The sequence below is a fragment of the Flavihumibacter profundi genome, assembly GCF_020076305.1.
In the GTDB taxonomy this organism is placed as follows: Bacteria; Bacteroidota; Bacteroidia; order Chitinophagales; family Chitinophagaceae; genus Flavihumibacter; species Flavihumibacter profundi.
The window spans coordinates 287,293-402,635 of record NZ_JAIQXE010000001.1; the positions used below are offsets into that span (position 1 = coordinate 287,293).

The window sequence follows — 115,343 nt, forward strand, 5'->3', positions numbered from 1 at the left end:
CTGGTTTTTCCTTCTGCTGAGGGTAATGGACAATTTGCAATGGGACTTAGCACAAGGGGATATCGTATCCAGCAGCAATGGACGCAGCATTTACTGGCTGATTTATATGTTATTGACCTGGCAACCGGACTGCGGAAATTGGTGGCAAAGCGGGTCTTCAGTAATTCGGCAAGTATTTCACCTGCCGGGAAATATATCATTTGGTATGACCCTGGTAAAAAGCAATGGATAGCATATTCAACCGGGCTTAACAAGACCCTGATACTTTCAAAGGGTATTCCATATCCATTATTTGATGAAGAAGACGACCATCCCGATGATCCGCCGCCATATGGAATAATGGGCTGGATGGAACAGGACGAATTTGTTTATTTGTACGACCGGTATGATATATGGAAGGCAGATCCGGGAGGTATGCTTCCGCCCCTGAATATAACAATGGGCAAAGGCCGTAAAAACAAGGTAATAATCAGGTATAGTAAAACAGTTCCTGATGAAAAATTCCTCACAAAAAAACAGTCCCTGCTGTTCCACCTTTTTGATGAAAAAACCAAAGGTGAGGGCTGGCAGCTTTATACAATTGGCGGGACTTTTTCATTTGGGAATAATGGCCATGTACCAGTTTATGCTGCCCGGTTTTCGGACCCGGTAAAAGCAAGGGATAATGAAGTTTTGATATTCAGGCAACAAACACCGGAAGCACAGAATTTGTACCTCAGCAGGTGCGATGAAATAAGTGATTCTTCAAAATCTATACCGCTGAGCCAGTTAAACAAACAGCAATCTGGCTATAACTGGTTTTCGGTTGAGCTTCACCGCTGGAAAATGCTTGATGGGAAGATGAGTGAGGGCTTGTTATATAAACCCGAAAACTTTGATCCCTTGAAAAAGTATCCGGTTATCTTCTATTTCTATGAACGGAACTCGGAAAACAGGTATAACTATATAGAACCTATGCCAGTCAGGGCATCCATTAATATTGCCTATTACACAAGCAATGGATACCTGGTATTTGACCCGGATATTTACTATAAAACCGGCCAGCCGGGCGAAGATGCTTACAATAGTGTAGTTTCCGCTGCGCGTTATTTATCGCGGTTTGCCTGGGTAGACACTGCACGGATGGGATTACAAGGACATAGCTGGGGAGGCTACCAGGTGGCTTACCTGGTTACCCGTACAAATATGTTTGCAGCTGCCGAGGCGGGCGCCCCGGTTAGTAACATGACGAGTGCATATGGTGGCATCAGGTGGGGAACAGGCATCAGCCGCCAGTTTCAATATGAAAAAACACAGAGTAGGCTGGGGGCAACATTATGGGAGAAGCCTGAACGCTACCTTAAAAATTCACCATTATTCAGGGCCAATAAAATCCAAACACCTTTATTACTGTTGCACAATGATAAAGATGATGCAGTGCCCTGGTACCAGGGAATTGAGTTGTTTTCTGCATTACGCCGTCTGGGAAAAGAGGTATGGCTCGTAAGTTATAATGATGAATTGCATGGCATCATTGAGCGAAGGAACCGCAAAGACTGGACAATCAGGATGGCACAATTTTTTAACCACTACCTGAAAGAAGCGCCGGCACCAAAATGGATGACAGAAGGTGTGCCTGCAACCCGCAAAGGCATAGAATGGGGCCTTGGTTATTAAGAAATATACCTAACCAGGCAGCGTTTAGCGATCGGTAACAAAGTTTCCTCAACCGGAAAGGAAAGAGGTGTTTCAATTGTATACACTGCAGGATTGGGCAGGTCTTTCTTTTCCTTAATGAGTGAAAATTTCATATTCTCATAGGTGTTTGCGATGCTGCGCTGCCATTCTGTAACAAATGTGGTTTTTATAGCACGGTACTGCTCATCATGTTTTTCGAATATGCTTAGCCTGTAGTGATAAACCAGGGTTGATCTTGAAGTTCCCTGACCTAGGAAGAAATAACCTTCCTTATTGTCCAGCGGTACTAACCCGACCGGTTCAATCTGTATTTTCTGTTCTACGAATTCATAAATTTCGGAGCCATTCCTGATTGTTCCTTTCATTTCCCCGGCTGCATATTGGATAATGGTTTCCAGCTCTTCCATCAGTTCATCATCCTCAATCATTTGTTCATAAAGGAGCTGCAGGTTTTCGAGCTGAATACCTGTTAATCGCTTCGGGAATTGTTCTTGAAGGAATTTTTTATTCTCCCTGAATTTTACAATGTTATGGTAATGGAAGATAATGTCTGCAAGCTGCGGGTACAATTTGTTCTCACCGAAGTTTTTGTTTACTTCCTGAAGGTAGGCGAGAAGTGTATACTTCTTTAACTCAAAGTCGATAAAGCCTTCGGCGAACCAGGTTTGAGATAAAGTCTTCATGGCGATAGAATTTTTGTATAATTTACTGAAATTGCCTTTAAATACCGTGTATGTATAACCGGATTGTTTTTTTTATACTTTTCTTATGTTTAACGGGTTGCAGCAATAAATATTATATTGTAAGGCATGCAGAAAAGGTCCAGGTAACACCTGGCATGATGATGAGTACGGTCAATAATGACCTGCCGCTGACCGATGCAGGTAAGGAAAGGGCAATAGCACTGCAAAAGCGCCTGGAAAAGGAAAAGATCCGGCAGGTATTTTCTACACATACCCTGCGCACCGAAAGCACAGCGGCTCCAACCGCCAGGTATTTTAGCTGCCCGGTGCAGGTTTATACCAAAGCAGATAGTGCATTTATTCAGCTGCTAAAAAGACTTAAGGGAAATACGCTCATTGTTGGGCATAGCAATACAGTGGATGACCTTGTGAACGGCCTTACTGGCATACGGCATTTATCAGATTTGCCCGATAGTGCCTACGATAATTTGTTCATCGTTAGGAAAAAAGGGAAAAAACTGACCTTTTCCCAGGAAAAATATGGCCGGCCAGGTTCAAATTAATAGATAAGGATTTAGAATTCCCTTTGCGGATCAAAATGTTCCAGTTCCCTGGCAACAGCTGTCAGGAAGGTAGCACCTAAGCTACCGTCGATGATCCGGTGATCATAACTCATGCTCAGGTACATCATATGCCGTATCGCAATAGAATCACCTTGTGCAGTCTCAATTACAACAGGTCTTTTTTTGATTGCGCCAACAGCAAGGATAGCTACCTGCGGCTGGTTAATAATAGGAGTACCCATGAGGCTACCAAATGTACCCACATTAGTTAGTGTAAAGGTTCCGCCCTGGGTGTCTTCTGGTTTAAGTTTGCCATTACGGGCATTGTCTGCCATAGCATTTACCTGCTTGGCCAGGCCTACCAGGTTTAACTGATCAGCATTTTTTATAACAGGTACAATAAGGTTGCCCGAAGGAAGGGCAGTAGCCATACCAATATTGATATCCTTTTTGATAATTATTTTGTCAATATCCAGGCTACTGTTGATGAGCGGATATTTTTTGATGCACCTTACGATCGCTTCAACAAACAAGGGCGTAAATGTGATCTTGGTGCCTTCCTGCTTAAGGAATTGCTGCTTCATTTTTTCACGCCATAAAACGAGGTTGGTTACATCAGCTTCAGTAAAACTGGTCACGTGCGGACTTGTCTGCTTGCTCTTAACCATATGGTCAGCTATGAGCCTGCGTAAACGGTCCATTTCAATTATTTCCACATTTTCCCCGTATTTGGAAACCGGTTTTACAGCTGGTGGAATTTCAGCAGGCTGAACTGGTGCTGCGATATTTTCTGTTTGGGGTTCAACTGGAATTTGGTATGCCTGGGGCTGAACCGGTTGTTGGACTGGCTGCTGCGCCGGATGCTGAATGGGTTGCTGAACCGGCCTGGCTAAAGGTAAATTACCAGCTCTTTTATCCTCTACGAACTGGAGGATATCTTTTTTTGTAACCCTGCCTTCAATGCCCGTTCCCTGAATAGATTCAAGTTCACTAATTGTTACACCCTCATTTGCCGCAATATTCAGTACAAGCGGGGAATAAAAACGGTTACCATTTCCGGCTACCAGGTTTGACGTTATGCCACCGTTATCCCCCGGATAACCAAGGTCAGTGGCTTCTTGAAAATATTGTGGAGCCGCGGCAAATGCAGGTTCCTGCGTAGCTGGCCTGGGGTGGATATTTTCTTCCGTCATGCTCGTCCTGATGCGGGCAATAACAGCACCTACAGGCACAACATCATTCACTTTATACAGGATTTCTTCTATTATACCCCCTGCTGTGCTGGGAACTTCGGTATCTACTTTGTCAGTGGCAATTTCCAAAACAGTTTCATCCTGCTGAACGGTATCCCCTGGATTTTTCAGCCACTTCAGAATAGTGGCTTCCATGATACTTTCTCCCATTTTCGGCATAACAAGGTCAACAACTGCCATAATATAAAGGTGATTTGTGGCCAAAGGTAAAGTATTCGATCCTTCCGAATATGAGTGTTAGCTTTTTGTGGATTGTGTTTGGTCAAGTATAAATTTCCTGCATAAGTTCATGGCGTTCAATGCAGTAAGATCGATGTTCCTACGCCGGTCAAACCGGAATTTAAACTTTTGGGTAATGATTTCGTCCTGGTTACCAACAGCCACCCAAACTGTGCCAACCGGCTTTTCAGGCGTACCGCCATCGGGACCCATAATTCCTGAAGTGGCCAGGGCAAAATCTGTTTTGAGAGCTGCCAATGCGCCTTTTACCATCTGGATAACAGTATCTTCACTTACTGCGCCAGCTGTTTCCAGCGTTTCTTCTGCTACCTGAAGGATATCATGCTTCACTTCATTGGCATAACTGATTACCCCGCCTTTAAAATACCTGCTGGATCCCGGCATGGCTGTAAAGAGTTGGGCAATATAGCCCCCTGTGCAACTTTCTGCAGTACCTATAGTTTTTTGTTGCTCCAGTAAAAGGTTCGCGACAACGGCTTCAAGGGGCTCATCTTTATTGGTAACAATAACATCAGTTAAAAGGGATTGTAATTTCAGGAATTGCCAGTCAATTTCCTTTGCCCCACCTTTAGCTTCCAGGTCAATTGTACTCAGCCGAAGGCGAACCATTCCATAACTGGGCAGGTATGCCAGTTTGATTGATTTTGGAAGGGCATTTTCGTATTCAGCGATCCTTTCCGCCAGGAAGGATTCACCTATCCCGGCAGTAAGTAATGTGCGGTGATATATCTGTGGCAGTTCGAATTTTTTTTGCAGGGCTGGTATCACTTCATCCAGCATCAGTCCCTTCATTTCAAAAGGCACACCGGGTAAGGATACAACGATAGTGTTGTCTTTTTCAAACCACATACCAGGCGCAGTTCCATTTGCATTGTGCAATACTGTGCAGACATCCGGAACCATTGCCTGGTTTGCATTACGCTCGATCATGGGGCGACCGTATACTTTTTCAAAAAGGTAATGCACATGTTGCAGTACCTGTTCGTTCTGCACCATTTTCCCGCCAAAATAATCACAGAGTAAAGGCTTTGTAATATCGTCGGCCGTGGGTCCGAGTCCTCCGGTTATTAAAACAATATTAGCGGCTGGAATTTCCTGGTCCAGCGCTTTCCAGATTGCTTCCCATTCATCACCTACTGCAATCCGCCTGTTAACTGTAATACCTATGCGATTTAATTGCTGGGCCATCCAGGCACTGTTGGTATCAATCACTTGTCCAATTAGTAATTCATCGCCAATAGTTATAATGCTCGCTGAAAATTTTTGCATTCCGGCCTATTTAAAAGTTCTTTAATATACGGTTACCTGGCAAACGGTGTAAAAACTATTTAGCAGGCACTTCAGTAAAATAGGGCCTGAGTTTTTCAAATAAAGCTTCAGGCATGGTTGATTTTTCCTTCGAGCCGGATTTAATAAAATACAAAACAACCCTGCCAATGGTCAGTAATTTATCCTGTTCATTGTAAACTTCATGGTGAAATTCAATCCGGTGGTCGGCAGGCAACTCTTTCAGGACAGTACGGATAGTAAGTAAATCATCATAATGGGCAGGCCTGAGGAATTTTGTATGCAGTTCAACCAGGGGCATGATTATGCCCATAGCTTCCATGTCTTTATAGGTGAACCCCAGGTGCCGGATACTCTCTGCACGGGCAACTTCAAAGTATTGTGCATAGTTACCATGATAAACGACATTCATCTGGTCTGTTTCTGCATAGCGTACCCTGACTGTTGTTTCTGATGTATACATAATTGATATTTACTTTCCCATCATATGATCAACACTAGCCCTTCCTGGCCCGCACAAAAGAATAGCAATGATCCCCGTCAGGAATAGTGCTGCATTTTGGCCCTTGTCAATATTGTGGTTGTGGATGAGAAAAAATGCAATTCCAAGCGATATTACCACAGGAATGGCAGCTAACCGGGTAAATAGTCCAAGTACCAGCAACAAGGCGCAGAATACTTCCGCAAATATGACTAAAACAAGTGACCATTTGGCCCCAATATGAATGGGGTCGCCAAAAGTATACTGTAACCTGGAAAATTTAACCATTTTATCAAATCCATAGTTTACCAGCAGTAAACCACCGAAACAGATTCTGGTCAAAAGCATCATTGAATCAAAAGCCCATTCAGGATAGGTGGTCGATAATAATTTCTTCATGCTTGCAATTTTGCCAAAATTAATGGTTGGATGCAAAGAATTGTTAATCATTTCAATTATCCACAGTTGTTTGGAACGTTATTTGGTAGCACAGAAAATAATTAAAATCTTTACTTTGCTGCAATTTGGCCTTTGAAAATAAAAACAATACAATTGAGAAGAATCGTCATTGCGATTATCTGTTGTTCTGCAACGCAATGGGTGAGTGCCCAGCAGACCGGTATTTTCACTGATCCCGAGGTGGGTTTCAAACAAGCGAAAGACTATTTTCAACGGGAGCAATACAGTCTTGCCTATCCGCTGTTCAAGGAACTCAGCCTGCAACTGCGGGAACCTGACAGAAGTGGCCAGTCCCTTAATTACCAGGACGTGCTTTATTATACACTGGTTTGCGCTTTGCGGCAGAATGAAAAGGGAGCAGTGGACCAGGCTATTGAATATGTTGACCTTAATGATAATGAAAGCCGGGTGGAGCTAATGAGTTATCACCTTGGGGAATACTATTTCAGGCAGAAAAAATATTACCAGGCCTCTACCTATTATGAAAAAACGTCGGTTGCGCACCTGAATAATGCTGAAGTTGCTTCGCTGAAATTCCACCAGGGATACTGTTATTTTAACCTTCAGCGTTTTGATGTAGCAAAACCTTTGCTGGATGCGGTAAGGCAGGTCAAAGACAATCCAGATTATGCCGCCGCTAATTATTATTACGGATTTATTTGCTTTCGCGACAAACAATACCGTGAAGCATTAGCTGCTTTTAAAATTGTAGAAAACGATCCGGAATTCCAGCAGGTCGTCCCCTATTATATTGCCACCATTTATTACCTCACTGGTGATAAGACGAAGGCCCTTAGTTACGCCCAGGAAAAACTTCAAAAAGGAAACGGGTATTATGACCTTGAATTGAAGCGTTTGGTCGGGCATGGACTCTATGAAACCAGGGATTATAAAAAAGCCCTGCCATACCTGGAAGCATATGCAGCCAAAACCAGTCCGCTTTCACGGAACGATTTGTATGAATTGTCCTACAGCTATTATACGATGGGCAATTATCCGAAGGCTATTGCCGGGTTTAAGCAATTGGGCGGAAGTGAAGATTCACTGGCACAGAATTCTATGTATCTTTTAGCCGATGCTTACCTGAAAACAAAAGACAAAGCCAACGCACGCAACGCTTTCCTGTTTTGTGCGCGCAACAGCAGTAACCCAACACAACAAGAGATATCTTCTTTTAATTACGGTAAGTTATCTTACGAATTGGGTTTTCCAGATATTGCATTAACTGAATTAAAGCAGTTCCTTACCCGCTATCCAAATTCCCAGTATAATATAGAGGCAAGGGAAATACTGGTAGGGGTTATGACACGCACTAGTAATTATAAAGATGCACTTGCATTGCTGGATGGCATTAAAAATCCATCGGAGCAGGTGAAACAATTTTATCCCGGAATATTATACGGCAGGGCTACTGAACTGGTTAATGATGGAATGTTGCCCGCTGCAGATCAATTGCTAGACCGTGCCATACAGTCGCCATATAACCAGTCTGTTCTCCCGCTTGTGAATTTCTGGAAAGGGGAAATCGCATTTAGGAACGATAAAACAGATGAGGCCATTAAATATTATAGTGATTACCTTGCTGCTCCGGTAACCAACAGCGAAGTAAATCCACAGAATGCCCGTTATAATCTGGGTTATTCTTATTTACAGAAAGAATCATATAAACAGGCCCTGGTAAATTTCGACCAGGCCTACAAAGCACCCGCCAAAAAATCTTCGCCGGTTGAGCAGGATGCATTTATTCGCTCAGCAGATTGTAATTACATGTTACGTGATTATAAAAAAGCATCAGCCATGTACGACCAGGTTATTCAGTTCGGTTGGGCTTCTGCTGATTATGCAAGTTTCCAGAAAGCAATGATTGCCGGCATAGGAAACAGCAATGACAAGATCCGCCAAATGCAGCAAATGCAGCGTAATTACCCCGTTTCTTCACTGGTACCTGATGCCAACATGGAAATTGCCAATACCTATATGGGGGATGAAAAATTCAAGGAAGCTATTCCGTTCCTAAATGCGGTTATTAAAGATGCGAGGAGTGAAGCGTTGAAGCCAAAGGCCTACCTGAAGTCTGGTATTGCTAATTATAACCTTGACAATAATGCAGAGGCACTTAACCAATACAATGCCTTATTACAGCAGTATCCCAATTCACCCGAAGCCGATGAAGCCCTGGATAATGCGAAAGCGATATATGTGGAAGAAGGACGTTCAGGTGAATACGTTGGCTTCGCAAAAAAAATGGGCAGGGATATTTCTACGTCCCAGCAAGATTCACTGGCTTATGCTGAAGCTGAAGTGCAGTTAAGCAATGGTAATTTTACCAATGCGCTGCAAAGGTTTGATGCTTACCTTGTCAAATACCCGGAAGGGCGGTACGTAATTGAGGCCAATTATTACCAGGCTGAAATCCATGCAAGCAGGAAAGAATGGGTAAAAGCCGCTGCTGGTTATGAATCTGTAGCTGCGAGGGTTCCTAACCGTTTTGGTGAAAAGTCATTATTGCAGGCTGCCAGGTTGAATTTCTTTGAATTAAAACAATATGAAAAAGCTGCAGGATATTATACTTCCCTTAAAGAATTCGCAAGTTCACAGGAAAATAAACTGGAAGCGATGCGCGGCTTATTAAGGAGCCAGTACCAATTGGAAAAATGGAATGAGGCGCAGGATAATGCAAAGGAGCTTTTGCAATATAAAGGCGCCAGTGCAGATGATAAACTTCTGGCGAATATGGTATTGGCTAAGGCAGCGGAAGCTGAAGGACAATTTGACCTGGCAATTGGTTACTATAAAAATGCAGCCAGCGGCACAAAAGGGGAATTAAGTGCGGCATCCCGTTATGGAATAGCATCCTGCCAGTTTAAGCAGTCCAAATGGAAAGATGCGGAAAAAAGCGCTTTTGAAGTGATCCATAAGAATGGCTCCTATGAATTATGGGTTACCCGTTCCTACTTATTGCTAGGTGATATTTATATGCAGCAACAGGATTTTTTTAATGCTAAAGCCACCTTTCAGAGCGTTGTGGAAAATGCTTCAATTCCTGAATTGAAAGAAGAAGCACAAAGGAAGCTCAACAAGGCCACTGAAGCTGAACGCAAACAAACCAATGCACCTGCTGCGAAAAATTGATCAATTTAGAAAAAGCATCCATGAAAATCTTTCGAAATATAGCTTACGCCGCTTTTTTTATGGCATTTGCACTGGGTACCCAAACAGCCATGGGGCAGGACACTAGCAGGAAGAAAACAATTGATATCACTTCAACCTTTAAGCCAGTTTTAAGGGAAGCAGTAAAGCTGAATTTTTCTGCAGCACTGCCAACCTTTGATACTATCCGGCCGGTTTTGGCATATTCCATTCCACAACAGCAGGTCAACCTGCCTTTTCAGCCAGGCAGTTTGCGCCCGGTTGCCCTGCAATCTGATTCTTTGCTGCCCTGGAATAACAGCCATTACCTGAAAGTTGGTATTGGAAATATCCATATTCCCTATATACAGGGGGCTTTAAGTGGTGGTAATGGCACCACCAGTTTTTTGAATGCTTATGGCGAATTTTATGCAGCAAAAGGTAAATTGCCCTACCAGAAAAACAACCTGGCTGATATACAGCTAAGGGGCACTTTTAAATTAGGGCCCGATCATGAATTATCGGGAAAGGTAGGATTCAAAGGAGAGGACTATTTCCTGTATGGCTATAAGCCGGATACCCTGGACTTTTCCAAAGATCAGCTTAAACAAAGGTTTGAGACAGTTGATGGTTTTTTTAGTTTCCGCAATACTAATCCGTCAGAATACGGGTTTAGTTATACACCCAACCTGAAAATATCTACATTCAGTGGAAAGAATGACGACAGGAATGCCAGGGAAGAAAATTTTGTTTTCAACCTGCCAATGCAGAAAACATTTGGAAAAATGTTTGGGTTTAACCTGGGGTTTACTGCTGACGTTACACGCTTCAATCCTTATGATAAGGCTACAGTAAAGAATACACTCTTATTATTAACCCCATCCCTTTTACTGAAAACTCCCAACGCTTTTATTCAGACAGGTATTATTCCTTCATGGGATAATAAGGAATTTAAGATGTTGCCAAATATTTTGGCCGAAATGACCACTAATGACCAGCGGTTTACCCTTCAGGCCGGCTGGATCGGATATTACGATAAAGCCAGTTACCAGCGCTTCGCCGGTATCAACCCCTGGTTAGCTGAGCCTTCCCAACTGCTTAACCAGAGAAACAGGGAAGTTTATGTTGGCTTCAAAGGATCACTTGCCAATCATTTCACCTATAGTGCGAAGGCCGCATATTTTAAGCAGCACAATGCAAACCTCTTTGTTAATGATACAATAGATGGCAAGACCTTTGAAACAGTATATTCCCCAAACCTTGAAATATTGCAGTTGCATGGCGAACTGGGCTATATGCTAGGGGAGGAATTAAGTTTCAAGGGCGGTATTACCTATAATAATTTCACCAAAATAGATGGCCAGACCAGGGCCTGGGGTTTATTGCCTTTTGAGCTAAATGGTTCCCTGCGCTGGAAAATCCTCAAGGACCTCTCTTTTACTGCGGATCTCTATGTCTGGGATGGTGCGGCCTACAGAACAAAGGCAGGCGAGGCACGCAAAGGAGATGGTGCTTTCGACCTGAATGCCGGGCTTCAATTCAAAGTCACCAAATCACTGGATCTTTGGTTTCAGATGAATAATATATTTAATAGCAAGTACGAGCGCTGGAACCAGTACCAGGTTTATGGTATAAATGTACTTGGCGGGGTCGTCTTCAGATTCAACCAGAAATAGTTCCACGAATAGTTTAGAGTGTTACATTTGCGAACTACCTGAACACGACATGGACATCCTGAATAATTACCTATACCAGCACAAAAGTATCAGCATTCCCGGGCTGGGTACTTTGCATATGGACCGGGTACCGGCCCGCACCGACTTTGTTAACCGGCAGATACTTGCGCCATCTTACACCTTCCGCTTTGACCAGTATTTTGATGCACCCGATAAGGAATTTTTTGGATTCCTTGCAAGCCATAAACAGGTTCCTGATTATGAGGCGATGAAATGGTATAATGAGTTTTCTTATGATTTGCGCACAAAAATCAGGAACCATGAGGAGGCTGCCTGGGAAGGCTTAGGCAGTTTCGTGGCCGATGAAAACGGCGGGATTTTTTTTAAGGCAGATCCATCCCTTGAATTGCGGATGAAACCGGTTGTTGCAGAAAGAATTATCAGGAATAACATAGAGCACCAAATCCTGGTTGGTGATGTTGAACGCACTTCAACTGAAATGCCGGAATTACTTACAGAGACTTTTGTGGAAAAGGAATCCTGGTGGACCTATGCCATAATTATTGCGGCTGTAGCGCTAAGTATATGTTGCTACCAGTTATTCACAAATGGCATGCGTTTTTCTTCATTGGTAAACCAGCATACTGTTCCTTCACGGAATATGCCATCTACCAGCCGATAATTTTACAATTGCCCATGCCAGTTATACATTACCAGCATTGCCCTGTTTGCCTTGGAAAATCTGTATTCCCGGTTCTCGAAGCTGTCGACTACACAGTTTCCAATGAAAAATTTTCTATTTGGGAATGCCAGGGCTGCCACCTGCGTTTTACACAGGATGTTCCCGATGCAGCTTCAATCGGACCCTATTACCAATCGGAAAAATATATTTCGCATACAGATACCCGAAAGGGTATGATTAACAACCTTTATCACCTGGTCAGGCAATTTACCCTTAAGCAGAAAAGGAAATTACTGGTTGTATCCACCGGTAAACAAAATGGCACTGTCCTGGATATAGGGGCGGGGACGGGTGCATTCCTGGCAGAAATGAAGAATTCAGGCTGGTCGGTTAGAGGCCTTGAGCCAGATCCTGGGGCCAGGAAGGTTGCACATGACCGTTACCAGCTTTTGTTTGAAGATCCCTCCCGGCTTTTTGATCTGGCCGAAGGAAGCTTTGATGTTATTACTATGTGGCATGTTCTGGAACACGTTCATCAGTTGCATGAATATATCGCACATATAAAAAAAATACTGGCGCCGGGTGGATTACTGGTCCTTGCCCTTCCTAATTACACATCAGCTGATGCTGTTTATTACGGTGCAAGCTGGGCGGCTTATGATGTTCCCAGGCACCTGTATCATTTTTCCCCGGAATCAGTGAGAAAACTGTTGGGGGCGCATGGTCTTTCCATAAAGTCAATGAAACCAATGTGGTTTGATCCGTTTTATATCAGTATGCTGAGTGAAGGGTATAAAAATGGCCGGCCGAATCACCTGGGTGCCATTTTACGGGGTCTGCAATCCAATATAAAAGCACGTTCAACTGCTGAAAGCGCTAGTTCTATAATTTATATAGCAGGGGCCTGATTTTATTGCAGGGTGATCTCATACAAGCTTGGCCAAAGCTTGCCGGTTATATATAATTTACCGTTCTGGCCGTCAAATGCAATTCCATTCAATACAGCATCCCCGCTCGTGTATTTTTCCTTGTTAGTATTTTCATTACTGTATTTTTCAAGGATGCCCGTCATGTCAGCCCTTCCTACTACCTGGCCATTAGATGGATCGATCTTTAAGATATAATAGGTCTGGTATTTATTAGCATAGATGTACCCTTTATAGTATTCAAGCTCATTCAGGTTATTTACCGGGCCGTTATTATCGGTTACCCCCACAACCTTCAGTGTAGAAAAGTTGGTCGGGTTTAAAAAATAGAGGTTACTGCTACCATCAGACATAATGAGGTTGGTACTATCGTTTGTAATACCCCAGCCTTCAGTTTTTATTGGGAATTCCTGCAGTTTCTTCATAGTCGAAGCGTCATACACAAATCCCTTTTTGCTTGTCCAGGTGAGCTGGTACAGCTTATTGTTCAAAATGGTGATACCTTCCCCGAAATAGGAAGCATCAAGGGGGATTTTCTGGCTTACTTTGCCGGTTTTGAGGTCAACCTTTCCAACCCATGATTTATAGGGGTTATATGCCGGGCTGCCCCCGGTAGCTTCAAGCACCTGACCATTGAAAACAATCAGCCCCTGGGTATAAGACAGGGTATCATGCGGATAAACATTCAGCACATTGTACCTTAACGTAGCTGGAGGGGCTATCGCTGGAGCGGTGCTAATTTCATTTTCCTGGGTATTGGTCTGGGGGGCATTGTTACAGGATGCAAGAAAACACAGCGTCAAAGCGGCAAAAATGCCAGTGTAAAAACGATTCATAGAAAATAATTGGACCAAATGTACAATAGGAAGAGCTAGTCTTTTGGTTGAATTCCTAAAAAAAATGTTACAACACTTTGAAATCTAAGGGAAAAGGTGTTTTTTTACAGTACTTACCAGTTGAAAGCCAATCACGTTCCCATATCCTTCCTTTTATTGGTGCATTCTCATGATAAGTATCCTTCAAACCTTACCGTCAAACTCCTTTTGCAATATCCTCTGCTTAAACGGTAAATCTAACCAATGAATCGCTGTTGATCCATTCTATGAATGGCCGTCACAACCAGATTTTCATGAGACGGATCATTTCAGTACTCTATTTGTTAACTATACAGGTTTTGCTGCATGCACAAAATGAATGCAGGCAAACTGATTATATACTACAATCAAAGCTTGTTTCCCCACCTTATAATACAGTAACCGCTGCTGCAAATACATTAAATATTGTAGCCAGGGATATTGTAATACCTGTAGTGGTTCATATTATTTCGAATGGTTCTACCGATTTTGTTACCAACGAACAGGTATATGCACAAATTGATGCACTTAACCGCGATTATAATGCTGCTAATGGAGACAGGTTGAAGACACCCTCTTATTTTTTAGGAAGGGTAGCCAATTGTGGGATCAGGTTCGAGTTGGCAAAGGTTGATCCGGGGGGTAATCTGTCAACAGGTATTGTTCGCAGGAAAACCGCTGTTCAGGCCTTTGCTCTTGATGATAAAGTAAAATTTAATGACAGGGGAGGTGATGATGCCTGGCCCCGCGACCATTACCTGAATATTTGGGTTTGTCCCCTTATATCGGCCATTTCCGGATATGCCAGCGTACCTGGTGCAAGGGAAGAACTAGATGGGGTTGTTATTAACGAGTCGGTGTTTGGCATAACTAACAGAAATGGAATCAATTCCCTTGGTAGGGTTGCAGTTCATGAAATTGGGCATTGGCTGGGATTAAAGCATATCTGGGGTGACGGCTATTGTGGTGATGACGGCATAGATGATACACCGCAGCAAAAAAGTTACCATAAAGGCTGCCCATCCGGTTTAGTAACCAGCTGTGGTAGTGATCCTGGCGGTGATATGTACATGAATTACATGGACCTGACCGATGATGCCTGCAGGTATATGTTCACAGAAGGGCAGAAGAAAAAAATGCTGGGCTTATTTGAGCCCGGACAAGCAAGATTTCCATTGTTATCATCCGGGGCATTATCTGCACCAGGGAATCCGATTGATGCATTGTGGGGCAACAAAGATTTAAAGCAAGGTTCCGTTGCAAATATTGGATTGTCACCTGTGCCTGCAACAACTTCATTAAGAGTTGAGCTTTTGGAAACCGGCACAGTACCAGGAAGTCGTTTGCTGGTTTACAATATTGTTGGCCAGCCCTTGCTTTCTGTTCCGGTTACCGGTAAAGTTGTACAGATAGATATATCCACCCTCAAAAGTGGCCAATACCTGCTTAAGGTTGAAAACTCTGGTGTCCCGGCTTCGAAATTTATAAAGCTGTAAAGAACTGCCCGATTTATTCTGTTTCTTAATTGTTTATTGAAATAGGGTCAATAAAAAAGGGCTCCATTCTGGTGGAACCCTTTTAAGAAAATTTAATATGCAATTAAATGTGGATAGCCTCGCCATAAGCCACTTCAATGGCATCTTTAATGCTTTCACTGATAGTCGGGTGGGGGTGGATGCTGTTCAGCACTTCATGGTAAGTGGTTTCCAGTTTCCTTGCAACAACAGTTTCAGCTATCAGTTCAGTAACATTATAGCCGATCATATGTGTGCCCAGCCATTCACCATATTTCGCATCGAAAATTACTTTTATAAAACCTTCCGTTGCCCCGGCAGCAGTTGCTTTCCCGGATGCACTCAGCGGAAATTTGCCCACTTTAATTTCGTAACCGGCATCCTTAGCTGCTTTTTCTGTATATCCAACTGATGCGATTTCCGGTACACAATATGTACAGCCTGGCACATTGCCATAATCAAGAGACTCTGGCTGGTGGTGGTATTTCTTTTCAGCGTACCCGATATTTTCAACACAAATAATGCCTTCTTTCGAAGCTACGTGTGCCAGAGCTTGTCCGGGCGCGCAATCACCAATGGCATATATACCAGGAACACTGGTCTGGTAGTATTTGTCTACAACGATTCTTCCTTTATCAGTTTTGATGCCGTTTTCTTCCAGGCCAATGCCCTCAATATTCGCAGCAACACCAACAGCGCTGAGTACGATATCAGCTTCAAGCATTACTTCACCGGTAGCTGTCTTTACTCTTGCTTTTACCCCTGGTCCGCTGGTGTCAACAGATTCAACAGAAGCATTTGTCATAATATCAATGCCTTTCTTCTTATATTGTTTTTCCAGTTCTTTTGAGATGTCTTCATCTTCAACAGGAACGATGCGGGGAAGGAATTCAACAACCGTTACTTTTGTCCCGATGCTGTTATAAAAATATGCAAATTCAACACCTATTGCACCACTTCCCACAACAATCATGCTTTTGGGCTGTTGCGGTAAAGCCATTGCTTCGCGGTAGCCAATTACTTTTTTCCCGTCCTGCTTAAGATTGGGTAACTCACGGCTACGGCCACCTGTTGCAATGATGGTATGCTTAGCTTCAACAAGTTCTTTACTTCCATCTGCTTTTGTAACTTCCACTTGCCCTTTTCCTTTTACTTTCCCAAAACCAACAATTACATCGATCTTGTTCTTTCTTAGAAGGAATTGAACGCCTTTGCTCATTTTATCTGCTACAGCGCGGCTTCTTTTAATAACAGCCTCAAAATTATGGGTGCCGGTTGCTTCAATACCATAGTCTTTGGAATGGTTGATATATTCCATGACCTGTGCACTTTTCAACAAGGCTTTCGTAGGGATACAACCCCAGTTCAGACAAACTCCACCAAGGCTTTCTTTTTCAATAACCGCTGTTTTAAATCCCAGTTGTGATGCACGGATTGCAGCTACATAACCACCGGGACCACTGCCGATTACAAGAACATCGTATGCCATAAAATTTATTTTTTAGATGTTGGTTGACTAATTAGTATGAACTAGCGAAACTAGTTTAGATGGTTTAAATGACCAAACGGTTACCTGTTCGCATCATTCATCCTGATCTTCCTGCCTTTGTACGTTTTTCCGTCAATAGACTTGATCATTTTGGCTGCCGCACTTTTTTCCACTTCAATCCAGGTATTCATTTCTTTCATGTCAATACGACCCAGCACCTCCTTTTTAAGGTCACTCATATCAAGGATGTATTGGAGGAAACTGGCTTTATAAAAACCATCTTTGGTACCAAGGTTTACAAATAATTTGGTCTGGTTACCACTGCTGCCTGAACTAACTGCGAATTCACGACTGCGGCTTTCACGCGGGCGGGCCTGGTCGCGGCCAAAGGATTCGCGCGGCCCGGCAATGCGGCTGCGGCGTTCTTCCCTGATATTCAGGTCTTCTGCGTTTTCATAATATTTCAGGAACCGGTCGAATTCCGTTGCTGCTACGCGCTTAAGGATTTCCTCTTTGCTTACATCAGCAAATTTTTCCATCAGCATGGGAACATAGGTTTCATAGTCGCCATGACTTATATCAGTTTGCAGCAGTTTATCCATAAAATAGAAAAATTGCTTGCGGCAAACATCCTTGCCTGTAGGAATCTCGAGTTTATTGAATGGTGACTGAACAATTTTCTCAATCTGCCTGAGGCGGAATACTTCACGGCTATGGATAATAGACATACAGATACCAGTCTTTCCCGCACGGCCGGTACGGCCGCTTCTGTGTGTGTACACTTCAATATCATCAGGCAATTCATAGTTAATGACATGGGTAATGCCCACCACATCAATTCCCCTTGCCGCCACATCTGTGGCAATTAATAATTGCAGGCTCTTCTCGCGGAACTGCCCCATCACCTTGTCGCGCTGGGCCTGTGTAAGGTCGCCGTGCAGGGCATCAATATCATAGCCTTCACGGGTTAACCTTTCTGCAATTTCCTGGGCATCCATTTTGGTTCTGGTGAAAATGATACCATAGATACCCGGATTGAAATCAATTAGCCTTTTGAGTGCTTCATACCGGTGCTGTGCACTGGTTACAAAATACTGGTGATCAATATTTTTGTTGGCGGTGTTCACTTTCCCAACCTGCAGTTCAATAGGTTCCTTCATGTAGCGTTTGCTTACCTTACGGATTTCCGGTGGCATGGTAGCGCTGAACAGCCAGGTGCTTTCGCGCTTAGGGGTGTTTTTCAGGATAAATTCAATATCATCCTGGAAGCCCATATTCAGCATTTCATCAGCTTCATCAAGAACCACGTATTTGATTTGCTCAAGGTTTATGGCCTTTCTTTCTATAAGGTCGATCAACCGGCCGGGTGTTGCGGTAACAATCTGGACCCCTCTTTTAATGTCGCGGATCTGGGCGCCTATGGAAGTGCCTCCATAAACAGCCACAACATTAAGCCCGGACATGAATTTTTTAAACAAATCCATCTCATTCACGATCTGCATGCAGAGTTCGCGGGTTGGGCATACAATCAGGGCCTGTGGAAATTTATCCGAAGATTTAACCAATTGTAATAAAGGAAGGCCAAAGGCGGCTGTTTTACCGGTACCGGTCTGTGCCAGTCCGATCAGGTCAGTTGTTCCGCTCAAAAGAACCGGAATAGCCTTTTCCTGGATGGTAGTAGGATTAACAAAGCCTAGTGCTGTCGTCGCTTTAACCAATCGCTCGTCAAGTCCTAACTCATCGAATGTAATCATATGTCAAAATTTGCGCAAAGGTAAGATAATAAACGCACTACATTTGCAGGCTATGAAACTTGATATTCTTGCAATAGGGATTCACCCCGATGATGTCGAGCTTGGTTGCTCAGGTACAATCATTAATGAAGTGAAAAATGGTAAAAAGGTCGGTATCCTTGACCTTAGCCAGGGAGAGCTGGGCACCCGTGGTACCATTATCACCCGGTATGCTGAAGCTGCAAGGGCCGCGGAAATCATGGGCGTTTCGGTCAGGGAAAACCTGAAAATGCGGGATGGTTTTTTCCGTAACGATGAAGTGCACCAGTTACAACTGATAGGCGCCATTCGCAAATACCAGCCTGAGATTGTACTGGCTAATGCTCTTGAAGATCGCCACCCCGACCATGGCCGGGCGGGAAAACTTATCACAGATGCCTGTTTCCTGGCAGGTTTGGTGAAAATAGAAACCCTGGATGAAAATGGTGATCCCCAGCAACGCTGGAGACCTAAGTGCATATTGCACTATATCCAGGACCGTTTGCAGGAACCCGATATAATCATAGATATTTCCGACGTTTTCGAACAAAGGATGCTGGCTATTGAGGCCTATACAACGCAGTTTTACAATCCGGATATGGAAACTGAAGGCCCCCAAACCTATATTTCCACCCCCGATTTCAGGGAAAGCCTTGTTGCAAGGGCCCGGATGATGGGCAAAAGGATCGGGGTACGCTATGGGGAAGGATTCACCACCCAAAAGTCCCTGGGCATTAAAACCCTGGATGCCATCATCCAGAACGAAACCTGATTCTTCACCTGCCGGGTAAATTTCACCGGCCACCAGTCAAGTATCCTTTTATTTATAAATTATTGAATATCAATTATTTATTTTACCGTCTGGGTATTACCCGCCGGGTACTACCCGGCGGGTGTAGCACAATTATCTCATAAATTCTATAAAACTGGGGTTTCTGGGAATATTTGCACGTAATTTTGCGTTTTCTATTTTGAACCCATTAGATATTATGGTAACACCTAAGTTTACAAATTCTGCCCAATCCTTTCACACAGAGCTGAAAAGGCGTATCAACGGTTATTTCGAAGAAAAAGGCGCATCCACAACCGGCAATTCCAATTTATTTACAAAAGCAATCCTCCTGATGGCTGGTTTTGTTTTTGTATATGTGCATCTGGTGTTTTTCACTCCCGTCGTTTGGCTGGCAGTACTGGAATGTGTTTTGCTTGGCGGTATCGTTGCTGCTATCGGTTTTAATGTTATGCACGACGGTGCCCACGGTAGTTTTAGTAAGTACAAGCTGGTGAACCAGCTTGCCGCCTTCTCATTGAATATTCTTGGGGGTAATAATTTCATGTGGAACGTTAAGCACAACGTTATCCACCATGCATATACGAACGTGGATGGCATTGATGATGATATTGATATCCAGCCCTGGATGCGCATGAGCCTTACACAGAAAAAATATAAACTGCATAAATACCAGCACCTCTATTTCTGGTTACTGTATTCTTTGTTATACATCCTTTGGATTTTTGTACTCGATTACAACAAATATTTCAGTTCCAAAATAGGTAGCATGCCATTGAAAAAAATGAGCATTTCTGATCATTTGGTTTTCTGGGGCTTTAAATTGCTTCATCTCTTTTTGTTTGTTGGATTGCCTATTTATATGCTGGGATTCCAAACCTGGTTGGTAGGGTTCCTGATTTATACCTGCCTTGCCGGATTTGTAATCAGCATGGTTTTCCAACTTGCCCACACTGTTGAACACACTGCATTTCCTGTGCCCGATAAAGAAACAGGAAGGCTTGAAGATGAGTGGGCTGTTCACCAATTGAAAACAACGGCCAACTTTGCTACACATAATAAGGTTGTAAGCTGGTTGGTAGGCGGACTGAATTTCCAGATCGAGCACCATCTTTTCCCAAAAATTTCGCACGTCCATTATCCTGCCATCAGCAAAATAATCAGGGATGCCTGCCGTGAATATGGTATTCCATATATTGAATACCGCAGGACCCGTCTGGCGGTTGTTTCACACGTGAATTTCCTGAAGCAAATGGGACGCGCCTGATAGTGCCTTACTTATCTTACATTTGGCGCTCAAATTGAGCGAAAATGCCGACTGTTAAAGTAGGATTGGTACAAATGAGTTGTACCGAAAATAAGGAAGAAAATATCTCTAAAGCTATTGCAAGGGTTCGTATTGCTGCTGCACAAGGCGCCCAAATCGTTTGCCTGCAGGAGCTCTTTACCTCGCTATATTTCTGCGACGTTGAAGATTATGATAATTTCAAATTGGCAGAACCCATCCCCGGGCCTTCCACTGAAGCCTTAAGCCAGGTAGCCATGGAAACCGGGGTTGTGATCATTGCCTCCTTATTTGAAAAACGCGCACAGGGTATATACCACAATACAACCGCAGTAATTGACGCAGATGGCAGCTACCTCGGCAAGTACCGCAAAATGCATATACCCGATGACCCGGCTTATTATGAGAAATTCTATTTCACTCCGGGTGACCTTGGTTATAAAGTCTTCAAAACGAAATTTGCAACCTTTGGTGTCCTGATCTGCTGGGACCAGTGGTATCCCGAAGCCGCAAGGATCACCGCCCTTATGGGTGCGGAAATTTTATTCTACCCAACTGCCATCGGATGGGCAACTGCACAGGACGAAGCCACAAATACCGAACAATACAATGCCTGGCAAACTATTCAACGTTCACATGCTGTTGCAAATGGCGTTCATGTGGTGAGTGTAAACCGCGTTGGACTTGAGCAGGATGGCGCCATGAAATTCTGGGGTGGGTCATTTGTTTCAAACCCATTCGGCAGTATACTTTACCAGGCATCTCATGATGCAGAGGAAGTGAAAGTGATGGATATTGACTTGTCAAAAACAGATAGCTATCGCACGCACTGGCCTTTCCTGCGTGACAGAAGAATTGATTCCTACCAGCCAATTACCAAAAGATTTATTGATGAAGACTGATCAGATTGACCATATAGACCGGCTTACTCCGGGTGAGGCCGGTTATTATTTCCCGGCGGAATTTGCTCCTCATGATGCTACCTGGTTAAGCTGGCCGCACAAAGAAGCATCCTGGCCTGGGAAAATCCAAGCCATTTATCCTTTCTATGCTGAGTTTATTAAAGTGTTGGCAGATAGTGAGCGGGTATGCATTAATGTTATAGATGAAACAATGAAGGCCTTTGCCCTGAAACACCTTCAGAAGGCAGGTGTCAACCTTCAAATGGTTGAATTCTATTTTCATCCAACAAATGACGCATGGTGCCGCGACCACGGGCCTGCTTTTCTAATTAATCCCGGAGCCAAACAAAAAAAGGTAATAGTTGACTGGAACTACAATGCATGGGGAGGGAAATATCCGCCATTTGAGTTGGATGATATAATACCAACAAGAATCGCTCAGCACTATAATATCCCGGTATATTATCCCGGAATAATTATGGAAGGCGGGTCGGTGGAATTTAATGGTAAGGGCACTGTAATAACATCTAAAGCCTGCCTGCTTAATCAGAACCGGAATCCGCACCTCAACCAGGAACAAATTGAAAAATACCTCATGGATTATTATGGTGTTCGACAGGTGTTATGGGTAGATGAAGGCATTGTTGGTGATGATACCGACGGCCATATTGATGATACTGTTCGCTTTGTTAATGAAGACACCGTGATTACGGTTGTAGAAGAAGATACAGCCGATGAAAATTACGGATTGCTTCAGCATAACCTTCAGCAATTACGCGCCATGCGATTACCTAATGATAAGCCCCTGAATATAATTGAATTGCCCATGCCAGAACTTGTAGAATATGATGGACAGAGGCTTCCGGCTTCCTATGCTAATTTTTATATTGCCAATAAATCGGTCATAGTACCCACTTTCCGCGGAGCCAATGATGAACGTGCGCTTCAGATCATACAGGCATGTTTTCCTGGTCGTAAGGTTATTGGTATTGATTCTACTGAAATCATCTGGGGCCTGGGAAGTTTTCATTGCCTTAGCCAGCAGGAGCCATCTGTTTAATTTTTCCTTGCTTCTAAAATAATAAATAGTTCGCTTGTTTTCCTGGCATCAATGGAGTTGTAACAAGGCTCCATTTTTTTTATGTTGAAATAGGGCCTGAACAGTTTTTCATATTCATCCAAATGTCCGCCAAATGGAGGACCGCCTTCAAAATTGCGATTAAATAATACACCGGCAAGTTTGCCTTTTGGCTTAAGAAGTTCGTACATTTTCTGCGCATAGGCATTCCGGAGTTTTGGATCCAGTGCGCAAAAAAAAGTCTGTTCCAGCGCCAGCTCATATTTACCAGTCAGTGTAAAGAAATCACCGGTAACAATGGTGAGGGTTCTGTTTACGAACGGGTGTAGTTTTTTTTCAAGTGCGGCGGTCGCAGCCGGTGCTATGTCGATTATGGTAATCTTCTGAAACCCTTGTTGCAGCAGGTATTCAACTTCATAGCCATTTCCGCAACCAGGTACCAGGATGGAAAGGTTTTTATCGGAGACCTGGTCGATATATGCCTTAAGGGGAGTTGAGGGGTAGCCGATATCCCAGCCGGTTTGATGCTGCCGGTAACGGTTATTCCAATAATTTTCATCTAGCTGGTTAGTCATGATTTCAATTCTTGCCAAAAGTAAAGTTCAATTATTCCAGCCATACTAACCACCTTCCAGCCAGGAAGTCAGGGCTAAAACTAAGTTCATTCTGCAACAGTTGTAAATCATACCAAATTCTTTGTATATTTCTGCTAACAAGTGTTAGTAATTTGGTGATTTCGGTTACTTTTGCCCCACTTTAACAGCAGGATTATGCAATTCGATTGGACTGAAGAACAAAAAATGATTCAAATGGCTGCCAGGGATTTCGCAAGGACCCAATGCCTTCCAGGCGTCATAGAGCGTGATGAAAAGCAGCAATTTCCCAGGGAGCAGGTCATGCAACTTGCCGAACTTGGATTTATGGGAATGATGGTAGACCCAAAATATGGTGGGGCAGGTATGGATACAGTTAGTTATGTCCTGGCGATGGAAGAGATCAGTAAAATAGATGCCAGTGTAAGCGTTTGTATGAGTGTAAATAATAGCCTGGTTTGTTGGGGGTTGGAAGCTTATGGTAACGAAGACCAGAAAATAAAATACCTGACACCACTGGCACAGGGAAAAAAAGATGGTGAATTGTACATTGGTGCTTTCCTGCTTAGCGAGCCGGAAGCTGGCAGTGACGCTACATCACAGCATACAACTGCAGAAGACAAGGGTGAGTATTACCTGCTGAATGGTATTAAGAACTGGATCACCAACGGGTCTTCGGCATCTGTTTACCTTGTGATTGCACAAACTGATGCAAACCAGGGATCACATGGTATTAATGCATTTATTGTTGAGAAAAACTGGCCCGGCATTACAGTTGGCGCCAAGGAAAATAAAATGGGGATCCGTGGAAGCGACACACACAGTATATCCTTTACTGATGTAAAAGTGCCTAAGGAAAACCGGATCGGTGCTGATGGATTCGGGTTTAAGTTCGCTATGAAAACACTTGCGGGAGGCCGCATAGGTATTGCAGCACAGGCCCTTGGTATCGCAAGCGGCGCATATGAACTGGCCCTTAATTATTCCAAACAACGCAAGGCTTTTGGCAGGGAAATCATGCATCACCAGGCTATACAGTTCAAATTGGCGGATATGGCCACAAAAATTGAGGCAGCCCGCTTACTGTGCCTGAAGGCTGCATGGGAGAAAGATAGCGGTCTTGATTATACCATAAGTGGTTCTATGGCCAAGGTTTTTGCTTCTGAAGCAGCAATGTGGATTACGACAGAGGCCGTGCAGGTGCATGGCGGATATGGATTTGTAAAGGAGTATCATGTTGAGCGGCTCATGCGCGATGCAAAGATTACCCAGATTTATGAGGGTACCTCTGAAGTGCAACGCATAGTTATAAGCCGGTCTATATTAAAATAGTTTTTTGTTTCGTTTGCTTGCTATCGCCTCCCGCCCCGGGGGGCGTTTTTTTGCCCGTATTAATTCTTGCATGTAGATTGCAGTATGGCAATCAACCTATCAGCATACCAGGCCCTGAAAACCACATGCACGGCTTCCGCAGCAAAGCTTGTGGCTGTAAGCAAAACCAAACCCGTTGAAGATATCCTTGCTTTATATTCATTGGGGCAGCGTGATTTTGGTGAGAATTATGTACAGGAGCTGGTTGACAAACAGGCAGGCTTACCCGAAGATATACGCTGGCATTTTATTGGCCACCTCCAATCTAATAAAGTTAAATTTATTGCGCCTTTTGTACACCTTATTCATGGAGTTGACAGCTTTAAGTTATTGCGGGAAATCAACAAACAGGGCGCTAAAGCCGACCGTGTAATTGCCTGCCTGCTGCAGGTGCATATCGCAAGGGAAGAAACCAAGTTCGGTTTTGATGAAGCTGAACTGGCCGACTGCCTGTCTATAGTACAAAAAGAGCCTGACCAGTTTACATATGTTAAGGTTGCAGGCCTTATGGGTATGGCCTCTTTCAGTGATGATTCCGGCCTGGTCCGGCAGGAATTCCGTCAATTGAAGCAATTGTTCGATAAATCGGGATTTCACCGGGAAATACATACTTTATCAATGGGCATGAGCGGAGATTATCCTATTGCCCTGGAAGAAGGCAGTAACCTTATTCGAATTGGTAGCCTGCTTTTCGGAGCCAGGTCCTGAAAAAAGGGAGAATAAGGTGTGGGGCGAAAGTTTTTGAAAAGGGTGTAAATTCGCCCACTCAAAGGAGCAATTTGTATGCACGAACTAAAGAAGGAAGAAGAAAAGAACCTGAATTTTATTGAAGAGATTATTGAAGCTGACCTGGCAGCAGGTAAATACCAGCAGATTATTACCCGTTTTCCGCCGGAACCTAATGGATACCTGCATATAGGGCATGCTTCCAGTATTTGCCTGAATTTCGGACTTACAAAAAAATACCCAGGATATACCAACCTGCGGTTTGATGATACTAACCCGGTTACAGAAGAAACTGAATTTGTTGACAGCATTAAGGAAGATATCAAATGGCTTGGCTTCAACTGGAAGAATGAATTGTATGCTTCTGATTATTTCGGGAAATTATATGAGTTCGCCATTACCCTTATTAAAAAAGAATTGGCTTATGTTGATGATTCCAGTTCCGAAGCTATTGCAGCGCTAAAAGGGACACCAACTGAACCTGGAACCAATAGTCCTTTCCGCAACCGCAGTGTGAACGAAAACCTCGATCTGTTTGCAAGGATGAAACAGGGTGAGTTTCCCGATGGCAGCCGCACCTTACGGGCAAAAATCGATATGGCGCATCCCAATATGATTATGCGTGATCCTATATTGTACCGTATTAAACATGCGCACCACCACCGAACAGGTAATGCCTGGTGCATTTACCCGATGTACGATTTCGCACATGGACAAAGTGATTCTATTGAAGAGGTCACGCATTCATTGTGTACGATGGAGTTTATACCTCACCGTGAGTTATACGACTGGATAATCGAAAAACTGGAAATTTATCCATCCCGGCAATATGAGTTTGCACGCCGCAACCTGAACTATACGGTGACTAGTAAACGTAAATTGCTGCAATTGGTCAATGATAATCATGTAACAGGATGGGATGATCCGCGGATGCCTACTATTAGCGGTTTGCGTCGCAGGGGATATACTCCTGAAAGCATCCGTGATTTCTGTGATCGTATTGGCATAGCCAAACGTGAGAACATGATTGATGTGTCCTTGCTGGAATTCTGTATCCGCGAACACCTGAATAATATTGCACACCGCCGTATGGTGGTTTTTGATCCCCTGAAAATTGTGATCACGAATTACCCTGAAGGGCAGGTGGAAATGTTGACTAGTGAAGACAATCCGGAAGCTGAAACTGTCACTTACCGGGAATTGCCTTTCAGTCGCGAGATATTTATTGAAGCGGACGATTTTATGGAAGTTGCACCAAAGAAATATTTCAGGCTGGCACCTGGGCAAATGGTTCGGTTGAAAAGCGCATACATCATAAAATGTGATGAAGTGATTAAGGATGCGGCTGGTAAAATTGCTGCCCTCCATTGCAGTTATATTCCTGAAAGTCGCAGTGGTTCAGATACCTCAGGCATTAATGTGAAAGGAACATTGCATTGGGTTAGCGTTGCACATGCAGTAAGTGCTGAACTCCGTTTATATGACCGTCTTTTTAAAGTGGAAGATCCATCCAGTGAAGAAGGCGATTTTAAAGATTATATTAATCCAGATTCCCTGCAGGTAATTGGACGTGTTTACGCAGAACCGTCCCTCCTGCAATCCGGCTTTAATGACCGTTACCAATTCCTGCGCAAAGGATATTTCTGCCTTGATAGGGATAGCACTGCGAATCAGCTCGTCTTTAACAGGACAGTAACCCTGAAAGATACCTGGGCGAAAGAACAGAAAAAGGGCTAGTATTTTATTAGCCTGCTGGCAGGTTACTGTTATTTATTGTACTACCGGGAACTGGCTTATGCGTAAAGTTGTTCAGCCATATGGAATTAATGTGATTTCTACTTCCGGCTGATTTTTCAGGTATTCGATATGGCTGTATGTCAATGAACCTGTTTACCAAACATCTCCATTACCACCCGGCCATCCCCTTTTTCATGGATTGTATAATTTCCAGAATCCATTCTTTTTCTTTGATGGCAGCAATAGGAAGTACGTGATATGACTTATGTTTAAGGGGTAAACAATTTGTCCGATAAGTGTGATCAGGGGAAAATCTCACCTTTTATTAAATGTCAGGTTAATTTTAACGATACATTTTTTATTATGAACAAATTATTTTTTCTGTTTATTGGTTGCATGTTAATTCGTTACCAGGCAACTGCACAATCAGAACTTACGGGACTGGGGTTTACCGGTGATTCACTTTCTATTACGCAAATTTTAGCCGGAGGTCATACTGAAACCCTGCCAGCGGCCTTGCCGCTTGTAAGTTTCGTTGCTAACAGCAGGCAATATGTGGCCGGCGGAAATAACTCCAACAGTGGTATCCTGGTTCAATGGATGAAATTAGACCGGCAGGCACAAGGATTAAAAGGGGTCATACTGTTTAGGAATATTACTTCAGATACGGTTAAACTGGAAAATATTGTACCCTTCGGAATTTCAACAGACCATGTGTATATCACCGGAAAAGGGGATCATGAACTGAGCCGCACCCATCTCTTCCTCCCGGGAAAACAGCCGGTTAATGTTATTGTACCTGATAATGCCTGGGATATGGGCTATTGTTCCTTCTCATTTGCTAAGGATATGAATTTAGTGAGCCTGGTTCGTCGCAACCGCGCAAGTATTGAGAAAGGTAGCCGCACAAGATTCGAGACAATTCTGTATCCTGGCGGATCTGTGAAATATGATTTTTATGCAGAAACGGCAACTGGTAACTGGCAGGATGCACTGACCCACATTTTCCAGGGCAGGATGCTATATGATGTGACCAATTTTGACAATTCATTATTTGAACGAAAAGACCTTCAATGGATCCGTCATTCTTATGTGATGCATCTTATGATGACATGGGATAAGTTTTTTTATGATACAAAAACCGGTAAATTCAACCTGCTTGATTTTGTTGAACGCGGTAAGAAATTATATGGTGGGGATGATATTATAAGTATCTGGCCAACCTGGCCAACACTCGGTCTTGACCAGCGCAACCAGTTTGACCTGTTCCGGGACCTGCCCGGTGGTACCAGGCAAATTCATCATCTCTCTGACGAGTTACATCACAGAAAGGTAAAATTATTTGTGTGCTATAATCCCTGGGATGAAAGTACCAGGAATGAAAACCACTTTAGCGGCATCTCAGACCTGATTGCAGAAACGGCGGCTGATGGGGTAGTGTTGGATACCAAAGGGGAGTCCAGTAAAGAATTGCAGCATGCTGCCGATAAAGTACGAAATGGGGTGATTATGTACAGCGAAGGGATGGCGGTGCCAAAAGATATGTCAGGGATTCCTTCGGGTCGGGTTCATAATGCATTGTATTACCCGCCAATGCTTAATCTCAATAAACTCATCAAACCGGAATTTGCTATTTATCGTGTTGCTGAATTGTATAAAGAACGCATCCAGCGCGAATTTGCCACTTCTTTCTTCAATGGATATGGCACAGAACTAAATATCATGGCCCCAGGCCAGCCAGATTGGGTAGAAGAACAATATGCATTCCTGGGAAAGACAACAAGGATACTGCGTGAGAATACTTATAATTTCACCGGCAAGGACTGGATACCACTTATTTCAACCACCGCGGAAAATATTTGGGTGAATAAATGGCCTTTAAAAGATAAAACGATCTATACCATTTACAGCGTTAATCCTGAAGGATATAATGGTTACCTTTTTGAGGTGGAGCCTGCAAGCAATTATCATTTTGTTGATATTTGGCACCATCGCCTGCTTACCCCCAAAAAAGAGAGTGACAAATGGCTGATTGAGGCAACAACCAATCCATTTAATAAAGTTTTCCTGGGTACAAATAATGAAGGTGAAGTTGACTGTATTGCCAAATTACCTGAATTGATAAAGGCAGGCAGGAACGGAGACCTGCTAACTGTTAATACAGAGCGTCAGGGTGATGAGGTCCGCATCTGGCCTGGTGTTCCTGCATATTCAAAAAAACCTCTTTTATTGAAACCAGGTAAAAATGAGGTAATGCTAAATGAGCATTTCGGCCGTTTTGAAGGTGATTTCATTATTCAGTTACTGAATGATGGTATCCTGCTTGATGAAACTGTTTTATCTGTAAAACCCGGTGAGGCACGCAGGACATCCCTGGTCAAAAAAACGCCAACGGCGCTGAATCCACCTTCGGGAATGGTTAAAATCCCGGCTGGAAATTTCACTTTCAAAGCAACCCATGGCGATGAATTCATTCCTTATCCGCAACAGGATATCGATAGTAGTTTTAATATGCCCGGTTTCTATATGGACCAATACCCTGTGACCAATTCCATGTATAAGAAATTCCTCGATGCAACCGGGTATAAACCATCAGATACTGCGAACTATTTAAAACACTGGAAGAAAAACAGGATTAAATCGGGAGAGGAAAATTTCCCGGTTGTATACATTAGTTATGAGGATGCAAAGGCTTATGCCAAATGGGCCGGGAAGCGCCTGCCAACTGAAATTGAATGGCAATATGCCGCCCAGACTCCCGGAGCTAACGAATGGCCATGGAAACAGGAATTACCTGTGAAGCGGAAGATTGAATATGTTACCAATACTTTATCAACTTCTGCACTGGAAGGGATTGACTCATCCCTTTGCAACCTGGGAGATGGCAAATTGTATCCCGTTGGTAAGTATAAAAAAGGGGTGAATCCCTATGGATTATACGATCTTACCGGGTGCGTATGGCAACTGACGAATGATGAATATATGAGCGGAAGTTTTCGGTATATAATCATGAAAGGTGGAAGTTATTTTAAGCCATCCAGCAGTTGGTGGTATGTACAGGGCGGACCGCGTGAACTGCATTACCGGCAACATTTATTGCGTATGTCGCAGGGATTTGAACGGAATGCCACAGTAGGTTTCCGTTGTGTTAAGGATGCGCAATAATCAGGATTAATTTCTGCTTTTTTTAAATTGCCCATTCATTGCATTTATCCATTTCACCACGAGGTCTACACCTTCGTGGTGAATCAATGTACGGGCCAGTTCAGGCATTGCCGTACCTGGTTCAACACTGTTCATTCGATAGGCAAGGATAGAGGCTTTTGCATTCCCCGGAACAATATCGAAATTCATTCCGCCTGCGCCGCCCCCTGCTGACACAGGTGATTTCATGATGCCCAGGAAATTAGGGTCGTGTTGTTCATATTCGAGGAATAAGCCGGTATTATAGGCATCCCCGCCTTTTGTATGGCAGTGCGCGCAATTCACATCTAGATAGGCTCTGGCCCGTTGGTCGAGTGAATAATGTACACTGTCGCGGAAATCGGGCATGCGGGTTACTTTGTCTAAAGCTGGTAATCCGATCAATTGTCCTGCTGCCGCCCATGTGGCCAATTGGTTAATGTTTTCACCCGCCCTCGTGAAATTCAGGTTCCTCGCTTTCGGGCCAATAGGCGTTAACTTACTGTTGTTAACATGGCAGGATTTGCAATCGTTGGTATTTGGCACCTGGTAATTCGTGGCAACCAATTGCCCCTTTGTATCCAGTAATTCAATCGGGATTTTTTTACCGATAATAAATCTTTCGGCATCTGTTTGCTCCTGGTTCCACAAATAGGCCATTACTTTCCAGGTCTTGTCGCCAGGATCCTTCACCAGCAACCTGGTTTCAAGCATCACTTTTTCCTTATTCTTATTCAGGTAAGCAAAGTTTTTTATGATGATTGTGGAATCAGGAAAATCCAGTAAACCATCAGATATGAATTTCATGCTTTGTCCCTTTGGCAAATATATAAACCGGTCCTTCACAGAATAATCAGAGAAAAGGGGAGTGGCCAGTTCGTAGTTGATAAGCCCGGCTGCAGGTTTTAATTCTTTTATCCGGCCTGTAAAAAAACCGTAGTCTGATAGTTTTTCTTTGAACTGGAACTCTTTGCTAACGCTTGTTTCGGGCTGCTTAACGCCATTTTTACAACTTTGCAACTGCATAACAGCAATTGCGCAGGAAACGGTTAACCCAATTACACAAATGATACTCTTTCTCATGGTTAATTAAACACTTACTTGCAGGTAAACGGTTTGATATCAGTATTCGGATGCCAGTTTTTCGACTTGATATTAATAATGTCGGCGTTTACAAAAATATTGGCGCCATCCTGCCTGATGCATATAGAATCCGGATTAGCGACTGTCCCCTTATTAATGATATTGGTAGTAACGCCATCATACAAAATGAAAGGGATACGCTGGTTTTTGCGGGATGGGTCCTGCTGGGCTAATTTTTGTTCTACCCCCACCAGCATTTGTCCCATGTGGTGCGTATATGCTTCCTGTGGAAATGCATTACCCATCTCCATGATATTGTCATGTATGCTGATATTACGGGAAATAGGGAAATAAGCCGGGTTGATCTTTTCCATTGCCTTGTCATCTACGGTTAGTCCGGATGCGATGGAGATTGCCGATGAATTATTATTAATGATCCTGTTTTTATATAACTCAACATTGGATGTTGCCAGGATAATGATTCCGCTTCCCGGTGCAGCATTTCCTACACCCCAGGCTGTTCCAAAACTACCTGCTTTGGCGAAATTCTTATTGTTATTATCATGCAGGTAATTGTTATAAGCTTTGGTATTTCCGCCTCTTTGAGATAATCCGGGTAAATCAAATACCAGGAAACCTGCAGTGTTACCATAAAACTCATTATCATACACCTGTGCGTCACTGGTGTTTTCAATTTCACATCCGGCAACATTTTTTGAGGCTTTGCTATTGCGTACAATTGCCCCCTGGGTCTGACCAACATAAATGCCTGCATCAGATGCACCTTCTGCATAAGAATGGTCAATCAGGACATTTTTACATAACACCGGGTAAATCGCATAACCTCCACTGGTAGAATCTGCTACATGCCAGATAGCATGCACGCTATCAATGACTACATCAGTGCATTTGTTCAGTTTTATCAGGTCACCCTTAGAATCCTGTAAACGGATTCCGCTAATGCTAAACCCAATTACATCGGTTATCCGCATCCCTTCACCACCCTGGGTTTGTGAAGAAAAATCAAATATAGTCTTATCAGGTCCGGCACCTTTCAATACTATATTTTTTCCCTGGTTTATACTTAACCGGTTAAAGTTGTACCTGCCTTCCTTAAACTGGATCTTTGTGCTGTCTTTAATCGACAGGAAGGCCTCCATAATTTTATCTTCTTCACCCGGACCGAAACTGAGGGTTGTTTTGAACTCACTGGTTTTTTCTTCCGGGTTACTTTTACAGGCTGTAAAAATAATTGCAACACAAGTAAGTAAAAGAATGGAATTGATGATGCGATTCTTTATCATGGTGAAAATGATTTTTAATTTATTAAAATACATTATAGGCATAGGTTACAAAGTACATTCCGCCGATTGCCGGATTACCAAACCCGTTCCGGTAATATTTATTGGTAAGGTTGGTGGCCCCCAGTTTTATAAATGATCTTGCTTCAATAAGCTTGTAACTGACCATTGCATCAAATACTGCGGATGCGGGAACTGTGCCACTGCCAAATCCGACCTGGTAAAAGAATGCAGGTTTGTAGCGAAAAGTTGTCCCGAAAGAAAACCGCTGTTTTGGCCCGAAGCCGGTATTGCCAAACTCAATATTGAATTTATAATTCGGTGTATTGAAATTGTTTACCTGGCTGCTATCCCTGTTCTTAAAGTAATCGGAAGTGAAATTTCCCTTGATCAGGAAATTTGAGCTAAGGTCTGCACCTATGCCTATTGCATAGCCATAGGTATTTACAGTATAGGAGTTGTTGTAGGAAATATTATAAATCGCATACTTATTGGGATCATTGAAGGCATTTACATCCGTAGTCCCCGGAGTATTCGCAACGTTCGTATAGCCTATGAAGTTTTTCCAGGTGGAATAATACCCTAGGACATCCACCAATATTTTTTTGGCGATTAGTGAAGAATAACCCAATTCAAAGGCATTCACTGATTGAGGTTTAATATCCTGTAAGTTAATTTTTTCCAGTTTATTAATATCGCCTGAATTCTGGTAATCCTGTACGCTGGTATAAGTATAGGCGGGATATTGGTCGAAATGATAAACATCGTTCAGCAGGTAGGAAGAACCACCCGATGAATAATATTGTGGGGAAGTGCCCTGAAGCGTGCTTTGCAGGGTTTGGATATTATTCGGGAAACTATAGGCATTCTGGTAGGAGAGCCTGATGAAATTATTTTTGTCTGCCTCAACTACTGCCGATAACCTTGAAGTAAGCTGTGGTTTTTCAAATAAGCTGTTCTTATCCCAGCGTAATGATGCGCCCAGGGTTAAGCGGTTGTTCAGCAGTTTCTTGGATAATTGTGCATAGGCACTGTATTCCTTAACCGAGATTGGTCCATCTGCATCCGGAAACAAAGTGCCCTTTGAGTTAAGGGAGTAAACCCGGTAATTCATTCCTGCAATCAGGTCAACAAATTTTATAATCGATGAAAAATTGTACTGACCTTCAAAATTGTACAGTTTACTGCGATCAAGAAATTGGGTGCCACCCATATTTGATGGGTATTGTGAAATGCTATCCCTCATTTTATACAGTTGGGCAGAGCCTGGCGCTGGTCTTCCCTGGTCTGCAAACTGGCGCGCTCCAAAGCTGGCATCTGTATAGCTGGAGCCTGTTGCCAGCCCATAAAGCAATGCCCCTGTATATTGGGGATACCAGCCATCACCGGTATTGGCATCGTAACTGGGCTTCCAGGCTTCATTGATCAGTTGGGCTGTATAACCTGCCACTACCGTCTTGCCTGAATTCTCCTGTGTTGTATAGCCCCTGAGGAACCAATGGTCTGATTTCAGTTCCAGCCGGTACTGGCCTAATTGGAAATCCTTTAACTGGTATCGGGTATCATTGCTGTATACCGCATTACCTGTTCCGAAAGTTCCTGATCCAATGGCTTCCAGCCTGGAATTGATTTTATACCGGATTTCAGCATTTCCCTTAAATAATCTGGCATCACTGTCGAGGTAATTGTATTCCGTATAACCGGTGCGGGCTACGGGATTTGCCTGTGCCAGCAATGGTTCAATAATAGGCGCTAAAGACGGATTTGCCTGTAATGCCCCCATTAAAAACGGGTTAATATCGACAGATGTCGCTCCCCCATAGAGGTTCACACCATTGTAATTTGGATCAGTATAACTGTTTCCTGGTCCGCGGGTATTGGTGGTATCAGTTGCAATCCAGTCTTTCGCCTGCGTATACTGAAAATTGACTTTAAAGGCGAGGTGGTCGTTTACTTTTTTACCCCAGCGAACCGCCCAGTCATATACCGGGGATGGGCCAAGCGGATCATTGCTAACCCCTTTTTTGATATGTGATACTCCCTGGGTAATCTGGAAACTCAGTCCCTGGTATTTAAATGGGTCTTTACCGGTAGAAATCAATGTCCCGTTTAATCCGCGGGAACCATATAAAGCTGATGATGCACCCGATAACAACTCAACATTATCCACATCCAATTGAGACAAACCAATTACGGATCCCAATGAGAAATTGAGTCCGGGAGCCTGGTTGTCCATCCCATCCACAATCTGGGTGAAGTTACTATTACCGCTGGTATTGAAACCGCGGGTGGTAATAGTGGTAAAAACAAAGCTTGAAGTGGTTACATCAACACCTTTCAGGCCCTGGATCATATCAAAGTAGTTGGGCTGGGGTGAGTTGATGATATCCTTGGACCCTATGCGTTCAATGGTAACCGGAGATTCCAGTTTTTTCTGGGTAAACCTGCTGGCGGAAACAACCACCTCCTGTCCAAGGGTGGAAACAGGTTCCAGTTCAATAGCCATAACCTGGTTGGCAGTGGATACAAGTATTTCCTTTTTGGCATATCCAATTGTACTTACAGAAATGGTAAGCGGGAATGATTTGCTGGTGGTAATGCGGAAATTTCCCTTATCATTTGTATAGCCGCCATCCTGTGTTCCATTCACAGTTACTGAAACTGCAGGGATGCCTTCCTTCGTTTGTTTGTTTTTTACAGTGCCTGTCAGCACCTGCTGTGCTTCCAATACCGAAAAAGCAGTCAGCATAAGCAAAGCAATACTTGCTATACATTTTTTCATATGATACAAATAATTAATTTTAACTAATCAGCAATCCTTATTGTTTCGGTAATTTTATCAGCCTCAATAATAATTTAAGCAACTATTAAAAGCTGCGCCCGGTCATGTTTTGGGGTGAAATACTGCTATTAGGGGTGAATTCAGCTGGTTAAAGGAACCATATTGCTAAAGGAAGGGAGGTAGGAAGCCGATACCGGAATAACCTGGTTTTCCAGTCCATCAATGCAGATATGGTAACCCTTGGAGTTTTTCTTAAAAAGGATTACTTTAGCATAGTTAACGATATATGACCTATGGGTCCTTGCAAAACCATAACTGGCTATTTGCGGTTCAATTTTTTTGATGGAGCTACGGATTAATTCTTTTTTCAGGTCATTTCCCGTTGTATAAAATACCTGCACATAATTGTCCTCAGATTTTATCATCAACAGGTTGCCGGGGTCGATCGTCATTACTGGTTTATTCTGCTCGTCGTTCAGGACAACCAGCCCCGACTTTTTCTGATCAATTTTGATAGCATTTTCCAATTTTTCCAGTTCCAGGCTTTTTTCCCTTGTATAAAACCATAGTAAAGCGATAGCATAGGGTGGTATAATAATTAAAAATGAATACCTGAGCGTATCCAGGTATTCGCCAATGGAAAAAGTCAGGTAACTATGCAGGGATACATTGCTTAAAGTAACAATAGCTGCCACCAACAGGACCTCACCCAGGAACCATAAAAAATATTGCGCATTAATCAGGTTCTGGTCTTTAGAAATCCTGGCCAGGATAAACCTCGATACCAGCAAGGCAACCATTCCGCTAACTGAAAAAATGAGTAATACAAAAGCAGGACCGAAGAATTCACCTTCATACCAGCTACTCATATTATGTGGTGAGAATATAAACAGGAACAAAAAGCAATACAGCCCGCAAAACAGGATCAGTGGAACCCTGTTTTTTTCAGCATACAGCAAACTGAAGGAATCTTTAAGTTGCAGCGGATGAAATGGCAATGCAATAGGTTTAAAATTTACCAACCCAACTAAGATAAAAAAAATCAGGACCCCTTTTTTACTGCTGAGGTTGTTTTTGTTTTTTGATTCAGCATTCCATAATCAAATACCAGGTTGCAAAATGCCTTAACCCCAACATCCAGCTGGCTGTCGTCAATATAAAAATCCGGCGTGTGATGTCCACCAGCTTTTTCCGGATCGCCTCCCAGTGGCATACCGCCAAGGTTAAAGAAAAGTGCCGGCGCTTTTGTTCCGAAGAATGAAAAGTCTTCAGCGCCGGTTGTCCAGTTTTGCGTAGCTGTCTTGTTTTTCCCGGCTGCTTTTTCAAGTGAAGGAACCATCATGGCGGTTAAGGTCGAATCATTGAAAGTAACTAAGGTTTTTGTATCAATGCTCACTTCAGCGGATGCACCGGAAGCCTCTGCAATTTTTTGCGCTGTCCTCCTGATCCGCTCATGCACATCCTGCTGCATCTTGCTGTCAAGCGTACGGATAGTTCCTTCCAGGATAGCTTCTTCCGGAATGATATTATTTCTTACACCGCTATGGAATTTGCCTACAGTGATTACGACAGGCGCTTTAACGATATTTTCCTGCCGGCTGACAATGGTTTGCAGGCCATTAATGATTTCTGTTCCAATCACTATAGGGTCGATGCTTCCCCAGGGAGCCGAACCATGTGCCTGCTTGCCTTTGATTTTAATGGTGAACCAATCGGAGGAAGCCATAAATGGACCGGCTTTGTACCTGATTTGGCCAATTTCCAATATAGATGAAATATGCAAACCAAAGATCGCGTCTACTTTTGGATTATCCATCACACCTTCTTTCACCATAAGTGGTGCGCCGCCTTCTTCTGTTCCGGGTGCGCCTTCTTCAGCAGGTTGGAAAATGAATTTCACAGTACCCCGGATGTCTTTTTTCATTGCAGCTAATACCTCAGCTGTACCCATTAATATGGCAATATGGCTGTCATGGCCACAGGCGTGCATTACCGGTACAGTTTGCCCAAGATATTCTGCCTTAACTATGGATTTGAATGGAAGGTTACCCCTTTCTTCTACCGGCAGAGCATCCATGTCGGCCCGCAAAGCCACTACAGGTCCGGGTTTGCCACCTTTTAAAATGCCTACTACACCTGTCAGCGCAACTTTTTCCTGTACTTCAATGCCCAGAGATTTCAGGTGAGCAGATATATACTCCATTGTCCTGTACTCCCGGTTACTTAGTTCAGGATGCTCGTGGATATAACGGCGCCATTCGATTACTTTAGGAAGGATGGCTTTAGCCCTTGCTTCAATATCGGCTGTTATTGGTGTTTGTGCCGGTAACATGGAGGGAATGGCAAGTGCAACGATAAACAGGAGAGATAGACTAAGTTTCATTTTGGGAAGGTTATCCCGGTAAATTATTAAAATTCCCAGAGATGCCGGAAATATAATGCCTGCTTACTTGTGTTCTCCGAAAACACTCCTTAGTTCATCAGCAATTTCACCCAGGGTACATCTTTTTTCAACAGCATCTATGACAGCAGGCATAATATTTTCCCCGCTGGCCGCTTTGTCGTTTAAATCCTGTAACACCTGGTCTACCATCGCGGGATTGCGATCGTTTTTGAAGGCGTCGAGCTTCAGGATCTGTACCTGGCGGATGGAATCATCTACCCTGAATACGGGAATAGTACCGCTTTCTGAGGTTTTGAAAGAGTTCACGCCAACAATAATTTTCTCATTACGTTCAATTTGCCGCTGGTATTCAAATGCGCTCCTGGCAATTTCATCCTGGATGAAACCCTGTTCAATTGCACTGACGCTGCCGCCCATGGCATCTATTTTCCCTATCAGTTTCCAGGCATGTTCTTCCAGTTCTGTGGTTAAGGCTTCTATGAAAAATGAGCCTGCAAGGGGGTCAATGGTATCTGCAACGCCACTTTCAAAAGCTATTATCTGCTGGGTGCGCAGGGCAGTCCTGGCAGCCTCCTCAGTAGGAAGGCTAAGGGCTTCGTCAAACCCATTGGTATGAAGTGATTGTGTGCCCCCTAAAACCGCTGCAAGGGATTGCAGCGTAACCCTGCTGATATTATTCAGGGGCTGTTGTGCAGTTAAGGTGCTCCCCCCCGTTTGCGTATGGAACCTTAACATCATGGCCCGCGGGTCTGTAGCTCCCATCGATTTCATCACAGATGCCCACATACGCCTCGCTGCCCTGAATTTGGCTACTTCTTCAAAAAGGTTGTTATGTGCATTAAAAAAGAAGGAAAGCCGCTTCCCCAGTACATTTATATCGAGGCCTCGCTCAAGGGCAGCCTGCACATATGCTTTGCCGTTACTTAATGTAAATGCCACTTCCTGCACCGCGGTTGAACCGGCCTCTCGGATATGGTAACCCGAAATGGAAATGGTATTCCATTTCGGTACTTCTGCACTGCACCATTCAAACACATCCGTAATAATGCGCATTGATGGTTTTGGCGGGTAAATATAAGTGCCCCTTGCCGCATATTCCTTTAAAATATCATTCTGGATTGTGCCGGATATTTTTTTCAGGTCAGCTCCCTTTTGCTTTGCCATTACAACGTACTGGGCCAGCAGGATAAATGCGGTAGAATTGATGGTCATCGATGTGCTGACTTCTTCTGGATTAATGCCTGCAAAAAGTGCCTGCATATCCTCTATACTGTCAATGGCCACGCCAACTTTACCTACTTCCCCTTCGGCAAGCGGATGGTCGCTGTCGTAACCAATCTGGGTGGGGAGGTCAAATGCCACGCTTAGTCCCATTACACCTTGTGAAAGCAGGTAATGGTAGCGTTTATTGCTTTCTTCTGCCGTACTAAAACCGGCATATTGCCTCATTGTCCAGGTTTTCCCCCTGTACATATCGGGCTGGACGCCGCGGGTAAAGGGATATTCTCCTGGCTCCTGGTGGTCAAGGCTACCCGGCGGAAGATCTTCTGCGTGATAGATCTTCCTGATTTCAATACCACTGTCCGTGGTAATTTTTTTTTCCGGCATAGCTTGTTTTTTTCAAATTACTTCCAAACGCTAAGACATCAGTTTCCGGGCTTCATAGCTCAATGCTTCCTGGACCAGGGTATGCATGGAGCCCTGGGGCTGGCTCATGATGAATTCGATAATTTTTTTATTGAATTCCACACCACTTGTTTCCGGTGGAAGGATAGATGCCAGCTGGTTGATAATATGAATATTCTGTTCTTTCAGGTTACGGATGGCATCCCAGGCTTCTGTGCTTACATAGATCTGCTGAGACAGGTTATAATCAAATTCATGCCTGATAGCCTGTGTCAGCAATTGCTGCATACTTCTTTTGTCCAGTCCCGGTTCATTATTGCGGCTTATTACATTGGGTAAGGCAATCCGCTCGGCAAGTATGACAAGGCGTTCATAAGCCTGTAATTTTAATTGTTTGTCATTTACACCATCGGATGCGGGTACTACTGGTTTTATAGCTGGCTGTTCTTTTTTATCTTTCTGGTAATAGTAGAAATAGGCTCCGGCGATTATTACCAGAAGACCCAGGGCAATAAGTATCATCGTGTTTGTTTCCATGCAATGGCTATTAAGCAGCAAATTTAACGGCTTGAGCGTCTTAACAAATTTTTTTTACAGGTTTACTGCTGCAGGCAGGCAAGGGTATTGACCTTAACGAACCCTTTTACCGGATAAATGTTATTTTTGCTAAAATTAGTGATCATGGATACATTGATTCAGGCACCTGTTACACTTACTGCCGGAGCGGTTGCAGAAATAAACCGGTTGATGAATGAACCTGGCTTCGACACCAATAAGCAACTAAGGGTTGGTGTAAAGGGAGGCGGTTGTTCCGGACTAAGTTATATTCTTGGTTTTGATGATGTAGCTGAAGCGGATGAACATTTTGAAATTGAAGGCATACCCTGCATCATGAATAAATCCCATGGCATATACCTGATGGGAATGGAAATTGACTGGCAGGATGGACTTAATTCAAGGGGTTTCACCTTTACCAATCCTAATGCCAGTAAAACCTGTGGCTGCGGAACATCATTTTCGGTTTAGGTAATTTGCGCAATAAGTTAAAAGCCGCAATGGAATTTCCATTGCGGCTTTTAACTTATTAGGTCTTTGTGTGAGCATTATCCTTTCGCAATTGCCGGCTTGGCTGTTGCTTTATCTTCAATATCAATAGCAACGTTCGAATCTCCCAAAGGTTTGTCCTTGGCAAAATCCACCAGGATTGGTGCCGCAACAAAAATGGAAGAATAGGTTCCGGTAACAACACCAATCAACATCGCAAACGCAAATCCCTTGGTTACTTCACCACCCACAAGGAAGAGGATAAGCAGGGTCAGGAATACAGTTAGCGAAGTCATGATGGTACGACTCAGGGTATCGTTGATTGATTTATTGATAATCGCGGATTTGCTGGCGTTTTTCATCGAATGGCTGTTTTCGCGAACACGGTCAAATACGATCACAGTATCATTCATCGAGAAACCGATTACCGTCAGGATGGCCGCAATAAAGTGCTGGTCAATTTCCAATGGGAATGGAACGATATTCTTAAAGAAGGAGAATACAATCAAAGTAACGAGTACATCATGCAAAAGGGAAACAATGGTACCTACCGAATACCGCCAGTCACGGAACCGGATAAAGATATACGTAGCAATTGCCAGGAGCGACCAGAATGTTGCCCATTTGGCACCGTTCCTAAGGTCATCAGAAATCGTCGGGTCAACTTTTTTACTGCCCCCAAAGAATTTTTTATCAAATTCCTGGACCGTTGTTCCTGCAGGCAGGAATGGCTGTAAACCTTCGATAAGTTTAGTCTTTACCAATGCATCCACTTCCTGTCCTGGTTTTTCAATCAGGTAATCTGTAGTAATATCTACCTGGTTATTTCCACCATATGTTTTTACGATCGGCAATTTACCAAAGGACTTATTTAAGGCATCCGCAATCTCCTCGGTTTTAACCGAATGTTCGAATTTTACTATGTAACTACGTCCACCTTTAAATTCGACACCCCTGTTAAAACCATTAAACAAGGCAGCGATACCTAAAATCGCCACTACAACAGAAATGCCATAAGCATACTTCCTGTAGCCAATGAAATTGTAAGCAGCATGTTTGAATACCCTGCGGCTGATAGGTGTGAAATAATTGAAGTGACGGTTTTTGTTGGTCCAGAAATCGGTGATCAACCTGCTTACCAGGATACCACAGAACAAGCTCAGTAAAATACCGAGGATTTGTGTAGTGGCAAATCCAAGTACAGGTCCTAATCCGAAGTAAAACAAAATAATTGCAGTCAGTAAGGTAGTGATGTGGCCATCCAGAACCGGTGCAAGTGATTTCCGGTATCCGTCATGGATGGATTGATGATAGGTTTTACCTCGGCTCAATTCATCCTTTATCCTTTCGAAAATAATTACGTTGGTATCCACAGCCATACCAATGGTCAATACCAAACCCGCAATACCTGGTGCAGTTAAAGTAGCATTCAATGCACTTAATACCCCAATTGTAAACAACAGGTTTAAGATCAGTGCAATATTGGCCACCCATCCTGCCGTGTTGAAATACACCAGCATCAGCGTAAAAATTACCACGAAGGCAATGCCAAAAGCAAGCATACCACCATTAACTGCGGCCTGTCCCAAGGTAGGTCCAACTATTTGTTCCTGTACAATTTTGGCAGGTGCATCGAGTTTTCCGCTTTTAAGGATATTCGACAAATCCTGTCCTTCCTGTACAGAGAATGAACCGGCAATCTGTGAGTTACCACCAGTAATGGCTTCATTCACATTCGGCGCAGAGTAAACAATATCATCCAGGACGATGGCAATGGCGCGGCCTACGTTATCTCCCGTCATTTTTGCCCAGATTTTTTCACCCTGTTTGTTCATGGTCATATTTACTGTAACCTGGTTGGTCACGGCATTGAAATCCTGGTATGCATCTGTGATGCTTTCACCTTCCAGTTTGGCTTTGTCAGAACCGGGAACTGTTTTTATTCCATAAATGGGCACGAAGTCAAGGATTTTTCCTTCCTTGTCTTTTTCAGGCATACCATACAGGAATTTTACGTCACCGGGCATATTTCCGGCAACTGCCGGGTTATTCAGGTAGCTGGAAACCAGGGATGTGTCTTTGGTAGCAACATAACCCAGGTTTGGCGCATATTCCGGACGGCCATCTTTATTGGCGTCCTGTGGCGGAATAAATTGTATAACACTTAATAGGGGATGATCGGTTTTAGCAGTTGCAGCGGTTTGGGCAACCGATTTGCTGGTATCGCCTTTTAAAACATCAGCCAATGACTTATTGGTAGTGTCTTTGCCTGTTGCAGCTTTTTTGGCACTGGTATCGGTTGTAATACCGGATTCAGCTTTAAGTACAACAGCAAGGGCTTTATCAGCAGCTTCCAGGCTCTTATCGAGCTCACCTACATTATACACTTCAAAAAACTGCAGGTTGGCAGTAGACTGAAGGTATTTGCGCACCCTTTCAGGTTCGCTGGCACCAGCCAGTTCAACAGTTATGATACCTTTGTTTTCATCGAGGCTTATATTGGGCTGTGACACACCAAATTTATCAATACGCTTTGTGAGCACATTGTAAGTCTGTTTCATTGCAGCATTGGCCTGTTCGTGGATATAGCTGACTACAGCTTCGTCACTTGCATCAATCTTCAGTTTATTCCTTGTGCTGTTGGCAAACAAAGGCGCCATCTTAGTGCCTGCATTGACATCTTTAAATGACTGTGCAAATAAAGTAATAAAATCAGCGTCAGAATTCACTTTCCTTTTGGTTGCTTCCTCAATTGCTTTCTTAATGGCCGGGTCATTCGGATTATTACTTAATCCCTTGATCAGGCCATCCAGCGCAACATCCATGGTTACGTTGATACCGCCCTGCAGGTCGAGTCCCAACAACAACTCACGTTCTTTAGCTTTCTGGTAGGATTGCCCCCACCAGGTAATCTTTTCATCGCGGGTGCTATCCTGCAATCTCCTTATACGACTCTTCTTGATTTCGTTTAAGGTATCCTGGTAGGATATCTGTAAATCTTTGTTACCGGCGTACTTTTGTTCAGGGGTAGGGAAGGTCTTCACATACCGCATTGCCTTTTCTTCAATGGCTTTTTCGTGTTTGTTCACGAACCATGTGAAGGAAAGCTGGTACAAGGAAATCATAATTAGGATAGCAGCAAAAATGCTTACCAGACTTCTCATCGCAATACTAGTTTCGTTTTTTGTTATTTTTTAAAGAGTGGCAAATATAGGATTTCGGTTGAAATATTGGCAGGATGCGTGTTTTATGTGTTGGTATACGATAAATAAATATGTGTTTCCGCCTGCCAGGTTGGCTTCTCCGCCGCACTGGCCAAAAAATTACTAACATTGGGAGCTGAAAAAAAGCAAGTATGTTGAAAATTGCCGCCGCTTGTTGCCTGGTTGCCTTATTTTTTTGCTGCCGGCCTGGTCGGCAAATGGGTGCCACACCAGGTGCCCGGACTGACCTATTTATGGAAGACCTGCTGGCAGGCCAGCCTGATTTTTTCAGGGAAATTTTAGCTCACAGGCAGGAGTTGAACATCCAGGTTATTTATACCCAGATTGACAGGAAAGCCCATAATAAGCCTGTTTTTACGCCCCATTATTTCAATGTTGACGCCCGGCGTTATTTCTATCCCGCTTCTATGGTAAAGATGCCCATAGCTTTACTAAGCCTGGAAAAATTGCATGCGCTAAACCTGGCCGGGGTGGATAAAAACAGCCCAATGATTACCGGTGCTGCATTCAGCGGACAAACCATGGTGCTTAATGACCCTACAGCTGTTGATGGTGTTCCTTCAGTGGCACAGTATATTAAAAAGATTTTCCTCGTCAGCGATAACGATGCTTATAACCGCCTGTATGAATTCCTGGGGCAGGAAGAGATCAATAAAAAATTGGCCGAGAAAGGCTATTTGGGTACCAATATATATCACCGGCTTTCCCTGCCACTGACAATGGAAGAAAACAGGCATACTAATCCGGTCCGGTTAACAGACAGTACGGCAAAAACAATGTACGAGCAGCCAGAGGTGGTCAGTAAACAGCATTTTGTAAAACGGGCAGATTCTGTGGGGAAGGCCTATTTACAGGACGGTAGGCTGGTAAACCGCCCCCTGGATTTTTCAAATAAAAACCGTTTTAGCCTGGAAGACATGACTAAAGCACTCAGGGCAATCCTTTTTCCGCAATCATTGCAGGCATCGGAAAGGTTTAACATCAGCGATGAAGACTACCGCTTTGTAAGGAAATACATGTCGGAATTCCCTGGTGAAAGCATTTCACCGGAATATTCCCGGCCTGAATATTGGGATACTTATTGTAAGTTCCTGTACTATGGCAGCGACCCAAAGGCAGAAATGAATCCGGCAGGTCTCAGGGTTTTTAATAAAGTAGGGGATGCCTATGGTTTCCTTACAGATGTAGCCTATTTTGCTGATTTTGATAATGGTATAGAATTTATGCTGAGTGCTACGATTTATTGCAATAGTGACGGTGTTTTAAACGATGATAAATATGATTATGATACTGTAGGTTACCCTTTTATGAAACAATTAGGGCAGCTGGTTTATTCTTATGAGAAAAACCGAAAAAGAAAGTTTAAGCCGGATTTATCGGAGTTTCGGATGGATTATGATAAAAGATAAGTGTACATGAAAAGAAATTTAGTTCTGGCAATTTTATGCCTGACCCAGTTCTCCTGCCTCAAGCAAAAGGATGAAACCGGTAACGGGCCGAAAGCGCATATTTCCATCATTAATGCAGCATTGGATAGTGATCCGGTTACACTTTTGCTGGATGGAACAAAGGTGAATGAGACTCCTGTTCCTTTTGGGGAAGCCAGTGGAAATGCGGATGATGCCTACCTTGCCACAAAACCAGGTATCCTGAATACTTTCTGGCAGGTTGGGGAAACGCCTCCGAATAATGAAAAGTTCCTGCAATGGGCGCCTGGTACTTATTATACCATGATCCAGTATGATACTGCAGTAAATAATGTGGCACCGGTTATGTTGTTAACCGATAATCTTGCTGTAACTGACACAGTGGCCAGGACGAGGTTCATCAATTGTGTTGCGGGTAATGAACCGCTAAGCCTTTGGCTGATTGGCATAAAGGATACTGCTAAAGTTGCCACAAAAACAAAAGCACTGGGCAATGGCGGGTTTGCCCCGGCTGGTTTCGATGCCAGGGTTAGGCCGGGGGACTGGCGGATGGAACTGATTGATACATCCGGAAATGTACTGTATCATGAAGACATTACTCTTGCCGGTAGTAGTTTTTACTCTTTTGTAAGTTTTGGGGAAATTTCCGGCACAGGATCTAAGGCCCCGGTGGCCAGGAAGCTGGTAAATTTGAAATAGTTGTGAAATTTGGGACGGTTCGCAAAGTGCATTTCGTTAATTTTACCGATAGTCTAGCAACCGATTTTTGAACCTACAATTTATTAAACGAAATGTCTTTATCATCGCGACTTCAACGTTTCAGCGAACCGGAAACGCTCCGGATGGCCAAAATGGGCCGTGAACTGCGTGCAAAAGGAAATGATGTCATCGACCTGAGTTTGGGTGAGCCCGATTTTGATACGCCCCAGCATATTAAAGAAGCTGCAAAAAAAGCAGTAGATGAAAACTGGAGCCATTACCCGCCGGTAGCAGGATATCCCGAACTGCGTGAAGCAGTATGCACCAAATTGAAAAGGGATAATAATCTCGATTATAAACCGGAAAATATTTTGGTATCAACCGGTGCCAAGCAAAGCATCGCCAATCTTATAATGGCCCTTGTTGACACTGGTGATGAAGTGGTGATCCCGACACCTTACTGGGTTTCATATTCAGAGATAGTAAAAATGTCTGAAGGGGTTCCTGTAATGATCCGCACAACAGCAGCTTCCGGTTACAAAGTAACAGCAGCTGAAGTGGAAGCAGCCATTACACCGAAAACCAAGCTCTTGATGTTTTCATCGCCGTGTAACCCTACCGGTGCAGTATATTCTAAGGCCGAACTGGAAAGCCTGGCTGGTGTTTTCCGTAAACACCCGCATGTGTATATCATGAGTGATGAAATCTATGAATACATTAACTATGTTGGCAAGCATGAAAGTATTGCCCAGTTTGACGATATCAAAGACAGGGTAATTATTATCAATGGATTAAGTAAGGGTTTCGCAATGACTGGATATCGCCTTGGCTATATTGCCGGTGCACCTGAAATTGTGAAAGCCTGCGAGAAGATCCAGGGCCAGATTACGAGCGGCGCAAATGCTGTTACCCAGCGTGCTGCAATCGTAGCATTAACCACCGACCTGGCTCCAAGTCATGCAATGGTTAAGGAGTTTGAGCAGCGCAAGAAAGTGATCATGCAATTGCTGTCTGAAATACCCGGGGTTAGCTGTAATGAGCCTGATGGCGCCTTTTATGTTTTTCCTGATGTTTCTTCTTATTTTGGAAAATCTGATGGTACAACTACGGTTAATAATTCGGATGAACTTTGTTTCTACATCCTCGAGAAAGCCCACGTAACTACTGTTACCGGTAAGGCTTTCGGGGAAGATAAATGTATTCGTATTGCCTATACCAATAGCCTGCCTAAAATTAAGGAAGGCATGGAAAGGATCAAGAATGCGTTGGCGAAACTGAAGTGATTTTTGGTGAATAGATTAAAAGCTACCGGAAAACCCGGTAGCTTTTTTTAATGTATTCAATTTCAATACATGGCTATACCCCCCAAACAACTTCATCTCCTGGAATAGTTCGATGTTATTAAACCCGCATTTTCATTGTTTGAGCAAGTGATGATATTTCCAAAGGCTGATTGCCGCTGTTTGTTTCCAGGAAACAATTACTGGTTATGCGGTCAAAGCACTTAGATGACTATGAGATGGTATGGAGATAATGCTGAGAAGAACGGCAAATAAACGGCAAGTAAACGGCAAATAAACGGCAAATAATTTGGAGGGACCTCCTTATTAAATACCTCTCCGTAAAGCAGGAGGATTTTCCTTGTGCTAGCGAAAAAGCAATTGCATATACGGCCAGAGGGGCGCCGGGGTAATAATACACAACCTTTTCCTGAATCTTGAGGCAATTAATAATGGGCTCATATTTACCGAATAATGGGCTCACTTTGCTAAATAATGGACTCATACTTTCAATAATGGGCTCAAAAAGTCTGTATTGGCTCTGCCACAAAGACCGCTTAATAGAATCTGATTGCTTATTTCATACCCGCCCTTTGCAACAACTCTTCATGTACCTTCAGTACCTGTGGCACCACCAGCCGCTGATCGTCATTCATTATAATATAGTCACACAATCGCATTTTAATGGTTTCGCTGAGCTGGTTATCTATGCGTTTGATAACTTCTTCGCGACTAACGCCATCGCGTTGCATAACCCTGTGGATGCGGATATGCTGTGGCGCTGAAACCCCAATAACCAGGTCGAGCTGTGCCTGTGATCCTGATTCGAAAATCAATGCTGCTTCCTTAAGGGCATATGGACTGCTTTGATGCTGCATCCATTGCTCCGCATCCCTTATGGTTACCGGGTGAACCAGCTGGTTCAGTATATCAAGTTGTTGCTTGTCTTTGAAAACAACCTGGGCCAGGTATGCGCGGTTAAGTTTTCCATCAAGGTAGGCGCCATCACCGAATTGTGCTTTAATGGCCTCAACCAGTTCGGGGTCATTTTCCATCAGCCTTTTTGCTGCAGTATCAGCATTATAAACAGGAATGCCAAGGCTGTTAAAAACCCTGGCAACAATTGATTTCCCGCTACCGATTCCACCGGTAATGCCTACACGTAGCATTTATTTTTTGTCTGAAACAGCACCAGCTGCTTTATTGATATTCTGTGTCCACTCGAGGGAAATAGCAGACCGTTCAATTTTAATGTAAGAGCCGGGACTGGTTTCCAGCATAATGGTACCATCTTCATTTACTTTGTTAACTACACCATGGATACCGGCGATAGTAACAATTTTATCACCTTTCTGCATGTTCTCCTGGAATTGTTTAGCAGCCTTTGCTTTTTTAGCTTGCGGGCGGATCATGAACAACCAGAAAACGAGGATCATTCCACCAAGTAAAACCAATTGAAATGTTGCGGCTGACCCGCCTGCTGCCTGTAAGAAAAATAGATTGTGCATTGTTTGTTATTTGAAAAATTGAGATGAATTATTTCTTGAGTACTTCTACCTTGAATTTCAAGGTATGGTCCATTCCGCCTGTAGTATTGGCTTTTACATAAATGGATTTATTATTGGTACCAACCCGGCCATTGCTGTTGAATGATCCTTTGATCAGACCTTCTTTACCAGGAAGGATTGGCTCCTTGGGCGACTCAGCTACCGTGCAGCCACAGGCAGGTTGAACGGAATAAATAATAAGGGGTTTGTCGCCTGAATTCTTAAAATGGAATATTACTTCCACTTGCTGACCTTCAGTTACAGTACCCAGGTCCTTATCTCCATCCAGCCAGGAAATAGCTGTGAAATTAGCACTATCAACTTTTTCTGCATAAGGGTTTTGCTGTGGCGTAAATGCCTGGGCACCTTTTGATTTATCGGCATTCTGGCAGGCTGCAAAAGACAGCGCCAGGAATCCAATGATTAAGCTTGTTCTCATGGATTTATTTTTTAAAACTCACTTTGTGCAATTTATCTTCTTTAAGTAAATCTTTATGGATATTGTCAAGGATACCATTTACAAATTGTCCGCTTTGGCTGGTACTGTATTCTTTGGCGAGGTCAATATATTCATTTATGGTAACCTTCGGCGGGATAGTTTCAAAATACAGAAATTCGCAAACACCCATTTCCATCAGGATCATGTCCAGGGTGGCAATCCGGTCCGGGTCCCAGTTTTTCAGCTTGGGTTTGATCATGTCCATCGTAATGGTTTTCTTATCAAGAACAGTTTGCAGAAGTTCCTTGGCGAACTCCCATTTCTCTGTACTGAGAATTTGCTGAAAATTATAACTGCCGGGCTTATTCAGGTAATTCTGCACCAGCAGGTTGATCATATCGCAATCATCATCCCAGTTATTGAAATGTTCTTCAACATGGCTGGTAAATGCTTCGTTGGTAATTAACAGGTTACTATATATATAATCTATGATTCCTTTTTCTGATTTTGGTTCGCGGCTTTGCAGTGAGATATAATTAATATATTCTTCTGATTCAGTAAGTTCCTGGTAAATTTTGCGCACCAGCTCCTTGTCAGTAAACCGGTCAACCTTGTCTTCATCAACAGCTTTTTTAAAGGAGGCATCTTCCAGGATTTTCCACAACAGGTTATTTCCTGCGATTTTAGTATTCACGTCAAGGTCCTGGGCACTGGGAAGGTGTTTAGAGGCACGGTTGCGGGAGTCCGTTTCAGCAAAACGGGCTACTTCTGTAAGGAAATGGATCACATATACTAAAAGTTGTCTGGTAAGGTCAAATTGTTTCTGGAGAAGTTTCACTGGTTCTCCGGGTTTTGTAGCCTGGTCCATAGCGTCCAGCGCATACAGGGTCTGCATCACTTTAACCCGGATATTTCTTCTACTGATCATACCTGCAAGAACTTTGTTGAGCCGGCAAAGCTAAAGGTTTTCCCTGCAGTGACCAAAAGGTAGAGGCTCCAAAAAGTTCACCCGCCGGGTAATACCCGGCGGGTGAACGTACAAAATGACGGTAAGTTGTCTTTGGGTTGCTGTAAAATTGGCACAAGCCTTACGCAAGGTGGTAGTAATATTACCTGGAACCTGTATTAACAGGCTGCAAACTGCAAAAATGGCTTTAATATGACAGTTTGATTGAATTGGCATGTTATTCGTTTAGCTTTGCTCGCCTTTGGAGCCAACAGCTCTAAATTTTACTCACTTAATTAAAAACCAATTAATATGGCTAAGAAGTTAAACATTACTCCTTTGCACGACAGGGTGGTTGTAAAACCAGCCCCTGCTGAAGAGAAGACTGCAGGCGGGATCATTATCCCCGATACTGCTAAAGAAAAGCCCCAGCGCGGAACAGTAGTTGCTGCCGGACACGGTAAAAAAGACGAACCGCTTGTTGTAAAAGTAGGCGACACAGTTTTGTACGGTAAATATGCCGGTACTGAACTCCAGTTGGAAGGTGCTGATTACCTGATCATGCGGGAAAGTGATATCCTTGCGATTGTTTAAATTATTTCCTCACTTGTCTAATTAGTTATTCTTTAAAAGTATTTTATATGGCAAAACAGATTTTCTTCGACATCGAAGCAAGAAACAGGATGAAGAAGGGTGTTGACACACTGGCCAATGCCGTGAAAGTAACCCTTGGACCAAAAGGCCGTAACGTGGTTATCGAAAAGAAATTCGGTGCACCACAGGTTACAAAAGATGGTGTTACAGTTGCGAAAGAAATTGAATTGGAAGACCCTATTGAAAATATGGGTGCCCAGATGGTTAAAGAAGTTGCCAGCAAAACTGCTGATGTAGCCGGTGACGGTACTACTACTGCAACTGTCCTTGCCCAGGCTATCATTACTGAAGGCCTGAAAAACGTGGCTGCAGGTGCTAATCCGATGGACCTGAAACGCGGTATTGACAAGGCTGTTGAAAAAGTTATCGAAGCACTGAGGGCGCAAAGCCAGACTGTCGGAAACGATACCAAAAAAATTGAAGCAGTTGCTACCATTTCTGCCAATAACGATGCTGCAATCGGAAAACTGATTGCTGAAGCGATGGCAAAAGTTGGTAAAGATGGTGTGATCACTGTAGAAGAAGCAAAAGGTACTGATACTACTGTTGAAGTGGTAGAAGGTATGCAGTTTGACCGTGGTTATATCTCTCCATATTTCGTTACCAACAGCGAAAAAATGGAAGCAGAATTGCAGAACCCGTATATCCTGATCTACGATAAGAAGATCAGTGCTATGAAAGATATCCTCCATATCCTGGAGAAAGTTGCACAAGGTGGTCGTCCATTAGTGATCATCAGTGAAGACCTCGAAGGTGAAGCACTGGCTACACTGGTAGTAAACAAACTCCGCGGAACGCTGAAAGTGGCTGCTGTTAAAGCTCCTGGCTTCGGCGACCGTCGTAAGGAAATGCTGCAGGATATCGCCATCCTCACAAAAGGTGTTGTGATCAGCGAAGAGCAGGGCTTCAAACTGGAAAATGCTGACCTGACCTACCTCGGACAAGCAACTTCTATTACCATCGATAAAGACAATACTGTTGTAGTTGGTGGAAAAGGTGCAAAAGCAGATATCACTGCACGCATCAACCAGATCAAAGCACAGATCGAGTCCACAACCTCCGATTACGATCGTGAGAAGTTGCAGGAGCGCCTGGCTAAACTGAGTGGTGGTGTTGCCGTACTGAATATCGGTGCAGCTACAGAAGTAGAAATGAAAGAGAAGAAAGACCGTGTTGATGATGCTTTACATGCTACACGTGCAGCTGTTGAAGAAGGTATCGTTCCTGGTGGTGGTACTGCGTTCATCCGCGCTATTTCTGCCCTTGATGGTTTCCGCAGCAGCAATGAAGATGAGAAACTGGGTGCGCAAATCGTGCGTCGTGCACTGGAAGCACCACTCCGTATCATCGTTGAAAACGCTGGTCTGGAAGGAAGCGTAATTATCAATAAAATCCGTGAAGGAAAAGGCGATTTCGGTTTCAATGCCCGCACTGAGACTTACGAAAACCTGTTCAAAACTGGTGTTATTGATCCAACTAAGGTTGGCCGTGTTGCACTTGAACATGCTGCCTCTATTGCAGGAATGTTGCTGACCACAGAATGTGTGGTTGCCGACAAACCAGCTAAAGAAGCTGCTCCTGCCATGCCTCATGGTGGCGGAATGGGTGACATGGGTTATTAATATTCCAGTCAACTTAATACAGGAACCCTGTTGCATTTGCAGCAGGGTTTTTTTGTTATTGCTGCCACCTGAAATTTGGTTTAAAAGCAAAAAAACAGTGAAACAAAACAGGGTTTAAATAAAAAACTATATCCCTGTTTTTGGGGATTTTTGGGCTTTTTTCAATGTGTAAACTTCGTATTCAGCCGTAAAATTGACCCAACGTCGAAAGATTTCAATAGGGGTTTTGCTTTCTCAGGAATTTATATACTTTTGTTATACCTCTTAGGGGTTGTATCCCCAGCTTACCTTTCCATTATCCCATTTAGAATTTCCGCAGCTTATTTTTTTTGAACCACAAAAGAATGGGATCGATGAATGCACACTCTACGTACCGGAGATTTAATTTCTGTATTATTACCTGCTGTCTAACAATTGGTTTTTCCTTATTTCAAACTATTGGAAATGCGCAATATGTTACCCTGACATATTTTCCTAAACAAAATCAGCTATATCCCCGTGACTTGGCTACCAACCAGGGTTCGGTAAGGTTTAAAGGTACATTTACCGGAGTAACAAGCCCCAATTTGTGGGTTCAGGTAGACTTTAATAATGATGGCGATTACCTCGATTCTGGGGAAAATACTACTATACCATTATCGGGCCCTACATTTGATTATACCTATTCGATTAAGGCGGGGCTTTTTGATTATTTATTTATTCTGCGGGATGGCTATAATTTTTTAAATGATAATTTCGGAAACCTTGCTGGTGCAGATAATGTCGTTGCCGGTGATGCGTACTTTATCACTGGCCAATCAAATGCAGAGGCTAAGCCAGTAATAGCAGCTGATCAAAACCTGGCCAATTTTGATGCTGGGTCAGCTATAAATTTTGTTAGGGTATATGGTGGAGGCATAGGAACACCTGTCTGGGGGCTAGGGGATGGAAATAAAGCATATAACGCAGATTGGGCTACCGGACAATTTGGGATGAGGATCGGTTCCAGGATTGTGGCTGAGCAAGGTATCCCGGTTTGTATTATGAACGGGGCAGAACTCGGGCACCAGATCGCTTATTTTCAAAAAGATTATCCTGTCGATCCAAACCCAACGGTGGTGGATCCAAATACTGGCTTGACCGTTCCCAATCCCAATTATCTAACGAATAACTATGGCCGGGAATTAACCAGGTTAACCAATGCAGGATTGCAAAATGCCATCAGGGCGGTAATATGGTTCCAGGGTGAATCCAATACTTTCACTTATGGTACCGAAAACAAAAAGTTAAGTACCGCAGAGTATATCACTGAATTTAATAAGTTATATAATTCATGGGATGCCGACCTTGGCCTGGCGGATCGTTTTTATATGATTCAGATAAAACCCGGCTGTGACGGGATTGCTGATTCTGCCTCAGATATCCAGGAAGCCGAACGGCTGTTGGATGATGCAAATCCCCGCATGGATATTATTTCCACCGGTAATATCCAACAGTATGACAAATGTCATTATAGGTATAATACAGGAACTGGTACTACAGGTATAGGGGGCTATCGGGAAATCGGAAACAGGGTAATTACTTTAATTTACCGGGATTTTTACAACCCGACAAATGCAATTCCTGGCCCAAATTCTTTATCCCCTGCCCCCTTAAGTGCAGAGTTCACCAAAACTTTGGGTTGGCCTTCAACAATAGCTACTGAAATAACGATGTATTTTAAGCGGCCGGATGATGACCTTGCTGTTATTAATACTACGGGGGGGGATATCAAGAGTTTAATCAGGCTTAAAGGTGGAACATACACCATTAATTCAGCAAAAATCGTAAACCTGGCTATTCCACCTGCAAAAAACTATGCTCTGCGAATTAATTTTTCTCAGGATGGCTCACAACCTAATCCAACAGGGCTTGGGTTTGTTAGCCCGGAAGATGGTTCAGTGGCTAATCTACCCGCTATTGTAAATAATAATGTAAGTAATCCCGGCAATGGTATCGGTCTTATCAATTTCAACAATTTACCAATAGCCATCGGCATACTGCCTGCAGATCCATTAAACCTGCGCATATCAGCCAACCAGGGCGCCAATACCTTACGCTGGGAAGTTGACGACAATCCGAAGTTTGAGCGGTTTATAGTTGAGCGCGGCGAATCCGCTAACGAATTTTCCCCGATTTCTCAGGTTCAGGACAATCGTAATGCTGGTACCGGTAATTACCAGTATATCGACAGTAAGCCCAATACAAGCAGAAATTATTATCGAATCAAAGCGGTTCAGCGCGATGGGAAATCAGTTTACAGCCAGGTTGTTGCAGTGAATAACCGCACATCAACCGTTGATGGAATCAGCGTCTATCCAAACCCGGTTACTGACAGGGCCAATGTGAGCCTTACCGTAAAAAATCCTGGTATGGCAACTATCCAGATTTTTGATGGGGCCGGTAAAATGATTTCAACCCGTAAAATCAGCCTGCTAAAGGGCAATAATATGTTTTCAGCCGGCGAAATCCTTGACCATAGTGCTGGTATTTATACCATCCGGGTCGTAACAGATAATGAAGTATTTAATGCCCGGGTAATACGTGTAAAATAATGATGAACCATAAATGCAAATGGCCCGCTATTACAGCGGGCCATTTTTCTTTTTGTCGTCTTCAAGGGTTATAATTTCTGGAACTTCCTGATCATTGCTGGTTGGTTCTCGAATTGTACGCTTAATACATAAGAGCCGGCAGTTAAGTTACCCAGGTTATAGGTCTTTATTAAAGTAGCGCTGCTATTTTGGACCTGGTCAGTAAATACAGCTACACCTGTCATTGAATAAATCCTAACCACCGCTTTCCCTTGTGTTGCATTATCTATGCGAATGGTCATATCCGATTGCACCGGATTGGGATATATTTTCATGGCTGATGCATCGACAATTCCATTTACATTCCTTACGGTGACTTTTACTTCCTTAGTAGCTAAGGCGCCTTTATCATCCTTAATGGTCAGTTGGAATACATAGATACCCTGCTTCAGGTTGGATACTGTTGTTTTCGCACTGTTTGGCGTTTTGATTAATGGTTGTGTAGATCCATTGATCATTTTCCACTGGTAAAGGGTAATCGTTCCATCGTTATCATAAGAACCTGAACCATCAAGTGATACTGAATCTACTGGTTGCGTAATATCCAGGTCATTATTGGTAACTGCAACGGGGGCCTGGTTGGCTGCTGCTGCTTTCACTGTTACCTGTATGGTATCAGCATCTTTCAAGCCATCGTTATCGGTTACCTCCAGTCTGAATGAATAAACACCCTCAACCAATCCGCTAACAGCGGTTTTTGCCTGTGATGCAGTTGCAATGGCGGGAGTTCCCGGACCAGCAATTTTTGTCCACTGGAAAGCACTGATGATTCCGTTCGGGTCAGAAGAAGTGCTACCATCGAGGTTTACTGAATTTACTGGTAGTACAATAGACTGATCTCCTCCAGCACGGGCAACCGGTGTAGTTGTCCCTAATGCGGCACTCACTTCCAGCGTTAAGTCAGCAGTACCTTTTAGTCCGTCGTTATCAGTTACTTCCAATTGGAAAACATAGGTGCCTGGTGCCAGTTTAGAAGCCTGAGCTGTTGCCTTGTTACCATTAGTAATTGAAGCTTGGGTCGGGCCACTGACTTGCGTCCAGTTGTAAGCTGTAATTGTGCCATCAGGATCAGTGGAAGCGTCACCACTAAGGCTGATACTGGTTCCCACAAGAGTTTGCTTACCATTGGTTTTTGCGACAGGTGCTTTTTTCGTTGAAACAGCAGTAGCAGCATTAACTGTAACTGTAACTGTTGCTGAAGCAGTAGCACCTTTATCATCTGTTGCCGTTAAACGGAAAGTATAAGTACCGGCAACGAGTTTGGTAATGGTGATAGCTGGTGTGATCGTGCTTGATAAAGTTGGTACACTTGGTCCTGCTGATAAAGTCCATTTATAGGCACTGATCGTACCATCGGCATCAGTAGCAGAACCATTCAGGTTCACGGAATTGGTAGGTAATGTTATTGTCTGGTTGGTTCCTGCATTTACAACAGGTGCTTTGTTGGCAACAGTTGCATTGCCCACTGTTACAGATACTGTAGCAGATCCGGTTGCACCTTTATTATCAGTTACAGTCAATTTAAAGGAATAGGTTCCTGCAACAAGGTTGGAAACAGTAATTGCAGCAGCTACCGTACTGGAAAAAGTTGCCGTATTAGGACCTGATACCTGAGACCATTTATAGGCGCTGATAGTACCATCTGCGTCGGTTCCCGTTCCGCTCAGGCCTGTAGAATTAGTAGGTAAGGTAATTGATTTGTTTGCGCCCGCGTTCGCTACCGGCGCTATGTTGGCGGTTGTTGCCGTATTTACTGTTACTGAAACATTTGCAGAAGCAGTAGCGCCTTTATTATCCGTGACAGTCAATTTAAAATTGTAGGTTCCTGCTACCAATGCAGAGACTGTAATTGCAGCCGTTGTGGTACTGGAAAATGTTGCAGTACCTGGCCCTGAAACCTGAGTCCATTTATAGGCGCTGATCGTTCCGTCAGCGTCTGTTCCGGAACCACTCAGACTAGTTGAGTTTGTAGGTAATGTTATGGTTTTCGCTGTTCCCGCATTGGCAACCGGCGCAACATTCGCTATGGCAGTACTGCTACCGACAGATACAGTTATATCATTAATACCTGTTGCCCCCTGGTTATCTGTTACGGTTAATCGAAAAACATAAGTGCCTTGTACCAGGCTGGAAGCAGCTGTGCTTGCTGCATTTGCATTGGCAAAAACTGCAGTACCCGGTCCGGATACCTGAGACCATTTATATGATGTTATTGAACCATCGGCATCAGAGGAATTTCCCCCGTTTAATGTAACTGAATTTGTAGGGAGGGTAATAAACTGATCAGCACCTGCATTTGCAACAGGGGCCTGGTTTGCAGTTGGGGGCGTTGAACCTGATGGGGTTACATCCATGTTTGCATATGTGGCCGAAGAATTACCGTAAAAAACAGAATCTATATAAAAAACACGGGTAGTTGAAGTAGATGCCGGATTCCAGCCTTGTGACCATGGGTATTTATAAACCCCAATCTTTGGATAGGCATAAATAGCGGTTGAATTTACGTAATTGGTAACACCAGTATAAGAATAAACCAATACGTCATTGCGCCAAACTTTTATTGATCCGCTTGCATCTTGTTTATCATCAAAGTAAATAATCCAGTCTTCCCACTGATCATACATTACCGGACCGACAGTCGTAAATGTTGGATTCCCACCATTGGATGAGTTTCTTTGTGATACACGCCAGTTGCCGTTTACAACCTGTAAGGAGAGGGGCGGGGATCCGATGTTAGAATGTAATTGAAATCTTATTTCTTCTGCAGGATCATTTGAGTTCGAAGACGCAGGGGAGTACATGGAAAAAGCATACCACTTTATATCACCGTTTTGCCCTGACTTGGTACCACTATAATTATAATATTTTTCGCTGCGATGTGAACCGCTGCCGTCTGTTGGTACGCCGTCAGATTTATTAAGTTCAACCCTTAAGGACTGATTCCCGAACCGTTTGATTGAGGAGTTATTGGTCATTGAATAAGAACAACAGGATGCTTCACCCTGGAATGAACTGCCTTTTGGATTTGCATCATTCATCGAAAATACTTTCCAGGATTGAGCGCTACCTAAAAAGGGTGCTAATAGCATTAATGCAGCTACAAATGTTTTCATGGTGCTTGGATTAAAATGTTCAACGCCTTACGTCAAAAAATAAACTACTTGACTGTTTGCCGGACAGTTATAAATTACCTGGCAGTTAATTGAATATTATCAGGTTATGAAATTTTTGCTGTATAAGATATTTCGTTACAGCAATAGGTGACGACTGGATGTTTTTTTCCGGGGCGGTATGAAACAAACTGTTTGTTTACAACAAAAACTGGCTTGCCAGAAGGCTCTGTTGTCGCAGAAAAGACATTTGTGAGGAGCCTGGTTCCTACTGTTTGTTTGATCCAGGTTTGTGTTGGTGGAGTTGGGATTGTTTGCATTCTAACCAGCTTAACTGCTGTAGCAGGGTCATGGTTATGCGCAACTTTTCCCTTGAAGGGTACAGGTTTGTTCATACAACATTGGATTTAAATTCGTTTTTTTTATGATCAAGTTCCATGCCAAAACATAAAACGAGGTTTCAAAGTAATTCACAGGTTGTTCAATAGAAGTAAGAACGAATAAATAATTTTAATCGGTATGAAAAAATCATATTTAGTTACATGTAGTGTTTTTACATAATAATTATGCTAGACATTCGTTCTCTTGCTGATTAATTATCGTAAAATTTCAATTAATCAATTTGGTAGTTCTACTAAGATTATATTAGCCGGGAATTTCCTACTTTATAATTTGATATTTATATTTGTTAGGATAGGCTGGGCTGTTATTAGTCTGCCAATTTAACCATTAAACATTGATAATCAGGTGCTTATGAAAATTTGGCTATATAGCCAACATTCATTATGTTATTTTTGCACATCTAATGTGGTGATAACAGGCACTTGCACGTCAACAACGACTATTTATGAATAAAAAAATCACTGGTTTTTTATTCGGTTTGTTTGCCTGTATATTGCTTGTATCCTGTGCAAGCCAGGAAAAGGCCCGATATTTTGAAGGCGTTCCGCCTACAGAATACAGAAACCTGGCATTGAATTATGAGCCGGTTATCCGGAAAGGGGACATTCTTAGTATTGCTGTAAGCAGTGCTAACCCCGAAGCAAGTGCTATCTATAATTCCCCCATAACCAGTATACCCAGTACAGATATAGTAGCTACAATTAACCAGGTTACAGGTTATCTTGTAAACCAGGAAGGCAAAATTACCTTTCCGGTATTGGGAGAAATACAGGCTTCAGGATTAACAAAAAAACAATTGGCTGATTCAATTGTGTCGATGATCTTAAATAAAAAATTACTTGTAGATCCAATTGTAATCGCCCGTATCATGAATTACAGGGTTACAGTATTAGGAGAAGTTGCTAAGCCGGGTGTAATAAGTGTTCCAAACGAAAAGATTTCTATCCTCGAAGCATTTGGATTTGCAGGCGATCTTACTCTATTCGCAAAACGGGATAACATCATGGTGATCAGGGAAGAAGAGGGAAAGAAAGTAATTAGGAGAATAAACCTGAATAATGATGAGATATTCAGGTCACCTTATTACTATCTTAAATCAAACGATGTCGTTTACGTGGAATCAAACAGGGCTAAGGTAAAGAGCACCAGTAGAGGCGATATCCTAATTCCTGTAATTATGGCCACTCTGACTTTCCTTACCATAGTGATAGATAGAACTGTGCATTAATTTTCCGAATCCCAAAATGTTTTCAAATGATCAATGATCGAAAGAAAAATACCCCTCATCGAAAAAATGATGAGTTCATAAAACCATTCATACAGAAGTATCTTCCTTACTGGCCGCTTTTACTATTGTTGGGTATTGTTTGCCTTTCCCTGGCTTATGTTTATGCTCAATGGGCTGAGAAAAGCTATGAAGTTAAGGCCCGTATCCTGATCAACGATCAGCAAAAAGGGATTGATGAATCAAAAATGCTTGAATCGCTTGATGTTTTCAAGGGGTCGACCATTGTTGAAAATGAAATTGAAATATTGCAATCCAGGACGCTAATCAGGAAGGTTGTAAAAAATCTATACCTGTATGCACCCATTTTTCAGACTATTAATTCGAGAAAGGTTTCTGCCTTTAGGACAGCTCCATTTCGTATCCAGGTTTCAACACCTGAAAATATTAAGGAAGCGCAGAATATAACAGCTGTATATGAGGATAATTCAAGAACTGTTACCATAAAGAATAAGAATTATCCATTGAACCAGGTTGTAAAAACACCATGGGGTGAAATGAGTTTTTTAAGCAATCCTGATTTTGAAGCGGGAAAGGGTAGTAATGTTTACTCTTTTTCATTAATTGATATCCGTAAAGTGGAGGAAGGATTATCAAAAAGCCTTAAGGTTAGTCCGGTCAACAGGCTTACCTCAGTAGTTGATATTACTCTTAATGATAGTGATCCAGGCAGGGGTAAGGAAATTGTCAATGAACTCATCAGGCTATATATACTTGCAGAAGTTGAACAAAAGAACGTGTTGGCACGGAATGTTGTTGCATCAGTTGAAAACCGATTGCAATATGTTTCGGGACAACTGGATTCTGTTGAGAATGCCATCGAAAGATACCGTTCCTCTGAAGGCATAACTGATATCAGCATACAGGGTAAACTTTACCTTGAAAATGTAGGCCAATACGATCGGCAGATCCAGGATGTAAATATTAAACTGGCTGTTTTGGATGAGGTGGAGAAATTTGTCAATTCAAAGCAGGCTGCCAGCGGGGTTATTCCTTCCGTAATGGGAGTAGATGACCCGGGACTCAGTCAATTGTTGGAAAAGTTAAGTGAAGCCCAGTTCCAATATGCCAAACTGAAAAAAACCACTGGTGAAAACAGTCCAATACTGAGCTCCCTTTCTGAACAGATAGCTGCTTTAAAGCCTTCCATATCAGAAATGATCAATAACCAGCGGACCTCTTTGTCAATTAGTAAGGCAAGGCTGGAGAATACAGGGAGCAGGTATACTTCTATGCTTAGTACAATTCCCCATAAGGAAAAGCAATTGCTTGAAATAGGCCGCCAGCAATCTATCAAAAACCAGATTTATTCCTACTTGCTGGAAAGAAGGGAGGAGGCAGCTTTATCATTAGCAGCAACCAAGCCAGATTCCAGGGTAATTGACCTGGCAGAAGCTTCCGTGAAGCCGGTTACTCCTAAAAAATTGTTCATTTATATTGGCAGCCTTATGGTTGCTGGATTACTTGGATTGATGTTTGTGGAAGTGAAGGAAGGCATGGGTAAGCATGTGAAATTCAGGAAGGAAATAGAGGATGCAATTGATTTGGAGATTATTGGTGAAATATTCCAGGATCGCAAAGCTACCCCGGTCGTATTTAATAGTAAATCAAAAAGCAAAGTTGCAGAACAGATCCGATCCATAAGGAACCAGCTTTTTTACACCGGTACATCAGAACGTAGTAAAATTCTGTTTATCAGTTCATTTGTTAAGAAAGACGGGAAAGCTTTTCTTGCTTTGAACCTTGCGTCAAGTATGGCTATCGCCGGAAAAAAGACATTGCTGGTTGACCTGGATGCAAGTCAATTGAATATTACCCGGCATTTCTCATTGGAAGATAAACCTGGTTTTTCTGATTATATTAATAAGGTAAAACCGGCGGCTGATGCTATATATAATTCCAGTGAACAGGAAAATTTGTATGTTATGCCCGCAGGAACCACAACTGGTAATATTGAAGCATGGCCAGATGAGCAATACCTTGAAAGCCTGTTTACGTACCTGAGAAATACTTACGATTGTATAATTTTTTGTGCAGGCCCTCTGGGGCAAAATGCCAATGCCAGAAGGGTAGCAAATTATTGTGATAAAAGTATCCTGGTAATAAGGCACAATGTTACACCGAAGTCTGCCTTGCTTGCTTTTGCAAAAAGGCCGTCTGATAGTGGCTTAACGTCACCGGTAATAGTTTTCAATGGTATAAGGGCAAGGGGATTTGCAGGAAGAGGGTATGGAGACGGATTGGGATATGGCTACGATCTTAAGTATTAAAACTGGAGCCGAAACCCAGATTATATAGAATGGAAATTAATAATCGCTGCATTAAAATATGTGCTTAGTACCTGAATTGTGACTGAGGGAGGCGTAGCCGTTTGAGTTTTAACTGAAACTATAGCAAAATGAAACAGTTGACCGGTGTTCTTCGGAACTATTTTTTAAAAGGAAGCGAAAGATCCCTGGTTGTAAAAAGAAATGTGATTATCTCATTTCTTATTAAAGGGATCAGTGTGGTTGTTGGGTTTGTAATTGTTCCGGTTACCATCGGGTATATTAATAAAACCCAATATGGCATGTGGCTTACGCTGAGTTCTATTATTGGCTGGTTTAGCTTTTTTGATATCGGACTGGGAAACGGACTTAGAAATAAACTGGCTACAGCTATTGCACTTAACGATCTCTCTAATGCTAAACGTTATGTTAGTACAACCTATATTCTTGTTGGTGCAATTGCTTTGTTAGCAGCCCTGATTTTCTACTTCGTAAACCCATTTATAAGCTGGAACCATGTACTGAATGCAAATGAGCCCGGATTGGATCTGGGACGCATCGTGTTATGGTTGTTTTTCCTTTTTTGCTTCCAGTTTGTTTTTCAACTGATTAATGTAGTACTTACTGCACACCAGGAATCTGCGAATGTTTCGGTTATATTATTAATCGGTCAACTTGCTTCAGCAATTGGGATTTTCCTCCTTTCTAAATTTACTGTAGGTTCACTTTTTTACCTTGTGCTGGTCCTTACCGGGCTACCTCCACTTGTTCAAATGATTGCAAGCATCTACCTCTATTCGGGAAAGTTAAAATTGATTGCGCCTTCATTTAAGGACCTTGACCTTTCCAATGCAAAGGAATTATTGGGACTTGGTGGTTATTTTTTTGTTATCCAGCTTGGTGTGATTGTCCTTTATCAGACCAGTAATATTATTATCACACAATTAATGGGCCCTGAAGAGGTTACAACGTTTAATATTGCTTACAAGTTATTTTCAGTTGTAACAATACTACTGACTATTGCTATTACACCATTCTGGAGCGCATTTACCGATGCTTACGCAAAGAATGATTTTGAGTGGATTCAGAACATCCTGAAGAAAATAAGATTATTCTGGGTGATCGTGGCCATAGGGGCAACATTCCTTTTATTTATCTCTCCCATATTTTACAAATTATGGATAGGTGATAGCGTGCATATTACTTTCTCACTTTCATTTGTAGTATTCCTGAATGTGCTTGGGAATGCCTGGGTGGCTACCCATTGCTATTTCCTGAATGGTGTTGGTAAAATAAGGCTGCAGTTGGTGATGTATATATTTTGCATTCTTGTGAATATTCCGCTTTCTATAATGCTGGGAAGGGTTTGGGGTATCCAGGGTGTAGTAGTCAGCAGTATTATTATTCATATTATAATGGGCTTTGTTTTCTACATTCAGACGGAAAAAATCATTGCTAAAAATGCTCTTGGCATATGGAACAAGTAATGATTAATCAGGATTCCATATCATTTGGCGATATGTCACGTTTAGAAAGGATCTACCAGGTTATTTTCATGATCTGGCTTATTGGGATTTCTGGTTCTCCTCTTTTCATTGCTAATGCTTATGGGCTGGTTATCGGTCTAACTATTTATGCCATACTCGGAATTGCATTTGTTAAAATAAATCTTTTTCACTTCGCAAAATCTTTACTTGTATTCGCTGCTATACTTTTAATTCAGTATTTATATTTCGGGTCGTATTATGCCGGTACCCAAATTTTTGTATTCCTCAATATTTTTCAGGCAATGATGGCAGTAGCTATCATGTCTACCGGTTTCTTTCATGTGTATCATATGGTTTTAAAGGTTATTGCTATTATTAGCCTTGTGTTATTTATCCCGATTTTAATCAACCCTTCCATGTTAGATATCATTCTGAGCTATTCTCCGGTAAAATTCACCCTGGTCAACAGGGTTTATGAATTTGACCAGGTCGCTCAGAATATAGTTGTTATGAACTTCAATTCAACTTTTGAAGGATTGCGCCGCAATAGCGGACCTTTCTGGGAACCTACTGTTTATGGCGCATTTTTACTACTTGGATTAATTCATAGTTCTTTTGAATCTGGGTCTGTATTTACCAAAAGGGGTTTAATTTATATTGCAACTATTATTACAACATTTTCAACGACCACTTACCTGGCAACTTCCCTGTTTGTTTTTTGTTTTTACATTATATTATACAAGGATCCGCTTTTACGGCTTATCTCTCTTATTACATTTATGGTGATATTTATGGTCGGGTATTCCCAAATTGATTTCCTTGGTGACAAAATTGAGAATGAAGTAAAGAATATACAATCTGATGCCATTTACCTGTCTGGAAATACCCGTCTTTCAAGCGCTTATTTGGATATTACCGAACTCCCCATTGAACCTTTTTACATCTTCTTTGGAAGAGGCGCACATTCTCAAACACGAGTAGAAACCTGGGACAAAACTGTGTTCCGGATAAATGGTATAACCGACCAGTTGTCCAGGTGGGGTATACCCTGTTTTATTTTTTTCTTTTTTGGCATTAAAAGATCATTTGGAAGGATGGCCAGGTATTATAGCATTAGCCCGGTTATGTCCTGGGTCGCTTTTGCAAGCCTTATAATAATGTCATTTAGTGAGTTGTTTTTTAATTTAGCTTTTTTTACTTGTTTTTTCTTTTTCCAGGAGGCATACAAGTATCACGATGAAGCGTTAAGTGATATCCAGGCTGATGTTGGCATTGCCTGAACTAAATTAACATTAGGTTAAATGAAAAAGAAAAACATATTTTATGTAGGATACAGCGGGTTCCCGATAGGGCTGGCCCAGGTCGAAAGGCAAAAGCAGATTGCCAGGGGACTTATCCATGCCGGATGCCCGGTAACTGTAATTTGCCGGAAGGGAATACATACTCCCGATAATGGACTGGCTGCCAAAGGCGAATTTGAGAATATTCCTTATATCTATACTTCCGGTTCTTCTTACAGGCCTAATTCCTTCTTTCAAAGAAATTGGGAGAAGCTGGTTGGATTAATCAGGGAAGCCAGTTTTATCATCGGAAAAAGAAGAAACAGCCAGGTTGATGCCCTATTGGTAACCACCTTAAAATTTTCAGATGTTATCTGGTACTGGATCATTGGTGGTTTAACCCGCCTTCCGGTTATTATTGATACTGTTGAGTTTAACTCTTCCATGGATATCAGGAAGGGTATTGTGAAAAAAATAGATGAGGGGTTGTATGATAAATATTCTCCCCTTCTGGCGGACAGAGTGATTGTTATCAGTGATTTCCTGCTTCAAATGGTCCGGGGTAGGTACCCAAACAAACCCCTGCTAAAAATTCCGGCAATTGTTGATTTTACTAAATTCACCGGACCCCTGAAGGGAAGTGATCCTTACTTCCTTTATTGTGCCAGTGCAAACTACCTGGAAATTATTGCATTCGTGATCAAATCCTATGAAGTTTCAAATGTGGCTGGCGCAAAATTATTCCTGGTATGTAACGGATCTGAACCACAGATGAATAAATTAAGGGAATTGATCCGCAATTCTAAGAGTTCAGCCAATATCGTACTGTTTTCGGCATTACCTTATCAGGATCTGGTGGACCTTTACCGGAATAGCTTCGCTTTGCTGATTCCCTTGCGGAATACCCAACAGGATGTTGCAAGGTTTCCTCATAAGCTTGGTGAATACTGTGCGGCTTCAAGAGCTATCATAACTACAAATTTCGGTGAAGTAAAGGCATATTTCAAGGATGGAAAGAACGCTTACATCGCCAATGAATACGACGTTCCTTCATTTGCGGCAAAAATGAGTGAAGCATTTGAAAATAGGCAATTGACTGAAGAAGTTAGCAAACAGGCATTCATTACTGGTAAGGAGAGCTTTGATAATGTTGTACTCGGAAAGAAAATAGCAGATTTTATTTTCCCGGAATGTGTAAACTAAAAATTGGCGTGAGGGGTGAATTACACAATATAAAATGAAAAAAATAAATGATGATACCGGCTTGTGGATCGGCCCTTCCTGGAATAGTAAAGGAGGTGTGGCTAGTGTAATTGAAACTTATCACAAAATGGGATTTTTTGAAAGTTGCAATGTTTATTTTCTGGCAACTATGGAAAATGGAAGCAGCTGGCTGAAATTAAAGCTGTTCCTCAGTTCCTTTTTATTTTTCCTTTTGAACCTGAAATCCTGGCGCTTCCTGCATGTACACATGAGTTCAAATGCCAGTTTCTGGAGAAAATCAATATATATACTGGTTGCCAGTATGTTTCGGATTCCGGTAATCATTCATTTACACAGTTCTTCATTTCCTGATTTTTATTTTGGATCAGGTATATTTTCGAAGGGGTTTATACGTTATGTATTCGGAAAGGCCAGGAAAATACTCGTATTATCCAGGCCCATGATGGAATTGGTTTCACATTTCCAGTTGGAAGACAGGGCTGAGATATTTCCCAATCCTGTCATAATGATACCTATGTCCACCCAGGAAAGGGAAGCCGATACCGTCCTTTTTATAGGGAGAATTATCGTTGATAAAGGAATAGTGGAATTGATCAGGGCAATCTCTGAAGTTAAAAAAGTTGTGCCGGGTGTGAAGGTATTAGTGGCTGGAACCGGGCAGGAAGAACTTATGAGAACTGAGATTCGCAAGCTTGATTTGGACATGAATTTTATATTCCTTGGATGGATAAGTGGCGACAAAAAAAACAAGTTGCTGCAGGAAGCGACCATTATGGTTTCTCCATCCTATAATGAAGGTCAGTCCATTTCAATCCTGGAGAGTATGATGGCTGGTTTGCCCGTCATCTGCACTTCAGTTGGCGGGAATGAATACCTGTTGGGACAACCAAAGACCGGGCTTACAGTTCCGGCAAAGGATGTGAATTCACTTGCTGCGGCAATTATCTCGCTGCTTCAGGATAAAGAGTTGCGCGACCGATTAGCGTTACTCGCAAGAAAAAGGGTGGAAGGCAGTTTTGAATACCATCAGGTTGAATATTTATTGAAGAATATTTATAATAGTATATCTGATCAACACAAAAAGAATATAATAAAGATTTATGGTGAGGTATAAAATGAAATATATGGCCTTGCCCGTTGGTGTTTCCTGGTTTTCGGCAAAGCAGTCTGCATTAGACCAGGTGCTGCCGAATGTCTATTACCATATTAAGGAATCCGGCGGGAAGCAAATCAGTGGACAAAAAGAAATTTCCAAGACACTTGAAATTGATCTTACCCAGCCTGAAGAATCATTACATGCAGGATTTATAAAATCATACAGGCAACAAATACGACAGGCTGAAGATGAAGGTGTGATCTGTTATTTTAAAGATGATGAATTAGAATTCTTTTCAGACTTCTTCAACCAGTTTGCCAGGTCAAAGAAAATCCATACGGTTACCCCGGAAAGGCTTGTAGCGATGAATGGGCATCTTAAGTTAAGCTTTGCATCATTCAACGGAGTTATATTGGCTGCGCACAGTTATATAGTCGACAACGACCTTAAAATTGTACGGGCGTTTCATTCAGCTTCAAGGCGACTTGAAGATTCTGTCGAAAGAACCCGGGTGGGTAAGGCAAATAAACTGCTCCATTATAAAGATATGCTGGCTTTTAAACAGCAGGGCTTTAAAACATATGATTTTGGTGGAATCGCCATAGATACCGGCAATCCTGAATTAAAAGGTATTAATGATTTTAAACTCGGATTCGGTGGGCAGGTGGTAGAATGCGAAAATTTCTACAGTTACGGATATGTATTACTTAGAAAACTTTCCAGGATGTTTAAAATTACCAGTAAAACCACAGAGTAAACAGGAATGCAGATATGAATTTTACTGAAAAAATATTAGATAAACTTTATTATAAGCAGTGGACTATTGGTATTGGAAAATTAAGTCCTGAAGAATTTATTCGGGAAAAGAAGACTGACTTCCATGTCAAGTGGCTTGACCTGGGCAATTCCATGCGCTTCCTTGCTGATCCTTTTTTTGCTGAAACAAAGGATGGCGGGTTATCAATCCTCGTAGAAGATTTCCGGTCAGAATTTGATTATGGAATATTATCGCTGGTGAACGTAAAACCAGATATGAAGGAACCTGTAATCAGGGAAATCATGAATACAGGCAGCCATTTGTCTTATCCTTTTTTATGGAAAGAAGGAGATAAAACATATTTGATCCCTGAAGCCGGGGCAAGTGGTTCGGTTCCTTGTTATTTGTATGATATAGTTAGTGGTGAAACAAAGTTTGTGAAAAATCTTTTTGATCAAACATTGATTGATCCGACCATAATTAAAAAGGACGGCAAATACTGGTTGTTTGCTACAATGGCTTCACCACATCATAACAACCATTTACACCTGTTTTCGGCAGAACATTTTTTGGGGCCATATACAGCCCACACCGGCAATCCCATTGTAACTGGCCTTAAAGGGTCCCGACCTGCTGGTAATATTTTTGAAGTGGATGGCAGTCTTTACAGGCCGGCGCAGGATTGTTCCGGATACTATGGGGGAGCTATGGTTATAAAGAAAATAACACTGCTAAGCGATAAGGGATATGCTGAAGAAGATTATATGGAAATCTTACCGAGGAAGGGCACTAAATATGATTTTGGTATCCACACTATTAATTTTTTTAATGGGTATGTTGTAGTTGATGGCCTGAGAAGGTTCCTGGCTCCGATCGAAAAAGCCAGGCATATTCTGGCAAAATGAAGAGAGTAATTTGAATTCCTGATACTATGTTGTTCAATTCGATAGAATTTGTTATTTTTTTTATAGTTGTAACTACCCTGTATTTTTTGCTTGAGCATAAATACCGGTGGTTTCTTCTTCTTGCAGCCAGTTGCTATTTTTATATGGCATTTGTGCCGGTTTACATCCTCATACTGGGATTCACTATTGTGATTGACTATTATGCGGGAATCATTATTGAACAATCAACAGGAAAGAAGCGAAAGTCCTGGCTGATCGTTAGCCTTTTTGCTAATATCGGTGTGCTGGCGGTTTTCAAGTATTATAATTTCCTCAATGATAATTTAAGTTTTCTCCTTTCCAGGGCAGGAAGGGAAAACCCGATTCCATATTTAAAAATACTATTACCAATTGGCCTTTCCTTTCACACATTCCAGGCAATGAGTTATACCATTGAAGTATACAGGGGTAACCAGAAGGCAGAACGTAATTTTGGTATTTATGCATTATATGTAATGTTTTATCCCCAGTTGGTTGCAGGCCCGATCGAGAGGCCGCAAAACCTGCTTTTCCAGTTTTATAAGAAACATAGTTTTGATATTGATCGTATTTTCAATGGTTTGAAATTAATGTTATGGGGCTTCTTTAAAAAACTGGTAGTAGCCGATCGATTGGCTACTTATGTTAATGCTGCCTATAATTACCCTGAGAACCATAGCGGTCTCACCCTGATTGTAGCCACCATCTTTTTTGCATTCCAGATTTATTGTGATTTTTCGGGTTATTCTGATATAGCTATAGGGGCAGCAAGAGTAATGGGATTCGACCTGATGAAAAACTTCAACAGGCCATATTTCTCATCTACTGTTTCTGAATTTTGGAAAAGGTGGCATATATCCTTATCGACCTGGTTCAAAGATTATCTATATATATCCCTGGGTGGTAACAGAGTGTCTGTTCCGCGGATATATATTAACCTGTTCATTGTTTTCCTGGTTAGCGGGTTATGGCATGGTGCTAACTGGACATATGTGATTTGGGGTGGATTAAATGGATTATACCTTGTGGCGGCAATCATGCGCGACAAATTACTGGCAAAATATAAATTAGAAATTCCTGGTGCACAAACCTGGGCTGGCAAGTCATTCAGTATACTTTTTACTTTTTTACTAATTTGTTTTTCATGGATATTTTTCAGGGCCGCAAATGTTGATGTGGCATTTCAGATTATCCGGAAAATGGCTAAACTTGAAGGACCGCTCTACACAACCTATCCTACTATGTTTTTTTGCCTGCTGAGTATGGTGATGCTACTTGTTGTGGAAGTGAAGCAGGAGTATTTCAATGGAGCATTTAGCTTTATGAATAACAGAAGCCCAGTGGTCAGGTATTCCACTTATCTTTTCCTTTTACTGATGATATTATTAATGGGTGTTTTTGATGGCGGTCAATTCATTTATTTCCAGTTTTAGGAACCAGATAAAAAATGAACTATAATTCGTCTATAATGGTGTTTTTTAGAAAAATTCTGATATTGGTTGTTTTGCTGCTTGCTGTTGACTTTTTAGCCGGCGCAGTGCTGAAACATTTTTATTTCAGGCAGAAAAGCGGCATCGATTATCAAACTATCTACTCCGTTGAAAAGGCAAATGAGGATATTCTATTTTTCGGCTCTTCAAGAGCCGCACATCATTATGTACCTGATATTTTTGCTGATAAATATGCAATGAGTGCATATAATACCGGAAGGGACGGAAATTATATCCTTTATGGCTATTGCCTTGCGAAATGCATATTTGAACGCCATCAACCTAAATTAGCCATTATTGATGTTAGCCGTAATGAGTTCCAGCGTAAAGAAGGTAGTTATGATTACCTGTCTTCATTACTCCCATTTTACGGTAACTATGAATCAATCCGGGATATTATCGATAAAAGGAGCAGGTTTGAGCCCGTTAAATTATTTTTCCACACCTATCCATATAATAGCCTGTTCCCGGTAATTGCCCTAAATGTAATCAGGGAAAAATCAAAAGCGTTGAATATTAAAGGATATATCCCCCTTTATCGTTCAATAGACCGGCCAGCAAAAGTCATTTCCAAAGAACCCGACTATGAGTTAGATCCATACCTGGTTGATACTTTCAGGCAATTTATTAAAAAATGTAAGGAGAACGGAATTGCTGTAGCCGTGGTTTGTTCCCCATATTTTGATAAATATGAACAGGAAGACGCTACTTTGATAAAAGTGAAGGAGATATGCAGTGAGGAGTCAGTTACATTTCTTGATTATTCGCAGGATGCACGTTTTACCGGTAATCAAAAAAAATTCGATGACTACAATCATTTAAATAATGATGCCGCCAAAGAATATTCAGCAATTTGTTCAGATACCCTAAGGATACTGCAGCATAAAATCAATTAATCCCTTACCTATTTAAATATGAAAATATTAATGCTTGTTCCTGGATTGCCACTGGATACAAATAAGATAAAAGGAGGCGTACACTCTGCCACCATTAATTTATTGAACGGTTTTAAAGAAGAAAAAGCGCAGGTAAGGTTACTTGCTTTTACTAACGAGGTAAAAGAGGTAACCATCCGGAACTTTTCTGATACAATCGATATTTATTTTATCCCCGAGGGTAAGATGCCTTATCACGCCCTTAATTACCTTTTTGCCTGCAGAAAACATGTTGAAAAACAATACCGTTCTTTTCAGCCAGATATTATCCATTTTGAATTGGGTGGTGCTTTTCTTTTGTCTTCCCTATGCAGGATTGACCGTAAGAAAATGGTCCTGACTGTTCATGGTATTGCATTTGGTGAAGCAAAGATTTCAACAACATGGAGGCGGAAATTAATGTGTTATTACAATGGCTACCTTGAGAGGTTACTTTTGCCAAAACATGTGGTTCAGCTTTCCGAATATTCCAACAAACTCTTTAACAGCTGGAAAGGAGGAAAGGCTGACACTTGCATTATTCCAAATGCGATTAAAGCCGATTATTTTCAGATACCGCCTATTGGCCAGGTTAGTGGAACCATTTTATACCTTGGTATATTATATGACAGGAAAAATATAATGCTTCTTTTGTACGCACTAAAGAAACTGGTGGAAAATAATATGGCTTATCGTCTTGAAGTAGTGGGTGGTTACCTTAATGAGGAATATAAAGAGCAGGTTGAAAATTACATAAAGGAAAATAAACTTGAGCAATATATACATTTCAACGGGTGGCTCACACAACCCGAGGTGATCGAAAAATTAAATGAAATAGATATTCTTGTTATAACCTCCAAGCAGGAGACGCTGCCTATGGCTATCGCCGAGGCGATGGCTGCAGGACGTGTAGTTGTAGGAACTGATGTAGGCGGTATTCCGGAAATGATCGATAATAATGAAAATGGATTTGTTTTTACCGAAGGCTCTGAATCTGGCTTGTACAGTATTCTGGCCTCTTTATATAAGAAAGATGATAAGGTAAAACAGATTGGAGCAGCGGCCAAAATTAAGGCACAAAACACTTATTTTGCTGCCAGGGTTGCCAGGGAAACATTAAATTTTTATCAGACAATAATCCGGGCCTGATAACTTGACCTTTTAGGGTAGGAAACCTAGTATTTATAACAATAAATACTAGTAAAAAAACGTATTTATACGAATAGAAAAATAAACACAACGGGAGTAAAATGTTATTTAATTCTTTTGAGTTTGTAATCTTCTTTTTTGTTGTTACAAGCTTATATTTTCTGGTTTCTCACCCGTACAGGTGGATACTTCTCCTATTGAGTAGCTGCTATTTTTATATGGCATTTGTTCCCGTTTATATTCTGATTCTCGGGTTTACTATAATTATAGACTATTATGCGGGTATGCTTATTGAAAAATCAACCGGTAAGCGACGAAAAATATGGCTTATTGTAAGTCTTGCTGCAAATATTGGCGTATTGGCAATATTCAAGTATTATAATTTCCTGAATGATAATTTGACCGCATTGCTCAGTGGGATAGGGAAATCAAATCCTATCCCATACCTGAAAATACTTCTGCCGATTGGGCTCTCCTTTCACACTTTCCAGGCAATGAGTTATACCATTGAAGTTTATCGGGGAAATCAAAAGGCTGAGCGGCATTTTGGGATTTATTCGTTGTATGTAATGTTTTATCCCCAGCTTGTTGCTGGTCCTATTGAAAGACCACAGAATCTTTTATTCCAGTTTTATAAGGAGCATAAGTTTGAATATAACCGGGTGATTGCAGGATTACAACTCATGTTATGGGGACTATTTAAAAAGCTGGTGATTGCTGACCGGCTTTCCATATATGTAGATTCCATCTATAACAATGCCGAACACCATAATGGTCCCACTTTTATAGTAGCTACTGTATTTTTTGCATTTCAGATATATTGTGATTTTTCTGGCTATTCAGATATAGCAATCGGTTCCGCAAAAGTCATGGGATTTGACCTTATGACGAATTTCCGGCGGCCATATTTTGCAACCAGTATATCAGAGTTTTGGAAAAGATGGCATATCTCATTATCAACCTGGTTCAAGGATTATCTCTACATATCACTTGGTGGCAACCGGGTTACTGTGCCCAGGATGTATTTTAACCTGTTTTTTGTTTTCCTGATCAGCGGTCTGTGGCATGGAGCAAACTGGACTTTTATTATTTGGGGGGCACTCAACGGAATTTACCTGATTTTTGCACTTATTTCTCAAAAGTACCGGGACAGGTTTAATGAATTTTTGGGAATAGCCAGGAACAGACAATTCCATAAAATACTTCAGATACTGGTGACATTTGCCCTCGTATGTTTTTCCTGGATATTCTTCAGGGCGGCAAACTTTCATGATTCCAGTTTAATTATCCACAGGATATTTACAACAGGTGGTTCTGTTTTTATCGGAAATATGTTTTTATTCATCTATTGTATATTGGCAATTTTGCTTTTACTTGGAATTGAATTGAGGCAGGAATTGAAAGGACAGATTCTTTACTTTAATAGTGATCAATTGGTCCTTCGGAATATTTCTTATATGTTCCTTATTTTATTAATACTACTTATCGGGGTATTTGATGGTGGTCAGTTTATTTATTTTCAATTCTGATGCATGTGGATTTTTGGCAAATGGTCACAAATGGAGAAAATGGATATTATTAAGTTTATTAAAAGGACGCTGTTGTTCTTCTTAGCTGTTTTCCTGTTGGATTTTACAGCGGGCCATGCCATGCGATATTTTTATTTTAAGCAGAATTCAGGATCCTTATATCGGACAACTTTTGCTTTGGACAGTACCAAAGCCGAAGTGCTGGTTATTGGTTCTTCCAGGGCAAGCAGGCATTATAACCCTGAGGTAATGCAGGAAAAGATGGGGATGTCAGTTTATAATGCCGGCCAGAAAGGGAACCATATTTTTTACCATTACGGAATTTTGAAAGCTGTCCTTACAAGGTATAAACCTAAAGTGGTGGTATTAGATTTATTATATGATGAATTCAAACCTGAACAGGATAGCTATGACAGGATATCAACCCTTCTTCCGTATTATGATTCGCACCCTGAATTGATGGAACTGATTCAACTGAGGGGGCCATACGAGACAATTAAATTAAGATCCAGATTATATCCCTATAATTCATTGATATTGCCGGTTATTAATGGAAACCTGGGGCTGGATAAAAAACGGGAACCTGAAATCAAGGGTTTCCTTCCGCTGGACGCAGTTATGGCCGATTCCGTCAAGAAAAATTCTGCAAGAGTGGAGTATCCCCTCGACTCAATGAAATTGAAAACGTATGAAAAAATCATATCAACCTGTAAAGAAGCGGGAATCAGTTTATTCATTGTTTTTTCACCTGCCTATCTTGATGATATCATAAGTAATTATTCTGTAACAATTGGCCGTGAAATGGCTGTCAAAAACAATGTGCCATTTTTTGACTTTGCAGAATCAGCACCTTTTATGAATGATTATAAGCTTTATTCAGATAACGTTCACCTCAATTCAAAAGGTGCGGCAATATTTTCAAGGCAGGTAGCAGATAGTATTCTTAATCACCTAAAGAACCCTCGTTAATTATGAAAATCTGGTTCGATCTATCCAATTCCCCGCATATCAATATGTTCTATGATATGATAAAAGAGCTTGAAAGCAGGGGGCATGAAATAATTATTACCTGCAGGCCACTGGCTAATACAATTGACCTTTTGCAGCAAAAAAAACTCCAATACACCGTTGTGGGTGAGCATTATGGCAAAAATCTGTATAAGAAAATTTTTGGCTATCCAATTCGTGTAACCCAATTGGTTAAGTTCTTGTCCGGTAAGAAAATTGATATTGCAATTTCTCAAAGTTCATTCCATTCACCTGTTGTTGCCAAACTACTGGGCATACCATCAATCTATACAAATGACAATGAGCATGCGATGGGTAACATTCCTTGTTTTTTAATGGCTTCTGAAATTTTAATTCCTGAAAACCTGTCTGTTGAGAGTATTGTCAGGAAAGGTGGGTCCAGAAACAGAATTAAACAATACCCTGGTGTGAAAGAAGGGATTTACCTGTGGAAAAAAGGTGAAGATATCCATGCAGTTAGAAAAACTAATCCTGCAGATAAAATCAGGATTTATGTTCGTCCTGAGCCCCTGACGGCACAATATTATAAAGGTGGATTAAATTTCCTGGATAATTGCCTGGAGCAGATACAGCACAATTATGAAGTGATTGTATTACCAAGGGATAAGACCCAGTTACAGCATTACCGGCAGGAAAAATTTTCAGCACTTCAGGTACCTGAGAAACCACTGCATTTCGATCAGATCGCCGCGAATTGTTCTTTATTCATTGGAGCGGGCGGTTCTATGACCCGAGAAATGGCTATCCTGGGTGTTCCAACAATATCTGTTTACCAGGACGAACTCCTTGAGGTTGATAAATTTCTGCTGGAAAAGCATTTGATGATGCATGAGCCAAACCTGGATTCTGAAAAATTGAAGGATTATATAAAAGCGTTAGATAGTAAAGAGCCTGCACTGATTCTTATGGAAAAGGGAAAAAAGGCTTATTATATGTTTATTGAAGAGATACTGAGACTTGGGCAAAAAAGTTCGGGGAGCAAATCCTTCAGGCTGGAATCAGTTGTAGATAAATAAACGCACATAACGCGGGCACACATTTATTTATTTTGTTATATAGGGCAAAATATAAGAATTGGTGCTCTTTTACAATATTATGGTAGTGAAACAGTTTTAAGGAATAAATGAGTTATATAATTTTTTAATTACGTGAAATGGTAAAAGTTGGACTGATAGGAGCAGGTAAAATGGGTATTTCTCATTTGGCCATTCTTGGAGCACATCCTAATGTTGATGTGGTTGGGGTATGTGATACCTCTAAAATGGTTATCGAAGCATTAGAAAAATATAGTTCATTTCCTTGTTTTTATGATTATAAGAAAATGTTGGCTCAGGCAAGGCCAGATGCGGTCGTAATAGCTGTGCCAACAAAGTTCCATGCTTCTATGGTTGCTGAAATGCTAAATCTTGGCATTCATGTTTTCGTAGAGAAACCATTTTGCCTTCGGCCGGAAGAGGGACTTGAATTAACTAACCTTGCAAAAGCCAAGAGATTGGTTAACCAGGTTGGGTATCATAATAAGTTTGTAGGCACTTTTACTGAGGTTAAAAGAATTCTTGATGGTGGCTTTATTGGAGAGGCTTACAATTTTATGGGCCAGGCTTATGGCCCGGTAGTTGTTAAGCCGAAGCAGGAAACATGGCGGTCGAATCCAGAAGAGGGCGGAGGCTGCCTGATGGATTATGCTTCTCATGTTATTGATCTGATTAATTTTTTGCTTGCGCCGGTTAAATCTGTTCAAAGCAGTGTGCTTCAGCCGATCTTTTCAAATAGTGTTGAAGATGCAGTTTATGCTATGATGAAGCTTAATAATGGAGTATCAGGAATGCTATCCGTTAACTGGAGTGATGAAACACACCGAAAAATGACAACTTCAGTAACTATCAGTGGTAAAAAGGGAAAGATCATTTCTGATGCCAATGAATTAAAAGTATTTTTTAAAGATGATAATTGTCCACAAGGTTATTCAAAGGGATGGAATGTGAAATATGTGACAGACCTGACGCCAACAGTAGATTATTACCTGAGGGGAGAGGAATATTCTTCCCAAATGGATTATTTCATAAAGGCAATTGAAGGAGAAGTGCCAAATGATATTAACTCATTTGAATCTGCAAACAAAACAGATGTGGCAATTGCTTTAATCAGACAAGCTCAACAAAGATAAACATGGAAAGAATTTTATTCGGTGATAATCAATTTTTTGCTGTTAACCATATTTCGGATGAAAAGTCGATGGCGCAATCCATCCGTTTTAAGGAAGATTCTGCTATTATTCGTACACTGGATTATGCAATAGAAAGTGGTATCGGGACTTTTATGTGCACTACCCATGACCGAATTGCGAATATTTGTGATGTATTGAGAAAAAATCCACAAAAATATGCTGAATTTAAGATTTTCCCTTGTATGCCATATGCGCATAAATATGCCAATGCGGTAACCGAACTGGGGATAGCCGGAACACTAAAACAGTATGTGCCGGGAAATTTTTTTGGTTCACTTTTCAAAGGTGGTGTTGCTTTTTTATCGAAAGATTTTTTAGCGATTATGGAATTGCTCATTGATGCAGAGATGAAAATGTTCAAAGGAATTCAAACACCAGTAATCTTTTTGCAAAATGTTGTTACCGATTTACTTTTAGGACTGGGCATGAAAGATGTTCTTGTGGCTTTTCATGATTATGTGCAAAAAAAATATAATGCAGAAGCAGGTTTTATCACAATGAATATGCCTGCTTTGCTTGATGTATTGGAGAACGCCGGGATTAAAAATCCAATCATCTGTGCTTCAATAAATAAAGCAGGATTCAGAATGTCAGGAGGGAAAGCGCTTTATGAACAAACCCTTCGTACCCGGACCTTTAGGGCAATTGCAATGCAGGTACTTGCAGGGGGAGCAGTTTCCCCAAAGGAAGCTATAGAATATGTATGCAGCCTGCCAAATATTCAATCTATCCTATTTGGTGCCTCATCTAAAACGAATATAAATGACACGGTATCCTTGATTCATCAATATGATGGCGTTTACCAGCCATCCAAATAAAGAACTCTAATGAAAATTACTATAGTTGCTGGTGCCCGGCCAAATTTTATGAAAATTTCGCCGATTATCAAAGAGATTCATAAAAGGGAAAGTGAAAATGCCGACATCAAATACCGTTTGGTGCATACCGGCCAGCATTATGATAAAAAAATGAGCGCCGACTTTTTTGAACAGTTGGGCATCCCGGAACCCCATGTTAATCTTGAAGCAGGGGGAGGAACACAGGCAGAGCAGACTGCTGCTATCATGACGAGGTTTGAAAAGGAGTTACTGGAACATCGGCCAGATCTTATTTTAGTTGTAGGTGATGTTACATCCACCATGGCTTGTACAATAACAGCAAAGAAATTGTGTATTGATGCAGTCCACGTAGAAGCTGGTATTAGGTCTGGAGATATGACTATGCCTGAAGAAATAAATCGCATTGTTACGGATTCTATTACCGATCATTTTTTCACCACCAGCGAGGTTGCAAACAATCACCTTAGGAATTCGGGGGTAACCGAAGACCGCATCCATTTTGTAGGTAACACCATGATTGATTCATTATTAGGGAACCTGGAAAAGGTAATTCAACCTGATTTGTGGCAAACTTATGAACTGCATTCCGGAGAATATTTCCTGTTAACCCTTCATAGGCCAGCCAATGTAGATGATCCCTTGAACCTGAAATATTTGTTGGAAACAATAATTAAAAGCACCGGAAACCTTAAAGTCATTTTTCCTGTACATCCCAGAACAAAAAAAATCCTTGATGGTTTGGCTCTGAATATGCCCAACCTTATACTGGCTGAACCATTGCCATACCTAGAGTTTATATACCTCGTAAAAAATGCGAAGGCTATAATTACAGATTCTGGCGGTATAACGGAAGAGGCAACGGTATTAGGGGTACCTTGTCTTACAATGCGCAATTCAACTGAAAGACCTGAAACAGTAACGGTTGGGACCAATGAATTGGTAGGAACAGATCCGCTTAAATTAATTCCTTTTCTTAATAAGTTAATGGCTGGTGAATGGAAAAGGGGCCAGATACCCCCATTATGGGATGGCAAAACAGCGGAAAGAATTATTAAAAAACTGGAAGAAATTTATAATTAAATTTTCGTACATTTTCGAATTGACCTTATCCAAGCTTCATGAATAAATTATCTTACTTATTTTACCGGTCAATATTATGGTTATGGGATTTATTTTCCCTAAACCTGGTCTTGATAATCGTAAGCTTGTTAATTAAGAAGGTAGATGCTTTTCATATTACAGAGTACCATGTTTTTTTTGCTTTTACAAACCTCGCCTGGGTTGCCTCCGTGCATTTTACCGCATTATATTTAAGTAAGAACTGGCTTGATTTTGAGATATTTTTTAAACGGACTTTTAAATGTTATTTATTAGCGCTATTCTTTTTACTGTTTTTTATTTTTTTATACCAATATCCATTTTCAAGGTTGTATATGGTATTGGTTATAATAGGTTTTGGAAGTATTCTTGTATTTAACCGGGTTATTTTTAACCTGCTTATATACTCGCTGCGCAATAAATTTAAGTTGCAGAAAAATGTTGTTATTCTGGGTTACAATGAAATATCCCTGGGGTTATTAAAATATTTTAAAGAGGAATCAAAGTTTGTAAATGTTGCTGGTTGCTTTGAAGACAGGGAAAGGGTTCCCAATGACCCGGAATTTCCAATCGTGGGCGGGATAAAAGATTGCATGCATTTTGTTATTGAACATAATGTGACTGAAATATATTCTACACTCGCACCTGAACATTTTCCCGATTTATATGATTTAGCAAAGGCCGCTGAAAAGCAATTTGTTCATTTCAAATTTGTACCTGACTATAAGATTTTTGTAAATCGCAATATTTATATTGATTTTGTCAATAATATACCTGTTCTTTCACTTCGTAATGAACCACTAGAAGATACAGGAAGCCGAATTAAAAAAAGATTGTTTGATTTTATTTTCAGTATTCTGGTTATAGTTTTCGTTCTTTCCTGGTTGATTCCATTAATGGCAATTTTGATAAAACTTAGTTCAAAAGGCCCAATATTTTTTATGCAAATGCGGTCTGGCAAAAGTAACAGACCTTTCAAATGCATTAAATTCAGGAGTTTGCGGGTAAATGACGAAGCCAATGTAAAACAGGTTACCCGTAATGACAGCAGGGTTACATGGATTGGTAAAATCATGAGGAAAACGAATATTGATGAACTCCCACAATTTTTTAATGTTTTCATGGGAGATATGTCCGTGGTTGGACCAAGGCCACATATGCTAAAACATACTGAAGACTTTTCTAATCAATATAAACAATATATGATCCGTCACTTTGTAAAACCGGGAATTACCGGTTGGGCACAGGTGAATGGTTACAGGGGGGAAATCACTGATAATAAACTTCTTCAGAAAAGGATTGAGTTCGATATCTGGTATATGGAAAACTGGACACTATGGCTGGATTTACGGATCATATTGTTGACAATTTTCCTCTCCATTAAAGGAGATAGAAATGCCTTTTGATACTTACTGTTCTACACTTACTTTTTTGCTGTCATAAAAGCGCCTTAAAGAATCCCTGATCCGGGCAGTATCTGCTGCCATTGCCGGCAACAAGAAATACAATTTATAAGTGATGGAATCTGGTGATGAAATCTCTATTTTGCTCCCCAGGTCCTTCAACTGATTATACCTTTTGTATGCCCTGTTTTTATTAGTTGTTTGCTCAATAATAAAGCGCCATTGGCTATTTTGGGCAGTTGCAACAGGTATAACAGCTGGTGCCTGATGCGCAAGACTTGTATCCACAGCATTTAAAACGCTCGTGTCTGGCTTTGCATTCATTGAATCTGTTGCAAGTATTACAAGCGTATCAGCATGCGCCTCTGAAGGTTTGATTTCTGTATTTGTAGATGTTGAATTATTTACAAATAAGCGCCATCCACCCCAAACAATTATGATAAGGGTTAGCGAGCTTATCAGCGCAATAACCCATTTCTGGCGGTTATTATTTTCAGGATGATACCTGGTTTCATCAATAAAAGCAGAAGGTTTTCGGCTTTCTGCAGTCAAATCTTCCATCCTTTCAGCTACCATTTCTCCGGGCGTGAAATCAAATAAACCTTCCTTTGTTTTCACTAGTGTACCAATTCCCTCAATATAAAGCGCTTTTCCAATATTAAGGAATGACCTGTTAAGCATAATATAGGACTCCAGGTCAGAAAGGGCAAGGGATTGCATTTTCCCTGTATGTGTTTTTACAAATTCAATGAGATCGTTACTGATGGTAGCATCGTATTTGTTTTCAAATTTAACTGCCGGACCATCAGTGGTAAAGGTTCCAATACCCGGTAAGCTCAATCGTTTTTTCTGGTATAGGTATTGCGTGATTAAATTGTCTAGTTTCAATGCAGTATAAATTGATTACTCCACAAATTAAGTAAAAATTGGCTGGTGGCTTATTTTTGCTAAAATCACGGCAATGTTGACTAAGGAAGAAAAAGATTTTATTATTTATTGGGAAGCTAACCGGAATAAGCGGAAAAAGCTGTTTAGGCAATGGCTGGTTGGTATTCCGATGGGTCTGGCGATCGGAGTTCCCATTTTAATCAACTATGCCACAGGGTGGTACAAAAGGGCTGCAATGGTTGCGGGAACACAGTTTAACCCGATTGTCCTGCTGGTGGCCCTCCTTCTGATTGTGAGCTTTACAGCAATAATATATAAACAGCACCAATGGGACCAATATGAACAGCGATACCGGGAAATAAAAGCAAAGAAAGAAGAATAACTGACTTTTTTGCCTTTTAATGCAACATTATCAGGAAATTGCTGGTCTAGAAAGATGCAATAATTATCTTTGCGCAAAATTTCTAAAAATAATGCTGAAAAAACTCGTACTCTTCCTCGCCCTGGCAATAACTGTTTTTGCAACCTGGAAATGCTCAAAAAGTGATAGTGGTGGCTGTACCAGTGTACTTCCGCAAGCCGAAGACGCTGCAATGCAGCAATACATGACCACTGCCGGTATAACTGGTACAAAAGACCCAAGTGGTTTATATTACCAGATTATAGATCCAGGTACAGGAAGTGCACCAACAATAAATTCAAGGGTATATGTGAAATATGCCGGTAAACTTACTAATAACACCCAATTCGACGCCCAAACTGATCCATTACAAACCGGATGGGCATTAAGTGGTTTGATCCAGGGCTGGCAAATTGGTATCCCAAAGATCAAAAGGGGCGGAAAAATCAAATTGGTTGTACCATCTTCTCTGGGATATGGATGTAAGGCAATAACAGGTATTCCGGCAAATTCCATCCTGGTTTTCGATGTTGAGCTGGTAGATTTTAATTGATTTACCGTTAATATATATATTCTTAGCCCTGGTTTCCTGAACCGGGGCTTTTCTTTTTACTTTTGGTAAAATTGTGAAGATTGCCTTACGAGCCCATTTCAGTTTTCGATATGTTTAAAATCGGTGTTGGTCCGTCCAGTTCCCATACCCTTGGTCCCTGGCGGGCAGCACGGACATTTATTAATACTATCCGGGAGAAACTCCCCCTCAGCAATATTTCCGCTGTTCAGATTTTGCTCTATGGTTCACTGGCCAAAACAGGTAAAGGCCATGGTACTGATATTGCCATACAAATGGGACTTATGGACGAAGACCCTACCAGTTGTGCTGTTGAGGCTATAAGTGACCAGATGTTAATTATTCAGGAAACAGGGGAATTATTTCTTGGTGGTACCAACCGCATTGAATTTGACCCGCAAAAGGATATTGTCTTTTTGATGAATGAATCCCTTCCTTTCCATCCCAACGCAGTCAGCTTCCTGGCAAACTTTAAGAACGGTAACCATATTGCAGCTACGTATTATTCAATTGGCGGCGGATTTATTGTGCAGGAGGGGGAAAGATCAGTTGGAAAGGACCATGTGTCTTTACCTTTCCCTATCGATAGGGCAAATGACCTGTTGCACTGGTGCAGGAAAACCGGCCTTGCTATACATGAAATTGTTTGGGAAAACGAACTGGCCTGGCGCCCGGAATCTGTAACGCGCAAGGGGTTGTTAAATATCTGGAATGTAATGAAGACCTGTATTTACAAAGGCTGTCATACTGAAGGGGTTTTACCCGGGGGATTAAATGTGAAAAGAAGAGCGGCTGCCCTTAATAAAAAATTATTGAAAGGCAGGACCTATACAAATTTTGATGAATGGGTTGGTGTTATTCGCGAGGGGGGAAATGACTTTTCCTATACCCTAGATTGGGTAAGTTGTTTCGCTCTTGCTGTAAATGAAGAAAATGCCTCTTTTGGCCGGGTTGTAACTGCCCCAACAAATGGTGCAGCGGGTGTAATTCCGGCTGTGCTTCAATATTTTGTTGTTTTCTGCAATGGGAACCAGGAAGATTCCATCCTGCAATTTTTATTAACTGCTTCAGAAGTTGGTAGCATTTTTAAGAAAGGATCTACGATTTCAGCTGCTATGGGTGGGTGCCAGGCAGAAATAGGGGTGTCATCTTCCATGGCCGCCGCTGCTTTAGCTGAAATTATGGGTGGTACCCAACGGCAGGCCCTGATGGCTGCAGAAATTGCAATGGAACACCACCTGGGCTTAACCTGTGATCCTATTGGCGGATTAGTTCAGGTACCTTGTATTGAAAGAAATACAATGGGAGCAATTAAAGCAATTACTGCATCACAGCTTGCTTTACAAAGTGCACCGGATTTTGCAAAAGTGTCGCTGGATGCTGTTGTGAAAACTATGTGGGATACAGCCCAGGATATGAGCAGCAAATACAAGGAAACTTCAGATGGCGGGCTTGCCGTCAATATTCCCCTGAGCTTACCCGAATGCTGATTTTTTAGCCTTCGAACCTTTTAGGTATGAAACATTGATCTGGGCCCTGGGTCGGTTGTGGTATTCAGAATAATATTATTCAACATTTTGTAAAGAATAATCCTTGATTTCTTTATAAAGTGTATCTCTTTCCACAGGTTGCCTTTTTACTTGCTGGATAAGTTGTACAAGTTGTGCAGTACTCATTGACGGATTTTGCTCCTCAGACCCGGCCATGCTATAAATTTTTGTAGAATCGTCAATAGTGCCATCTATATCGTTGACCCCGAATGATAAGGATAGTTGGGCATTGTTTCTGCCCAGCATCGGCCAATACGCCTTTAAATGCTGGAAGTTATCCATATATAGCCTGGCAACAGCATACATTTTCATGTCTTCAACAATGCTGCTTTCATCCAGGTAGCTCATCTCATTATCCTTATTGCGGAATTTCAGGGGAATAAAGGTGTTGAATCCCCCGGTTTCATCCTGAAGGCCCCTCAGTTTATCCATATGATCTATGCGGTGCCTGTATTTTTCAATATGACCATAAAGCATAGTAGCGTTGCTGTGCATCCCAAGTTGGTGTGCCACTTTGTGGATTTTCAACCAGCCTTCGCCATCAACCTTATCTGAGCAAATCTGTTCCCTGATTTCCGGACTGAATATTTCTGCACCACCGCCCGGCAAGGAATCAAGACCGGATTCATGCAGGAACTTCATACCTTCTTCCACAGAAACTTTTGCTTTCCTGAACATATAGTCTAATTCAACAGGAGTAAATCCTTTAATATGTAAATCGGGGCGATGTGCCTTTATCGCCTTTAGAAGATCTGCAAAAAAAGTAATAGTCAGTTTTGGATGAACGCCACCCACAATATGGACTTCAGTAACTTGCTGCCCATCATATTTTCGAACAATATCCAGCATTTGTTCGATTGATAATTCCCATCCTTCTTCTTTATGGGCATAGAGCTTTGAATAGGAGCAGAACTTACAACTAAAAACACAGATATTTGTTGGCTCAATATGAAAATTCCTATTGAAATATGTTTTATTGCCGTGTTTTCTTTCCCTAACAAAATTAGCCATAGCACCAAGCCAGGATAAGCTTCCTTTTTCAAAGAGGAGAATTCCCTCATCCGGTGTCAGACGTTCTTCCTGCAAAATTTTTTGCCCGATTTTTTTAAGCTCCCTGTCAGTTACCAGGGTATTCAACCGATCGAATTGATTTTCGTTCATGTTATTGGACTGTTTTAATAATCTGCGTATTTTTTACACTATTGTTATAAATAAGCCTAACAATGTAAACGCCTGCAGGTTGCCTGCTGATGTCAACGGGAATTGAACTGCTTGAATTTCCATTAAAGGATTGCGACCATATCCGTTGTCCAAGCATATTAACAACCTCTATGCTTCGAAGGTTCTCCTGATCTCGGTATTGTCTTACCAGGAGCATTCCGGTTGTTGGATTTGGTGTTACCAGGTAGCCGTCCTCCTTCAATTTAGCCGGCAAAGTTATAGTATAGAGCCGGATATTATCCAGGTAAAGATTGTTATTCCCATTGTTAATATTCCGGAAGTATAACTGAACAGGCAGGTTTGGATCAATCAGTCCTGTAAGTGCGATGGAGTCTGTTCTCCAATTTGCCTTGGACTTAGGCAGGAATTCATCTGTTGCCGGGAAATTCGGATCTGTTACGGTCTCAAGGTCAATACCCCATTTGGAATACAGCAACAAACTGGTTTCGCCGCAATCCTGCGTTAGATAAACCTGTAAAGTATCTGTTGGCTGGTCTGCGGTTTTTGAATTGATATAGGCCAGGTCAAATCTGAAGAAAATGGAGTCCACCTTGCCGGTTATTGTCGGTGGCATTATTAATTCATCGGCATCCCCAGCAATTTTATTAATATAATTCCTGATAAAAACAGATTTGGAACCATCTGTCGCTGCAGAACTGGTCGTTTCCCAGGTTACTGTATTAGGCACATTTGTAATATCCCAATTTGCCGGCGGGAAAGATGTGTTTTCAAAGCTTTGTTTCCATGGTGCAGATTCATCGGTAAACAGGAATACCCGTTGGACAATAGTATCATTTTCTGGAACCTGGTCAGGTTGTCCATTCGGCGATGAAATGTAAGCGGTGAAAAAATTTGAACCACTCGCAGGCAGGGAGAATGAACTATCATAATTTATCATGTAGGTCTCACCGGTTATTAATTGAAGCCCGGAGAATACACGTGCAGTTTTTTTGCCATTGTTTAGCTGCAGGTTAATTGTAAAACTATTCAATGTCTGCCGGCCATTATTCTTCACTTCAATGACTGGTGAAAACTTATTGGTACAGACCCTGTTTGCAGGGCTTATTACCCGGCTTACTGAAGCATCAAGTTGTGGGAAAGTATATGGTGTAATATCAATATCATCAATGTAAATATTCTGTCCAAATTTGTTAATAGTGATCCATGCAAAGGATACTGTCTGCGCTCCTTTAAATAGGCTGACTGGGAAAGACATCAGGATATTCTTCCATTCCCCGTCAACTGGCACCCAATTCAGATCTCCTGTTGTTCCAGTTGTGCTGGCTAAATCCGCACCACCTTTTTTCCATAATAATTCTGTAAAACTATTACCGCAATCCAGCGACGCCATCAGCATCAGTGTATCACTGAAATTTGTAGAGTACGAATAAGGCTTATGGGCAAGTGCAAATTTTACGAAAACGGAATCAACATTCTGTAAACGCATGCTGGGTGATACAAGTAAATCCTGGTCATCCGGACTGTCGTAATTAAATAAATTCATAAAGGCCGATGCTACTCCGCTGTTTTTTGCTGCTGTAGTCCTTGCCCAGGTTAGACTTCCCGCGTTTGGGTTAATTACTGTCCATCCTGCTGGAGGGAAAACTGTTGATTCAAATCCCTGCTTTATTGCTGCTGTTACTGGTTGTTGTACTGTAAAATTTATGCTCAATGAATCATTTACCTGCCGTTCATCGGTGCCTCCATTTGGTTGGTTCAGGAAAATCCGCAAGGTTTTATCCCCTAAGCCCGTAACTACAACTGGTAGGTTTATTGATACAGAGTTGCCATATTGTAAAGACCCCGTCCAGTTTGTAAATTGTACAGGCCCATTGTTTAATTGCCAGTTGATGCGAACAGATGTTAAAGTCTGTGTTCCACTGTTGGCTAACTCTATAATAGTACTAATGTCTTTAAGATTACAAAAAACCTGGCCACTTAATGGGGAAAGAATACTTGACAATTTTGCATCCAGTTTTTTATTTGCCGCTAGTTTAATAGCAGCAAGTTTTGTTTTCCATCCGTCGGCGGCACCATACATAGAAGTAAGCCAGAACAGGGAATCGTTGGTGGGATCAGGGGAAATCATATTATAATCTCCCCACCTTGACGAATAAGTACCATATCCAGTTCCAGTGGCGATAGTAGTTTCATCGGCAGGAAGGCTTCCCAGGGGGTCGTTTGTATTTCTTCCTGCAACCCTTATAGATGGCCATAAGTTTTTTGATGCTGCATTAAAAACGGCCGCAATTTGCCCATTCCCATTCATATTCATGGAAGGGAAAAACCGGTGTGTATTATCTGGTGAATAAGTGCCTTCCTGGTATAACTGCCAATCTCCTGTAGTTCTTCTTAATTCATGCCACCTTATAGCTGCAACACCCGGATCCCCGCCATTTACAGTGTGATAAACCAAAATTGATTCATGCGTTGGATACCTTCGGTAGACTGGCTTATCCATAATAAAAGCGGTAGTTGCCAAAAGGGGACTATTATTCCCAGGAACAGTTACACATGCCTGGAAATAACCTCCGCCATCACAAATTAGGGAACTAAATGGCGCTGTCTGCAGTGATTGAAGGGTTGAAAATCTGCTGTTGGCTGGATTGTCATAATCAACGTCAAAGCCAAATAGAACAACGCTGTCTGCATCTGCTTCAGCAGTCCTGCCATCGTCATTCCGATAAGTAAATAAGCCAGGTGTGCCTGCTGCCGGAGGAGTTGGACCAAATGCATTTACCGGTGCTGCGCCATCATATTTTTCGGTATTTGCCAAACGGATGCGCTGCATCTGGATTGTTGGGCTTCCAGACAGCATTTGCTGTTTGTTGAAAGCATAAAATGAAATCCCGGCAAATTCGCTTCCTGGTATCAGGAAGTCACGGGAAGTTGCAAAATATGATTTGTCATCCCATACAGAAATTTTCGGGTAATCAGGGAAATAAGTAGTGTCAGTAAATTTATAGATATACCATGATTGCAAGGGGTCATTGGTCTTCGACACAAAAAATACCAAAGTATTTAAATCAGAACTTCCTGAAGGTGATCCGAATTCCGTCATAATATAACGGTCGGCATATTGGTCATAAAGGCAAATGCCATCACCTGCGCCACTATATCCAGCACCTTCTACAAGGTTGTCAAGATAAATTTGTGGATTAAGCGGTTGACCGGCTTTATTAAAGACCTGGAAATATGATCCCGATGGACCATTTACCATTTGAATCACATGGTTCGGACCTACACACAGTGTTGGATCAGCAGGGGTAATTTCCGCTGAAGTCATACCATCTTTGTTGATTGAAATTTCTGGCGAAAGCACATGTTGATTCCCCAATGTCAGTGGATTTTTATTGCCAATTTTCGCGCTTCTTAATGGGTCTTCCTTAAATTTTTTTGCTTTCTCGTCCCATTTTATGACAGGATTTTTCCTTTTTCCCCGGTTCCAGAATAATCCTTTTTTATCCCTTATGGCAATGTTTAATCTGCTCGGATCTGGTGTGATTTCACGAATTGGCCTGGTAGAACCAAGAAGTTGACCTTTTGTTTCCAGGATTTTTCCCGTTTGGGCTAGAAGCGTAGGAACTACCACAACTAAACTCCAGAACACACAGAATAATTTCTTTTTCATGTAACTTATTGACACGGGCAGAATTACAAATATAACTTCAAGTCTTCATGCGTACAACAAAGCTTAAAAACTTCTATCTTCCCCCGATATAAATAAATTCCTTATGGGTCGTTTCCAGGGTATTATTGGCATAGTGCTGATTTTAGGAATCGCTTACCTGTTTTCTAACAATAAGAAAAGGATCAATTACAGGGTGATTGTTACTGGAATGGCCCTTCAGCTGTTCATTGCTGTGCTGATTTTAAAAGTACCGGCAGTAACCGGTTTTTTCCAGCTATTGGGAAAAGGAATGTCGAAAATTGAAATTTTTGCCCGCAAAGGTGCATCTTTTGTTTATGGTGGTATTGCTGTCGAAAAGCCTGATGGAACTTTTGGGAATTACATCAACTCAGGCTTTGTCTTTGCCTTTAATGTGACATCCACTATTATCCTGGTCTGTGCACTAGTGGCCATTTTGTATCATTTCGGTATAATGCAGCGGGTAGTTGCTGTAATTGCAATAGCCATGAATTTTATTATGCGTGTCAGTGGGGCGGAAGCATTAAGTAATGTAGCCAGTGCCTTTATTGGGCAGGTAGAAGCCCAGGTAATGATCAGGCCATACCTGCAAACAATGACCATGAGTGAATTGCTGGCCAGTATGAGTGGTAGTCTTGCCTGCATTGCTGGCGGAATTCTGGTTGTTTATGCAAATATGGGGGCACAAGCTGGAATAGACCTTGCTCCTAAATTGATTATGGCCAGTCTTATGGCCGCTCCCGGTGCCCTGGTAATTTCCAAAATAGTTTTTCCCGAAACGGAAGAAAGCCAAACCCTGGGAACAGTAAAACTGGAAGTAAAAAGCAGTTATACAAATGTTGTGGATGCCATTTCACATGGGGCAGGGGATGGTTTTAAAATTGCCATGAATGTAATTGCTATGTTAATTGGATTTATTGCAGTTATTGCCTGCCTCGATTGGATATTGGTTAAAGCGGGGCATTTATTTAATCCGGCTTTCGATCTTAGCATAAATTATATTTTCGGAAAAATCTTTTACCCCTTTGCCTGGTCTATGGGGGTTCCGATGCAGGATGTAGATAGTGTTGCAACCTTACTCGGACAAAAACTGACTATAAATGAATTTGTAGCTTTTCAAAACCTGACCAATCATTCTGTTCCTGTAATTTCTGATAAAGGGTTATTAATTGTTAGTATTGCTATCTGTGGATTTGCCAACTTTAGTTCCGTAGGAATGCAGATTGGCGGAATTGGCGAAATTGCCCCAGGCAGGAGGGCGGATCTTGCCCGACTTGGCATGAAGGCTTTATTGTGCGGCACGCTTGCGTCTTACCTAAGTGCAACAATTGCGGGTATACTTATCTGATAGTTAAAAATTCCTCAGTATTTTGAAATTAAATGAAAAAGGCAACACCTGGCTTAACGCAGGAGATGTAAGCTTTCCAATGCATCTTCCTATAATATAGCTGCCGGGCATTCCATAATCTGTTACTTCAACTGCTATATTGCCGCTTGGAGAAAAAACCATTTTATCCTGATTAATATTTAAAGCTGTTACAGGGAATTGGCCAGGCTTGCCGGTTCCACTAAAGGTAAAACTGAATGCAGCTTTTGAACGGTCAGCCCCCTTGTAGCATAATATTGTCGTTTTATTTTGGACTGTTGAAGGGGCCTGAACCAATGAGTCAGAAGGAGCCTGTAACAGGTAATTGGTACCATTAATGTTATAACTCACAAACTGGTTGTTCTCTTGGTTGCAGGTACTGATTGTTCCTGCATCATAATTTCCTTCAGTAATATCAATATCCTGCAAATCACTTTCCAGGTTGCCTTCATCATCAACCGCAACCAATCTTGCCTTTACCAATGCCTTTGAGCATCGGTTGAGTGTAATTACGAATTTACCCTCATGTATTGCAGCCCTGTAGGTTTTATTCTCTAATTCAAGGGATACATGGCCATTGTATACGCCCCCAACTTTGCAATTCACGACCTTTCCGGAAATTGTTATTGTTGCGGCTTTTTCGGCACCACTTTCAATTTTCCCTAACCAGTTAGCTGTAGTTCCGGCAGTGAATTTTTTGTTGGCCAGTATTTCCTGGCATTCGTTTACTACTTTTAATTCCAGTGCCTGGTTTCCGGGGGAAGATATTGACAGAAAACCTTTATCATCAGTGTAGGTGATGTTTGAAACCGGTTGCTCCCCATCTCCTGAATACAATTGTACTTTTGCAAATGGGATACTATTCCCGTTTTTATCTACGATATTAGCCTTCACTGGAACAAGGGGCATTGCAATACCACAAGCCCAGATCGACAAATGCGATACATACCCCTGGTAATTATTTCCTGATTTTTCAGCAATGCCTTCCTCAATCCAGATTCCACTACTCAAATCATAATGCCAGAGTGAGATGCTGGAAGGTGCATTTCCCAGTAAGGATGGAGGAATTGGAAATTTCATTAAAGCAGGCTTTCCTGTTTCTAATTCGAGCGCCTGTCCCGACTCCCCCGTTAATTCCGTAACGAGCATGCCGAATGCCTTTAGGGCAACTTCCTTTTTATTTAAGGTAAGGCCTTTGATACCCGGTAAGTAATGGAAAAACCGGTAGTCTTCATTGTTCATGGAATAGGCTGATAGTTCAGCTATACCCATATATGATTGCCTGCTTACACGATCTGTTAATGCATTTGCGGGGAAATTGATGGCTGCGCCACCAGGTAGTTGGAAATTTGTACCGGCAGGCACACTGAATTGCTGTTTATTGCTTTGCTCAAGAATACTTATTTCTGCGAATTGTTCTGAGGATGGCAGTACTTCAAGGGTTTGGTAAGTTCTGAAATACCCGGGTTTATATACTTCAATGAGCGTTGCAGATTGATTTACATGCAGTCCGGAAAAATGGAAGTTGCCATTGATGTCTGTTTGAGTAACAATGGTTCCGGAACGAACTACTGCACCATTCATTGGAATTTGGTGGTCATCAGTAATCCTTCCGTTTAAATTGATTTCTACCAGGTTGGCCGTTTCTTTAGAAGCAGGCACAATTGATGAACCAATGTCGGTTTTCTTACATGAATTAGTAATAATCACAAGTAGGACCAGGACCCACTTTGTGCAGGATATTGGAGTTCTCATAGGCTTGAATCTTTGAATCAAACGGGTAATGCGCCATTTTCTTGCTTATCCCCTCAAAAATTCGACGAGTGTTTTTCCATATGGTCCAAAACCATTGAATTATGCATTAAATGCAAAAAAAGGCTTCCTTTAGGGAAGCCTTTACGTAAAAAATTGCTATTCAATTAGATATGTGCTTCGATTTTTTTTACAAAATTGGCCTTTGGTTGTGCACCAACAAGCTTATCAACAACCTGGCCGTTTTTTACGAACAGGATAGCTGGAATTGATGTAATGCCATAATTTACAGACAGTTGCGGATTATTATCGACATTTACTTTCCCGATTTTTACCTTACCGTCATACTCTTTAGACAGTTCCTCAATTACAGGTCCGATTGCGCGACATGGTCCACACCATTCTGCCCAGAAATCTATTACACTTAATTTATCTGATGCCAGAACTTCATTCTGGAAGTTGGCATCGGTGAATTCTAAAGCCATAATTATTGATTTAAAATTGTTTTAGTTTTAAATAGAACGCAAAAATAGGTCCCTTGGTTGAATTGGGTTGTTATGACATCTATAATTGTTAAAATCGGTCAATTTGTGTCCACTTTTATGTCTAATTCAGGTTGAAGTTGCAGCCAGGCCGTCAATTCGTCATTCATTTCCAATCCGTTTTCAATACTATATAAACTTGTTATCGATTGTGAGCGTTGTTCCATAAGGTTGATCCTCAAACTGGTCTTTCCCGGGAATTTTCTCAGGTTCCCCTCCAGGAATCCAATCATTTCTGCGGAAATATGCCTTGGTTCAACATATAATACCAGTTGTTTGGTAAGTGACTGTTTGATTGTTTCCAACAAGTTTATCCTTTCAATTTTAAATTCGAATTGCTCTGTATTGAAGCGCGATTTAAAGGAGCCTGTTATAAATAGGTTTTTGCCTTTATCGAGATAATCTTTGAACCGCATATAATCATCCCCCCAAAGCATGAGTTCAGTTTTACCTGAATAATCTTCCAGCGTTAGTGCTCCAAAGTTCCGGCCTGTTTTAGTAATCCGGTGCTGTCCATCTATTACCAAACCTGCTAACCTGTATTGCCGGCCATTTCCAATCAAAAGTGGATTGTCTTTTATTTCATTGAATTCCTGCAAGGGCATGATATTGTAATGCCGCATTTCAAATTTGAAATGGTCAAGTGGATGCCCGCTGATAAAAATGCCTGTTACTTCTTTTTCTTTTTCCAGTCTTTCAGTCAATGTCCATGGGTCGCAGGCAGGAATCTTTGGTGAAGGCAGGTCCATCACCGCAGGCAGTTCGCCGAAAAGGGTATTGCTGCTTCCCGAAGATTGCGCCTGGTAAATGTTACCGTATTTGATGATTTTTTCCAATCCCGTACTGGTATCCCCGGCAGGGATATAAAAATATTGCGCCCTGTGCAATTCCGGAAAACAGTCAAATGCGCCAGCATGCGCCAGGCTTTCCAATGTTTTCTTATTTACCGTCCGTTGGTTTATCCTTTTGATCATTTCAAAAATGGAAACAAACGCCCCGTTTTTATCCCTGTCACTTATAATGCTGTCTACTGCTGCCTCTCCAACACCTTTGAGTCCGCCTAATCCGAACCTGATTGCACCTGCCTTGTTTACAGCAAATCCTTTTTGTGATTCATTGATATCAGGACCAAGTACGTTCAGCCCCATTCGTTTACACTCTTCCATGAAGAAGGTGATTTTTTCAATACTACCGGCATTATTCAATACTGCAGCCATATATTCAGAAGGGTAGTGGGCTTTCAGGTATGCGGTCTGGTAAGCCACAAATGCATAGCAGGTAGAATGTGATTTATTGAATGCGTATTGCGCAAATGCTTCCCAGTCTGTCCAGATTTTTTCCAGTTTTTCTGCAGGATGACCTTTTTTTACAGCACCTTCCACAAACTGTTTTTTCATTTTATCCAAAACAGATTTCTGCTTTTTACCCATTGCTTTCCGTAATACGTCTGCATCACCTTTGCTGAATCCGCCAATTTTCTGCGCGAGCAGCATTACCTGCTCCTGGTATACTGTAATACCATAGGTTTCTTCGAGGTATTCCTTCATTTCCTCGAGATCATAGCTTATTGCTTCCTTACCGTGTTTGCGGTCAATGAAGTTGGGAATATATGCCAGTGGACCAGGCCGGTACAGGGCATTCATGGCAATTAGGTCTGCAAACTGATCAGGTTTAAGGTCTCGCAGGTATTTCTGCATACCCGGACTTTCAAACTGGAAGGTTCCAATAGTATCAGCCTTTTGATATAGTTCAAATGTTTTTACATCATCCAGGGGTACATCATCTATAATAATTTCAACGCCATGGTTCTGTTTGATCAGCGCCAGTGCATTTTTCAAAATGGTAAGGGTTTTCAATCCCAGGAAGTCCATTTTAATTACACCAGCATCTTCAATAATACTTCCTTCAATTTGTGTAACCAGCAACTCGGAATCTTTAGCTGTACAGACGGGTATGATATTCATGAGGTCGTCTGGTGCAATTATAATACCTGCTGCATGTAAACCGGTATTGCGTACTGATCCTTCAAGCCTTTCCGCTTCCTTTAAAACCTGGGCACGGATATCAATCCCATTATAAATTTCCCTTAGTTTTTTAACGTTGTCAATATCCTCGGGGCCAAGCTGTTCTTTAGATTGCAGGGATTTTTCTCCATCCTTATCTGTAATCGGGGCTTTCAAAACACGGCCTAATTCGATGCCGGGCTTATCGGGAACCATTTTAGCTAGGGCATTTGATTCAGACAAAGGAAGATCAAGAACACGGGCAACATCCTTGATACTCATTTTTGCTGCCATCGTACCATAAGTAACGATTTGTGCTACCTGGTTTTTACCATATTTCTGAACTACATAATCGATAACTTTCTGGCGACCATCATCATCAAAGTCGGTATCGATATCGGGCATGCTCTTTCGGTCGGGGTTAAGGAACCTCTCGAAAAGCAAATTGTACTTCATGGGATCAATATTGGTAATACCAATGCAGTATGCCACCACACTCCCTGCTGCTGACCCACGTCCAGGTCCTACAAATACACCCAGGTCACGGCCGGCCTGGATGAAATCACTCACAATCAAAAAGTAACCTGCAAATCCCATGGTTTTGATAGTGAACAATTCGAAATCCAGTCTTTCCTGTACTTCCTGGCTGATTTCTGTATACCTGTTTTTTGCGCCTTCATAAGTGATGTGTCGCAGGTATTCCCATTGGTTAAGGTTGCTGTCCTTATGTACCTGGAATTCTTTTGGTATCGGGAATGCCGGAAGAAGAATATCCTTTTTCAGGTTAAGTAATTCCACCCTGTCAACAATCATATTTGTATTGTCAATAGCTTCGGGAACATCGCTGAACAGGGTACTCATTTCAGCACTGCTCTTGAAATAAAACTGGTCATTGGGAAACTTAAATCGCCGGTTACGTATGTTCGCATCATCGTTCACGAAATCATCAAACCCCGGTGTACTTTGCTTTTCACCGGTATTAATACAAAGCAGGATATCATGTGCATTGGCATCGTCTTTTTCCGTGTAATGGCTATCATTAGTGGCTATTACCGGAACATTATATTTATTGGCAAACTTCAGCAATGCCTGGTTAATTATTTCCTGCTCTTTTAGAGCATGCCTTTGCAATTCGATAAAGTAATCTTCCCCAAACATATCCAGCCACCACTTGAATTCAATTTCAGCAGCAGCTTCACCTTCATGTAAAATAGTTTGAGGAACATAGGCACCAATACAACAGGTTGTTGCTATAAGTCCTTCATGGTATTTTTCAATTAGCTCTTTATCAATCCTTGGATATTTGCTGTACATACCTTCAACGAAGCCAAGGGAGGTTAATTTTATGAGGTTTTGATAGCCAACAGCATTTTTCGCCAGTAAAACCTGGTGGTAACGCTGGTCTTTTTGTTCCTTGGTAAAGGATTTTCTGTGGCGGTCTTTAACTACATAAAACTCACAACCCACAACTGGTTTTACCAATGGCTGGCCGTCTTCCCCTTTATGTTTATAAGCTTCTGCAACAAATTCAAATGCTCCAAACATATTTCCGTGGTCTGTAATAGCGATAGCAGGCATTTTGTCCTTTACTGCCTTCTTGTACAAAGAAGAAATAGAGGCGGCCCCGTCTAATAAGGAATATTGGGTGTGACAATGGAGATGCGAAAATCTGGACATAGTGCTGCAAGTAACAAATTTTCTAAAGACTGGTATAAAATTTGAATTCGTTATTTTTGCCGCGGTCAGGTCAAATAGAAAAAGTAAATATCCTTGCAAAAAATTATATATATAACTCCGCTTTTTTTGTTCATCGTGGCCTGTGGCCCTTCCAGGAACAGTACTAATGGAAGCTCGCCAACAGTTACACGAACCACCCATTCCTCACCCAAGTTTATCGATTCCATTAGTATGACCCCGGGCGAAGAAGGTCCGGGTGCCAATAACAGTACAAATACCGGACGTCTTATAGGGCCGGGGCATAGCACGCTCACCGGAGCAGGCCTCAATATCGAAAATGGCACAGAACTGCAATTTAAATATGCAATTCTGCTGGATGAAAATGTGGAAAGTATGAATAACCTGGCCCTGCTGCAATTCATTGAAGAGTGGTACGGTACAAAATACCGTTACGGCGGGTCCACAAAAAGCGGCATTGACTGCTCCGCATTTACCTGCACCCTGGAAAGCTCAGTATTTGGCAAATCAATACCAAGGACCTCCCATGAACAATTTGAACAAAGCCAGAAAATTGATGCGGAATACCTGCAACCCGGCGACCTGGTTTTTTTTAATACGCGTGGAGGGGTGTCACACGTTGGAATTTATGTATCAAACAACAAGTTTGTACATGCTTCAACTTCATATGGGGTTATAATCAGTGACCTGAATGAAGAATATTACAAACGCCGTTTTATTGGTGCCGGAAGACTATGAATTTACTTTAGCTGTTTGGGTTCAATGTAAAAATTATTATCCACTTCAAGCCTTGTAGCACTTGTTTTCAGGGTTTGCCATTCGGTTCCGGGCTCCAGCCAGCTTGTTTTGCCATCAAGTAATACTTTTACAGGCATATTAAATCCGTCAACCGTATTGCGCCAGCGAAAAGACATAGTGCCGCTGTAGAAACTGTATTGCAGTTGCGGTATTTTTGTGGTGCGCAGGTACTGGTCAAAAATTTTGGAAAAATCTTTCCCGGCGTAATTGCTGATATACTTTTCTATCTCTGCTGAACTTGTAGTCGAATGGTAATAGTCTTTGTTTAAATTCCGCAATAGTGTCCTGAACTTTTCATCATCGCCAATGATTTGGCGAATGATATGGATCATGTTGGCCGATTTCGGGTACATATCACCGCTACCTTCCTTATTTACACCGTAAGGTCCGATAATGGGAATATCATTCCTGATATTTTTTCTGATGCCCGCAAGGTATTCATTGGCAGCAGCAAGTCCACTCTGGCACTCGGTATAAATGGTTTCACTATAATTGGTAAAGCCTTCATGTAACCACATATCAGCAATATCATTTGAAGTGATATTATTTCCGAACCATTCGTGCCCCGATTCATGGATAATAATAAAATCCCATTTCAGTCCCCATCCTGTTCCTGAAAGGTCGCGACCCAGGTAGCCGTTTTTGAATTTGTTGCCATAGGCCACAGCGCTTTGGTGCTCCATACCCAGGTGGGGCGATTCAACCAGTTTATAACCATCTTCATAAAATGGGTATGGGCCAAACCAATGTTCGAAACACTGCAGCATGGGTTTCACCTGCTGAAACTGGGCTTTTGCAGCCTCAAGGTCTTCCTGGAGGACCCAGTATTCACAGTCTAGCACCCCTTTCTCACCAGCAAAAGTCTCTTTCCAACTCACATATTTACCGATATAAGGAATGATATTATAATTATTGATTGGATTTTTCACTTCCCATGTATAAGTTGTGGTGCCATTGGATTGTGGTACTGTTTTCTTCAACCGCCCATTTCCAACCGCCACCAGGTCTGAAGGAACTGTTATCATGAGGGATGCCCCCAAATTGGGTTCATCGCTCTGGATATCTTTGCAGGGATACCAGACACTTGCACCAAGACCCTGGCAGGCCACGCTCATCCACGGATTACCAGCTTTATCCCTGGTCCAGATCCAGCCTCCATCCCAGGGGGGGCGAACTGCTTCTAAAGGTTTACCGGAAAATAGAAGGGTTATTTTCTGGCTGCTTTTTATAGGTAAGGACTGGTCTACTTTAATATGAAAAACATTTCCTTCGCGAACATATGATAGTGACTTGCCATTTAAAATTGCTTCATCGAGTTGCATGGGTTGCTGCAGGTCAATTTGCATGTTTCCGGGAGCACTAATAACAGCAAAACTAAGGTTAACGCTACCTTTAATGGTTTTAGACCCATAATCTGGTGTTACGGAAATTTCATACCGCTGAACGTCCCACCAGCTTCTTTCTGCGTTTATGGATCCCCTGAGAGTATCCTGGTGGGTGAGTTCACCGGATTTTGATAAGGGTTGTGCATTAGTGGAACAGATCACAAGAAATGTGCAGCAGGAAGCAAGGAAACCTCTAACGATTGATGTAAGTTGCATGTAGGCAATTATAAATGATTCGGGATTAAATATAAGCCCTTAGCACAAAATTATTTGAATGTTGATCTGCCGCTCATGTATCTTCTTCCTGGTTGCTTTTATGTTATTGATGTCCTGTGGCCGTCAGCCAGCCGGTGATAAAGGTTTTTTTAAATACAATGAATCATCCGGGATTGCTTCCCTGGATCCTGCATTTGCCAAGAATCAAAGCATTATGTGGGCTGTTCACCAGGTTTATAATACCCTGGTTGAGGTAGATAGTAACCTTGTAATTGCACCTTCTCTGGCTAAATCATGGGAGGTAAGTAAAGATGGGTTAATATATACTTTTCACCTGCGAACGGGAGTCCGTTTTCATGATGATCCATGTTTCCCTGGCGGGAAAGGCAGGGTATTGAATGCAACAGATGTAGTATTTAGTTTCCATCGTTTAATCGATCCTGTTACAGCCAGCAGTGGTGCATGGATTTTCAATGACCGGGTGAAAAAAACGGGCGGATTTCTTTCTTTGAATGACAGCACCTTCCAATTGGAGTTGGTAAGGCCATTTCCGCCGATCCTGGGAATACTGAGTATGCAATATTGTTCCATCGTACCCCATGAAGCGACCAGGTTTTATGGCAATAATTTCAGGGCCCATCCGGTTGGAACCGGTCCATTCCGGTTTGTAGCGCTGGAAGAAGGACAAGCATTGATCCTTCGTAAAAATGAATTTTATTTTGAAAAGGATAGTAATGGTAATAACCTGCCTTATTTAGAGGGGGTAAAAGTCAGTTTCTATGATAGTAAGGCTACAGAGTTTTTATTATTCCGGCAAGGTTCAGTGCATTTTATCAACGATATTGATCCTTCATTCAAAGATGAACTGCTTACAAAATCAGGCCGGTTACGAAAAAATTGGGAAGGGAAAATTATACTATCCAAACACCCTTACCTGAACACGGAATATTTAGGAATATTAAATGACACCTTAAATGATTTGGTAAAAAACTCACCACTGCGCTTTAAAAAAATCAGGCAGGCTTTCAACTACGGATTTGACCGTAGGAAAATGATGTTATACCTCCGGAATTCTATAGGAAAACCTGCTGAAAGTGGCTTTATACCCGCCGGGTTACCATCCTTTGATAGTCAGCGAGTTAAAGGATACAACTATGATCCGCAAAAAGCAAGGCAATTATTATTGGAAGCAGGCTATCCAGGGGGACGGGGAATGCCGGTAATTAAGCTGCTGACAATCCCAATTTATGCCGACCTGGCTAGCTATATAGCCCGGGAACTTGAAGAATTGGGCATCCCCATACAGGTTGAAATAATGCAAAAGAGCCTTTTGCTGGAGCAAACAGCCCAATCACAGGCTTTATTTTTCAGGGGTAGCTGGATAGCAGATTACCCCGATGCTGAAAATTATCTCAGTGTATTTTATTCCCGAAACCCCGCGCCGCCTAATTATACGCGTTACCGAAATGCCGCTTTTGATGCGCGGTACGAAAAAGCATTGCAGGAAAATAATGATTCAATGCGCTATTCCCTTTACCAGCAAATGGATAGTATACTCATAAGCGATGCTCCGGTAATTCCTTTGTGGTATGATGAAGTGATCCATTTTGTTCAACCAAATGTTTCTGGTTTTAAGCCAAATGCGCTGAACTTGCTGGAACTCAGAAGAGTACATTTAGGCACTAATTCTGATTAAATAGCCGTAACTTTGCGCCTTAATTTAGAGATTAGTATGGCAGTTATTTTAATTTTCTTTTTTGCGCATTGGTTTTTATCCCTGTTTTTCCATACGTTCTTTTTGCACCGGTATGCATCCCACCAGATGTACACCACCAGTAAAACTTGGGAAAAGATTTTTTATTTGTCAACCTGGATCACACAGGGCTCATCCTACCTCGTCCCGAGGGCTTACGCCGTTATGCACCGCATGCACCACGTTTACAGCGATACTGAAAAAGATCCGCATAGTCCGCACTTCTTCAAAGATGTTATGGGTATGATGATTCATACGCGTAATATTTACAATGCATTTCTAACTGGCAAGAATGTTCCGGATGAGCAGTTCACCAGGGATTACCTCCCGGTTTGGACAAAACTCGATCGCCTTGCTGATAGTACAGCTATGCGTTTGTTCTTTGGCTTATTATATGTATCGGTTTATGTAGTTTTCGCACCGAATTATTGGTGGTTTCTGTTATTGCCGATCCATTTTTTAATGGGACCAGTACAGGGAGCTATTGTTAACTGGTGTGGACATAAATACGGTTATGCCAATTATAAGAATGGTGACCATTCAAAGAACACTGAGCCATGGGGCATTTTCCTTTTGGGTGAGTTGTTCCAGAATAACCACCACAAAGAAGGAACTAACCCTAATTTTGCCCGTAAGTGGTTTGAACTGGACCCTACATTCCACGTTATGAAACTGATGAATGCTGTGGGAATTATCCGGCTTAAAAAATCATTGGTTGTTGTAAGCAAGGACCCGGCTGAACTTGATGATCAGCCTATTTCCATCAGGCCAAAGCTGGTTAAGAAAGTACATTAGATTTAAATTGTTCATGTAACAGAATAAAGAATCCCCCGGTAACAACCGGGGGATTCTTTATTCTGTATATAAATGAAATCAATTCTTTGTCTGTGCCTGGTTATTCTTTTTTAATTTGTCCTTAAAGACCTTTTCGAATTTTTCCATCTTCGGCCGGATTACATAGTAACAATAAGGCTGTGTACCGTTATTAACATAATAATTCTGGTGATAGTCTTCGGCTTCATAAAAATTCTTGAATGGTGAAATCTCAGTAACTATCGGGCTTTTCCAGGCCCCGCTTTTATCAAGTTGCTCCTTGTAATAAGTGGCTTTTTGTTTTTGGGTTTCATTATGGTAAAAAACTACACTGCGGTACTGTGGCCCGGCATCATTTCCCTGGCGATTTAAAGTAGTGGGATCATGGGTTTGCCAGAAGACTTCGAGTAATTCATCAAAGGTGATTACAGACGGGTCAAAAATAATCTGGGTAACTTCAGCATGGCCTGTGTTTTTTTCACAAACCTGTTCGTAAGTAGGATTGGCTACATGCCCGCCTGAATAGCCGGAAGACACTTTAAGCACTCCATTTAACTGTTGGAATACCGCTTCCGTACACCAGAAACATCCTGATCCGAGGGTGGCTGTATCTGTTTTTCCAACTGATTCTGCGTATACTAAATCGTTATTCATGCTTTTATTGGGGTTTTCTTTCTGAGCACAACCAGTACACAACTGATATACTGAGAAAAGGGAAAGCGTAGTAACAAAATGTAAATACTTCATAATAGTTCGCTTAAATAACACTGCAAGTTACGATAGCATTCGCAGTGCAGATGGCAATAGGGAGGTATATACATCCTTTTATGAAACCCTTAACGACCTTACAGAATATCAAAAACTACCAGCAAAGCAAGTGCAGCAGACGCTACCCACAGAAAGGGCAGAGCTGACAAAATAATTATTCCGGTTACCAGCAGGCCCGCACTTACCCAAAATTTCCAGGTTAAATTCCTTTCTTTCAGATAGATGGCCAATGGAGGCAATAAAATAGCCAGGATCGCCAGTAAAATCAAACTGGTGTCGGTATCTTCCAGTTTTCCGGCCTTTTTATCAGCTTTATATTGCTTCATTACTATTTTAACCTCTTTGAAACGGTTCTTTTTCTCCTTCTTACTCAAAGAATTGAATTCAGCTACCGCTTTATCAAGTTCAGCCCTGGCAAGGTCTTCCGAGATGGCAGCCTTTTTTACCGTCGGCTCTGTTTCTGCCGCTTTCACTACAGGTATAGCAAACAGAATCCATAATCCGGTAAGTAAAATAATCAACTTCTTCATGGTGTTTTATTTTGGTGGCATGAAAATAAACCAAATCACAATATCTTTGCATCCGCTATGACACAAGAACAATTGAAAACATTACGGGAGCGGGTTTCGGTTCTAAGGAGGTTTCTTTGACGTCGCTAACCGAAATGACAAGATCCACCAGGACAAACTATTAACGCTATCACCTGGCTTCTGGGATGACAACCACCGTGCCACGGGCATTTTGAAAGAGATAAAGGTCCACGAATACTGGATTGATCTTTTCAACCAGGTAGAAACTGCCGTGGAAGACTTTGCTGTACTCCATGATTTCTGGAAAGCCGGTGAGGCGAGCGAGGAAGAGGTAAAACAAGCCTACGACAAAGCACTGGCCTCCATAGAGGAGGCGGAATTCAAAAGTACCCTTAACCAACCCGAGGATGAATTGCCGGCTGTGGTGCAAATCAACAGTGGCGCAGGTGGTACTGAAAGCCAGGATTGGGCACAAATATTGTCGCGCATGTACCGTATGTATGGTGAAAAGCAGGGCTGGACAATAACCGAACTCGACTGGCAGGATGGTGATGGGGCAGGAATCAAAAGCGCTACGTTCCAGTTTGACGGTCCGTTCGCCTATGGTTTCCTGAAAGGTGAAAGCGGCGTACACCGCCTGGTTAGAATTTCTCCATTCGATTCAAATGCCAGAAGACACACTTCTTTTGCATCCGTCTTTGTTTATCCACTTGTTGATGATACTATTGAAATCGAGGTAAAAGACAGTGAAGTCAAAATGGAGACTTCCCGAAGCGGTGGTGCCGGTGGACAAAACGTGAACAAAGTAGAGACAAAAGTAATGCTCACCCACCTTGCTACAGGTATTGTCGTTATTTGCCAAACTGAAAGAACGCAGCTTGGCAACCGGGAAAAAGCCATGCAAATGTTGAAAAGCCGTTTGTATGAAGAAGAATTGCGCAGAAGGGAGGAAGCAAAAAATATCACAAATTCATCAAAAAAGAAGATCGAATGGGGCAGCCAGATCAGGAGTTATGTTTTCCATCCTTATAAGATGATCAAGGATCACCGCACAGATTATGAAGTTGGTAATGTGCAGCCGGTGATGGATGGGGAACTCGACGGGTTTATAAAAGCCTACCTGATGAGCCAGAAAGATGAAGTATCTACAACCTAACAGTATAAAACGCAAAATATGAGTTTAGGATATTTTTCTTATCCGATGCCGGTAAATGAACCTGTATTGCAGTATGCGCCTGGTTCACAGGAAAAAGCATTGCTCAAAAAAGTTTTGACCGAATTGAAGAAAAAGGAAGTTGATATACCTATGTATATTGGCGGAAGGGCGATACGTACCGGAAATAAAATCAGCATACATCCACCACATGAAAGAAACCATGTGTTGGGTTTTTTCCACGCCGGTGATGAAAAGCATGTTAACCAGGCCATTGATGCGGCACTGAAGGCAAAGGAATCCTGGTCTGCAATGAGCTGGGAAAACCGGGCGGGTATATTTTTGAAGGCGGCTGATTTGCTGGCTACAAAGTACAGGCCATACATAAATGGTACAACAATGCTTGGCCAAAGTAAGAATGCCTACCAGGCTGAAATAGACAGTGCCTGTGAATTAATCGATTTTCTTAGGTTTAATGTTCATTATTTGAGTGAGATTTATAAGCAGCAACCAATAAGTGGTCCGGGTACGCACAATAGGCTTGAATGGCGGCCACTTGAAGGTTTTGTACTGGCGGTAACCCCTTTCAATTTTACTGCAATTGGTGGTAACCTGCCTACATCTGCTGCAATGTGCGGCAATACTGTGGTTTGGAAACCGGCCAATACACAAGTGTACTCAGCACAAATGTTTATGCGCATTTTACAGGAGGCGGGCTTGCCTGATGGCGTCATCAACCTGATTTATGTTGACGGCCCCACACTCGGAAAAGTATGTTTTGCCCATCCCGATTTTGCTGGCGTGCATTTCACCGGATCCACCGGTGTATTCAATAGTATGTGGGCTACTATTGGTGCCAATATGACCAATTACAGATCTTACCCGCGCATTGTCGGTGAAACAGGTGGAAAGGATTTTGTAATTGCACACCGTTCTGCCGATCCGGATGTAGTAGCCACAGCATTGGCCAGGGGAGCATTTGAATACCAGGGACAAAAATGTTCTGCGGCATCAAGGGCTTACCTTCCTTCCAATATTGCGGATTCTGTACTGAAAAAGCTGGTAGACCAGGTAGGCAGCATGAAAATGGGTTCAGTGGAGGATTTCAGCAATTTTATCAATGCGGTAATTGATGAAAAGAGTTTTGATAAACTGAAGAAATATATTGACAGGGCAAGGAAAGACAGGAAGGGCAAAATTATTGCCGGTGGCAATTGCGATAAACGTAAAGGCTATTTTATTGAACCAACGGTTATTCTAACTACTGATCCGAAATATGTGACCATGTGTGAAGAGTTGTTCGGGCCGGTTTTGACAATTTATGTTTACAATGCCGATCAGTTTGAAAAGGCCTTGCAGCTGGTTGATCAAACATCACCCTATGCCTTAACCGGAGCGATCATTGCCCGCGACCGTGAAGCTGTTGAACTGGCCACCAATAAATTGCGGCATGCAGCGGGAAATTTTTACATAAATGATAAACCAACAGGTGCTGTAGTTGGTCAGCAACCATTTGGTGGGGCAAGAGCCAGTGGAACCAATGATAAAGCGGGTTCCATGTTGAACCTTTATCGCTGGTTGAGTGCCCGGACCATAAAGGAAACTTATAATCCGCCGATAGATTACAGGTATCCATTTTTACAGGAAGCATAAAAAAATATTTAAAGGCACTAAGCCTTAATTTAGCAGAAAGAAGCAATCTTGAAAACTATCCTTAGTGGTGACCAGTTGGCGATTACTATTAAAAGACTAAGTCACCAGATACTTGAAAATAGTGTGGATCTTTCCAACACCTGCATTATCGGTATTCAACCCCGGGGTATTTGGCTTAGTAACCGAATAATTAAGGAAATCCAGTTACTGCTGCCCCAAACCAAGCTCCTTTACGGAATATTGGATATCACATTTTATAGGGATGATGTCCGTAAGGAACTCCATGTTGCCAACCAGACAGATATTCCTTTCTCGATTGAAAACCGGAAAGTGATTCTTGTGGATGATGTTTTATATACGGGCAGAACCATCAGGGCTGCACTTGATGCCCTGCTTGATTTTGGGCGGCCGGAAAAAGTGGAACTCTGTGTCCTGATAGACAGACGCTTTAGTCGCCAGCTACCCATACAACCCGATTATTCCGGAAAAGCCATTGATTCCATCATTTCACAACGCGTAAAAGTGGGCTGGCAGGAAAATAGTGGAAAGGATGAAGTGGTATTGCTCTAACAATTAACTTTGCACCCTAATGCGACTCAGCACAAAACATCTACTCGGCATTAGAGAGCTTTCTCCACAGGACATTCAACTTATTTTAGATACTGCCTCCCAGTTTAAAGAGGTGTTGCAGCGGCCTATTAAGAAAGTGCCTTCCCTCCGGGATGTAACAATCGTAAACCTTTTTTACGAAAATTCTACCAGGACCCGGATATCATTTGAACTTGCGGAAAAGCGTCTCAGTGCAGATACTATCAATTTTTCAGCCAGCGGATCATCTGTTTCCAAAGGGGAAACGCTGCTAGATACTGTAAATAATATCCTGAGCATGAAGGTAGATATGGTGGTAATGAGGCATAGTGCCACAGGGGCCCCACATTTCCTGGCCAGGCATATCCCAGCTGCTATTGTGAACGCCGGGGATGGCATCAACGAGCATCCGACACAGGCTTTGCTGGATGCTTTTTCCATTCGTGAAAGACTTGGAACTCTGGAAGGTAAAAAAGTGGCCATTATAGGGGATATCATGCATTCAAGGGTGGCACTAAGTAATATTTACCTGCTTAAGAAAATGGGCGCTGAAGTTACAGTGGCAGGTCCACCTACCCTTATACCTAAACATATGGCAGAGGCTTTTAATGTGCGGGTAGAATATGACCTTAATAAAGCCCTGCAATGGTGCGATGTAGCTAATGTGCTTAGAATTCAGCTCGAAAGGCAGAACCAGGTATTGTTTTCCTCCTTACGGGAATACAATCTGGCGTATGGTGTGAAAAAAAGCCTGCTCGACAATCTGGATAAGGAAATCCTTGTCATGCACCCCGGACCTATTAACAGGGGGGTGGAATTGGACAGCGATGTGGCTGACAGCAAACAATCCATTATTTTGCAGCAGGTCGAAAATGGGGTTGCAGTTAGAATGGCTGTATTATATTTACTGGCTGGAAGAGAAGGATAAGCAGAAATTACTATATGAGAATTTGTTTGTTCCCCGGGACATTTGATCCCATCACGTTAGGGCATGTGGATATTGTCACGAGGGCACTTCCCTTGTTTGATAAAATTATTATTGGAATCGGGTTAAATACATCAAAAGCACCTATGTTCTCTGCAGAACAGCGGTTATTGTGGATCAGTGAAATTTTCCATAATGAACCTAAGGTGGAGGCCGCCAGTTATGAAGGGCTGACTGTAAAATTTTGCCAGGAGATTGGTGCAAGGTTTATATTAAGGGGTATCCGCTATGTGAGTGATTTTGAATATGAGAAAACCATAGCCGATGCTAACCGTACACTGGATAATAAAATTGAAACGATTTTCCTGACCGGTGAACCGAAATATACATCAGTGGCGTCAACGATTGTTCGTGACATTATTCGCAATAATGGCGACGCTTCCCCATTTATTCCTGAAGCAGTATATAAAAGCCTTCAAAAAATCAGTTAAACATGCCAGTTATCTGGTTTGATCCTACTTTTTCCCTTAGCCACCTTGATGGATTAAGTTCTAATACTTTGGGCGAGCACCTTGGTATTGAATGGGCAGAAGTAGGACCGGATTTTATTAAAGCCAGAATGCCCGTTGATCACCGCACCAGGCAGCCATATGGTTTATTGCATGGTGGTGCATCAGTGGCCTTGGCCGAAACCATCGGTAGTGTAGGTGCGGCGATGACTGTAGATCGCAGTAAATTTATTGCTGTAGGCATGGAAATTAATGCCAATCATGTGCGTAGCGCCAGGGATGGTTTCGTAATTGGTACCGCCAGGGTATTGCATAGGGGCGGCACCTCACAGGTTTGGGAAATCCGTATTGAGGATGAAAAGGGCAGGTTGATTTGCATTAGCAGGTTAACCGTAGCTATCCTTAAGTTACATAAAACTCCAGAACGTCCTTAATGGAAGGGAAAGTATTGGTCAGAGCCTGATCCCATTTTTCCCTCGGCAACCAGTCCACTGCATGAATATCTTCACTGGTTTGGGGAACAAGTTGCTGGATGCCTGTAGTTGCCATTTCAAACCAATAAGTTTCTTTTAATATATGTTTACCACTCTCATGGTAAGTATGGTAGGTCGTGAGTAATGGGCGGGTAATTGATACATTTCGCAGCCCGGTTTCTTCTTCCACTTCCCTTTTGGCACAATGGTCTATCGTTTCCCCGTCGTCTAATTTTCCCTTAGGCAGGTCCCATTTTCCCCGCCGATGAATGAAAAGAAGTTCCTGATCAGGATTCCAAACTACACCACCGCCTGCTTTGATTACCAGGAATTTTTTCCAAAATGCTTTTTTCAATGCATCAAGGTCATGGTGTTGGAAGATTCCTGCATGGATGCCGGGCAATTCCATTTCGTAAATCATTGATTTTATTGCAGGGCTGGAAAACTCTTCAATAAGTATAGCATCATCATGGTGAAGGTATGGTTCAATGTCGGGAGAAACGCCATCACAAAGAAAAAGTGGTTTATCGCCAAAATAGATTTTGATGTACATAAAGGCTAAGGCTATTTTTGCCTCATATAAAGATAACATGAAGACCAATGAAAAAGCTGTGGCAGAGAAACTGTTGCAAAGTAATGCAGTAAGATTAAGTCCGGCAGAACCTTTTACCTGGGCCAGTGGCTGGAAAAGCCCAATTTATTGTGATAATCGCAGGTTATTGTCCTTCCCGTATGTACGCGATTTTATTAAATCTGAAATGTGCAACGTGATTTTCGAATCATTTCCCGAAGCTGACCTTGTAGCCGGAGTGGCAACCGCTGGTATTGCCTGGGGAGCAATGGCTGCCGATCAGCTGAAATTACCATATATATATGTTCGCCCGAAACCCAAGGAACATGGCATGGGTAACCAGATCGAAGGAAGTTTTGAACCTAATCAAAAAGTAGTGGTAGTGGAAGACCTGATTTCCACAGGCAAAAGTAGTCTCCAGGTTGTGGACGTATTGCGGAAAGCAGGTTTGGAAGTGGTAGGTATGATTTCAATATTTACCTATGGATTTAAGGTAGCCGATGAGGCTTTTTCCGCAGCAGGGGTACCGTATATTTCGCTCACTAATTATGAAAATATGATCAGCCTGGCCCTGGAAAAAGGGATTATAGAGTCGGAAATGCAACCAGTATTGTTAAAATGGCGGGAAGATCCTGCAAACTGGGCCGGACTACAGTAAATTCGTAAAAACGTTATTAAATGAAAAGTATCGCTTTATTGCTAACCCTTATAATAGGTTTTGGCACAGTTTCAATGGCGCAGACCAAAAAGGAATTACAAAAAGTTACTATTAATACGCCAACTGTTCAATGCGAAACCTGTAAAAAGAAGATTGAAGATTTTCTGTCCAAGGAAGATGGCGTGGAAACAGTAGTAGTAGACTATAAAAGGAAACAGACAAAAGTTACTTTTCATAGTGATAGAACAAATATTGAAAATATTAAAACAGCTATTGCCAATGTTGGTTATGATGCAGATGACATAGCCGCCAATGAGGAGTCTTACCAGAAATTACCCAAGTGTTGTAAGAAACCGGAAGACGGTGGTGGAATGAAGAAAAATTAAAATTCGCTGTATATAAAAATCCCGGTCTATAAGACCGGGATTTTTTTTGCCTACCATTCAATCTTTTGCTTACCAGAATAGTTGACCGGTATATTAAAAAACACACCAGATTTTCCCATCTTAATCATTCCGTTCACCTTAACATCAATTTCATTATTGACTAGCAGGCTTAAGGCGTTGCTAAAAAGTTGCTTCATATCCACCTTCATTTTCAGGGGTAAATAAAAAGTGTCTCTGCGGGGAATGGTCACCATTGTATCCAGAACACTATGCCCTATATGGCGGTCATTTACAGCCAAATCTAACTCGGCATGCTTAAGATCAAGTGCATATTCGTTAGGATTAAAATATTTAAGATCTGCCGAAACGACAGATTCTGAAAAACCCAGTTTACTGATTTTGAAGTTTTCAAAAGCCTGGTATTCCGGAATCTGGGGTTTTTTACATCCGGCAAATGCCAATAGGAGGAGGATAGGCAGGAGCCATTTCAGGCGATTTAAGCAGGTTTGAACTGTTAGTACCATAATACCGGCAAAATAGGGGATTGGCCGTTTATCGCCAAATTCATTTTCCTTAAATACCGTATCTTCATTCCCAAAATATTTGGGTTTTAAAGTATTTACCTTTTTATTAAAGGCTGTATTTATAAAGCAATATTTTTAGCAATAGAATTAATTTATAAATTGCTTAATTACAATTAAATACAATATTTAAAGAGTTATTTAAACTGTATTTTAAGTAACTTTAAACCAGCTGTAATGGCATAAATTAATGCAAAATAAAAAGAATTGAAATGAATATTAATAATGAAATACTATATATTGATTTACAGTATTTTGCAAATGTTAATTGGTATAAAAAAGCAGTTCAATATAAGTATATAGAATTTGATAAATCTGAGTACCATGTTAAAATGAGTTTTAGGAACAGGTTATGGCTTAGTGGAGCTGACGGATTGTTGAGTTTATCCATTCCTTTAGTGAATAGCAGGAATGAGCAGCAATTATATAAGGACGTACGGATTGCTCCCGGCAAGTGGCAGGTGATTCATTTTAGAACAATAACGTCATGCTATAATCGCTCCCCATGGTTTGAACATTATTGTGACGAACTGGCAGTTCTTTATAATCAACAGCATACTTTTTTGATGGATTGGAACCTTGCTTGTTTCGAATGGATAAATCGTCAATTCGCTAATCGTATTAATTGGAGGTTTGCTTCACCCGGCGGGAATTACCCGGCGGGTACTACCCGCCGGGTAATTCCCGCCGGGTGGGAAAATGGGAATGATTTCACCAACCTGTTCAGGCCGGGGAATAAGGAAGAGTGGCTTGGCACAGAGGTCATACATATGAAGTATACCCAGGTATTTGAAGACAGGGTCGGTTTTATTCCCGGGCTTTCGGTGTTGGATTTGCTGTTTTGCGAAGGCCCTGCAGCCCTTAATGTTCTATCTTAGATGTAAACAATTTTGCGTTGGTGAGCTGATTTTTGCTGCAGTTTCTTCATCTCCAGATCATGCTTTTCGATAGCTTTTCTGAAGTCTTTTTGCTGCTTTTCCAGTTGTTTATTCAGCATTTCGAGTTGGGCCTGCCGGAGTTGATAGGTTGCCTGGAGTTGTTCGGTAAGGACTGCTTTTTTTGTAATTGGCAATTTTTCCATTTGCTGAACTGCCTTAGATGCTTCCTGTTGAACCTTATTCCAGTCTATCCTGGCGAGGGCTTTTTCAAACTCTTGTTGGATAGATTCTGATGATTTTCCTGTATTCTCGAGTTCTGCCTTTAATTTATCCCAGTTTACTTTTTCTAAAGATAATTGCGCCTGAAAGGCAACTTCCATGGCATGTAAATTGTCCAATTTTACCTTTGAGCCCTCCAATCGCTTTAAAGTGTCTTCCAGATTATTAGCCAGGAAACTGCTTTTTGGAACGTATGGGAAATTATTGAGTTGAATCGGAACTGGAATTTCATCCTGATCTTCCTCAAGGGAAAAGGCCCGTTCTTCAGTTTGCAGAGCAATCACGGGTTTTTGCGCCTCATATATAGATTTTATTGCAATCCAGTTTGCTTCCTCCGCCGGGACTAGTAGGTCAACCGATTTAAAAGATGGCTTGATTTTATCCTTTATCCTTTTAGAGTTCGTTAATGGCTTTTGGGAGAAAACAGCCGCAAGCCTTTTTTTATTTCCCAATTGAACAGGTAAATAAAAAGGTTTATTCCCTTCAGGGCTGATTATTGGATGAATCGGTGATTCCTGTAAATATCTCCTTATTTCCTGCCTGGGTTCCAGTAGCCCAAATGCGCAAAAAACAACTGCCAAACTGGTAAAAAGGGCAAATTTTACATGATTACCTGTATGGGAGATAGGAATATTCAGCATCCTTTGAATGCGATTGAGCAGCAAATTGCGACTTGATCCCCGGGCTGCTAATATTAATTGGGAATGTTTATTTATCCTGTGCTTTTCCAGTTGTAATAAGGCATTGGCATAGCGTTGTGGTTGATAACTAAATTGTAAAACCCAGTCATCACAGGAATGTTCCCTTTCTTCCCGGATAGCTGCAATTAGGAAATGTGTAAATGGATTGAAATAGAAGAATACTTCTGATAAAACAATGAATATATTCCAGATATAATCATTTCTTTTTATATGTGCTAGTTCATGAATTAAAATTGCTTCCAACTGGTCAGGGGAAAGGTTACTTAATGCAGAAACCGGAAGAAGAATTGCTGGTTTTAACCAGCCCAATATTACGGGAGTATCAATTTTTTCAGATATCCAGATACTTATTGAGAAACTTATATTTAATTGTGCGGACATGTTATCCAGGAAAAGGCGCCAATCAACCGGTACTTTCCTGAGACTACTAGTTTTCAATTGCCGGCTCACCAATAACAAATGTGAAAATCTGAATAAGCTGAAAGAAATCCAAATCAGGTAGATAATTGCAATATAAGGTAAACAAATGCTGGTCCAAAGCCTCGTCTGAGCATATACTGCCTGTAATTTAATATTACTAAATGATGCCAATTGGTAACCATTCCCAAGAAGGCTATTCCACCGGAGGATCAGGGTAAATGCCGCCCAACTTACCCCGAACAAGAGAAAGAAAAGGGATAAATTATACCTAACTGCGGCAGACCTCTTTGGCAAGACCTTTTTCAAAAACAGGAAAAAAAACCACAATAATCCAAACTGCCATGTACTGTTCAGAATGGTCCAGCCCAGTGCTTCAAGGAAAGCAGCCTGGGGATGGTTCGGCATATTAGTGTTTTTTAAGGTTGTTTAATAAATCCTGGATTTCTTCAAGCTCGTGATCAGAGGCTTTATGATTGCCCAGGGCCTGTAATACAAGTTGGGTAGAAGATCCACCAAACAAACCATCAATCATTTTTCCAAGAAGGTGTTTTTGAGTTTTTTCACGGCTTACAGCTGCCTGGTAAATGTGCGTCTTTACTGAATCATCGCGTTTTACCAACCCTTTTTCATTCATGATTTGCATCAGCTTTAACGTTGTTGTGTACCCAACATCTTTTGTTTGCGCTAATTCTTCATGAACTTCCCGAACGCTGGCCAGACCTTTATTCCAAAGCACCTGTAATATTTCAAGTTCACTCTCCGTGGGTTTAATATACTTGGTAGAAGCCATGGCACTGTATTTAACTATGAAAATACGATTTGTTTCGTATTATAGGGCAGGCAAATGTTAAAAAAAAATGAATAATATGCAGAAATTAAGGGGTGGCTATAAAAGCAAAAGCCCCCACGTAGACACGTCGGGACTTTTGGTATTTGGATCTGATTAGTTTCTGTTACAAAAGTAAGGACTAATTTTCATTCACTTTGATAGAAATTGAAATGTCATTCCCGGGAGAAAGGAATTTTTCATATTTCTTAACGGATTCAGTTGATAATTCTTTTCCATTAACTGCCAAAATTCCTTTCTTATAGTCCACTGAAAGTTTTCCATCAACCGAATAACCATCTCTTTTAAGTGCATCCACCAGGCCATTTAATTTTTGGTCATCAGAAGAGCCTTTTATATTAACTGTTGTACCAGATTGGCTGTCTGCATTAACCCGAACTTCCATGGTTTTTTGGATTTTCATTTCATGAGCCTTTCCGTCCCGCGTATGGTGAATATCAGCCAGGGTAGGCGCAATAACCAATGATACAATGCTCATCAGTTTGATCAGGATATTCATAGACGGTCCGGAAGTATCTTTAAATGGATCACCAACAGTATCACCAGTAACTGAGGCTTTATGGGGCTCAGATTTTTTGTAATACATTTCGCCATTAATCATCACGCCTTTCTCGAATGATTTTTTAGCATTGTCCCAGGCACCTCCTGCATTGTTCTGAAACATTCCCATCAGCACACCACTTACAGTTGCGCCGGCAAGGAATCCACCCAATGCTTCTGGTCCAAAGATGAAACCAATTATAATTGGGGAAGCAATAGTTATTGCTCCGGGTAGCATCATTTTTTTAATGGAAGCGTCTGTTGAAATCGCCACGCATTTATCATATTCAGGCTTACCTGTACCTTCCATGATACCAGGAATAGTGCGGAACTGACGGCGCACTTCTTCTACCATGGCCATGGCGGCCTCACCAACTGCGCGTATGGCCAGCGATGAGAATATAAATGGAATCATACCACCTACAAATAAACAGGCAAGTACATCAGCCTTATAAATATCAATACCGCTTATTCCAGCCACTCCAACAAAGGCTGCAAAAAGTGCAAGGGCTGTAAGTGCTGCAGAAGCGATTGCGAAACCTTTACCAGTTGCAGCTGTTGTGTTACCTACTGCATCGAGGATATCCGTTTTTTCACGAACTTCTTTAGGCAATTCACTCATTTCAGCAATTCCACCGGCATTATCTGCAATTGGACCAAATGCGTCAATGGCTAATTGCATGGCAGTTGTTGCCATCATACCAGCAGCAGCAATTGCCACACCATAAAGGCCTGCGAAATGATACGAACCATAAATCCCTGCAGCCAGCACGAGGATAGGCAAAAAAGTTGATTCCATTCCCATTGCCAGGCCACCAATAATATTGGTAGCATGTCCTGTTGCAGATTGCCGTATTATGCTGTTTACCGGGCGTTTCCCCATGGCGGTATAGTACTCCGTGATGATGCTCATCAGGATACCTACTGCCAGTCCAACAAGGATGGCATAAAATACATCTATACGGGTGAATTCAAATCCTCGCAGTGAAAGGGTTGTGTCTGGTAAAATATATTGTACCAGGAAGAAAGATGCAATGGCCGATAAAACCACTGATCCCCAGTTACCCATATTTAAAGCTTTTTGTACTGCCTCTGTACTGATTCCTGCAGATTCGGAGATCCTGACAAACCAGGTGCCTACTATAGAGAAAAGGATACCTACGCCAGCAATCAGCATAGGTAATAAAATAGGGGAGAACCCATTATAATTATCAGTTGCGATGGTTTCCTGACCGAGTACCATGGTAGCCAGTACAGTTGCGACATAAGAACCGAATAAATCTGCTCCCATTCCCGCTACATCACCAACATTATCGCCAACGTTATCAGCAATTGTAGCCGGGTTACGCGGATCATCCTCGGGGATTCCTGCTTCCACCTTACCAACCAGGTCGGCACCCACGTCGGCCGCTTTTGTATAAATACCACCGCCTACACGGGCGAAAAGGGCAATGGATTCTGCTCCCAGTGAAAAGCCTGTTAATACCTCAATAGCCTTAGCTACCAATGCATCATTAGCCGCTAAGCCTGGTGCAAATGAAGTAACAAGGACAATGAATAAACTGCCAAGGCCTAAAACAGCTAATCCAGCCACACCCAGGCCCATTACAGAACCACCGGTGAAGGAAACCAGGAGCGCTTTGGATAAACTGGTGCGGGCAGCATGGGCTGTACGTACGTTTGCTTTGGTGGCAATACGCATACCTATATATCCAGCTAATGCGCTGAATAC

Annotated in this window: 93 protein-coding genes (2 of these 93 only partly in view); 56 read left to right on the forward strand and 37 right to left on the reverse strand. The window is 41.9% G+C overall.

Going from position 1 to position 115,343, the window contains the following annotated elements; all coding sequences use genetic code 11:
• Positions 1-1,656 carry the 3' portion of an alpha/beta hydrolase family protein gene (locus LAQ65_RS01240; protein ID WP_224115108.1) on the forward strand. The gene continues 1,290 nt to the left of window position 1, outside the view, so only the last 1,656 of its 2,946 coding nucleotides appear in the window; its start codon lies beyond the left edge, outside the window; its stop codon occupies positions 1,654-1,656.
• On the opposite strand, the gene LAQ65_RS01245 is transcribed toward LAQ65_RS01240, so the two are convergent.
• Positions 1,653-2,360, reverse strand: coding sequence for a hypothetical protein (locus LAQ65_RS01245; RefSeq protein ID WP_224115109.1), 708 nt, complete (start codon positions 2,358-2,360; stop codon positions 1,653-1,655). The two genes, LAQ65_RS01240 and LAQ65_RS01245, sit on opposite strands and share 4 nt — an antisense overlap.
• 50 nt (positions 2,361-2,410) lie before the next feature.
• Here LAQ65_RS01245 and LAQ65_RS01250 point away from each other — a divergent pair, with 50 nt between their 5' ends.
• Positions 2,411-2,923, forward strand: coding sequence for a SixA phosphatase family protein (locus tag LAQ65_RS01250; protein WP_224115110.1), 513 nt, complete (start codon positions 2,411-2,413; stop codon positions 2,921-2,923).
• Between the two features lie 11 nt (positions 2,924-2,934).
• Here LAQ65_RS01250 and LAQ65_RS01255 read toward each other — a convergent pair whose 3' ends face one another.
• From LAQ65_RS01255 to LAQ65_RS01270, 4 genes are read right to left on the reverse strand one after another with little or no spacing between them, the layout of a single operon-like run.
• Entirely contained in the window at positions 2,935-4,356 is a 1,422-nt protein-coding gene (locus tag LAQ65_RS01255; RefSeq protein ID WP_224115111.1) for a dihydrolipoamide acetyltransferase family protein, read from the reverse strand.
• Positions 4,357-4,413: 57 nt separating this feature from the next.
• On the reverse strand, positions 4,414-5,685 hold the full coding sequence (locus LAQ65_RS01260; RefSeq protein ID WP_224115112.1) for a CinA family nicotinamide mononucleotide deamidase-related protein: 1,272 nt from the start codon (positions 5,683-5,685) through the stop codon (positions 4,414-4,416).
• 55 nt (positions 5,686-5,740) lie between these two features.
• Positions 5,741-6,166, reverse strand: coding sequence for an acyl-CoA thioesterase (locus LAQ65_RS01265; RefSeq protein WP_224115113.1), 426 nt, complete (start codon positions 6,164-6,166; stop codon positions 5,741-5,743).
• A gap of 9 nt (positions 6,167-6,175) precedes the next feature.
• Positions 6,176-6,583, reverse strand: a complete 408-nt coding sequence (locus LAQ65_RS01270; protein ID WP_224115114.1) for a DoxX family protein — start codon at positions 6,581-6,583, stop codon at positions 6,176-6,178.
• A gap of 153 nt (positions 6,584-6,736) precedes the next feature.
• Between LAQ65_RS01270 and LAQ65_RS01275 the strand changes: the two genes are divergently transcribed.
• Genes LAQ65_RS01275 through LAQ65_RS01290 form a run of 4 tightly spaced genes read left to right on the forward strand, consistent with a single transcriptional unit; the run spans position 6,737 to position 13,038 of the window.
• Positions 6,737-9,775, forward strand: coding sequence for a tetratricopeptide repeat protein (locus LAQ65_RS01275; RefSeq protein WP_224115115.1), 3,039 nt, complete (start codon positions 6,737-6,739; stop codon positions 9,773-9,775).
• Positions 9,776-9,795: 20 nt separating this feature from the next.
• Complete coding sequence (locus tag LAQ65_RS01280; protein ID WP_224115116.1) at positions 9,796-11,448, forward strand: TonB-dependent receptor; 1,653 nt, start codon at positions 9,796-9,798, stop codon at positions 11,446-11,448.
• Between the two features lie 49 nt (positions 11,449-11,497).
• On the forward strand, positions 11,498-12,130 hold the full coding sequence (locus LAQ65_RS01285; protein WP_224115117.1) for a hypothetical protein: 633 nt from the start codon (positions 11,498-11,500) through the stop codon (positions 12,128-12,130).
• A gap of 14 nt (positions 12,131-12,144) precedes the next feature.
• Positions 12,145-13,038, forward strand: coding sequence for a class I SAM-dependent methyltransferase (locus tag LAQ65_RS01290; protein ID WP_224115118.1), 894 nt, complete (start codon positions 12,145-12,147; stop codon positions 13,036-13,038).
• A 2-nt stretch (positions 13,039-13,040) separates the two neighbouring features.
• Here LAQ65_RS01290 and LAQ65_RS01295 read toward each other — a convergent pair whose 3' ends face one another.
• Entirely contained in the window at positions 13,041-13,892 is an 852-nt protein-coding gene (locus LAQ65_RS01295) for a glutaminyl-peptide cyclotransferase (protein WP_224115119.1), read from the reverse strand.
• Between the two features lie 293 nt (positions 13,893-14,185).
• Here LAQ65_RS01295 and LAQ65_RS01300 point away from each other — a divergent pair, with 293 nt between their 5' ends.
• Positions 14,186-15,406 carry a zinc-dependent metalloprotease gene (locus LAQ65_RS01300; protein ID WP_224115120.1) on the forward strand — a complete coding sequence of 407 codons (1,221 nt, stop codon included), beginning with the start codon at positions 14,186-14,188 and terminating at the stop codon, positions 15,404-15,406.
• 103 nt (positions 15,407-15,509) lie between these two features.
• Here LAQ65_RS01300 and lpdA read toward each other — a convergent pair whose 3' ends face one another.
• Positions 15,510-16,913, reverse strand: coding sequence for a dihydrolipoyl dehydrogenase (gene lpdA / locus LAQ65_RS01305; protein WP_224115121.1), 1,404 nt, complete (start codon positions 16,911-16,913; stop codon positions 15,510-15,512).
• An 80-nt stretch (positions 16,914-16,993) separates the two neighbouring features.
• Entirely contained in the window at positions 16,994-18,667 is a 1,674-nt protein-coding gene (locus LAQ65_RS01310) for a DEAD/DEAH box helicase (protein ID WP_224115122.1), read from the reverse strand.
• Between the two features lie 52 nt (positions 18,668-18,719).
• On the opposite strand from LAQ65_RS01310, the gene bshB1 reads away from it, so the two are divergent.
• From bshB1 to LAQ65_RS01330, 4 genes are all read left to right on the forward strand, one after another.
• Complete coding sequence (gene bshB1 / locus LAQ65_RS01315) at positions 18,720-19,457, forward strand: bacillithiol biosynthesis deacetylase BshB1 (protein ID WP_224115123.1); 738 nt, start codon at positions 18,720-18,722, stop codon at positions 19,455-19,457.
• Positions 19,458-19,674: 217 nt separating this feature from the next.
• A complete protein-coding gene (locus tag LAQ65_RS01320) occupies positions 19,675-20,742 on the forward strand; it encodes a fatty acid desaturase family protein (protein WP_224115124.1) in 1,068 nt (355 codons plus the stop codon).
• A 44-nt stretch (positions 20,743-20,786) separates the two neighbouring features.
• Positions 20,787-21,662, forward strand: coding sequence for a carbon-nitrogen hydrolase (locus LAQ65_RS01325; protein ID WP_224115125.1), 876 nt, complete (start codon positions 20,787-20,789; stop codon positions 21,660-21,662).
• Positions 21,652-22,722, forward strand: coding sequence for an agmatine deiminase family protein (locus LAQ65_RS01330; protein WP_224115126.1), 1,071 nt, complete (start codon positions 21,652-21,654; stop codon positions 22,720-22,722). Before LAQ65_RS01325 ends, LAQ65_RS01330 begins: the two co-directional genes overlap by 11 nt.
• Here LAQ65_RS01330 and LAQ65_RS01335 read toward each other — a convergent pair.
• Positions 22,719-23,315 (reverse strand): methyltransferase domain-containing protein, encoded by a 597-nt coding sequence (locus LAQ65_RS01335; protein ID WP_224115127.1) that lies wholly within the window; start codon positions 23,313-23,315, stop codon positions 22,719-22,721. The two genes, LAQ65_RS01330 and LAQ65_RS01335, sit on opposite strands and share 4 nt — an antisense overlap.
• A gap of 195 nt (positions 23,316-23,510) precedes the next feature.
• Between LAQ65_RS01335 and LAQ65_RS01340 the strand changes: the two genes are divergently transcribed.
• The 4 genes from LAQ65_RS01340 (at position 23,511) to LAQ65_RS01355 (ending at position 30,332) form a co-directional block, all read left to right on the forward strand.
• Positions 23,511-24,665 (forward strand): acyl-CoA dehydrogenase family protein, encoded by a 1,155-nt coding sequence (locus LAQ65_RS01340; RefSeq protein ID WP_224115128.1) that lies wholly within the window; start codon positions 23,511-23,513, stop codon positions 24,663-24,665.
• An 84-nt stretch (positions 24,666-24,749) separates the two neighbouring features.
• Entirely contained in the window at positions 24,750-25,412 is a 663-nt protein-coding gene (locus LAQ65_RS01345) for a YggS family pyridoxal phosphate-dependent enzyme (RefSeq protein ID WP_224115129.1), read from the forward strand.
• A gap of 75 nt (positions 25,413-25,487) precedes the next feature.
• Complete coding sequence (locus LAQ65_RS01350; protein ID WP_224115130.1) at positions 25,488-27,167, forward strand: glutamine--tRNA ligase/YqeY domain fusion protein; 1,680 nt, start codon at positions 25,488-25,490, stop codon at positions 27,165-27,167.
• A gap of 363 nt (positions 27,168-27,530) precedes the next feature.
• Entirely contained in the window at positions 27,531-30,332 is a 2,802-nt protein-coding gene (locus LAQ65_RS01355; RefSeq protein WP_224115131.1) for a formylglycine-generating enzyme family protein, read from the forward strand.
• 6 nt (positions 30,333-30,338) lie between these two features.
• Here the strand turns inward: LAQ65_RS01355 and LAQ65_RS01360 are convergent, their stop codons facing one another.
• The 7 genes from LAQ65_RS01360 to LAQ65_RS01390 form a co-directional block, all read right to left on the reverse strand.
• Positions 30,339-31,433, reverse strand: a complete 1,095-nt coding sequence (locus tag LAQ65_RS01360) for an SO2930 family diheme c-type cytochrome (protein WP_224115132.1) — start codon at positions 31,431-31,433, stop codon at positions 30,339-30,341.
• 14 nt (positions 31,434-31,447) lie between these two features.
• A complete protein-coding gene (locus tag LAQ65_RS01365; RefSeq protein ID WP_224115133.1) occupies positions 31,448-32,737 on the reverse strand; it encodes a parallel beta-helix domain-containing protein in 1,290 nt (429 codons plus the stop codon).
• 22 nt (positions 32,738-32,759) lie between these two features.
• On the reverse strand, positions 32,760-35,516 hold the full coding sequence (locus LAQ65_RS01370; protein WP_224115134.1) for a TonB-dependent receptor: 2,757 nt from the start codon (positions 35,514-35,516) through the stop codon (positions 32,760-32,762).
• A 140-nt stretch (positions 35,517-35,656) separates the two neighbouring features.
• The gene (locus LAQ65_RS01375) at positions 35,657-36,514 is read right to left on the reverse strand and encodes a LytR/AlgR family response regulator transcription factor (RefSeq protein ID WP_224115135.1); all 858 of its coding nucleotides are present in this window, start codon (positions 36,512-36,514) and stop codon (positions 35,657-35,659) included.
• 44 nt (positions 36,515-36,558) lie between these two features.
• Entirely contained in the window at positions 36,559-37,899 is a 1,341-nt protein-coding gene (locus LAQ65_RS01380; protein WP_224115136.1) for an amidohydrolase, read from the reverse strand.
• A gap of 63 nt (positions 37,900-37,962) precedes the next feature.
• A complete protein-coding gene (locus LAQ65_RS01385) occupies positions 37,963-39,528 on the reverse strand; it encodes an acyl-CoA mutase large subunit family protein (RefSeq protein WP_224115137.1) in 1,566 nt (521 codons plus the stop codon).
• A 30-nt stretch (positions 39,529-39,558) separates the two neighbouring features.
• Entirely contained in the window at positions 39,559-40,083 is a 525-nt protein-coding gene (locus tag LAQ65_RS01390; protein WP_224115138.1) for a DUF7935 family protein, read from the reverse strand.
• 144 nt (positions 40,084-40,227) lie between these two features.
• On the opposite strand from LAQ65_RS01390, the gene LAQ65_RS01395 reads away from it, so the two are divergent.
• Positions 40,228-40,572: a HesB/IscA family protein gene (locus tag LAQ65_RS01395; RefSeq protein WP_224115139.1), complete on the forward strand. Its 345-nt coding sequence runs from the start codon at positions 40,228-40,230 to the stop codon at positions 40,570-40,572.
• Between the two features lie 77 nt (positions 40,573-40,649).
• On the opposite strand, the gene secDF is transcribed toward LAQ65_RS01395, so the two are convergent.
• Complete coding sequence (secDF, locus tag LAQ65_RS01400) at positions 40,650-43,754, reverse strand: protein translocase subunit SecDF (RefSeq protein WP_224115140.1); 3,105 nt, start codon at positions 43,752-43,754, stop codon at positions 40,650-40,652.
• Positions 43,755-43,945: 191 nt separating this feature from the next.
• Here secDF and LAQ65_RS01405 point away from each other — a divergent pair, with 191 nt between their 5' ends.
• From LAQ65_RS01405 to LAQ65_RS01415, 3 genes are all read left to right on the forward strand, one after another.
• Entirely contained in the window at positions 43,946-45,223 is a 1,278-nt protein-coding gene (locus LAQ65_RS01405; protein ID WP_224115141.1) for a serine hydrolase, read from the forward strand.
• 6 nt (positions 45,224-45,229) lie between these two features.
• Positions 45,230-45,940, forward strand: a complete 711-nt coding sequence (locus tag LAQ65_RS01410; protein WP_224115142.1) for a DUF4397 domain-containing protein — start codon at positions 45,230-45,232, stop codon at positions 45,938-45,940.
• Positions 45,941-46,032: 92 nt separating this feature from the next.
• Positions 46,033-47,223 (forward strand): pyridoxal phosphate-dependent aminotransferase, encoded by a 1,191-nt coding sequence (locus LAQ65_RS01415; RefSeq protein ID WP_224115143.1) that lies wholly within the window; start codon positions 46,033-46,035, stop codon positions 47,221-47,223.
• Between the two features lie 572 nt (positions 47,224-47,795).
• Here LAQ65_RS01415 and coaE read toward each other — a convergent pair.
• Genes coaE through nusB form a run of 4 tightly spaced genes read right to left on the reverse strand, consistent with a single transcriptional unit; the run spans position 47,796 to position 50,134 of the window.
• The gene (gene coaE / locus LAQ65_RS01420) at positions 47,796-48,389 is read right to left on the reverse strand and encodes a dephospho-CoA kinase (protein WP_224115144.1); all 594 of its coding nucleotides are present in this window, start codon (positions 48,387-48,389) and stop codon (positions 47,796-47,798) included.
• Positions 48,390-48,728 carry a preprotein translocase subunit YajC gene (gene yajC, locus LAQ65_RS01425; protein ID WP_224115145.1) on the reverse strand — a complete coding sequence of 113 codons (339 nt, stop codon included), beginning with the start codon at positions 48,726-48,728 and terminating at the stop codon, positions 48,390-48,392. It lies immediately after the preceding gene.
• 28 nt (positions 48,729-48,756) lie between these two features.
• The gene (locus LAQ65_RS01430; protein ID WP_224115146.1) at positions 48,757-49,206 is read right to left on the reverse strand and encodes a DUF1573 domain-containing protein; all 450 of its coding nucleotides are present in this window, start codon (positions 49,204-49,206) and stop codon (positions 48,757-48,759) included.
• Positions 49,207-49,210: 4 nt separating this feature from the next.
• The gene (gene nusB / locus LAQ65_RS01435; protein ID WP_224115147.1) at positions 49,211-50,134 is read right to left on the reverse strand and encodes a transcription antitermination factor NusB; all 924 of its coding nucleotides are present in this window, start codon (positions 50,132-50,134) and stop codon (positions 49,211-49,213) included.
• A gap of 330 nt (positions 50,135-50,464) precedes the next feature.
• On the opposite strand from nusB, the gene LAQ65_RS01440 reads away from it, so the two are divergent.
• The 3 genes from LAQ65_RS01440 to LAQ65_RS01450 all read left to right on the forward strand — a co-directional run bounded on the left by LAQ65_RS01440 (position 50,465) and on the right by LAQ65_RS01450 (position 55,001).
• Entirely contained in the window at positions 50,465-50,746 is a 282-nt protein-coding gene (locus LAQ65_RS01440; protein ID WP_224115148.1) for a co-chaperone GroES, read from the forward strand.
• 47 nt (positions 50,747-50,793) lie between these two features.
• The gene (gene groL / locus LAQ65_RS01445) at positions 50,794-52,428 is read left to right on the forward strand and encodes a chaperonin GroEL (RefSeq protein ID WP_224115149.1); all 1,635 of its coding nucleotides are present in this window, start codon (positions 50,794-50,796) and stop codon (positions 52,426-52,428) included.
• Between the two features lie 503 nt (positions 52,429-52,931).
• On the forward strand, positions 52,932-55,001 hold the full coding sequence (locus tag LAQ65_RS01450; protein WP_224115150.1) for a T9SS type A sorting domain-containing protein: 2,070 nt from the start codon (positions 52,932-52,934) through the stop codon (positions 54,999-55,001).
• A gap of 68 nt (positions 55,002-55,069) precedes the next feature.
• Here the strand turns inward: LAQ65_RS01450 and LAQ65_RS01455 are convergent, their stop codons facing one another.
• A complete protein-coding gene (locus tag LAQ65_RS01455) occupies positions 55,070-58,153 on the reverse strand; it encodes a PKD domain-containing protein (protein WP_224115151.1) in 3,084 nt (1,027 codons plus the stop codon).
• A gap of 104 nt (positions 58,154-58,257) precedes the next feature.
• Positions 58,258-58,545, reverse strand: a complete 288-nt coding sequence (locus LAQ65_RS01460; protein ID WP_224115152.1) for a hypothetical protein — start codon at positions 58,543-58,545, stop codon at positions 58,258-58,260.
• 452 nt (positions 58,546-58,997) lie between these two features.
• On the opposite strand from LAQ65_RS01460, the gene LAQ65_RS01465 reads away from it, so the two are divergent.
• The 18 genes from LAQ65_RS01465 to LAQ65_RS01550 all read left to right on the forward strand — a co-directional run bounded on the left by LAQ65_RS01465 (position 58,998) and on the right by LAQ65_RS01550 (position 80,552).
• Positions 58,998-59,780 (forward strand): polysaccharide biosynthesis/export family protein, encoded by a 783-nt coding sequence (locus tag LAQ65_RS01465; RefSeq protein WP_224115153.1) that lies wholly within the window; start codon positions 58,998-59,000, stop codon positions 59,778-59,780.
• Between the two features lie 26 nt (positions 59,781-59,806).
• On the forward strand, positions 59,807-62,107 hold the full coding sequence (locus LAQ65_RS01470) for a polysaccharide biosynthesis tyrosine autokinase (protein WP_224115154.1): 2,301 nt from the start codon (positions 59,807-59,809) through the stop codon (positions 62,105-62,107).
• A gap of 128 nt (positions 62,108-62,235) precedes the next feature.
• Positions 62,236-63,591: an oligosaccharide flippase family protein gene (locus LAQ65_RS01475; RefSeq protein ID WP_224115155.1), complete on the forward strand. Its 1,356-nt coding sequence runs from the start codon at positions 62,236-62,238 to the stop codon at positions 63,589-63,591.
• Positions 63,579-64,871, forward strand: a complete 1,293-nt coding sequence (locus LAQ65_RS01480) for a hypothetical protein (protein WP_224115156.1) — start codon at positions 63,579-63,581, stop codon at positions 64,869-64,871. The genes LAQ65_RS01475 and LAQ65_RS01480 overlap by 13 nt, the downstream gene beginning before the upstream one ends.
• Before the next feature lie 21 nt (positions 64,872-64,892).
• Complete coding sequence (locus LAQ65_RS01485; RefSeq protein WP_224115157.1) at positions 64,893-66,074, forward strand: glycosyltransferase; 1,182 nt, start codon at positions 64,893-64,895, stop codon at positions 66,072-66,074.
• A 34-nt stretch (positions 66,075-66,108) separates the two neighbouring features.
• Positions 66,109-67,209, forward strand: coding sequence for a glycosyltransferase family 4 protein (locus tag LAQ65_RS01490; RefSeq protein WP_224115158.1), 1,101 nt, complete (start codon positions 66,109-66,111; stop codon positions 67,207-67,209).
• A gap of 10 nt (positions 67,210-67,219) precedes the next feature.
• Positions 67,220-67,948, forward strand: coding sequence for a hypothetical protein (locus tag LAQ65_RS01495; RefSeq protein WP_224115159.1), 729 nt, complete (start codon positions 67,220-67,222; stop codon positions 67,946-67,948).
• Positions 67,949-67,962: 14 nt separating this feature from the next.
• Positions 67,963-68,853, forward strand: a complete 891-nt coding sequence (locus tag LAQ65_RS01500) for a glucosamine inositolphosphorylceramide transferase family protein (RefSeq protein WP_224115160.1) — start codon at positions 67,963-67,965, stop codon at positions 68,851-68,853.
• 26 nt (positions 68,854-68,879) lie between these two features.
• The gene (locus LAQ65_RS01505) at positions 68,880-70,304 is read left to right on the forward strand and encodes an MBOAT family O-acyltransferase (RefSeq protein WP_224115161.1); all 1,425 of its coding nucleotides are present in this window, start codon (positions 68,880-68,882) and stop codon (positions 70,302-70,304) included.
• Between the two features lie 35 nt (positions 70,305-70,339).
• Positions 70,340-71,257, forward strand: a complete 918-nt coding sequence (locus LAQ65_RS01510) for a DUF1574 domain-containing protein (protein ID WP_224115162.1) — start codon at positions 70,340-70,342, stop codon at positions 71,255-71,257.
• An 18-nt stretch (positions 71,258-71,275) separates the two neighbouring features.
• Complete coding sequence (locus LAQ65_RS01515) at positions 71,276-72,424, forward strand: glycosyltransferase family 4 protein (protein WP_224115163.1); 1,149 nt, start codon at positions 71,276-71,278, stop codon at positions 72,422-72,424.
• Between the two features lie 218 nt (positions 72,425-72,642).
• Complete coding sequence (locus LAQ65_RS01520; protein WP_224115164.1) at positions 72,643-73,953, forward strand: MBOAT family O-acyltransferase; 1,311 nt, start codon at positions 72,643-72,645, stop codon at positions 73,951-73,953.
• Between the two features lie 3 nt (positions 73,954-73,956).
• A complete protein-coding gene (locus tag LAQ65_RS01525) occupies positions 73,957-74,922 on the forward strand; it encodes an SGNH/GDSL hydrolase family protein (RefSeq protein WP_224115165.1) in 966 nt (321 codons plus the stop codon).
• Between the two features lie 2 nt (positions 74,923-74,924).
• Positions 74,925-75,998, forward strand: a complete 1,074-nt coding sequence (locus LAQ65_RS01530) for a DUF354 domain-containing protein (protein ID WP_224115166.1) — start codon at positions 74,925-74,927, stop codon at positions 75,996-75,998.
• 137 nt (positions 75,999-76,135) lie between these two features.
• Positions 76,136-77,149, forward strand: a complete 1,014-nt coding sequence (locus LAQ65_RS01535) for a Gfo/Idh/MocA family protein (RefSeq protein ID WP_224115167.1) — start codon at positions 76,136-76,138, stop codon at positions 77,147-77,149.
• Positions 77,150-77,151: 2 nt separating this feature from the next.
• A complete protein-coding gene (locus tag LAQ65_RS01540; RefSeq protein WP_224115168.1) occupies positions 77,152-78,027 on the forward strand; it encodes an aldo-keto reductase family protein in 876 nt (291 codons plus the stop codon).
• A gap of 9 nt (positions 78,028-78,036) precedes the next feature.
• On the forward strand, positions 78,037-79,128 hold the full coding sequence (wecB, locus tag LAQ65_RS01545; RefSeq protein ID WP_224115169.1) for a non-hydrolyzing UDP-N-acetylglucosamine 2-epimerase: 1,092 nt from the start codon (positions 78,037-78,039) through the stop codon (positions 79,126-79,128).
• Between the two features lie 38 nt (positions 79,129-79,166).
• On the forward strand, positions 79,167-80,552 hold the full coding sequence (locus tag LAQ65_RS01550) for an undecaprenyl-phosphate glucose phosphotransferase (protein ID WP_224115170.1): 1,386 nt from the start codon (positions 79,167-79,169) through the stop codon (positions 80,550-80,552).
• 3 nt (positions 80,553-80,555) lie between these two features.
• Here the strand turns inward: LAQ65_RS01550 and LAQ65_RS01555 are convergent, their stop codons facing one another.
• Complete coding sequence (locus LAQ65_RS01555) at positions 80,556-81,437, reverse strand: hypothetical protein (RefSeq protein ID WP_224115171.1); 882 nt, start codon at positions 81,435-81,437, stop codon at positions 80,556-80,558.
• 73 nt (positions 81,438-81,510) lie between these two features.
• Between LAQ65_RS01555 and LAQ65_RS01560 the strand changes: the two genes are divergently transcribed.
• The 3 genes from LAQ65_RS01560 to LAQ65_RS01570 all read left to right on the forward strand — a co-directional run bounded on the left by LAQ65_RS01560 (position 81,511) and on the right by LAQ65_RS01570 (position 83,898).
• Complete coding sequence (locus tag LAQ65_RS01560) at positions 81,511-81,819, forward strand: hypothetical protein (RefSeq protein ID WP_224115172.1); 309 nt, start codon at positions 81,511-81,513, stop codon at positions 81,817-81,819.
• Positions 81,820-81,910: 91 nt separating this feature from the next.
• Positions 81,911-82,390, forward strand: coding sequence for an FKBP-type peptidyl-prolyl cis-trans isomerase (locus tag LAQ65_RS01565; protein ID WP_224115173.1), 480 nt, complete (start codon positions 81,911-81,913; stop codon positions 82,388-82,390).
• A gap of 80 nt (positions 82,391-82,470) precedes the next feature.
• Positions 82,471-83,898, forward strand: coding sequence for an L-serine ammonia-lyase (locus tag LAQ65_RS01570; RefSeq protein WP_224115174.1), 1,428 nt, complete (start codon positions 82,471-82,473; stop codon positions 83,896-83,898).
• A 75-nt stretch (positions 83,899-83,973) separates the two neighbouring features.
• Here LAQ65_RS01570 and mqnE read toward each other — a convergent pair whose 3' ends face one another.
• Positions 83,974-85,119: an aminofutalosine synthase MqnE gene (mqnE, locus tag LAQ65_RS01575; RefSeq protein WP_224115175.1), complete on the reverse strand. Its 1,146-nt coding sequence runs from the start codon at positions 85,117-85,119 to the stop codon at positions 83,974-83,976.
• A 1-nt stretch (position 85,120) separates the two neighbouring features.
• Complete coding sequence (locus tag LAQ65_RS01580) at positions 85,121-88,810, reverse strand: T9SS type A sorting domain-containing protein (RefSeq protein ID WP_224115176.1); 3,690 nt, start codon at positions 88,808-88,810, stop codon at positions 85,121-85,123.
• 103 nt (positions 88,811-88,913) lie between these two features.
• Here LAQ65_RS01580 and LAQ65_RS01585 point away from each other — a divergent pair, with 103 nt between their 5' ends.
• The gene (locus LAQ65_RS01585) at positions 88,914-90,176 is read left to right on the forward strand and encodes a NupC/NupG family nucleoside CNT transporter (protein WP_224115177.1); all 1,263 of its coding nucleotides are present in this window, start codon (positions 88,914-88,916) and stop codon (positions 90,174-90,176) included.
• Between the two features lie 3 nt (positions 90,177-90,179).
• Here the strand turns inward: LAQ65_RS01585 and LAQ65_RS01590 are convergent, their stop codons facing one another.
• From LAQ65_RS01590 to dnaE, 3 genes are all read right to left on the reverse strand, one after another.
• Positions 90,180-91,949: a hypothetical protein gene (locus tag LAQ65_RS01590; protein WP_224115178.1), complete on the reverse strand. Its 1,770-nt coding sequence runs from the start codon at positions 91,947-91,949 to the stop codon at positions 90,180-90,182.
• Positions 91,950-92,113: 164 nt separating this feature from the next.
• The gene (gene trxA, locus LAQ65_RS01595; protein WP_449536201.1) at positions 92,114-92,437 is read right to left on the reverse strand and encodes a thioredoxin; all 324 of its coding nucleotides are present in this window, start codon (positions 92,435-92,437) and stop codon (positions 92,114-92,116) included.
• A 92-nt stretch (positions 92,438-92,529) separates the two neighbouring features.
• Positions 92,530-96,168: a DNA polymerase III subunit alpha gene (dnaE, locus tag LAQ65_RS01600; RefSeq protein WP_224115180.1), complete on the reverse strand. Its 3,639-nt coding sequence runs from the start codon at positions 96,166-96,168 to the stop codon at positions 92,530-92,532.
• Between the two features lie 93 nt (positions 96,169-96,261).
• On the opposite strand from dnaE, the gene LAQ65_RS01605 reads away from it, so the two are divergent.
• Positions 96,262-96,924, forward strand: coding sequence for a C40 family peptidase (locus LAQ65_RS01605; RefSeq protein ID WP_224115181.1), 663 nt, complete (start codon positions 96,262-96,264; stop codon positions 96,922-96,924).
• Positions 96,925-96,926: 2 nt separating this feature from the next.
• Here the strand turns inward: LAQ65_RS01605 and LAQ65_RS01610 are convergent, their stop codons facing one another.
• Positions 96,927-98,585: a M1 family metallopeptidase gene (locus LAQ65_RS01610; protein ID WP_224115182.1), complete on the reverse strand. Its 1,659-nt coding sequence runs from the start codon at positions 98,583-98,585 to the stop codon at positions 96,927-96,929.
• Between the two features lie 58 nt (positions 98,586-98,643).
• Here LAQ65_RS01610 and LAQ65_RS01615 point away from each other — a divergent pair, with 58 nt between their 5' ends.
• Positions 98,644-100,281, forward strand: coding sequence for an ABC transporter substrate-binding protein (locus LAQ65_RS01615; protein WP_224115183.1), 1,638 nt, complete (start codon positions 98,644-98,646; stop codon positions 100,279-100,281).
• 36 nt (positions 100,282-100,317) lie between these two features.
• Positions 100,318-101,133, forward strand: a complete 816-nt coding sequence (locus LAQ65_RS01620; protein ID WP_224115184.1) for an acyl-CoA desaturase — start codon at positions 100,318-100,320, stop codon at positions 101,131-101,133.
• 78 nt (positions 101,134-101,211) lie between these two features.
• Here LAQ65_RS01620 and msrA read toward each other — a convergent pair whose 3' ends face one another.
• Positions 101,212-101,805 carry a peptide-methionine (S)-S-oxide reductase MsrA gene (gene msrA, locus LAQ65_RS01625; protein ID WP_224115185.1) on the reverse strand — a complete coding sequence of 198 codons (594 nt, stop codon included), beginning with the start codon at positions 101,803-101,805 and terminating at the stop codon, positions 101,212-101,214.
• Positions 101,806-101,996: 191 nt separating this feature from the next.
• Positions 101,997-102,449, reverse strand: coding sequence for a YqaE/Pmp3 family membrane protein (locus LAQ65_RS01630; protein WP_224115186.1), 453 nt, complete (start codon positions 102,447-102,449; stop codon positions 101,997-101,999).
• Between the two features lie 57 nt (positions 102,450-102,506).
• Here LAQ65_RS01630 and prfB point away from each other — a divergent pair.
• From prfB to LAQ65_RS01660, 6 genes are all read left to right on the forward strand, one after another.
• Positions 102,507-103,605 (forward strand): peptide chain release factor 2 gene (gene prfB, locus LAQ65_RS01635; protein WP_224115187.1). Its coding sequence is split into 2 segments (ribosomal slippage): positions 102,507-102,566 and positions 102,568-103,605, totalling 1,098 coding nucleotides; the frame shifts between segments, so codons are not numbered across the junction.
• Between the two features lie 18 nt (positions 103,606-103,623).
• The gene (gene pruA / locus LAQ65_RS01640; protein WP_224115188.1) at positions 103,624-105,255 is read left to right on the forward strand and encodes an L-glutamate gamma-semialdehyde dehydrogenase; all 1,632 of its coding nucleotides are present in this window, start codon (positions 103,624-103,626) and stop codon (positions 105,253-105,255) included.
• 48 nt (positions 105,256-105,303) lie between these two features.
• A complete protein-coding gene (gene pyrR / locus LAQ65_RS01645; RefSeq protein ID WP_224115189.1) occupies positions 105,304-105,825 on the forward strand; it encodes a bifunctional pyr operon transcriptional regulator/uracil phosphoribosyltransferase PyrR in 522 nt (173 codons plus the stop codon).
• Between the two features lie 19 nt (positions 105,826-105,844).
• On the forward strand, positions 105,845-106,771 hold the full coding sequence (locus LAQ65_RS01650) for an aspartate carbamoyltransferase catalytic subunit (protein ID WP_224115190.1): 927 nt from the start codon (positions 105,845-105,847) through the stop codon (positions 106,769-106,771).
• Positions 106,772-106,785: 14 nt separating this feature from the next.
• On the forward strand, positions 106,786-107,259 hold the full coding sequence (gene coaD, locus LAQ65_RS01655; RefSeq protein ID WP_224115191.1) for a pantetheine-phosphate adenylyltransferase: 474 nt from the start codon (positions 106,786-106,788) through the stop codon (positions 107,257-107,259).
• 2 nt (positions 107,260-107,261) lie between these two features.
• A complete protein-coding gene (locus LAQ65_RS01660) occupies positions 107,262-107,711 on the forward strand; it encodes a hotdog fold thioesterase (protein ID WP_224115192.1) in 450 nt (149 codons plus the stop codon).
• On the opposite strand, the gene LAQ65_RS01665 is transcribed toward LAQ65_RS01660, so the two are convergent.
• A complete protein-coding gene (locus LAQ65_RS01665) occupies positions 107,680-108,303 on the reverse strand; it encodes an NUDIX hydrolase (protein WP_224115193.1) in 624 nt (207 codons plus the stop codon). The two genes, LAQ65_RS01660 and LAQ65_RS01665, sit on opposite strands and share 32 nt — an antisense overlap.
• On the opposite strand from LAQ65_RS01665, the gene pyrE reads away from it, so the two are divergent.
• Both pyrE and LAQ65_RS01675 read left to right on the forward strand, forming a co-directional pair.
• Complete coding sequence (gene pyrE / locus LAQ65_RS01670; RefSeq protein ID WP_317196985.1) at positions 108,296-108,979, forward strand: orotate phosphoribosyltransferase; 684 nt, start codon at positions 108,296-108,298, stop codon at positions 108,977-108,979. The two genes, LAQ65_RS01665 and pyrE, sit on opposite strands and share 8 nt — an antisense overlap.
• A gap of 20 nt (positions 108,980-108,999) precedes the next feature.
• On the forward strand, positions 109,000-109,365 hold the full coding sequence (locus tag LAQ65_RS01675) for a heavy-metal-associated domain-containing protein (RefSeq protein ID WP_224115194.1): 366 nt from the start codon (positions 109,000-109,002) through the stop codon (positions 109,363-109,365).
• 50 nt (positions 109,366-109,415) lie between these two features.
• Here the strand turns inward: LAQ65_RS01675 and LAQ65_RS01680 are convergent, their stop codons facing one another.
• Positions 109,416-109,889, reverse strand: coding sequence for an LEA type 2 family protein (locus tag LAQ65_RS01680; protein WP_224115195.1), 474 nt, complete (start codon positions 109,887-109,889; stop codon positions 109,416-109,418).
• Positions 109,890-110,158: 269 nt separating this feature from the next.
• Between LAQ65_RS01680 and LAQ65_RS01685 the strand changes: the two genes are divergently transcribed.
• On the forward strand, positions 110,159-110,824 hold the full coding sequence (locus tag LAQ65_RS01685; protein WP_224115196.1) for a WbqC family protein: 666 nt from the start codon (positions 110,159-110,161) through the stop codon (positions 110,822-110,824).
• Here the strand turns inward: LAQ65_RS01685 and LAQ65_RS01690 are convergent.
• The 3 genes from LAQ65_RS01690 to LAQ65_RS01700 form a co-directional block, all read right to left on the reverse strand.
• Positions 110,821-112,629, reverse strand: coding sequence for a M56 family metallopeptidase (locus LAQ65_RS01690; RefSeq protein ID WP_224115197.1), 1,809 nt, complete (start codon positions 112,627-112,629; stop codon positions 110,821-110,823). The genes LAQ65_RS01685 and LAQ65_RS01690 overlap by 4 nt on opposite strands.
• Before the next feature lies 1 nt (position 112,630).
• The gene (locus LAQ65_RS01695; RefSeq protein WP_224115198.1) at positions 112,631-113,014 is read right to left on the reverse strand and encodes a BlaI/MecI/CopY family transcriptional regulator; all 384 of its coding nucleotides are present in this window, start codon (positions 113,012-113,014) and stop codon (positions 112,631-112,633) included.
• Between the two features lie 178 nt (positions 113,015-113,192).
• On the reverse strand, positions 113,193-115,343 hold the 3' portion of the coding sequence (locus tag LAQ65_RS01700) for a sodium-translocating pyrophosphatase (protein ID WP_224115199.1). Its footprint extends 273 nt past the window's final position; 2,151 of the gene's 2,424 nt are visible here — the last part of the coding sequence; its start codon lies off the right edge, out of view — the gene reads right to left on this strand; the stop codon is at positions 113,193-113,195.

Excerpts from the sequence above, each read along its gene's own strand:
- LAQ65_RS01245 (WP_224115109.1), bottom strand. The coding sequence starts at position 2,360 with ATGAAGACTTTATCTCAAACCTGGTTCGCCGAAGGCTTTATCGACTTT.
- LAQ65_RS01250 (WP_224115110.1), top strand. The coding sequence starts at position 2,411 with ATGTATAACCGGATTGTTTTTTTTATACTTTTCTTATGTTTAACGGGT.
- LAQ65_RS01255 (WP_224115111.1), bottom strand. The coding sequence starts at position 4,356 with ATGGCAGTTGTTGACCTTGTTATGCCGAAAATGGGAGAAAGTATCATG.
- LAQ65_RS01260 (WP_224115112.1), bottom strand. The coding sequence starts at position 5,685 with ATGCAAAAATTTTCAGCGAGCATTATAACTATTGGCGATGAATTACTA.
- LAQ65_RS01265 (WP_224115113.1), bottom strand. The coding sequence starts at position 6,166 with ATGTATACATCAGAAACAACAGTCAGGGTACGCTATGCAGAAACAGAC.
- LAQ65_RS01270 (WP_224115114.1), bottom strand. The coding sequence starts at position 6,583 with ATGAAGAAATTATTATCGACCACCTATCCTGAATGGGCTTTTGATTCA.
- LAQ65_RS01280 (WP_224115116.1), top strand. The coding sequence starts at position 9,796 with ATGAAAATCTTTCGAAATATAGCTTACGCCGCTTTTTTTATGGCATTT.
- LAQ65_RS01285 (WP_224115117.1), top strand. The coding sequence starts at position 11,498 with ATGGACATCCTGAATAATTACCTATACCAGCACAAAAGTATCAGCATT.
- LAQ65_RS01290 (WP_224115118.1), top strand. The coding sequence starts at position 12,145 with ATGCCAGTTATACATTACCAGCATTGCCCTGTTTGCCTTGGAAAATCT.
- LAQ65_RS01295 (WP_224115119.1), bottom strand. The coding sequence starts at position 13,892 with ATGAATCGTTTTTACACTGGCATTTTTGCCGCTTTGACGCTGTGTTTT.
- LAQ65_RS01300 (WP_224115120.1), top strand. The coding sequence starts at position 14,186 with ATGAGACGGATCATTTCAGTACTCTATTTGTTAACTATACAGGTTTTG.
- lpdA (WP_224115121.1), bottom strand. The coding sequence starts at position 16,913 with ATGGCATACGATGTTCTTGTAATCGGCAGTGGTCCCGGTGGTTATGTA.
- LAQ65_RS01310 (WP_224115122.1), bottom strand. The coding sequence starts at position 18,667 with ATGATTACATTCGATGAGTTAGGACTTGACGAGCGATTGGTTAAAGCG.
- bshB1 (WP_224115123.1), top strand. The coding sequence starts at position 18,720 with ATGAAACTTGATATTCTTGCAATAGGGATTCACCCCGATGATGTCGAG.
- LAQ65_RS01320 (WP_224115124.1), top strand. The coding sequence starts at position 19,675 with ATGGTAACACCTAAGTTTACAAATTCTGCCCAATCCTTTCACACAGAG.
- LAQ65_RS01325 (WP_224115125.1), top strand. The coding sequence starts at position 20,787 with ATGCCGACTGTTAAAGTAGGATTGGTACAAATGAGTTGTACCGAAAAT.
- LAQ65_RS01330 (WP_224115126.1), top strand. The coding sequence starts at position 21,652 with ATGAAGACTGATCAGATTGACCATATAGACCGGCTTACTCCGGGTGAG.
- LAQ65_RS01335 (WP_224115127.1), bottom strand. The coding sequence starts at position 23,315 with ATGACTAACCAGCTAGATGAAAATTATTGGAATAACCGTTACCGGCAG.
- LAQ65_RS01340 (WP_224115128.1), top strand. The coding sequence starts at position 23,511 with ATGCAATTCGATTGGACTGAAGAACAAAAAATGATTCAAATGGCTGCC.
- LAQ65_RS01345 (WP_224115129.1), top strand. The coding sequence starts at position 24,750 with ATGGCAATCAACCTATCAGCATACCAGGCCCTGAAAACCACATGCACG.
- LAQ65_RS01350 (WP_224115130.1), top strand. The coding sequence starts at position 25,488 with ATGCACGAACTAAAGAAGGAAGAAGAAAAGAACCTGAATTTTATTGAA.
- LAQ65_RS01355 (WP_224115131.1), top strand. The coding sequence starts at position 27,531 with ATGAACAAATTATTTTTTCTGTTTATTGGTTGCATGTTAATTCGTTAC.
- LAQ65_RS01360 (WP_224115132.1), bottom strand. The coding sequence starts at position 31,433 with ATGAGAAAGAGTATCATTTGTGTAATTGGGTTAACCGTTTCCTGCGCA.
- LAQ65_RS01365 (WP_224115133.1), bottom strand. The coding sequence starts at position 32,737 with ATGATAAAGAATCGCATCATCAATTCCATTCTTTTACTTACTTGTGTT.
- LAQ65_RS01370 (WP_224115134.1), bottom strand. The coding sequence starts at position 35,516 with ATGAAAAAATGTATAGCAAGTATTGCTTTGCTTATGCTGACTGCTTTT.
- LAQ65_RS01380 (WP_224115136.1), bottom strand. The coding sequence starts at position 37,899 with ATGAAACTTAGTCTATCTCTCCTGTTTATCGTTGCACTTGCCATTCCC.
- LAQ65_RS01385 (WP_224115137.1), bottom strand. The coding sequence starts at position 39,528 with ATGCCGGAAAAAAAAATTACCACGGACAGTGGTATTGAAATCAGGAAG.
- LAQ65_RS01390 (WP_224115138.1), bottom strand. The coding sequence starts at position 40,083 with ATGGAAACAAACACGATGATACTTATTGCCCTGGGTCTTCTGGTAATA.
- LAQ65_RS01395 (WP_224115139.1), top strand. The coding sequence starts at position 40,228 with ATGGATACATTGATTCAGGCACCTGTTACACTTACTGCCGGAGCGGTT.
- secDF (WP_224115140.1), bottom strand. The coding sequence starts at position 43,754 with ATGAGAAGTCTGGTAAGCATTTTTGCTGCTATCCTAATTATGATTTCC.
- LAQ65_RS01405 (WP_224115141.1), top strand. The coding sequence starts at position 43,946 with ATGTTGAAAATTGCCGCCGCTTGTTGCCTGGTTGCCTTATTTTTTTGC.
- LAQ65_RS01410 (WP_224115142.1), top strand. The coding sequence starts at position 45,230 with ATGAAAAGAAATTTAGTTCTGGCAATTTTATGCCTGACCCAGTTCTCC.
- LAQ65_RS01415 (WP_224115143.1), top strand. The coding sequence starts at position 46,033 with ATGTCTTTATCATCGCGACTTCAACGTTTCAGCGAACCGGAAACGCTC.
- coaE (WP_224115144.1), bottom strand. The coding sequence starts at position 48,389 with ATGCTACGTGTAGGCATTACCGGTGGAATCGGTAGCGGGAAATCAATT.
- yajC (WP_224115145.1), bottom strand. The coding sequence starts at position 48,728 with ATGCACAATCTATTTTTCTTACAGGCAGCAGGCGGGTCAGCCGCAACA.
- LAQ65_RS01430 (WP_224115146.1), bottom strand. The coding sequence starts at position 49,206 with ATGAGAACAAGCTTAATCATTGGATTCCTGGCGCTGTCTTTTGCAGCC.
- nusB (WP_224115147.1), bottom strand. The coding sequence starts at position 50,134 with ATGATCAGTAGAAGAAATATCCGGGTTAAAGTGATGCAGACCCTGTAT.
- LAQ65_RS01440 (WP_224115148.1), top strand. The coding sequence starts at position 50,465 with ATGGCTAAGAAGTTAAACATTACTCCTTTGCACGACAGGGTGGTTGTA.
- groL (WP_224115149.1), top strand. The coding sequence starts at position 50,794 with ATGGCAAAACAGATTTTCTTCGACATCGAAGCAAGAAACAGGATGAAG.
- LAQ65_RS01455 (WP_224115151.1), bottom strand. The coding sequence starts at position 58,153 with ATGAAAACATTTGTAGCTGCATTAATGCTATTAGCACCCTTTTTAGGT.
- LAQ65_RS01460 (WP_224115152.1), bottom strand. The coding sequence starts at position 58,545 with ATGAACAAACCTGTACCCTTCAAGGGAAAAGTTGCGCATAACCATGAC.
- LAQ65_RS01465 (WP_224115153.1), top strand. The coding sequence starts at position 58,998 with ATGAATAAAAAAATCACTGGTTTTTTATTCGGTTTGTTTGCCTGTATA.
- LAQ65_RS01470 (WP_224115154.1), top strand. The coding sequence starts at position 59,807 with ATGATCAATGATCGAAAGAAAAATACCCCTCATCGAAAAAATGATGAG.
- LAQ65_RS01475 (WP_224115155.1), top strand. The coding sequence starts at position 62,236 with ATGAAACAGTTGACCGGTGTTCTTCGGAACTATTTTTTAAAAGGAAGC.
- LAQ65_RS01480 (WP_224115156.1), top strand. The coding sequence starts at position 63,579 with ATGGAACAAGTAATGATTAATCAGGATTCCATATCATTTGGCGATATG.
- LAQ65_RS01485 (WP_224115157.1), top strand. The coding sequence starts at position 64,893 with ATGAAAAAGAAAAACATATTTTATGTAGGATACAGCGGGTTCCCGATA.
- LAQ65_RS01490 (WP_224115158.1), top strand. The coding sequence starts at position 66,109 with ATGAAAAAAATAAATGATGATACCGGCTTGTGGATCGGCCCTTCCTGG.
- LAQ65_RS01495 (WP_224115159.1), top strand. The coding sequence starts at position 67,220 with ATGGCCTTGCCCGTTGGTGTTTCCTGGTTTTCGGCAAAGCAGTCTGCA.
- LAQ65_RS01500 (WP_224115160.1), top strand. The coding sequence starts at position 67,963 with ATGAATTTTACTGAAAAAATATTAGATAAACTTTATTATAAGCAGTGG.
- LAQ65_RS01505 (WP_224115161.1), top strand. The coding sequence starts at position 68,880 with ATGTTGTTCAATTCGATAGAATTTGTTATTTTTTTTATAGTTGTAACT.
- LAQ65_RS01510 (WP_224115162.1), top strand. The coding sequence starts at position 70,340 with ATGGTGTTTTTTAGAAAAATTCTGATATTGGTTGTTTTGCTGCTTGCT.
- LAQ65_RS01515 (WP_224115163.1), top strand. The coding sequence starts at position 71,276 with ATGAAAATATTAATGCTTGTTCCTGGATTGCCACTGGATACAAATAAG.
- LAQ65_RS01520 (WP_224115164.1), top strand. The coding sequence starts at position 72,643 with ATGGCATTTGTTCCCGTTTATATTCTGATTCTCGGGTTTACTATAATT.
- LAQ65_RS01525 (WP_224115165.1), top strand. The coding sequence starts at position 73,957 with ATGTGGATTTTTGGCAAATGGTCACAAATGGAGAAAATGGATATTATT.
- LAQ65_RS01530 (WP_224115166.1), top strand. The coding sequence starts at position 74,925 with ATGAAAATCTGGTTCGATCTATCCAATTCCCCGCATATCAATATGTTC.
- LAQ65_RS01535 (WP_224115167.1), top strand. The coding sequence starts at position 76,136 with ATGGTAAAAGTTGGACTGATAGGAGCAGGTAAAATGGGTATTTCTCAT.
- LAQ65_RS01540 (WP_224115168.1), top strand. The coding sequence starts at position 77,152 with ATGGAAAGAATTTTATTCGGTGATAATCAATTTTTTGCTGTTAACCAT.
- wecB (WP_224115169.1), top strand. The coding sequence starts at position 78,037 with ATGAAAATTACTATAGTTGCTGGTGCCCGGCCAAATTTTATGAAAATT.
- LAQ65_RS01550 (WP_224115170.1), top strand. The coding sequence starts at position 79,167 with ATGAATAAATTATCTTACTTATTTTACCGGTCAATATTATGGTTATGG.
- LAQ65_RS01560 (WP_224115172.1), top strand. The coding sequence starts at position 81,511 with ATGTTGACTAAGGAAGAAAAAGATTTTATTATTTATTGGGAAGCTAAC.
- LAQ65_RS01565 (WP_224115173.1), top strand. The coding sequence starts at position 81,911 with ATGCTGAAAAAACTCGTACTCTTCCTCGCCCTGGCAATAACTGTTTTT.
- mqnE (WP_224115175.1), bottom strand. The coding sequence starts at position 85,119 with ATGAACGAAAATCAATTCGATCGGTTGAATACCCTGGTAACTGACAGG.
- LAQ65_RS01580 (WP_224115176.1), bottom strand. The coding sequence starts at position 88,810 with ATGAAAAAGAAATTATTCTGTGTGTTCTGGAGTTTAGTTGTGGTAGTT.
- LAQ65_RS01585 (WP_224115177.1), top strand. The coding sequence starts at position 88,914 with ATGGGTCGTTTCCAGGGTATTATTGGCATAGTGCTGATTTTAGGAATC.
- LAQ65_RS01590 (WP_224115178.1), bottom strand. The coding sequence starts at position 91,949 with ATGAGAACTCCAATATCCTGCACAAAGTGGGTCCTGGTCCTACTTGTG.
- dnaE (WP_224115180.1), bottom strand. The coding sequence starts at position 96,168 with ATGTCCAGATTTTCGCATCTCCATTGTCACACCCAATATTCCTTATTA.
- LAQ65_RS01610 (WP_224115182.1), bottom strand. The coding sequence starts at position 98,585 with ATGCAACTTACATCAATCGTTAGAGGTTTCCTTGCTTCCTGCTGCACA.
- LAQ65_RS01615 (WP_224115183.1), top strand. The coding sequence starts at position 98,644 with ATGTTGATCTGCCGCTCATGTATCTTCTTCCTGGTTGCTTTTATGTTA.
- LAQ65_RS01620 (WP_224115184.1), top strand. The coding sequence starts at position 100,318 with ATGGCAGTTATTTTAATTTTCTTTTTTGCGCATTGGTTTTTATCCCTG.
- msrA (WP_224115185.1), bottom strand. The coding sequence starts at position 101,805 with ATGAATAACGATTTAGTATACGCAGAATCAGTTGGAAAAACAGATACA.
- LAQ65_RS01630 (WP_224115186.1), bottom strand. The coding sequence starts at position 102,449 with ATGAAGAAGTTGATTATTTTACTTACCGGATTATGGATTCTGTTTGCT.
- pruA (WP_224115188.1), top strand. The coding sequence starts at position 103,624 with ATGAGTTTAGGATATTTTTCTTATCCGATGCCGGTAAATGAACCTGTA.
- LAQ65_RS01650 (WP_224115190.1), top strand. The coding sequence starts at position 105,845 with ATGCGACTCAGCACAAAACATCTACTCGGCATTAGAGAGCTTTCTCCA.
- coaD (WP_224115191.1), top strand. The coding sequence starts at position 106,786 with ATGAGAATTTGTTTGTTCCCCGGGACATTTGATCCCATCACGTTAGGG.
- LAQ65_RS01660 (WP_224115192.1), top strand. The coding sequence starts at position 107,262 with ATGCCAGTTATCTGGTTTGATCCTACTTTTTCCCTTAGCCACCTTGAT.
- pyrE (WP_317196985.1), top strand. The coding sequence starts at position 108,296 with ATGTACATAAAGGCTAAGGCTATTTTTGCCTCATATAAAGATAACATG.
- LAQ65_RS01665 (WP_224115193.1), bottom strand. The coding sequence starts at position 108,303 with ATGTACATCAAAATCTATTTTGGCGATAAACCACTTTTTCTTTGTGAT.
- LAQ65_RS01675 (WP_224115194.1), top strand. The coding sequence starts at position 109,000 with ATGAAAAGTATCGCTTTATTGCTAACCCTTATAATAGGTTTTGGCACA.
- LAQ65_RS01680 (WP_224115195.1), bottom strand. The coding sequence starts at position 109,889 with ATGGTACTAACAGTTCAAACCTGCTTAAATCGCCTGAAATGGCTCCTG.
- LAQ65_RS01685 (WP_224115196.1), top strand. The coding sequence starts at position 110,159 with ATGAATATTAATAATGAAATACTATATATTGATTTACAGTATTTTGCA.
- LAQ65_RS01690 (WP_224115197.1), bottom strand. The coding sequence starts at position 112,629 with ATGCCGAACCATCCCCAGGCTGCTTTCCTTGAAGCACTGGGCTGGACC.
- LAQ65_RS01695 (WP_224115198.1), bottom strand. The coding sequence starts at position 113,014 with ATGGCTTCTACCAAGTATATTAAACCCACGGAGAGTGAACTTGAAATA.